General features: G+C 63.9%; 91 protein-coding genes and 2 pseudogenes (2 of these 93 cut by a window edge). 49 read left to right on the forward strand and 44 right to left on the reverse strand.

Going from position 1 to position 115,343, the window contains the following annotated elements; genetic code table 11:
• Together CRO39_RS21155 and CRO39_RS20830 are read right to left on the reverse strand one after the other, a co-directional pair.
• Nucleotides 1-105 (reverse strand): annotated as a pseudogene (locus CRO39_RS21155) (Atu4866 domain-containing protein) (its annotated part extends 153 nt beyond the left edge of the window); the annotation flags it as partial.
• 72 nt (nucleotides 106-177) lie between these two features.
• Nucleotides 178-723: pseudogene (locus CRO39_RS20830) on the reverse strand (nuclear transport factor 2 family protein); the annotation flags it as partial.
• 260 nt (nucleotides 724-983) lie between these two features.
• On the opposite strand from CRO39_RS20830, the gene CRO39_RS03675 reads away from it, so the two are divergent.
• Nucleotides 984-1,883 (forward strand): AraC family transcriptional regulator, encoded by a 900-nt coding sequence (locus CRO39_RS03675; RefSeq protein WP_097120483.1) that lies wholly within the window; start codon nucleotides 984-986, stop codon nucleotides 1,881-1,883.
• 65 nt (nucleotides 1,884-1,948) lie between these two features.
• Here CRO39_RS03675 and CRO39_RS03680 read toward each other — a convergent pair whose 3' ends face one another.
• Both CRO39_RS03680 and CRO39_RS03685 read right to left on the reverse strand, forming a co-directional pair.
• Complete coding sequence (locus CRO39_RS03680; protein WP_097120484.1) at nucleotides 1,949-2,449, reverse strand: lipocalin-like domain-containing protein; 501 nt, start codon at nucleotides 2,447-2,449, stop codon at nucleotides 1,949-1,951.
• A complete protein-coding gene (locus CRO39_RS03685; RefSeq protein WP_097120485.1) occupies nucleotides 2,446-3,270 on the reverse strand; it encodes an SDR family oxidoreductase in 825 nt (274 codons plus the stop codon). Before CRO39_RS03685 ends, CRO39_RS03680 begins: the two co-directional genes overlap by 4 nt.
• A 96-nt stretch (nucleotides 3,271-3,366) precedes the next feature.
• Here CRO39_RS03685 and CRO39_RS03690 point away from each other — a divergent pair, with 96 nt between their 5' ends.
• A complete protein-coding gene (locus CRO39_RS03690) occupies nucleotides 3,367-4,275 on the forward strand; it encodes a LysR family transcriptional regulator (protein WP_097120486.1) in 909 nt (302 codons plus the stop codon).
• Here CRO39_RS03690 and CRO39_RS03695 read toward each other — a convergent pair.
• Nucleotides 4,266-4,595: a helix-turn-helix domain-containing protein gene (locus tag CRO39_RS03695; protein ID WP_342351730.1), complete on the reverse strand. Its 330-nt coding sequence runs from the start codon at nucleotides 4,593-4,595 to the stop codon at nucleotides 4,266-4,268. The two genes, CRO39_RS03690 and CRO39_RS03695, sit on opposite strands and share 10 nt — an antisense overlap.
• Nucleotides 4,596-5,165: 570 nt before the next feature.
• Here CRO39_RS03695 and CRO39_RS20405 point away from each other — a divergent pair.
• The 18 genes from CRO39_RS20405 to CRO39_RS20420 all read left to right on the forward strand — a co-directional run bounded on the left by CRO39_RS20405 (nucleotide 5,166) and on the right by CRO39_RS20420 (nucleotide 36,763).
• A complete protein-coding gene (locus tag CRO39_RS20405) occupies nucleotides 5,166-5,987 on the forward strand; it encodes a rhodanese-like domain-containing protein (protein ID WP_141400702.1) in 822 nt (273 codons plus the stop codon).
• 169 nt (nucleotides 5,988-6,156) lie between these two features.
• Nucleotides 6,157-11,082: a beta strand repeat-containing protein gene (locus tag CRO39_RS03700; RefSeq protein ID WP_097120487.1), complete on the forward strand. Its 4,926-nt coding sequence runs from the start codon at nucleotides 6,157-6,159 to the stop codon at nucleotides 11,080-11,082.
• A 118-nt stretch (nucleotides 11,083-11,200) separates the two neighbouring features.
• Nucleotides 11,201-17,563: an Ig-like domain-containing protein gene (locus CRO39_RS21270; RefSeq protein WP_141400704.1), complete on the forward strand. Its 6,363-nt coding sequence runs from the start codon at nucleotides 11,201-11,203 to the stop codon at nucleotides 17,561-17,563.
• Nucleotides 17,560-22,395, forward strand: a complete 4,836-nt coding sequence (locus CRO39_RS03710; protein ID WP_141400705.1) for an RHS repeat-associated core domain-containing protein — start codon at nucleotides 17,560-17,562, stop codon at nucleotides 22,393-22,395. Before CRO39_RS21270 ends, CRO39_RS03710 begins: the two co-directional genes overlap by 4 nt.
• Nucleotides 22,396-22,409: 14 nt before the next feature.
• Nucleotides 22,410-22,874 carry a hypothetical protein gene (locus CRO39_RS20410; RefSeq protein WP_141400706.1) on the forward strand — a complete coding sequence of 155 codons (465 nt, stop codon included), beginning with the start codon at nucleotides 22,410-22,412 and terminating at the stop codon, nucleotides 22,872-22,874.
• Between the two features lie 253 nt (nucleotides 22,875-23,127).
• Nucleotides 23,128-23,574, forward strand: a complete 447-nt coding sequence (locus CRO39_RS20415; protein ID WP_141400707.1) for a glutaredoxin — start codon at nucleotides 23,128-23,130, stop codon at nucleotides 23,572-23,574.
• A 119-nt stretch (nucleotides 23,575-23,693) separates the two neighbouring features.
• Entirely contained in the window at nucleotides 23,694-27,548 is a 3,855-nt protein-coding gene (locus tag CRO39_RS03715) for a fibronectin type III domain-containing protein (protein ID WP_141400708.1), read from the forward strand.
• A gap of 14 nt (nucleotides 27,549-27,562) precedes the next feature.
• On the forward strand, nucleotides 27,563-27,973 hold the full coding sequence (gspG, locus tag CRO39_RS03720; RefSeq protein ID WP_176520149.1) for a type II secretion system major pseudopilin GspG: 411 nt from the start codon (nucleotides 27,563-27,565) through the stop codon (nucleotides 27,971-27,973).
• 26 nt (nucleotides 27,974-27,999) lie between these two features.
• Nucleotides 28,000-29,154, forward strand: coding sequence for a type II secretion system F family protein (locus CRO39_RS03725; RefSeq protein WP_162125682.1), 1,155 nt, complete (start codon nucleotides 28,000-28,002; stop codon nucleotides 29,152-29,154).
• Nucleotides 29,154-30,839, forward strand: a complete 1,686-nt coding sequence (locus CRO39_RS03730) for a GspE/PulE family protein (RefSeq protein ID WP_097120493.1) — start codon at nucleotides 29,154-29,156, stop codon at nucleotides 30,837-30,839. The genes CRO39_RS03725 and CRO39_RS03730 overlap by 1 nt, the downstream gene beginning before the upstream one ends.
• A 4-nt stretch (nucleotides 30,840-30,843) precedes the next feature.
• Nucleotides 30,844-31,587 carry a hypothetical protein gene (locus tag CRO39_RS03735; RefSeq protein WP_097120494.1) on the forward strand — a complete coding sequence of 248 codons (744 nt, stop codon included), beginning with the start codon at nucleotides 30,844-30,846 and terminating at the stop codon, nucleotides 31,585-31,587.
• 236 nt (nucleotides 31,588-31,823) lie between these two features.
• Nucleotides 31,824-32,096 carry a hypothetical protein gene (locus CRO39_RS03740; RefSeq protein WP_097120495.1) on the forward strand — a complete coding sequence of 91 codons (273 nt, stop codon included), beginning with the start codon at nucleotides 31,824-31,826 and terminating at the stop codon, nucleotides 32,094-32,096.
• Nucleotides 32,097-32,119: 23 nt separating this feature from the next.
• Nucleotides 32,120-32,623, forward strand: a complete 504-nt coding sequence (locus CRO39_RS03745) for a hypothetical protein (protein ID WP_141400709.1) — start codon at nucleotides 32,120-32,122, stop codon at nucleotides 32,621-32,623.
• The gene (locus CRO39_RS03750) at nucleotides 32,620-33,099 is read left to right on the forward strand and encodes a hypothetical protein (protein ID WP_097120497.1); all 480 of its coding nucleotides are present in this window, start codon (nucleotides 32,620-32,622) and stop codon (nucleotides 33,097-33,099) included. Before CRO39_RS03745 ends, CRO39_RS03750 begins: the two co-directional genes overlap by 4 nt.
• A gap of 12 nt (nucleotides 33,100-33,111) precedes the next feature.
• Nucleotides 33,112-35,427, forward strand: coding sequence for a cohesin domain-containing protein (locus CRO39_RS03755; RefSeq protein WP_097120498.1), 2,316 nt, complete (start codon nucleotides 33,112-33,114; stop codon nucleotides 35,425-35,427).
• Entirely contained in the window at nucleotides 35,424-35,903 is a 480-nt protein-coding gene (locus tag CRO39_RS03760; protein ID WP_097120499.1) for a type II secretion system protein, read from the forward strand. The genes CRO39_RS03755 and CRO39_RS03760 overlap by 4 nt, the downstream gene beginning before the upstream one ends.
• 6 nt (nucleotides 35,904-35,909) lie before the next feature.
• Nucleotides 35,910-36,296: a type II secretion system protein gene (locus CRO39_RS03765; RefSeq protein ID WP_238394530.1), complete on the forward strand. Its 387-nt coding sequence runs from the start codon at nucleotides 35,910-35,912 to the stop codon at nucleotides 36,294-36,296.
• Entirely contained in the window at nucleotides 36,293-36,763 is a 471-nt protein-coding gene (locus tag CRO39_RS20420) for a type II secretion system protein (RefSeq protein WP_141400710.1), read from the forward strand. Before CRO39_RS03765 ends, CRO39_RS20420 begins: the two co-directional genes overlap by 4 nt.
• Here CRO39_RS20420 and CRO39_RS03775 read toward each other — a convergent pair.
• Nucleotides 36,760-37,365, reverse strand: a complete 606-nt coding sequence (locus tag CRO39_RS03775) for a rhodanese-like domain-containing protein (protein WP_176520151.1) — start codon at nucleotides 37,363-37,365, stop codon at nucleotides 36,760-36,762. The two genes, CRO39_RS20420 and CRO39_RS03775, sit on opposite strands and share 4 nt — an antisense overlap.
• Before the next feature lie 403 nt (nucleotides 37,366-37,768).
• Between CRO39_RS03775 and CRO39_RS20835 the strand changes: the two genes are divergently transcribed.
• From CRO39_RS20835 to CRO39_RS20840, 3 genes are all read left to right on the forward strand, one after another.
• Nucleotides 37,769-38,458 (forward strand): hypothetical protein, encoded by a 690-nt coding sequence (locus tag CRO39_RS20835; RefSeq protein WP_176520152.1) that lies wholly within the window; start codon nucleotides 37,769-37,771, stop codon nucleotides 38,456-38,458.
• A 295-nt stretch (nucleotides 38,459-38,753) separates the two neighbouring features.
• Nucleotides 38,754-39,692, forward strand: coding sequence for an alpha/beta hydrolase (locus CRO39_RS03785; RefSeq protein WP_097120503.1), 939 nt, complete (start codon nucleotides 38,754-38,756; stop codon nucleotides 39,690-39,692).
• 293 nt (nucleotides 39,693-39,985) lie between these two features.
• Nucleotides 39,986-40,723 (forward strand): XAC0095 family protein, encoded by a 738-nt coding sequence (locus CRO39_RS20840; protein WP_176520153.1) that lies wholly within the window; start codon nucleotides 39,986-39,988, stop codon nucleotides 40,721-40,723.
• Between the two features lie 191 nt (nucleotides 40,724-40,914).
• Here the strand turns inward: CRO39_RS20840 and CRO39_RS03800 are convergent, their stop codons facing one another.
• On the reverse strand, nucleotides 40,915-42,846 hold the full coding sequence (locus CRO39_RS03800) for a M61 family metallopeptidase (protein WP_097120504.1): 1,932 nt from the start codon (nucleotides 42,844-42,846) through the stop codon (nucleotides 40,915-40,917).
• 147 nt (nucleotides 42,847-42,993) lie between these two features.
• Here CRO39_RS03800 and CRO39_RS03805 point away from each other — a divergent pair, with 147 nt between their 5' ends.
• Entirely contained in the window at nucleotides 42,994-43,641 is a 648-nt protein-coding gene (locus CRO39_RS03805; protein ID WP_097120505.1) for a helix-turn-helix transcriptional regulator, read from the forward strand.
• A gap of 342 nt (nucleotides 43,642-43,983) precedes the next feature.
• Entirely contained in the window at nucleotides 43,984-44,412 is a 429-nt protein-coding gene (locus tag CRO39_RS20425; RefSeq protein WP_141400711.1) for a hypothetical protein, read from the forward strand.
• A gap of 129 nt (nucleotides 44,413-44,541) precedes the next feature.
• Here CRO39_RS20425 and CRO39_RS03810 read toward each other — a convergent pair whose 3' ends face one another.
• The 6 genes from CRO39_RS03810 to CRO39_RS03830 form a co-directional block, all read right to left on the reverse strand.
• Nucleotides 44,542-49,152 carry an AAA family ATPase gene (locus CRO39_RS03810; protein ID WP_097120506.1) on the reverse strand — a complete coding sequence of 1,537 codons (4,611 nt, stop codon included), beginning with the start codon at nucleotides 49,150-49,152 and terminating at the stop codon, nucleotides 44,542-44,544.
• A gap of 42 nt (nucleotides 49,153-49,194) precedes the next feature.
• Nucleotides 49,195-50,907 (reverse strand): UvrD-helicase domain-containing protein, encoded by a 1,713-nt coding sequence (locus CRO39_RS03815; protein ID WP_097120507.1) that lies wholly within the window; start codon nucleotides 50,905-50,907, stop codon nucleotides 49,195-49,197.
• 17 nt (nucleotides 50,908-50,924) lie between these two features.
• Nucleotides 50,925-52,730 carry an ATP-dependent nuclease gene (locus tag CRO39_RS03820; RefSeq protein WP_097120508.1) on the reverse strand — a complete coding sequence of 602 codons (1,806 nt, stop codon included), beginning with the start codon at nucleotides 52,728-52,730 and terminating at the stop codon, nucleotides 50,925-50,927.
• A 140-nt stretch (nucleotides 52,731-52,870) separates the two neighbouring features.
• Nucleotides 52,871-53,956, reverse strand: coding sequence for a site-specific integrase (locus CRO39_RS03825; RefSeq protein WP_097120509.1), 1,086 nt, complete (start codon nucleotides 53,954-53,956; stop codon nucleotides 52,871-52,873).
• Between the two features lie 108 nt (nucleotides 53,957-54,064).
• On the reverse strand, nucleotides 54,065-54,475 hold the full coding sequence (locus CRO39_RS20430; RefSeq protein ID WP_141400712.1) for a hypothetical protein: 411 nt from the start codon (nucleotides 54,473-54,475) through the stop codon (nucleotides 54,065-54,067).
• 357 nt (nucleotides 54,476-54,832) lie between these two features.
• The gene (locus tag CRO39_RS03830) at nucleotides 54,833-55,801 is read right to left on the reverse strand and encodes a helix-turn-helix domain-containing protein (RefSeq protein WP_097120510.1); all 969 of its coding nucleotides are present in this window, start codon (nucleotides 55,799-55,801) and stop codon (nucleotides 54,833-54,835) included.
• Between the two features lie 144 nt (nucleotides 55,802-55,945).
• On the opposite strand from CRO39_RS03830, the gene CRO39_RS03835 reads away from it, so the two are divergent.
• Together CRO39_RS03835 and CRO39_RS03840 are read left to right on the forward strand one after the other, a co-directional pair.
• Complete coding sequence (locus tag CRO39_RS03835) at nucleotides 55,946-56,275, forward strand: nuclear transport factor 2 family protein (RefSeq protein WP_097120511.1); 330 nt, start codon at nucleotides 55,946-55,948, stop codon at nucleotides 56,273-56,275.
• A gap of 37 nt (nucleotides 56,276-56,312) precedes the next feature.
• Entirely contained in the window at nucleotides 56,313-57,086 is a 774-nt protein-coding gene (locus tag CRO39_RS03840; RefSeq protein ID WP_097120512.1) for an SDR family oxidoreductase, read from the forward strand.
• Nucleotides 57,087-57,183: 97 nt separating this feature from the next.
• Here the strand turns inward: CRO39_RS03840 and CRO39_RS03845 are convergent, their stop codons facing one another.
• Both CRO39_RS03845 and CRO39_RS03850 read right to left on the reverse strand, forming a co-directional pair.
• Entirely contained in the window at nucleotides 57,184-57,576 is a 393-nt protein-coding gene (locus tag CRO39_RS03845; RefSeq protein ID WP_202926259.1) for a type II toxin-antitoxin system VapC family toxin, read from the reverse strand.
• A gap of 11 nt (nucleotides 57,577-57,587) precedes the next feature.
• Nucleotides 57,588-57,878 carry an antitoxin gene (locus tag CRO39_RS03850; protein WP_097120514.1) on the reverse strand — a complete coding sequence of 97 codons (291 nt, stop codon included), beginning with the start codon at nucleotides 57,876-57,878 and terminating at the stop codon, nucleotides 57,588-57,590.
• A 248-nt stretch (nucleotides 57,879-58,126) separates the two neighbouring features.
• Between CRO39_RS03850 and CRO39_RS03855 the strand changes: the two genes are divergently transcribed.
• Nucleotides 58,127-58,381 (forward strand): antitoxin, encoded by a 255-nt coding sequence (locus tag CRO39_RS03855; protein WP_097120515.1) that lies wholly within the window; start codon nucleotides 58,127-58,129, stop codon nucleotides 58,379-58,381.
• Between the two features lie 129 nt (nucleotides 58,382-58,510).
• On the opposite strand, the gene CRO39_RS03860 is transcribed toward CRO39_RS03855, so the two are convergent.
• A complete protein-coding gene (locus CRO39_RS03860) occupies nucleotides 58,511-59,851 on the reverse strand; it encodes a GTP-binding protein (protein WP_097120516.1) in 1,341 nt (446 codons plus the stop codon).
• Between the two features lie 198 nt (nucleotides 59,852-60,049).
• Between CRO39_RS03860 and CRO39_RS03865 the strand changes: the two genes are divergently transcribed.
• The 6 genes from CRO39_RS03865 (at nucleotide 60,050) to CRO39_RS21275 (ending at nucleotide 67,185) form a co-directional block, all read left to right on the forward strand.
• Nucleotides 60,050-60,817 (forward strand): ABC transporter ATP-binding protein, encoded by a 768-nt coding sequence (locus tag CRO39_RS03865; RefSeq protein WP_238394531.1) that lies wholly within the window; start codon nucleotides 60,050-60,052, stop codon nucleotides 60,815-60,817.
• Nucleotides 60,814-62,241 (forward strand): ABC transporter permease, encoded by a 1,428-nt coding sequence (locus tag CRO39_RS03870; protein WP_097120517.1) that lies wholly within the window; start codon nucleotides 60,814-60,816, stop codon nucleotides 62,239-62,241. The genes CRO39_RS03865 and CRO39_RS03870 overlap by 4 nt, the downstream gene beginning before the upstream one ends.
• A complete protein-coding gene (locus CRO39_RS03875) occupies nucleotides 62,238-63,605 on the forward strand; it encodes a DUF3526 domain-containing protein (RefSeq protein ID WP_097120518.1) in 1,368 nt (455 codons plus the stop codon). Before CRO39_RS03870 ends, CRO39_RS03875 begins: the two co-directional genes overlap by 4 nt.
• 160 nt (nucleotides 63,606-63,765) lie before the next feature.
• Entirely contained in the window at nucleotides 63,766-65,916 is a 2,151-nt protein-coding gene (locus CRO39_RS03880) for a TonB-dependent siderophore receptor (RefSeq protein WP_097120519.1), read from the forward strand.
• Between the two features lie 10 nt (nucleotides 65,917-65,926).
• Nucleotides 65,927-67,066 carry a PepSY-associated TM helix domain-containing protein gene (locus CRO39_RS03885; RefSeq protein WP_097120520.1) on the forward strand — a complete coding sequence of 380 codons (1,140 nt, stop codon included), beginning with the start codon at nucleotides 65,927-65,929 and terminating at the stop codon, nucleotides 67,064-67,066.
• Nucleotides 67,063-67,185: a hypothetical protein gene (locus tag CRO39_RS21275; protein WP_274382252.1), complete on the forward strand. Its 123-nt coding sequence runs from the start codon at nucleotides 67,063-67,065 to the stop codon at nucleotides 67,183-67,185. Before CRO39_RS03885 ends, CRO39_RS21275 begins: the two co-directional genes overlap by 4 nt.
• A gap of 43 nt (nucleotides 67,186-67,228) precedes the next feature.
• Here the strand turns inward: CRO39_RS21275 and cobA are convergent, their stop codons facing one another.
• From cobA to CRO39_RS03935, 10 genes are all read right to left on the reverse strand, one after another.
• Complete coding sequence (cobA, locus tag CRO39_RS03890) at nucleotides 67,229-68,020, reverse strand: uroporphyrinogen-III C-methyltransferase (RefSeq protein ID WP_097120521.1); 792 nt, start codon at nucleotides 68,018-68,020, stop codon at nucleotides 67,229-67,231.
• Between the two features lie 155 nt (nucleotides 68,021-68,175).
• Nucleotides 68,176-70,944, reverse strand: coding sequence for a nitrate reductase (locus CRO39_RS03895; protein ID WP_097120522.1), 2,769 nt, complete (start codon nucleotides 70,942-70,944; stop codon nucleotides 68,176-68,178).
• On the reverse strand, nucleotides 70,944-71,327 hold the full coding sequence (gene nirD / locus CRO39_RS03900) for a nitrite reductase small subunit NirD (protein ID WP_097120523.1): 384 nt from the start codon (nucleotides 71,325-71,327) through the stop codon (nucleotides 70,944-70,946). The genes CRO39_RS03895 and nirD overlap by 1 nt, the downstream gene beginning before the upstream one ends.
• 1 nt (nucleotide 71,328) lies before the next feature.
• Complete coding sequence (gene nirB, locus CRO39_RS03905) at nucleotides 71,329-73,794, reverse strand: nitrite reductase large subunit NirB (protein ID WP_097120524.1); 2,466 nt, start codon at nucleotides 73,792-73,794, stop codon at nucleotides 71,329-71,331.
• A gap of 61 nt (nucleotides 73,795-73,855) precedes the next feature.
• Entirely contained in the window at nucleotides 73,856-75,061 is a 1,206-nt protein-coding gene (locus tag CRO39_RS03910; protein WP_097120525.1) for an alginate export family protein, read from the reverse strand.
• Between the two features lie 52 nt (nucleotides 75,062-75,113).
• A complete protein-coding gene (locus CRO39_RS03915) occupies nucleotides 75,114-76,811 on the reverse strand; it encodes an ABC transporter ATP-binding protein (RefSeq protein ID WP_097120526.1) in 1,698 nt (565 codons plus the stop codon).
• A 4-nt stretch (nucleotides 76,812-76,815) separates the two neighbouring features.
• Complete coding sequence (locus tag CRO39_RS03920) at nucleotides 76,816-77,718, reverse strand: ABC transporter permease (protein ID WP_202926260.1); 903 nt, start codon at nucleotides 77,716-77,718, stop codon at nucleotides 76,816-76,818.
• A 140-nt stretch (nucleotides 77,719-77,858) separates the two neighbouring features.
• Nucleotides 77,859-79,232, reverse strand: a complete 1,374-nt coding sequence (locus CRO39_RS03925) for a CmpA/NrtA family ABC transporter substrate-binding protein (protein ID WP_217991832.1) — start codon at nucleotides 79,230-79,232, stop codon at nucleotides 77,859-77,861.
• A gap of 644 nt (nucleotides 79,233-79,876) precedes the next feature.
• Nucleotides 79,877-80,953 carry a CmpA/NrtA family ABC transporter substrate-binding protein gene (locus CRO39_RS03930; RefSeq protein ID WP_097120529.1) on the reverse strand — a complete coding sequence of 359 codons (1,077 nt, stop codon included), beginning with the start codon at nucleotides 80,951-80,953 and terminating at the stop codon, nucleotides 79,877-79,879.
• A 7-nt stretch (nucleotides 80,954-80,960) separates the two neighbouring features.
• On the reverse strand, nucleotides 80,961-81,533 hold the full coding sequence (locus CRO39_RS03935; protein ID WP_097120783.1) for an ANTAR domain-containing response regulator: 573 nt from the start codon (nucleotides 81,531-81,533) through the stop codon (nucleotides 80,961-80,963).
• An 88-nt stretch (nucleotides 81,534-81,621) separates the two neighbouring features.
• Between CRO39_RS03935 and CRO39_RS03940 the strand changes: the two genes are divergently transcribed.
• The 11 genes from CRO39_RS03940 to CRO39_RS03990 all read left to right on the forward strand — a co-directional run bounded on the left by CRO39_RS03940 (nucleotide 81,622) and on the right by CRO39_RS03990 (nucleotide 94,668).
• The gene (locus CRO39_RS03940; RefSeq protein WP_097120530.1) at nucleotides 81,622-82,608 is read left to right on the forward strand and encodes an NAD(P)-dependent oxidoreductase; all 987 of its coding nucleotides are present in this window, start codon (nucleotides 81,622-81,624) and stop codon (nucleotides 82,606-82,608) included.
• 142 nt (nucleotides 82,609-82,750) lie between these two features.
• A complete protein-coding gene (gene hemN / locus CRO39_RS03945) occupies nucleotides 82,751-84,151 on the forward strand; it encodes an oxygen-independent coproporphyrinogen III oxidase (RefSeq protein WP_097120784.1) in 1,401 nt (466 codons plus the stop codon).
• A 19-nt stretch (nucleotides 84,152-84,170) separates the two neighbouring features.
• Nucleotides 84,171-84,926: a helix-turn-helix domain-containing protein gene (locus CRO39_RS03950; protein ID WP_097120531.1), complete on the forward strand. Its 756-nt coding sequence runs from the start codon at nucleotides 84,171-84,173 to the stop codon at nucleotides 84,924-84,926.
• A 175-nt stretch (nucleotides 84,927-85,101) separates the two neighbouring features.
• Complete coding sequence (locus CRO39_RS03955; RefSeq protein WP_097120785.1) at nucleotides 85,102-87,375, forward strand: nitric-oxide reductase large subunit; 2,274 nt, start codon at nucleotides 85,102-85,104, stop codon at nucleotides 87,373-87,375.
• Nucleotides 87,376-87,764: 389 nt separating this feature from the next.
• A complete protein-coding gene (locus CRO39_RS03960) occupies nucleotides 87,765-88,997 on the forward strand; it encodes an NnrS family protein (protein ID WP_097120532.1) in 1,233 nt (410 codons plus the stop codon).
• A gap of 4 nt (nucleotides 88,998-89,001) precedes the next feature.
• Nucleotides 89,002-89,400, forward strand: coding sequence for a SirB2 family protein (locus tag CRO39_RS03965; RefSeq protein ID WP_097120533.1), 399 nt, complete (start codon nucleotides 89,002-89,004; stop codon nucleotides 89,398-89,400).
• A 128-nt stretch (nucleotides 89,401-89,528) separates the two neighbouring features.
• Entirely contained in the window at nucleotides 89,529-89,843 is a 315-nt protein-coding gene (locus tag CRO39_RS03970; protein ID WP_097120534.1) for a DUF2249 domain-containing protein, read from the forward strand.
• A complete protein-coding gene (locus tag CRO39_RS03975; protein ID WP_097120535.1) occupies nucleotides 89,840-91,099 on the forward strand; it encodes a hypothetical protein in 1,260 nt (419 codons plus the stop codon). The genes CRO39_RS03970 and CRO39_RS03975 overlap by 4 nt, the downstream gene beginning before the upstream one ends.
• A 195-nt stretch (nucleotides 91,100-91,294) precedes the next feature.
• Nucleotides 91,295-92,140: a ubiquinone anaerobic biosynthesis accessory factor UbiT gene (ubiT, locus tag CRO39_RS03980; protein ID WP_097120536.1), complete on the forward strand. Its 846-nt coding sequence runs from the start codon at nucleotides 91,295-91,297 to the stop codon at nucleotides 92,138-92,140.
• A 12-nt stretch (nucleotides 92,141-92,152) separates the two neighbouring features.
• Entirely contained in the window at nucleotides 92,153-93,181 is a 1,029-nt protein-coding gene (gene nadA, locus CRO39_RS03985) for a quinolinate synthase NadA (protein ID WP_097120537.1), read from the forward strand.
• Complete coding sequence (locus tag CRO39_RS03990) at nucleotides 93,178-94,668, forward strand: L-aspartate oxidase (protein ID WP_097120538.1); 1,491 nt, start codon at nucleotides 93,178-93,180, stop codon at nucleotides 94,666-94,668. Before nadA ends, CRO39_RS03990 begins: the two co-directional genes overlap by 4 nt.
• Nucleotides 94,669-95,011: 343 nt before the next feature.
• On the opposite strand, the gene CRO39_RS03995 is transcribed toward CRO39_RS03990, so the two are convergent.
• The 16 genes from CRO39_RS03995 to CRO39_RS04070 all read right to left on the reverse strand — a co-directional run bounded on the left by CRO39_RS03995 (nucleotide 95,012) and on the right by CRO39_RS04070 (nucleotide 110,185).
• A complete protein-coding gene (locus CRO39_RS03995) occupies nucleotides 95,012-95,896 on the reverse strand; it encodes a U32 family peptidase (RefSeq protein ID WP_097120539.1) in 885 nt (294 codons plus the stop codon).
• Between the two features lie 4 nt (nucleotides 95,897-95,900).
• On the reverse strand, nucleotides 95,901-96,899 hold the full coding sequence (gene ubiU / locus CRO39_RS04000; protein ID WP_097120540.1) for a ubiquinone anaerobic biosynthesis protein UbiU: 999 nt from the start codon (nucleotides 96,897-96,899) through the stop codon (nucleotides 95,901-95,903).
• Nucleotides 96,900-96,954: 55 nt separating this feature from the next.
• Nucleotides 96,955-98,436 (reverse strand): UbiD family decarboxylase, encoded by a 1,482-nt coding sequence (locus tag CRO39_RS04005; RefSeq protein ID WP_097120541.1) that lies wholly within the window; start codon nucleotides 98,434-98,436, stop codon nucleotides 96,955-96,957.
• 24 nt (nucleotides 98,437-98,460) lie between these two features.
• Nucleotides 98,461-98,700, reverse strand: a complete 240-nt coding sequence (locus CRO39_RS04010) for a hypothetical protein (RefSeq protein WP_097120542.1) — start codon at nucleotides 98,698-98,700, stop codon at nucleotides 98,461-98,463.
• Nucleotides 98,701-99,159: 459 nt separating this feature from the next.
• A complete protein-coding gene (fabB, locus tag CRO39_RS04015; RefSeq protein ID WP_097120543.1) occupies nucleotides 99,160-100,371 on the reverse strand; it encodes a beta-ketoacyl-ACP synthase I in 1,212 nt (403 codons plus the stop codon).
• Between the two features lies 1 nt (nucleotide 100,372).
• Nucleotides 100,373-100,888, reverse strand: a complete 516-nt coding sequence (fabA, locus tag CRO39_RS04020) for a 3-hydroxyacyl-[acyl-carrier-protein] dehydratase FabA (RefSeq protein ID WP_097120544.1) — start codon at nucleotides 100,886-100,888, stop codon at nucleotides 100,373-100,375.
• Nucleotides 100,889-101,093: 205 nt separating this feature from the next.
• The gene (locus tag CRO39_RS04025; protein WP_097120545.1) at nucleotides 101,094-101,693 is read right to left on the reverse strand and encodes a NapC/NirT family cytochrome c; all 600 of its coding nucleotides are present in this window, start codon (nucleotides 101,691-101,693) and stop codon (nucleotides 101,094-101,096) included.
• A 3-nt stretch (nucleotides 101,694-101,696) separates the two neighbouring features.
• Complete coding sequence (locus CRO39_RS04030) at nucleotides 101,697-102,260, reverse strand: nitrate reductase cytochrome c-type subunit (RefSeq protein ID WP_097120546.1); 564 nt, start codon at nucleotides 102,258-102,260, stop codon at nucleotides 101,697-101,699.
• 13 nt (nucleotides 102,261-102,273) lie between these two features.
• The gene (gene napA, locus CRO39_RS04035) at nucleotides 102,274-104,766 is read right to left on the reverse strand and encodes a periplasmic nitrate reductase subunit alpha (RefSeq protein ID WP_238394533.1); all 2,493 of its coding nucleotides are present in this window, start codon (nucleotides 104,764-104,766) and stop codon (nucleotides 102,274-102,276) included.
• Nucleotides 104,766-105,068 (reverse strand): chaperone NapD, encoded by a 303-nt coding sequence (locus CRO39_RS04040; protein WP_097120547.1) that lies wholly within the window; start codon nucleotides 105,066-105,068, stop codon nucleotides 104,766-104,768. The genes napA and CRO39_RS04040 overlap by 1 nt, the downstream gene beginning before the upstream one ends.
• Nucleotides 105,065-105,562 carry a ferredoxin-type protein NapF gene (gene napF / locus CRO39_RS04045; protein WP_097120548.1) on the reverse strand — a complete coding sequence of 166 codons (498 nt, stop codon included), beginning with the start codon at nucleotides 105,560-105,562 and terminating at the stop codon, nucleotides 105,065-105,067. The genes CRO39_RS04040 and napF overlap by 4 nt, the downstream gene beginning before the upstream one ends.
• 3 nt (nucleotides 105,563-105,565) lie before the next feature.
• Nucleotides 105,566-105,730 (reverse strand): periplasmic nitrate reductase, NapE protein, encoded by a 165-nt coding sequence (locus tag CRO39_RS04050; protein WP_097120549.1) that lies wholly within the window; start codon nucleotides 105,728-105,730, stop codon nucleotides 105,566-105,568.
• A gap of 86 nt (nucleotides 105,731-105,816) precedes the next feature.
• Nucleotides 105,817-106,191: a hypothetical protein gene (locus CRO39_RS04055; protein WP_097120550.1), complete on the reverse strand. Its 375-nt coding sequence runs from the start codon at nucleotides 106,189-106,191 to the stop codon at nucleotides 105,817-105,819.
• Nucleotides 106,188-106,757: a molybdenum cofactor guanylyltransferase gene (gene mobA, locus CRO39_RS04060; protein WP_097120551.1), complete on the reverse strand. Its 570-nt coding sequence runs from the start codon at nucleotides 106,755-106,757 to the stop codon at nucleotides 106,188-106,190. Before mobA ends, CRO39_RS04055 begins: the two co-directional genes overlap by 4 nt.
• Nucleotides 106,747-108,033, reverse strand: coding sequence for a molybdopterin molybdotransferase MoeA (locus CRO39_RS04065; RefSeq protein ID WP_097120787.1), 1,287 nt, complete (start codon nucleotides 108,031-108,033; stop codon nucleotides 106,747-106,749). The genes mobA and CRO39_RS04065 overlap by 11 nt, the downstream gene beginning before the upstream one ends.
• A 109-nt stretch (nucleotides 108,034-108,142) precedes the next feature.
• On the reverse strand, nucleotides 108,143-110,185 hold the full coding sequence (locus tag CRO39_RS04070) for a TonB-dependent copper receptor (RefSeq protein ID WP_238394534.1): 2,043 nt from the start codon (nucleotides 110,183-110,185) through the stop codon (nucleotides 108,143-108,145).
• A 186-nt stretch (nucleotides 110,186-110,371) separates the two neighbouring features.
• Here CRO39_RS04070 and nirK point away from each other — a divergent pair, with 186 nt between their 5' ends.
• Genes nirK through azu form a run of 4 tightly spaced genes read left to right on the forward strand, consistent with a single transcriptional unit; the run spans nucleotide 110,372 to nucleotide 113,286 of the window.
• Nucleotides 110,372-111,448 (forward strand): copper-containing nitrite reductase, encoded by a 1,077-nt coding sequence (gene nirK, locus CRO39_RS04075; RefSeq protein WP_097120552.1) that lies wholly within the window; start codon nucleotides 110,372-110,374, stop codon nucleotides 111,446-111,448.
• 9 nt (nucleotides 111,449-111,457) lie between these two features.
• On the forward strand, nucleotides 111,458-112,213 hold the full coding sequence (locus tag CRO39_RS04080; RefSeq protein ID WP_097120553.1) for a formylglycine-generating enzyme family protein: 756 nt from the start codon (nucleotides 111,458-111,460) through the stop codon (nucleotides 112,211-112,213).
• Entirely contained in the window at nucleotides 112,210-112,806 is a 597-nt protein-coding gene (locus CRO39_RS04085) for an SCO family protein (protein WP_097120554.1), read from the forward strand. The genes CRO39_RS04080 and CRO39_RS04085 overlap by 4 nt, the downstream gene beginning before the upstream one ends.
• Before the next feature lie 21 nt (nucleotides 112,807-112,827).
• On the forward strand, nucleotides 112,828-113,286 hold the full coding sequence (gene azu / locus CRO39_RS04090) for an azurin (protein ID WP_097120555.1): 459 nt from the start codon (nucleotides 112,828-112,830) through the stop codon (nucleotides 113,284-113,286).
• A 189-nt stretch (nucleotides 113,287-113,475) separates the two neighbouring features.
• Here azu and CRO39_RS04095 read toward each other — a convergent pair whose 3' ends face one another.
• Together CRO39_RS04095 and CRO39_RS04100 are read right to left on the reverse strand one after the other, a co-directional pair.
• The gene (locus CRO39_RS04095; RefSeq protein WP_162125685.1) at nucleotides 113,476-115,284 is read right to left on the reverse strand and encodes a 2Fe-2S iron-sulfur cluster binding domain-containing protein; all 1,809 of its coding nucleotides are present in this window, start codon (nucleotides 115,282-115,284) and stop codon (nucleotides 113,476-113,478) included.
• Nucleotides 115,285-115,301: 17 nt separating this feature from the next.
• Nucleotides 115,302-115,343: the 3' end of a PepSY domain-containing protein gene (locus CRO39_RS04100; RefSeq protein WP_097120557.1), read on the reverse strand. Its footprint extends 651 nt past the window's final position; the window shows 42 of its 693 coding nt (coding positions 652-693); the start codon falls outside the window, past its right edge; the stop codon is at nucleotides 115,302-115,304.

The following is a 115,343-nucleotide window of genomic DNA, read 5'->3' on the forward strand; positions in this document are numbered from 1 at the left end:
CTCGTCATAGCGGCCGTTGAGAAGAAGCTCATGACGGATGCGCCCGTCATCGGTCACCCACATCCCGACGTAGGGGTGCTGGTTCATTTGAGTATCTCCTTGCTGGTCGATCGGAATCCGCCTGATGACATCGTCGTAGGGCACCAGGTCGAGAAAGGCGGTGACTTCGGTTGCGCGAAGATTCGCCATTCGGAAGATCCACACGTAGCTGTTGCTGTAGGGCGCTCCGTCGGCGGCGGTTGCGGCACCGTCCCAGTGCACGATGACGTCGTTGCCGTCGGCCCAGATGTCCTTCACCGTCGGCCGGACGGGTGAGGAAAGGCGTGCCGCGAATGGCGCTACTGCCTGCTCCATGAACGCATCGCGACCCCTGTAGCTCCCGGCCGCCGGGCTCGTTCCTTTGATGGTCCAGACAACGTCCGGCGCCAGCACGTCCTGGAAGAATGTCCCGCTGCCAGCAGCCCACTTCTCGAAGGCTTGTGCAATGAACTGGCGATTGCGTTCGATGGTCGAATCGCGATTCTGCGCAAGCGCCAGTCCGCTGATCAGCGTAGCGAACGCCAGCGTCACCACCACGGTGAAGCGTCTTGGCATCGTCATATCGTTTGCTCCCAAGATGTATCCAAAAGGTCGGAAAACATGGCTCGGCGTACGCGATGGAGCCCAGTCGTGGCCGTCACGCACGCCGGTGACGGGCGCAACGACGGCGCGCCTCCGCGTCATCCGCGCCCCAGCCCCGGTCGGAGCCGAAGGTCATGGTGGCGAGGCGCGCATGCCTGATCGTCCGGGCAGGCGGTGTTGTTCGGGCACAACGGGGTGGGGCATCATGAACTCCAGCCAGAGCAGATACGTGAATCTGTAAGGCAGAAGTTTGCCGCCGCAGCGCAGGACGGGCATAGCAGGATCGTCCGGAATTCTTGTGCGATCATCCGAACGGACGGCTTTCCAGTCGCCTGCACACCGACCTGTTCATAGAGTGACGCATGGGTTCTCTGACAAGGCTCGTCGATATCGTGGGTCGTCACGTCCGGGACGACGGCATACACGGCACACCGATTCCAGGCGTCAGCCTGATCCGCTCGGGCACACCCACTATGCCGATGCCGGTGGTGTACGAGCCGACGCTGTGTCTTGTCGCGCAGGGCCGCAAGCGGGTGATGCTGGGAACGACCGCCTATGTGTACGACCCGGCCAGGTACCTGATCGCATCGGTCGATCTGCCGGTCACGGGATCGGTCATCGAGGCCAGTGCGTCGGCTCCCTATTTGTGCCTGATGCTCGATCTGGACATGACCGAACTGAGTGAGCTTGCCCTGCGTCATCCCGCTCCGAGCGAGAATGACGGTGCACCATCCGCCGGCCTTGCCCTCAACGCCACGACGCCCGAACTGCTGGACGCGGCGGTACGGCTTGCGGCACTGCTCGACAGGCCGCGTGACATCGAAGCGCTGGCCCCGCTGGTAGTTCGGGAGATTCTGTACCGTCTTCTGACCGGCCCCGGCAACGGCATCGTCCGGCAAATGGCGACAGCGGACAGCCGCCTGAACCAAATCGCCAGGGCCATCGCCTGGCTAAGGGAGCACTACAGCGAAACATGCCGGATCGATGAAATCGCCGATATCGCCGGCATGAGCCGTTCCACGTTCCATGCGCATTTCAAGGCGGTCACGTCGATGAGCCCGCTGGAATTCCGCAGCCAGTTGCGGCTGCAGGAAGCGCGCAGGCTCATGGTTGCCGAGGCCATGGATGCAGCAGGCGCTGGATATCGCGTCGGCTACGAAAGCCCCTCGCAATTCAGCCGCGACTATGCCCGCATGTTTGGCATGCCTCCAGCCAAGGATGCCTGGAGATTGCGTACGACCGCCGGAGCGCCGACAGGGTAACCGGATGGTCGGTCGTCCCGTCGGGGAACGCCTTTCCGTAGATCCTCCCCGGCGCCCATTGCGCACTAACGGACCCGCACGAACTCCGCGCTCACCCGTCCTCCGTCCGGGCGGGTGAACGTTTCGTACATCCGATCACCCTCGACCGTCAGCTGCAGTTCCCGCCTAGTCCGAACGGCGCCCACCCAGTTGGGAAACGTGGCGCCCTCGACGCGGTTGCCGGCGAAGCGACCGTGCTCGTCCACCGTGTACGTACCGAAGAACCCGATGCTGGACGCCATGGCACGCTTGTTCTCATCGTCGGTGCCACCGCCCCGCGCGTCCGACCCGAAGCGTGGGGTGTCGCCATCGGTCAGTACCTCGACGAAGTGCATGTCGGTAGTGAAGACCAGCATGCCCTGGGGATTCTCGCCATAAGGTCGCTGGGTCTCGCCATCGGTCTCCAATGTGGCAGCAACCATGCGCCACGTGCCGGCAACCTGGTTGGGTGCGGCAGGGGAGGGCACAGGCTCGCTGGCCCGGACGACGATGGAAGCCGCAAGCAGAAGCGCGAGCGACCACTTCATACCCTGTCCGCCGTCAGCGTCAGCGACTTCTGCGCCACCAGATCGTCCAGACGGGCGGTCAATGCGCGATGGATGTTCTCGAACGCCGTGCTGCCCAGCGCGATCCGGCGCCGCGGCTGCGCTGAATCCGCCACCTGGATCATCGCATCGACTGTGCGGTCGGCGTCGCCCTTGATCTCGAACGCGCCGCTGGATACGGCGCGGCGCACATCGCCGGCCGGCGTCGCGTCGTAGACCTCCATCGGGGCCGCGTGATCCAGACCACGGGCGAACCCGGTCGCGGTCGCCCCCGGCTCGGCGATTACGATGTCGATGCCGAATAGCGCCACCTCCTGGGCGACCGCATCTAAAAAGCCCTCGATGCCCCACTTGGTCGCATGGTAGAGACTGAAATTGGGATAGGCCATCTGTCCGCCTTCGGACGAGACCTGCACGATCCGGCCGCCACCCTGCGCGCGCAGATGGGGCAGCACGGCGCGCACCAGTTGGATCGATGCGGTCAGATTGGTGGCGATCTGACGCTCAATCTGCGCATCGGCGACCTCCTCTGCGGCGCCAAACAGTCCGTAACCGGCGTTGCTGACCACCGTATCGATCCGGCCGAAGGCAGCGAAGGCGGCATCCACTTCCTGCCGCAGTGCGGCCGTATCGGTGAGGTCGAAGCGCGCCACGCGCAGCCTGTTGCCCACCGTTTGCTGGAGCGCCTCGAACGGCGTCGCACGCCGCCCGCATGCGACCACCCGGTCGCCCCGCGCCAGCAGCTTCGTGGTCATGACCAGCCCAAGGCCGGACGACGCGCCTGTGATCAACCATGTCTTCATCGGGTGCCTCCTGTGGGGTATGCATACAAGGTAGGGGCCCGGGCGGCGTATGATAAGTCGCACCAATACGAACAAGCTGGTGAAAGGCATTCACCAATGACGGACGTCAGCCTCTCCGATCTGAAAGCATTCGCCCACGTGGCGCGACACCGCGGCTTCCAGAAGGCCGCCGACGCGCTTGGCGTATCGCGGTCGTCCCTCAGCCATGCCTTGAAGGGGCTCGAGCGCCAACTCGGCGTCCGCCTTCTGCATCGGACCACCCGCAGCGTTGCGGTGACGGAGGACGGCGAGCAACTGCTGCAGCGTCTGGTCCCCTTGCTGCGGGAACTGGACGACCTACTGGATGCGGTCAGCCATGGCCAGGACGAACTGGTCGGCACACTGCGCATCAACGCCAACAGGGGCGGCGCGCGCTGGTTGCTCAGGCACGTCGTGCCGATATTCCAGCAGCGTCATCCGCGCGTGGTGCTGGACCTGGTCGCCGAAGGGCAACTGGTGGACATCGTGGGCGAAGGCTTCGATGCCGGCGTGCGCCTGGCCGAGTCGGTACCGAAGGACATGGTGTCCGTGCCCTTCGGCGGCGACATCCGTTTCGTTGCGGTGGCTGCGCCGGACTACGTCGAGGCGTTCGGAGCGCCCGCGACGCCGGCCGACCTGATGTCCCATCGCTGCATTCGCCAACGGCTCCCCAGCGGCAAGCGCTATCGATGGGAGTTCGAGAAGGGCACACAGCAACTCGCACTGGATGTCCCCGGCATGCTGAGCCTGGACGACAACGACCTGATGGTCGAGGCGGCTACCGATGGTTTGGGCGTCGCCTTCGTCCCGGAATCCTTCGCTCGGCCAGCCCTGGATAGCGGCGCGCTGGTCCTGCTGCTGGAAGACTGGACCCCGGCGTCACCGGGTCTGTGCCTCTACTACGCCAGCTATCGCCACGTGCCTGCGCCGTTGAAGGCATTCATTGCGGTCATTCGTGAAGCGACGCAGGGCCGAGACTATCCCTGACCAGCGAAAGCATCCGGCTGAGCTTGGCTGGATCCATTGAGACTGGCAGCCCGGCCATCCGGAGCGGGTGTCGGACGCCGGGCATACTGCCGCGGTGAAGTACCCATGACCCGCTTGAACGCCGTGCTGAACGCGCTTTCGGACTCGTAGCCGAGCGACAGGGAGATGGCGGAAACGGAATCGCTGGTGTTCTCCAGCCTGTCTCCCGCCAGCAGCATGCGCCAGCGCGTCACGTACTCCATCGGCGAGGTGCCTATCGTCGAATCCCGAGCGCGACATGTAGGCGTTGGCGTCCCCCCGGTTTTGAGTAGCGCGTCGATTAGGGGCCGTTATCGTGGGTAGGGAGGGCTGCTTCGGTCTTGAGTGTGAGCGCTCTGGCCTGCGACGCCACTCGTTGGAGGCGCTCGTCGCGTCAACCCGCTTTGTGGGAGAGCGACTCAACACTTGGACGGTGCTAGTGCACGTTGCGTTGCAATCGGCGTCCGCGCGCCTCCGGAGGGTTGGAAGGCATGAGGCGGAAGTTGATACGCTGGAGCAGGTGCTGCGCATTCGACGGCGAGCCGAGGACGAGGACCTGTTCCATCACAGCGGTCCTGCAGTAGGAGTCGATGCGCTACATGGCCTTACCGAAACCAGATGGTGTTCGGGAACTTGAGGCAGGTCAGCATCAACAGGCTGCTTCTCCGTGCTCGTCGCAAGTTGACGAAATCTTCTCCGTGCCATGACGGAGAGAACCTGTAGGGATTTCCCCTACGTCGACACCCATTGCCAGGAAGGAGAACGCTTTCCGCTGCATTGTCGAATCCATCTGCACAAGTAAATACGTTTACTTGCCATTTGCTCTTGAAATGCAATCAGGTTGATGTTTAATCTTGTCCGGTGCAGGAGCGATGGGGATCATCGGTGCTCCTGCCATCGTCGATAAACGGATTTACAGGGGTTCGACTGTGGGAATTCATGAAGCCGGCGCAAGAGGCGCCGGGCTAAGCGTTGCCTTGCTCTTTGGCTGGGCTACTTCTTTGATGCTGTATCCGTGGGCTGCCGCTGCCCAGGAGCCTGGAAGTACGGGCGATCCGAGCGATAGGTCGGCATTGCCTTTGGACATCACTCCAGAAGGGGTTGCTGAGCTGCTGAGAAGCGGCGCGCCATTCCAGTTGGTCGACGTTGATCGCCAGCGAGAGCCTGTGGCATTACCCGCGGAAGCTCGCATCATCTATTACTCATCCACTCCTGCCTCAGGCCATGCGCGCGCCGCTGCGCTGCGCAACCGCAGTGAGCGAGCTTCGCAGTCCAGCCAGCGTCTGATGGGCACTCCGGTTGAATGGAACCGTTTGAAGTTGCCGCTAGCTGAGCCATTCGATCTAAACGAGCCTATCGCGCTATCTCCTCAGATCTTGGCGCAAGCCCTGCGTGATGGAACCGATCTGCTGATTGTGGATGTGCGAGGGAATGCGAAGGGGCCTGATGCTGTTCAGCCCTTCGCGGACGCACTTGCGCTGCTGCCTAATCAGGTGGCAACTCATAGCGCGACATTCCCAAAGCACGCGTGGGTAGTGGTCGTGGACGACGGTGGAATTATCGCTCCCCAGATCGCCAGATCATTGAACGGCGACGGATTGAGTTTGGTCGCTTACCTGCAAGGTGGTTACGTGGCCTGGCAGACTTCGGCTGATCGCGATATTCCACCTGGACCGCATCGGCCACAGCCGTGAACTAGGTAAGTTTTCTGCGCTGCCTTTGGCGGTGCCCTGGCGGGAACAAGCCCGCCTGTAGCGAAGCATGTCCTTTACGATGGATATCTCTATGAGACAGGAAGTTGCAGTCACTCCAGAACGTTCGCGTAGCGCATCGAGGACTATCGATCGCTTGCGGTGGCTCTGGATGCTGGCCTTCTGCCTCTTTTTCAGTGCTCAAGCGTTCGCGCAGACGATAGTGCAAGGCGCCATTGCGGTGGACACGCAGTGGCAAGCGGCTTCTGGTCCTTACGTGCTGCGGGGCGATGTCGTCGTGCAAGGCGGGGCCACTCTGCACATTGCCGCCGGCACGCAGATCTTCATGGAAGCCAATGCGGGCCTGCGAGTGCAGGCAGGCCGTGTGCAGGCTATAGGCACCGCGGCTGAGCCGATTCATGTGCAATCGGACCGTGTTCGTATCGGCTCGTCTCCGCAGCCCGGAGATTGGGGGCAGTGGGTCTTTACGGCAGGTACTGCCGACACGCTGCTTGAGCATGTCGTGTTCTCGCATGGGCGTGGCGTAGCGGTGCATGGCTCAGCCCCTGTTTTCAATCACGTAAGTATCGAGAATCAGTTGGGTGCCGCGGTCAGCGTGGATCTGGCTGCGTCACCGAGTGGCGTGGGCAACGCCGCGACGGGCAACACCTTGAACGGTATCGCCGTTCCCGAAGGCGACATCACCAGCTCCGTCCGCTGGGGACTACGCGGAATTCCCTATGTCGTGCAGAACGGCACCGTATCGGTCGGTGCATCACCGACCATCAACTCGATTTCCCCCGCGCAGATCCAGCAGGGCGAAACCGCTACCTACACGTTCCAGGGCACACGGCTGACAGGGCTGAACACCTTGAGTTTTGAAAACCCCGGCATTGCCGCGGTTGCGGTTCCCGGTGGCAGCGCGGTCGAAGCGCAGTTCGATATTACGGCCAGCGCTGACGCGCCGCTGGGTGCAGCCGCATTCCAGGCTCTGACCGATGCCGGGCCGGCCAAGGCTTCGGCCACGTTGACCGTGGCGCAAGCACAGCCCACGTTGACGACGCTGACTCCCGCAAAGCTGTTCACGGGGCAAGGCGACGTCGAGGTGACCGTGTCGGGCCGTGGATTCCTGCCTACCTCTCAGGCACGCGTCAATGGCAGCGGGGTGACCACCCGCTTCGTCTCCGCTACCGAAGTCGTGGCGACGATCGCCGCACCTGCTTCCGCTTCAGTATTGTCGGTGTCGTTGCAGACACCAGATCCTGCAGCGCCGGGTGAATTCCTGGTTTCCAATGCGGTGGACCTCCCGGTCGAGGCCGCAAGGATCGTCCTGAGTCCGTCCAGCGCGACGGTGGCCCGTGGCTTTAGCCGTTCGTTCACGGTAAGGCTTCCCTATATTGCGCCCTCTGACGGCGTAACGGTTGCGCTGGTATCGAGCGTGCCGTCCGTGGCGACCGTAGCTGCGAATGTCCTCGTGCCGGCAGGACAAATGGAAGCGGAGGTGCCTGTCAGCGCCGTCGGGCTGGGTGTCACTACGCTGACCGCCAGTAAGGTCGGCTTCATCAGTGGGCAATCGTCGATCACCGTGGTGCAGCCGCCGACGCTGACACTCACTCCGTCCGTGCTGTCGATTGGCCAAGGTCGCAACACTGCGCTTGCTCTGCAGTCCAGCGTGGCAGCGGGCGAGGGCGGTCTGGTCGTGGCGGTATCCAGCACCGATTCAGCGGTGGTATCCGTACCAGCTGAGGTAACCATTCCTGCCGGTAGCCGCAATGCGACGGTAGCGATCAGCACGGGTACGTTGGGCGAGGCCACGGTCAGCGCGAATGCAACCGAGTATATCGGTGGCATTTCGACCATCTCCGTGCGCCCAGCGTCGGTGCTGTTGCCAGAAGGCCTGCTAGTGGCGCCTGGTCTGACGCGCTCGTTGCCGCTGACGTTGTCCGACCCTGCGCCAGCGGGCGGCCTGTTGGTCTCTCTGCAAAGCAGCCATCCCGCAATAGCGGGTGTGCCGGCCAGCGTGACCGTGCCGGAAGGCGAAACCGTGGTCAACTTCCAACTGTCCGGCATCGCAGCGGGGAACGCGACAATCACCGCCACGGCAAATGGCTATCAAACGGGATCGGCCCCTGTGGTGGTCGAAACGATCAACATCGGCATTGGAAGCCCCGCCTTGGCGTCGGTTTCGGTGCCGGCAGAGTTGACCCATTCCTACACCCTGACGCTGTCGCGCCCCGCGCCCAAGGGCGGTGTGACGGTCGCTTTGAGCACCGCCGATCCGTCAATCGCTACGGTATCTCCATCCAGTATCGTCATCGCCGAGGGTGAAATCACCGGCAATGCCATCAAGGTGAGCGTCACCGGCCTGGTCAAGGGCAGCACCTCGCTGGTGGCTGACGCTCCGGGTCTGGCTACGGCCAATGTACCCGTCACGGTCACGGGCAAGTTAGTGCTACGTGTGTTGAATGCCAACAACCAGACTACGACTGCGGCTGGTAAGGGCATGCGCTCGTATCAGAACGAAGCCTATGTCGATCTCAAGACTGATGGCGTGAATTACCTGGCTGTTCAACAGAATGGACTGGCTATCAATCTAACCAGCAGCGATACCAGCAAGCTGCTCGTTCCAACTGAAGTCATCGTTCCGGCTAACAGTTACTATGGGTACTTCGCTATCACGGGTGTCGATCTCACGAGTGGATCCCCAGTGACGGTCGATGCGTCGGCAGAGGGAGTTTCCTCGCCGACAACGAAGCTGTCGGTCAATGTCGTAGCGCCGACGGTGGCGTTCGAATCGCTGGACGGCAATCGTGCGCCGGGCAGTGCGCGGGACAACTTCCGCCTCTACGTCCGTGTGCCCGGCGCGGCTTACTCCGGCAACGAAACAGTGGCTTCGGAGATGCCGTTCCAGTTGTCGCTGGTCGAAGCGGCTCCGGCCAATGTCGTCGACGGCTTCTATGCGGCACTGACCGGTGGTAACACCATCAGTCAGGTCGTTGTTCCTGCCGGGAACAACCGAAGCAGCTACGTGCATGTGGGTAGCCCGACGACAGCGGGCTCCTATAAGGTCCGGGCCAGCGCCGCAGGCATCACCGAGGCCACATCGGCGGTGCAGACGGTGAGCGCCCCAGAACTGCGCATCCGCAATGCCAATAACCAGTTCACGGCGGTGGTGGGCAAGGGTATGCGTTCGTACCTTTACGAAGTGCACGTGCAGCGCATTGCCAATGGCCAGGCATTCAATGGCGCCGAGCCTCTGGTAGTGAACTTGACCTCTAGTGACTCCGGCAAGGTCAGCGTACCGGCAAACGTGACCATTCCGGCGAATTCGGACTCTGTCAATTTCTACGTCACAGGCGTGGGCCTTACCGATGGCACTCCGGTTACGATCGATGCGTCGGCAGAGGGAGTTTCCTCACCGACAACGAAGCTGTCGGTCAATGTCGTAGCGCCGACGGTGGCGTTCGAATCGCTGGACGGCAATCGTGCGCCGGGCAGTGCGCGGGACAACTTCCGCCTCTACGTCCGTGTGCCCGGCGCGGCTTACTCCGGCAACGAAACAGTGGCTTCGGAGATGCCGTTCCAGTTGTCGCTGGTCGAAGCGGCTCCGGCCAATGTCGTCGACGGCTTCTATGCGGCACTGACCGGTGGTAACACCATCAGTCAGGTCGTTGTTCCTGCCGGGAACAACCGAAGCAGCTACGTGCATGTGGGTAGCCCGACGACAGCGGGCTCCTATAAGGTCCGGGCCAGCGCCGCAGGCATCACCGAGGCCACATCGGCGGTGCAGACGGTGAGCGCCCCAGAACTGCGCATCCGCAATGCCAATAACCAATCGACTGTGGTCGTGGGTATGGGTATGCGGTCGTACCTATATGAAGTCTATGTGCAACGGACTGCTAATGGCCAGGCGTTCAACGGTGCCGATCCGCTAGTGGTGACTTTGACAAGCAGCGATCCGAGCAAAGTCAGTGTGCCGGCCACCGTCACCATTCCGGCGAATGCCGATCTGGAGCGCTTTTACGTCACCGGCGTGGACTTGACTGATGGAGCACCGGTAACGATCGATGCTTCGGCAGAGGGAGTGATCTCGCCAGCGACCAAGTTGGCGGCTACGGTAGTGGCGCCGACGGTGACGTTTGAATCATTGGATGGGAATCGCGCGCCAGGCAGTGCGCGGGACAATTTCCGCCTCTATGTCCGCGTACCGGGTGCGTATTACAGCGGAAACGAGACGGCTGTGTCGGACATGCCGTTCCAGTTGTCGTTGACAGAACCAACCCCGGCGAATGTCGTCGATGGCTTTTATGCGGCGTTGACCGGTGGTAGCACCATCAGCCAGGTCGTTATTCCTGCAGGGGACAGGCGAAGCAGCTACGTCCATGTGGGTAGCCCAGCGACAGCGGGTACCTATAAGGTCCGCGCCAGCGCGGCAGGCATCGCCGAGGTCACATCGGCGGTGCAAACGGTGAGCGCCCCGGAACTGCGCATCCGCAATGCCAATAATCAAGCGAGCGTCACCTTGGGCGCAGGCATGTATTCCTACAGTTATGAGGTTTATGTCGAACGCATCGCCAATGGCCAAGCGTTCAATGGTGCCGAGGCGTTGGTCGTTTCGCTGGCCTGCAGCTCGGAGGCGGTCTGCATCGCGCCGACTACCGTCACCATTCCGGCGAACGCCAGTTCCGTGAACTTCCGTGTGGCGGGCGTTAATCCTGGAACCGCGGTCATCAATGCCACAGCGACAGGCTACCTGCCCTCGGCTGACGTACCGGTTACGACGGTGATCGCCGACCTTGTTTTCAGCGGGTTGTCAACCAGCGGCAGAGTTGGCCAGAGCAATAACTTCACCGTGTATCCACGCGTTCCGGGGGCTGTGTACGCGGGCAACGAAACCGTCGTCTCCAACTTGGTGATCAACCTGACCAGCAGCGCGCCAGGAGTGGCTACCGTCTCGACAAGCACCACCATCGCTGCGGGTAGCCGCCATTCGGCCACAGCCAGTTTGACGGGCGTTGCGCCAGGCACGACCACGGTGACCGCCAGCAGTACGCAGACGCGAAGCGTCACCAGCCCCACGATCACCATTGCGCCTTGAGGAAGTGACGACCATGCATGGAGCTAAGAAGTCCCTTTCTGTCAGGCCGATGAAGGTGAACGCCAGGACCATGGCGGTCGTAAGCTCGCTTGCGTTGCTGCTTTCGATGACGGCCGCAATGCCAGGCTCTGGACGGGCCGCCGAGCTGACCCTCCAGGACGGCGTCGTAGTGAAGTTCGGCGAAGACGCCGGTTTGGTGGTGCGCGACAAACTGGTGAACGGAAAAGGTGTGGTGCTGACCAGCAGCAAAGACGACAGCGTCGGCGGCCAGACACAGGCTGTACCGCAGCAGGCCAGCGTTGGCGACTGGCGGGGCGTCCGCGTCGAGAAGTCCACCTCTGGTTTCGGTGCCCAGCCATTGACTGACCTTCTGATCCGCTACGGCGGGGGTGGGGAAGCAGGCGCCGCACTGACGATCCGTGGCGTCAATCCGAACATCCAGTATCTACAAATTAGCGACAGTGCCACCGGACTGCGCCTGGTCGATGGAGCATCGCCCGCCATCAATGGCGCCAGCTTCCTGCGTAACGAAACAGGCCTGGAAGCCAGCGGGCAGAGCCAACCCGTCATCGGCAGCACGCAGTTCTCCGGGAATAGTGGGTGGGGCGTCCGCAATCTCTCCCCGGACACCACAATCAACGCGGCAGGAAACTGGTGGGGACATGCCAGCGGACCGAAGGACGACGCGGCAAATCCCGAAGGGCAGGGTGATCGTGTCTCCGCCGGTGTTGCCTACGGCGGGTTCCTGACCGCCACACCGCTGCTGAATCCAACAGTGCGAGCGGTAGCACCGGCAGCCTTCTACGAACAACCGCTGATTGCGCTGGAGGTGTCCTGCGTCAATGCAACCGAATATCGCGTGGCGGAAGATGGCGCCTTCGCAGGTGTGCCGTTCATACCACTCACCAACGGCCGTGCCCAATTCGACTTCGCCCTGTCGGCCGGCGATGGTCGGAAGAATCTCGTTGCGCAGTTCCGCGATACCAGTGGCTCCCTGGTCACCGCTACCCTGGCAGGAGGCGCACTGCTGGATTCCCAGCCGCCTGCTATTGCGCTGAATACACCGGCCGCGGGAAGCGTGCTGGTGGATCCGATTACGTTGGAAGCCAATGCCAGCGATGCCTCTGGCATCCAGCAGGTGCAGTTCTATCTGGACACGCAATCGCTGGGTACTCGCAGCGCCGCGCCTTACCATCTCTCTTGGAACCCCGGCAGCGTGGCCGAGGGTGACTATGTGATCCGCGCCGTCGCCACCGACCTGGCGGGTAGGTCCAGCGAAGCCAGCGCCAACGTCACCGTCTCGCGCGGCGCCCCGATAGTGGACACCGAGGGCCCCGTGCTGTCCGCGGTATCGGCAAATGGTACGCCGCTTCAGCAGGGCAGCACCTTCACCGGTAGCGCCACCCTGAGCTTCACCGCGTCGGACCGCAGTGCGATCTCCCGCATCGAACTGCTGCTGGATGGCGCGGTGGTCGCCACCGCAACCGGTAACGGCAGCTATACCGTGCCTCTTTCGCTGAATGGCGTTGCCAATGGCCCGCATGTGCTGGCGCTACGCGCATTCGACTCGCTGGGTAATACCACGACACAGCAATACGACATCGTCGTTGCCCATGCGCCTCCCGCAGCGCCGGTGATCACGCAACCGACCACAGGCAGCAGCACCCGCACTGCCGCGATGACCGTCACCGGTACCGCAGCGGCGGCCAGCGCGGTACAGGTCAGCCTGAATGGCGAGCCCGCGGGGGAGGCGACCGCAGACAGTTCCGGCCGCTTCTCGGTCGCGATAACGCTTGTCGCGGGAAGCAATCGGATTCAAGCCACCGCCACCAACCAGTACGGCACCAGCGGGCCGTCCGCGGAAGTCGTCGTCACCCTGGATGTGACCGTCCCGTCGGCACCCTCGGCGCTCTCGGCAACTCCGGTCGCGGGCAAGATCCGGCTGGCCTGGGCCGGCTCCAGCGATCCCAACGCGGTGGCGCATGAGGTCTATCGCGCGCCGACGGACTTCCAGACGGTCGGCGAAGCGCAGCGGGTTGTCCGGTTGGCAAAGACCGCCACGCAATACGAGGATGTGCCGGAGAACGACGGCACCTACTTCTACCGAGTGATTGCCGTCAATGCGGCTGGTACGCCGAGTGCGCCCACCAATTCCGCCAGCGCCGCCATCGACCGCACCGCACCCTTCGCGGTCAAGATCGAATACGTGGCTCAGGGCGGCGCCTACGACCCCGCCAGTCAGACCTACGGGCAGGGCGCGGTGCAGGTGTCGGTAGAGGTCAACGAACCACTGCAAGGCACGCCTTACCTGAGCCTTGTACCCGAGGGCGGCCTACCCATCCCGGTGGACCTGGTCAAACAGGACGATACGCACTACACCGGCGTGCTGACGCTGCGTCCGGGTGCGGGCACAGGTATCGCCAACGTGCTGTTCTCCGCACGCGATACGTCGGGCAACCGCGGCGACCAGGTCAGGCAAGGGGCCACGCTGCGAATCGATACCATCGGCCCGGTATTGACCGTTATCGACCTGAGTCCGGCCGCGCCCATCGATGCCGAAGCCTCGCAGGATGTCTCCGCAACCTTTACGTTCAGCGAAGCCATCCCCAGCGGTACGCCGCCGGCCGTGCAGTACCGGTTGTCCGGCGCCGCGCGCATGCCGGTGGTGCTGAACGGGCTGCAGCGATTGGCAGCCGATCGCTGGCGTGCCGATTTCCAACTGCCGCAGGATGCGGGCGCAGCAGCGACGGAATTGTTGAGCTTCGAATTCGCTGCAGCCGACGCACTGGGCAACAGCAGTTCCCAAGTGGATGCGGTCAATCGTTTCCAGGTCTACCAGGGCGAACTGCCGGCGCTGGATGTGCCGCTGGGTCTGGCCGCAAGCGCGTTGCCGGCAGGCCAGGTCAAGCTGGAGTGGCAGCCGGTCGACGGCGCCACCGCCTACCAGTTGTACCGGCAGGCCCCGGGCGAAGCGCAGCGTAGCGAACTGACGCGCAGCGCCGTCGCAGAATATGTCGATGCCACGCCGCAGGACGGTCTGTACCGGTACACCGTGGCGTCGGTGCGCAGCAGCAACGGCACCGAAGCGCTCAGCGCCGAATCGCCGGTGGCACAGGTCAACAGCAGCCGCACGGCGCCAGGGGCGCCGCAGAACCTGCAACTCAGCCTGACCAGCCAGGGTGTGCTGGCGTCGTGGCAGCCGCCTGTCGGCACTGCACCGGCCAGCTATCGCCTGTACCGTTCGGCCACTTCGCCGATTACATCAGTGGCGGGCCTGACGCCCATCAAGCAGGGCATCAAGCTGACCCAGGTGGTCGATGCGGCGCCGTCGCAGTCGGAACACGCGTACGTGGTCACGGCCGTGGACAGCGCCGGCAACGAGTCGGCCATCTCCAACTCGGCGTATTTGAACTTCAGCCTGTTGCCTGTGCGCCGGCTGGAGGTCGAACAGGTCGGCACCGCGCTGCCGCGATTGAGCTGGACACCCAATGGGTCTGGTGCGGTGGGCTTTGACGTCTACGTGGGCGAGGGCGACGGGCGCGTCAAGCTGACCAGTACGCCAATCACGGCTAACGAGCTGACCGACACCGGCTTCACCAGCGGCGAACGCCGCTACACGGTCGAAGCGGTGGACGAGCATGGCGAACGTCAAGGACGCAGCCTGGTGCTGCCCAACCTGGGCACCCAGATCGTCACCGGCCTGCCGTTGAAGCGCAACGTGATGAACCGCCTCGGCGTGCAGGTTTCCAATCTGTCCGCCGGCAACCTTGCCGCCGCCCGCGTGGTGGTAACGCTGGGTTCGCGCCGCTTCCAGTCCGAAGAGTTCACGCTGGCGGGCAACGCCAGCAAGATGGTGCCGGTGATTGTCGGCGGTTACCCCGACATCACCAACCCTGCAGCATTGGTGGTTGCGGTGGAGAACGTACCCAACGAAGGCGAACACGTCCGCTTGGGCACCGAGCGCGAGGCGACGGTGGTCGATAGCGCGCTGGTCGTCGGACTGGAAACCGAAAGCTTCGTGCGCGGAGCATCCGGCCAGGTGCGGCTGACGGTGGAAAACACGTCCGAGGTGGAAGTGGAACTGCTGACGGCCCGCAACAATGGGCGTGATGCCTCCAATGAGCTGCGCCTCAAACTGCTGGATGCCGACGGCAACCTGCTCAGCGCCACACCGTACAAGCAGGTCACCGGAGCGGGCGTGATCACGTTGGCCAACGGCCAGACCGTGGCGCGCATCGCGCCTGGGCAGCGCTATGTTTCCGACACCTTCCTGATGCCGGTGCCCAGCAACAGCCCGGACCAGGTCAGGTTGCGCCTGGAAGTGGATGCGCTGCGCTACAGCACCGGTGAGCCTGAGCAGGTGGCCATTCCGGGCATGGGCAGCGAGCGCTCCCTGACGTTGGCCAATACGCCGTACTTCGGCGAGGTCGCCAGCGTCAGCCCGGTGATGTCGTTCGGTACCCAGGACATCACCGTGCAGGGCAGGGCCATCGACCGCCAAAGCGGCGATCCGGTGCCGAATGCGCCATTGCGGATTGCCATCAACCAGGAAGGTTTCGAGCGCCTGGCCGATGTCACCAGCGACGAGACCGGCGCCTTCCGTTACGTGTTCAAGCCCACCACGACCGATTCCGGCCTTTACCATGTGGGTGCGATCCATCCGGACATGACCGACCGGCCGAAACAGGGCCAGTTCACCATCAATCGGGTGGCAGTGACCCCTGGCACCTTCAAGTTGAATGTGCCGCGCAATTACGCCTACCGCGTCGACTTCCGCGCCAGCACCGGCGTAGGCGCGCAGGCCAGCAACCTGCGGGTGGTGTACGCACCGGAATACCAGCAGAGCGGCGCCTTGATTCCAGGCATCAAGGTGGAACCGGGCGCACCGCTGAATATCGGACCAAAGCAGAACCTGGCGATGCCGGTTTCCGTGTCCGGCGACAACACCGCGCCGCCCAGCGGTCGGCTGTTCCTGGCCGTGATGGCCGACGGCGCCGACCAGCCGCTGTCGCTGCTGGCGGTCGACTACACCCTGACCGAAGCGGTACCGGCGTTGTTCGCCACACCCAACTACGTGGAAGCCGGCCTTTCGCAGGGGCAAAGCGTCATCGAGACCGTCGTCATCGAGAACAAGGGTTTCGTGGCGATGAGCGACGTCACCGTCGCCCTGGTGGACCAGACCGGTAGTCCGGCGCCGTCCTGGGTTGCGCTGGCCTCCACGCCCAACCTGGGTTCCATCGCCATCGGCGAAAAACGCAGTCTGGACATCAATGTGGCGCCAACCGCCCAGGTGGCCGAAGGCATCCACGAGTTCAAGCTGCGCGTTGCCGGTAGCAACCTGGCGCCGGAGGACATCAATGTCTTCGTGTCGGTTACCCAGTCCGGGCAGGGCAGCGTGCTGTTCAAGGCATCGGACATCTACACGGCCACCCGCGACCAGAACGGCAATCTGATTCCCGGCCTGGCCGGTGCGCGCCTGGTGCTGCAGAACGAAGCGGTGATCAGCCAGAGTTACGAACTGACCACCGACGCCTTCGGCGAAGCGTTCTTCCAGAACCTGCCGGCCGGCAGCTACAAGTTCAAGGCCAGCGCCAGCAACCATCAGGAAGCTTCCGGGCGTTTCGTCATCAAGCCGGGTCTGACCATCAACCAATCCGTATTCCTGGAATACACGCTGATCTCGGTGGAGTGGTCGGTACGGGAAATAACCATTGAGGACCGCTACGAAATCACCCTCAACGCCACCTTCGAAACCGATGTCCCCGCACCGGTGGTGGTGATCCAGCCGACCAGCATCAACTTGCCGAAGATGAAACCTGGCGAAGTGCTGCAGGGCGAACTGGTGATGACAAACTACGGATTGATCCGCGCCGACAACGTTCAGGCCCGCATCCCGGCCAGCGATGAGTACTTCAAGTTCGAGTTCCTCGCCCAGCCGCCCACCACGCTGGAAGCCAAGCAGCGCGTTCGGTTGCCTTACCGTGTCATTGCATTGCGCAGCTATGGCAGCGACGCAACCGGCGGGCCTTCATCCGGTGGTGGAAGCGGAGGTGGCGACGGTGGAAGTGGCGGTGGCGACGGAGGGACTGGTGACGGTGGTGGTATCGACGCCGGCCAAGGCGGGGGTTCGGGCGGCGGTACGGGAAATAGTTCGCCGACCGAGCCGACCAACGTTTCCGGTACCCCGGGTTGCTACACCTATACCGCCCGCTATCGCACCACCTGCAGTTTCATCTGTGCCAATGGCACAGAAAGTGAATCGTGTGGCTCATCCGCCAACTGGTTCTACGTCGAGAAGAGCAACTGTCCGGTGGGTGGCTCTCCGGTGGGTTCCGGTGGTGCGGGTGGGGGCGGTTGGGGCGGTTCCGGCGGACCGGGCTACTCCGGCATGCCCGGGTTGCCGCTATGCGCCAAGGGCAGTGGCGACTGCTATGACGCACAGAACAAGCAGTCCGCGCCAGGCAAGGAAGGTGGGCAGTGATCGTATTCAATAGGGAGAACCGAGTGACCGCTAGAACAGGTACAACGCCAGATCGGCTGAAGCTCGCATTCGCGGTACTGCTGGGCCTCGTACTTGCGGTAGCAGCGTGCTGGCCGCAGACGGCGACGGCTCAGGCAGTGCATCCGCTGGGTGCGCGCGGAAGCATGGGACTGGGTACGCCGAACGGAGACTTCACCGTAGCCCAGGACGATCTGGAGGTTAAGGTCCCCGGCGGGTATGTGCGGATCAATCGCGACTTCGACGGCGGCGAATGGGCCTTCAACCGGCAATGGTCGGGGCTGACGACGCGGAACTTCAGTCAGGGCCTCTACTTCTCGGCGACCAATAGCAACTGCACCACTATCGATGGCATCACCACTTGCGACTCCACCGCTCAGTCAGGTGCTATCAGTAGGGCGCGGGAACTGGGAACCATCAAAACCCGCGTCGTCAATGACCCTACCTTCGGCCGCGACGCAGAAGGGAACCCGTTGCCAGCCGGTTTTCGTCATGAAGCCCTTGCGCGCAAGGGCGTGGTATTCAGCCCGAACTCGGACGGCAGCGTATACGTCAGCAGCAAGCACCCCCGTTATCTGGTGCGGCCGGCGCCGGTACCCACGCTGAGCGCCAGCAGCAGCCCCGACAACCACCCTGTAGCAGGAAAGCCAGGGCAGGGAGGAGCTGCGACCAGCAATGTCAGCGGCTACCGATGGGTGGATCGCAGTGGTCAATGGATCGAATACGACAACCTGGGGCGCATCAGTAGCTATGGCGATCGTAACAATGTACGCGTCTGGTTCCAGTATGGCGGGCATGGCGAGCTTGAGCGCGTTCTTGACGACAACGGCAGGACGGTCTTCACCCTGCTGTACGCGGATAACGGCGGGCGCATCACCGAGGTCCGCGACCACACCGCGCCCAGCGTACGCCGTGTTCGCTACGAGTACGACAGCAACGATCGTCTGGCCCGCGTAATCGATGCGCGGGGCAATACAACGAGGTTCCACTACGGCAGTAATCCGCTCAACGGTACCGACAATCGCAACAAGATCATCAAGGTAGCCGATGCCGAAGGGCGAGAACTACGGATCGACTACGGACCGACTGGGAGAATAGAGAAGCTGACCGCTGCCGATGGTGGTGAAACCACCATCGACTATGGCTACGACAAGCTAAAGAAGGAATTCAGCGTCACCCTGAAGCTGCCGCAGACCGACAGCGGAAGCACCATCGACAGCCAGCGGTTCGATATCGAAGGCCGGTTGATCTATCGTGAGGTCAACGGCAAGGTAGTGTTGACCGGTCAAGGCGGCAGTCGCTCGATGATCTATATCGACGAGCGCAACGGCAGCACCGAGATCCAGCGCGATAATTTCGGAGAGGTGACCAAGATCACCTATCCCGATGGCTCATCGATGAGCTACTCGTATGAGTCAGGGTCAACCGATCTGCGCGAAATGACTGATGCCGCAGGGGTTATCTATCGCTATGCCTACGACAACCGCGGCAATTTGATCAAGAGCACTGTCGCCGCCGGCCGGCCAGAACAACAGGTTCGCGACTACGTATACAACGCACGCGGAGAAGTCGAAACGGCAACCATCAAGGGCGGCGCCAATCCCGACGGTTCTTCCGACAGCGACGTGCAAATCCGCCTTGCCTACGATGACCAAGGCAATGTGGACGAGTTTACCGACGGCGAGAACAAGGTCTGGCGGTACGACCATGATCACCAGGGCAATCGCACCAGCGTTGTCGATCCCTTGGGCCACGAGTGGACAACGCAGTTCGATGCCCATGGCAATCTTGTCCGTGAAACCGACCCGACCCAAATAAGCTGGCAATACGGGTACGACGCGACCGACAAGTCCACCAGCGTTACCGACGGCCGGGGCAAAGTCAGCCGCCAAGGCTACGATTCCGTAGGTCGCGCCAACACGCTCACCGATCCTTACGGCGCCACCTTCACCGACAGCTACGATCTGGCGGGCCGATTGCGGCACCGCGCCGATGCTTCGGGACAGGCGTCGTCGCTCTCCTATGATGCTGCTGGCCGCATCGTGAAGGTCGTAGACGGCGGCGGGCTGGATACACTCCTCAGCTATACCGAAGTCAACGGACAGGACCAGGGCGCACGGCAACCGTCCAGCATTCGTTACCCCACGTTCGAGCGGAAGTTCCGTTTCGATTCTCGCAAGCGGCCCGTGCAGCAAACCGAGCTGCTACCGGATGATGCACGTGTCAATGGCATCGCCTACGACGTGATGGGGCGCATCAAGACCCTCACCGATCCCAATGGCCATGCGCGTAACTACGAATATGATGCATTGGGCCGCCTGACCGCGGTAATCGACCAGTTGGGCAACACGGTCTCCCTGGCTTATGACCATCGCAACAACGTCATTGCGGTCACCGATCAGAACGACAAGACCACCCGTTTCGCGTACGACGGCCGGGGATTGCTGGTGCGGGAAACGAACCCGCTGGGTCAAGTCTTTCGCTACGTCTACGATGATGCTGGCAATCCCATCGAATCCATCCGTCCGGATGGTGCGCGCGAGACCAACGGCTATGACGCCGCCGGCCGCCTGCTGTCGCGCAAGACCTATCGTGCTGACGGCGGCCTTGAGCTGGAGGATAGTTTCAGCTGGGATGCCGCCGACAACCTCAAGACCTGGTCCACCAGCGGCGCGCAGGGGGTGCTGGAGTACGACGACGCCGACAGGCTGTTGAGTGAAGCCGTCACGTTGGGGACGGTCACCTTGACCCGTTCCTACACCTATTACCCCAATGGCGACGTCAAGACCTACACCGGGCCAGACGGCATCACACTGAGCTATACCTACGACGGCTACGGCGGTCTGGCGCGGTTGGACATCCCCAATGAGGGTTCCATCAGCATCACCGAACGGCATTGGACCGCGCCAAAGAAAGTAATCCTGCCTGGCGGCTCGGTACAGGAGATCGAACGCGACGGTCTGCTCAATATCACCCGCCTGAAGGTCCGCAACCCCAACCAGGCCACCGTGTTCGAACTTGTCAATCGCTATGGCAAGCTGAGCGAATTGACTTCACGCGAGGCCGACGGCAAAGAGACCGGATTCGAATACGACGACGCCTTGCGCCTGGTGAAAGCCGACCCAAGCTTTATCGCCGGCACCAGCGAAACCTTTGTGCTGGACAAAGCGGGCAACCGCACCCAATACAGCGCGGTCAGTGGCGCCTGGGTGTACGACGACGCCAACCGTCTGCAGAGCCGTGGTAGTTTCAGCTACAGCTACGACGCAGCCGGCAACCTGACGCGCCGTGTCGACACCAGCAAGTCCGAGCCTCAGCGCACCACCCATTTCGTCTATGACGCCCTCAATCGCCTCGTCCAGATCCGCAACGGCAACGACCAACTGGTTGCCCGCTACAGCTACGACCCGTTCGATAATCGCCTGAGCAAGGAACTGGCAGATGGCCAGAAGACCTTCTTTCTACACGGTGAAGAAGGGCTGCTGGCCGAGGCGGATGCTTCGGGCACGGTGGTCCGTAGCTATGGCTGGAATCCGGACGGGCTGTACTCGACCGACCCGATGTTCCAGCACACCGGCGGTCAGTACTACTACTATCACAACGACCACATGGGAACACCGTGGCGCGTCACCAATCGCGCTGGCGCGGTAGTGTGGTCAGCGACCGACTACACCGCCTATGGCACTGCAAAGCTGGCCAGTGGCGCACAAATCGAACAGCCGTGGCGATTCCCAGGTCAGTACCTCGATACGGAAAGCGGCCTGCACTACAACCTGCGACGCTACTACGACGCCGACACTGGTCGCTATGTCAGCGAGGACCCGCTGCGATTTGACTCTGCGATCAACTTCTATCCTTACGCAAAAAACTCGCCTAGCAATCTGATCGACCCGACGGGTGAGGTCGCGTTCCTTATTCCCTTGGTCGGAAACTATTTGCGCTGCGTTCTTGGGTGTATGGCATGGAGTGCGTTGGGTGATTTGGTGCAAGGTGAGTGCATCAGTCTGGATGCGCTCCCCGACTGCGCCAAGGACTGCATCCTCGGGATGCTGCCTATTCCGAAGCCATGTAAGTTCCGCGGCATGTTGAATGGCGTGTTAGCCGGTGGTTCGGCGCTAAGTGGTACCGGGCTGGTCGATGGGGCGGGCAGTGGTCTAGCTGACATGACCAACAGCTTTCCCGGAAGCACTCTGGTGATGACACCAGATGGGCACAAGCGTATCGATGAAGTCCGTCCCGGCGATGAGGTAGTGGCATACGCGGAGTGGCTGGATGTGTCTCGTCCGGAAAAGGTGACGGACGTGATTGTTTCGCACCGACAACAAACACTCGTCACAGTGACGCTACAGAACGGGAATAGTGTCGTAGTAACGGGCGGACACCCGATGCATACCCCTGAGGGTTGGCGTGCAGCACAACTATTGCTGGCCGGCGGGCGATTGAATATCAGAGGTAATGACGGGGATCTAGCAGCAGTAGTCATCGCCAAAGTGGAGAGTAGAACGGATGTGATTCCGGCCTATAATCTGGAGGTGGCGAACTCGCACACATTCTTCGTGGGCGAGGATGGAATCCTTACACATAATTGCCCCAAGAGAAAATACACGCCCAAACAGCACAGATCGGCATGGGAGAAGAAGAACGGCAAACCGTGGCCAAAAACAGAAGATGGAAAAAACTATCATGGCCATCACGAGCCACCACTCGCCGAAGGCGGGCAAGATATCTTAGGAGAAGTCAATCCGATGCACCCCAATGATCATAAGGCATTACATCAGCAAAGAGGTGATTTTAAGAAGTGGGGCGCCAGATGAGCTCAGAGAATCACATGAATGGCCTTGCTGATAAATATGGCGTTAAGAACATTAGCTTTCTCGACAGTATTCCAGATGATGAGGAGCGGGCACTTCTGTATAAGATGCTTGATGAGGCGCGCGAGTACCTGTCAGGGTTCGACTGGTGTTCTTACATAAAATCAGTTTATTTTGGCTGTGGAATTGGCGGAATATTTTCTGTTTTTATGTTTGATATCGCCAATAAAGCGAGTAATTCAGATAACTTGCTCTGGGTTGTTGTTGGCGATATCCCCCCAGCATACTTGGTGGTCGCCGATGGCCCGTCATGTGCAGACGAGGCTCTGAAAGCCTATGTAGATATAATGCAGGAATGGGTTAACTCGGTGAACATGAATCTATCAGTAGACGATAAATTTCCAGTCGATGCCCCTGCGACTGTTGAATATGCGGGAATGCTAGGTAGCCGACTTGACTACATTAGAGAAAACTTCATATAGGTTTATATCTCCGCCGCCTAAATTTTCCCCGTTTATTGGAGTGAAGAAGTAGTCGTTTCTTACTTTGCTTTGGTTGCGAGATCCTCGGCCTTTAAACGAACTGGGAAACTCGATTCGAAGCTATTATTGATTATGTCGGTATGCGATCGATGCGATATGAGCTGAGCGAAAGGTTGAGTTCGGGGCATGCTTATCAGTTATGACTGGCTTGCGGCCACGCCTCTTTGCTCATGAGTTTCTCCCGAGGAGATGTATGAATGTACTTAAGGTTTGTGCGGCGTTGGGCGTTGTCGTTGCGGCAACCGCTCTTTGGAAGTCCTATGTTTCGACTGGCGAACTCAACGAGATGGGAAGCCGACTGATCGAGAAGGTTAAAGGTAGCGACTCCACTGGATTTGCGTCCATCCCGACGCCGGATGGTGTTTCATCTCGCGGCATCGTCATCTTCGCTCCACGGAACTGCCCTTCGGATGCTGCTCGGCGCACCGAGGTGTTGGTCCAGCACTTGTCGTCAAAGGGGATTCGTTATTCCCGGACCGATTCTGCCAACTACGACAACCTGGCGTCGGCAGAAGAGGCCTCTCGTGTTATGTCGGTGATGAATGGCCCCATCCCAGTGGTCTACGTCAACGGGAAAGCCAAGGCGAATCCTACGCCGGAAGAAGTTGAGGCCGAGCATTCGCGTTCAAGCAAGGGTTGAGTCGGGGTAGGGCGGTAAGGGGTAGTGAAGCGCTGGTGGTGGAATGCCCGGCTGCGGATGGGCACGGGGTATCGGGGAATTCAGAAGGCGTCCTGGGAAGGGCGTACAGGGGTGATGGAATGGTTCGGGGCATAGGGAAGTACATCAAATCGGGCTTGGCCACGTTGGCGCTGCTTGGGATCTTTGTTGGGCCGTTGGCTGCGCAGGAGTCGGTTTGCGCGCGCGTCAAGATCGAGATCAAGCAGGAACTGACGCTGGAGCGCCAGGCGTTCGACGCCGAGATGCGCATCACCAATTCGCTGCCCGCCATACCGTTGACCCATGTCAGCGTGGACGTGAAGGTCACCGACGAGAACGGAGTGCCGGTCACCATTACGACCGACCCGAACGATCTGACCGCCAAGTTCTTTATCCGCCAGACCAAGGACGACACCAGCGGCAGCGGCCAGGTGCCTGCGTCATCGACGGCAGTGCTGAACTGGATGCTGATTCCCGCACCTGGTTCCGCCGGCGAGACGCCATTCGGCAAGCGCTATCTGGTGGGCGCCACGTTGCGCTACCAGTTCGGCACCGAAACCCACACGATGGAGTTGAACCCCGACAGCATCCTGGTCAAGCCGATGCCCTCGTTGACGCTGGACTACTTCCTGACCCGCGACATCATTGCCGACGATCCCTTTACTACCGAAATCGAGGCACCGGAACCCTATACGCTAGGTGTGCGCGTCAAGAACAGCGGCCTGGCCGCGGCCAACAAGCTGAAGATCGATTCGGCGCAGCCGCGCATCGTCGAGAACCTGCAGGGATTGCCGATCAACTTTGTGATCCTGGGCAGTTATGTGCAGGACATGCCGGCGACCAACTCGCTGCTGATCGACTTCGGCAATATCGCCCCCAACAGCAGCAAGATGGGCCGCTGGCAGATGGAGAGCAACCTCGCCGGCACCTTCGTCGATTTCAGCGCCACGTTCACCCATTCGGACGAACTGGGCGGGTCGCTGACTTCGCTGTTGCAGGGTACCAACGCGCATCTGCTGGTCCGTGATGTGCGCGTAGACTTGCCCGGCCGCGATATCGTACGCGACTTCCTGGCGGTGGATGGCGGGCTTTACAAGGTCTACGAATCCGACGGCGTCGACAGCGCGGTCACCGACCGCTCGGCTGAGGCGCAACTGGCGGTGGCCGGTAGTGCCTACCAATTGGTCATGCCGGCAACCCAAGGCTTCTTCTACGTCCGCAAGGCCGACCCGCACCGGGGCCAGATGGCCCTGTCCACCGTGGTGCGTGCCGACGCCAAGCAGATGGCGCCGGAGAATGTGTGGCTGTCCAAGACCAAGAACCGCGACACCCAGCAGTGGGACTACTGGTTCAACGTGTTCGACGTCAATTCGCCCGGTGGTTACCAGGTAGCGTTCAAGCCGCTGGATCAGGACCCCAGGCCACCGGTGCTGCAGTTCATTCCCGACCGCGTGGTCAAGGAAAATGAGCAGGTGTCGTTCCTGGTGGAAGCGTCCAGTCCCATGGGCAAGAGCGTCACGCTCTCGGCCAGCCCACTGCCTGCCGGCGCGACTTTCCAGGACCAGCGCGATGGCACCGCGGTGTTCGACTGGACGCCTGAGGAAGGGCAGGCGGGCAGCTATGTGATCAATTACGTAGCCAGCGACGGTAGCCTGAGCGGCACCCGATCGGCCAAGATCCGGGTGGAATCGATTGCGCCGCCGGCCGGTCCGGCCATCCCGCAGGTTGTCGCCCCGCTTTCGGGCGCACAGGTCGCCAGCCAGAAGCCGGCGCTGCAGGTGTTGACGGGCGAGGCCAGCAACGATCCTACCCAGTCGGTGCACTTCCAGATCTACGGCGACGTGGGCATGTCGGAACTGGTTGGCGAAGCGACCGTGCCCAAGAACCCGACCGCCGGACAGCCGACGCAGTGGCAGCCGGAGTCCGATCTTGACGACAACCGCCGCTACCACTGGCGCGCTCGTGCCATCGGTGCCGGTGGCGTCAACAGCGAATGGGTAAGCAGTACCTTCTTCGTCAACCTGTTCAACGACCCGCCGGGCAGCTTCAACTTGACATCGCCGCAAGCCGGGGCGGACGTGGCGACACTAACCCCGCAACTGTCGGCGACCAATGCCGTGGACCCGGATGGAGACGAAGTCACCTACGGCTTCGAGGTCTATACCGACACCGCGCTGACGCAGTTGCACGACAGCGTCAGCGGGCTGACCGGCGGCGAGAGCGGTTCCACGCAGTGGACGGTTGCTATCCCGCTTAGCAACCACGCCACCTACTATTGGCGCGCTATCGCCACAGATACGCATGGGGCCAGGACGCTGACGCCGGCGCGCAGCTTCCGCGTGTTCACCGGCAACCAGGCCCCGACTGCCCCGACCATTGCCAGCCCATTGCCAGGTTCGCGGGTGACCACTGAAGGCACGGCGACCTTGCAAGTCAACAACGCTGTTGACGCGGACGGCGACGCGGTGACCTACGACTTCGAAATCGATGTGGTCAATACCTTCGACTCATCTGCGCGTCAGGCATCGCCTTCGTTGCCTGAGGGGGCCGGTGGCGTCACCAGTTGGCAGGCGGTGGGGCTGGTAGAGAATCAGCACTACTACTGGCGGGTGAAAGCCAGCGATGGACACAGCCAGAGCGAGTGGGTGCAGGGTGACTTCATCCTGGATGCCCAAAACGAAGCGCCATCGGTGCCAACCCTGGCCAACCCCGGCGACCGTGCCTGGGTCAACACATTGCATCCCACCTTTACGGTCCATCCGTCCCAGGATCCGGAGGAGGACGCGCTGCTGTACGCGTTCGAGGTGTATACCGATGCGGGTATGTCCTCGCGTGTGGCCACCGGCACCAGCAGCACGCCGTCCTGGCAGTCCACCACCGCGCTGACCGACAAGACCACGCACTACTGGCGCGCCCGTGCCCGGGACGTACGCGGTGCAGCCAGCGAATGGACGCCGCTGTCCACGCTGTTCATCAGCACCGACAGCTACGTGCCACCGACCATCGCCGTCACCAGTCCGGCGACGCTGACTGATGCCAGTTCGCGCATGGCGACGATTGCCTGGAACGGCACCGATCCCAACATCGAACCGAAGATCGCCCTTTACTACGATCAGACCGGCAGCGGCTTCGCCGGTATCCGTATCGTCGACGGTCTGACTCAGGACGCCGGTACCCACAGCGGCAGCTACACCTGGAACATGTCGGGGCTGTCGTCTGGCGTGTATTACGTCTACGGCGTCATCTACGACGACAAGGGACTGTCACGCGCGTATGCGCCCGGTTCGCTGGTGATTCCGGCCAGTCCGCAGCTGGGAGGCATCCGGGTCACGGCACCGAGCGACATCCGTATCAACGAAACGCTGGGACTGGCGATGTTCACCGTCACGCTGACCCGTGCCCCAACGCATGAGGTCAAGGTGCCATTGAGTTCGAGCGACACCTCGGAAGCTACCGTGCAGCCGCAGCAGCTGACCTTCACACCGCAGAATTGGTGGTTGCCGCAGATCGCGCAAATCTCTGCGGTGAAAGACAACGTGCGCGATGGCGACCAGCCGTTCGAGATCACCGTGGGCCGCGCCAGCAGTCAAGACCCGCAGTACATGGGCGCCCTGGGCCAGAGCGTCCGCGGTACCACGGTGGATAACGGCGTCCATACCTCGACCGACAACCTCAGTGTTTCCGGATATCAGCGAGTATCGAAGACCTATATCCCTCTGCTGGGCCGCTGGACCTATCGCTATCGGATATCCATCAGCAACGACGGGCCCAAGGTGAACACCGTGACGGCCACGGTTTCGGCGGCACCGGGATTCAACGTGGTCAGCGGCACGTTGCTATTCGGCGCCATCGGCCAGAACGAATCGGCCAATAGTTTGAACGAAATCATCCTGACCTCCACCACTGATATTGGCGAGCAGGATCCTGATTTGACCTGGTCGCTGAAGGCACTGTGATGAGCACGTTAGGCATGAACAGACAACGCGGCTTTACCTTGATGGAGTTGCTGGTGGTGGTGGTCATCATCGGCCTGCTAGTGGCATTGGTGGCGCCCCGGTACTTCCAGCAGATTGGCAAGTCCGAGCGCACCGCCGCCGCCAATCAGATCGACGCCTTGCGCAAGGCCATCGACACCTACCGGATGGATGTGGGTCATTTCCCGCGTCCCGAGATTGGACTCAGCGCGCTGGTCACCAAGCCCGATGCCGAACCCCGTTGGAACGGGCCGTACCTGCAGAAAGCCGTACCGGCCGATCCGTGGGGAAATGCCTATATCTACCGTATCCCCGGGAACACGGCGGACTACGATGTCATCTCCTACGGCAAGGATGGCCGGCCGGGCGGGGATGGCGAGGATGCCGACATCGGAGTGGATGGGTAGCGATGAAGCACCGGATATTGGTGTCCGTGGGAACGGGCACCGCATGGCTGGAGATCGACGCCGATACGGCTGAGGCGGCGGAACTGCAAGCCGCCCGCCGCGGCGCGCGGGTACTGCGGGTGGAATCTGGCCACGATGTCGCGTTGAAGTCGCCGGTCCGTTATTCGCAGACGGTCTTTCTGCAGGAAGCGTTGACGCTGCTTCGCGCCGGCCTCAACGTGGTGGAGGTGCTGGAAACCCTTCATCGCAAGGAAAGCAATCCCGGCTTCCGCGATGTGCTGGCTCGCATGCTGGCGCGGCTGCGCGAGGGCGCCAGCTTTTCGGCGGCGATGGCCGATGAAGCCGAGCTATTCCCCCCGGTGCTGGTTGCCGGCGTGGCCGCCAGTGAAACGGCCGGCGGACTGGCCGCCACGCTGGAGCGCTATCTTGAGTACGACGCCCGCATCGGCCAGATCAAGCGCAAGGTGACAGCCAGTGCGATCTACCCGTTGCTGCTGCTAATCGTGGGGGGCGGCGTCATTCTGTTTCTGGTGGCGTACGTGGTGCCGAAGTTCTCCGCGATTCTGGATGGGTCCGGTCGGCAGGTGGGAGTGGGCACGCGGGTGTTGCTGCGGTGCGGCCAGTTCATCAATGAATACCCGTGGGCGCTGGTGCTGGCATTGGCCGCGATGGTCGCTGGCGGGGCTTGGCTGATTCTGCATTCCCAGGGGCGCGCCGTCTTGTTGCGGGCGGCCGCGCGGGTGCCGGTGCTCTCGGACATCCTGTGCGCCTTGGGGTTATCGCGGTTCTACCGGACGTTGTCGCTGTTGCTCGATAGCGGCATTCCGTTGCTGCCAGCGCTGGACATGGTGCGTGGAGTGTTGAATCCGTTGCAGGCCGCCGAAGTTTCGGCAGCGATGCTGCGCCTGCGCTCCGGGCAGATGCTCAGCGAATCGCTGGCCGGCACCAGCATGGTGCCGCCCATCGCCGAAAGCCTGTTGCGCGTGGGCGAACGCAGCGGTGCATTGGCAGCGATGAGCGACAAGCTGGCCGACTTCCTGGACGCCGACCTGGACCGCAAGGTGGAGACGTTCTCACGCTTGTTCGAGCCGTTGTTGATGACGCTTATCGGCGTGGTCATCGGCGCCATCGTCGTGCTGATGTACGCGCCCATCTTCGATCTGGTGGGCAACGTCGGCTGATGGATACGCTAGAGCAGACCTTGGAACTGACTGCGCAGCAGGTACGTGAGGCGCGCTTGCGCTCGGTGGCGGGCGACACCAGCTGGATGGCGCTGGTGCAGCAGGAACAGGCGCTGGCGGCGAAGGACTTCGTGGCCGCGTTGTCGCGCTTGTCCGGTATTCCGGCCATCGGTTCTGAGGCCTTGTTTGCCGCAACTCCGGACTTCGACCTGCTGAGCTATGTGGAATGCGCGCGCCGTGGCTGCATTGCGCTGCGCGAAGCCGACGACCGCCTGCTGCTGGTGCTGGCCGACCCGTACTCACGCGACACCGTCGATTTGGCGCGCTCTGCCATCCGCCGGCCCTACCAGGCCAAGCTGGCCCATCTGGACGACATCCAGTTGCTGCTGGCCAGCGCCGAGCAGGCGGTGAGGGCGACCGAACAGCAACTCGGCGACAACGCAACCGACGTCGACGGCACGGATGGCGAAGTCATCTCGCTGGAGACGATCGAATCGGACTCCAACCCGGTCATCCGGGCCGTCAGCGCCATCCTGTACGATGCATTGAAGCAGCGCGCCTCGGATATTCACCTGAAATCCACGCCGTCGGGGATGAGCGTGAAGTTCCGCCTGGACGGCGTGCTGGTCGCCATTTCCGAGATCTCGGGCGTCGATATGGCGCAGCGTTTGATCTCCCGCATCAAAGTGATTTCGATGCTGGACATTGCCGAGCGGCGCGTCCCGCAGGACGGCCGCTTCCGGGTGCGCACGGCCAAGGGGCAAGTCGACTTCCGCGTGTCCATCATGCCCAGCATCCACGGCGAGGATGCGGTACTGCGACTGCTGGACCGCAGTTCCCTGACCGGCAGCCGCGAGAACCTGCTCCAGTTGGCGGACCTCTCGCTGGACGATGGCGCCGTCACCACCTTGCGCCGGTTGGTGGCCCAACCCTACGGCATGATCCTGGTGACCGGTCCCACCGGCTCCGGCAAGACCACGACGCTCTACGCGGCGATCCAGGAAATCAACCACGGCCATGAGAACATCATCACCATCGAAGACCCGGTCGAGTACCAGCTCCCCGGCGTCTTGCAGATTCCGGTCAACGAGAAGAAAGGGCTGACGTTCGCTCGCGGATTGCGCTCCATCTTGCGCCACGATCCCGACAAGATCATGGTCGGCGAGGTGCGCGACGAAGAGACCGCGCAGATCTCGGTGCAGGCCGCGCTCACCGGCCATCTGGTGCTGACCACGGTACATGCCAACAATGTCTTCGATGTCGTCGGGCGCCTGCTGCACATGGGAGTGGACTCCTACAGCCTGGCGTCGGCGCTGGTTGGCGTATGGGCGCAACGGCTGCTGCGCCTGAACTGTCCGGAGTGCGCCCGCCCGTACCGGCCCGACGACGAACTACTGGCCCTCTCGGGCCTGACCGCCGAAGACATCGCAGGGCGGGACCTGCGCGCCGGCGTCGGCTGTTCCCACTGCCGTGGCACCGGCTACAAGGGGCGGCGGGCGGTGGCGGAGTACCTGACCATGAACGACAGGCTTCGAGAACTGGTGACCACCAAGGCGCCGGTCAGCAGTCTGCGTGCGGAGGCGGCCCGCCAGGGTGGACCCAGCCTGAGGTCGGCCGCCCTGGCGTTGTTTTTCAGCGGCCAGACCACGCTGGCCGAGATCAACCGCGTCACCTTTGCCGACTAGCGAAATGAAGTCCTGCCTGCTCTATCTCACCTCTCAGTCCTGGTTTGCGTTGGCGCGTGGCAGCCAGGACGCCCATGCGTCCGGCGCGCTCATTCCGGAAAGCGCTCAAACCCTGGCGCCCGTGGCGCAGTGGCTGCAATCGCAGGCAGCCGGAAAGACTCGCGTGGACGTTCTGATATCGGCAGCGACCGCGGGTTTCCTGACGTTGCCCTGGCTGTCCACCGCCAACACCGGTGCCGCCATCAGGAAACGGGTGCTGCACGCCTGGGAGAAGAACGGGCTGGACGGCACTGCCCACGACATCCGGATCCAATGGCCTCGTTATGGCGAGCCAATCGTCGCGGTCGCCTACCCATCGGCGTGGCTGCGGTCGGTCGAAGATCTGCTGGCAACGGCAGGCGCAACGATTGGCACGGTCACCTGCAGCGCGGTGGCCATTGCCGAACGCTACGCAGCGCGGATGCCGCGCGGGACATCGCTGTTGGTCATCGAGGAAGAGGACGCGGTGGTGGGCCTGCACCTGCAGGACGGCACGCTCACCGACGTCGAGGTGCTGTCGCCGCAAGGCGAGGGCCTGGACGAGGTGCCTGTTTGGTTGCACCGCAAACAGATGGACTTTCCTGATGCCGGGCAGGTGCGTTGGTTCCTGCCCAGCCAGTTCCATCGATCCGAGCACGCGACGGCGCTGCTGGCGCTTCCCGATTCCCCTCACCCCTACGGCGTGGCCCTGCTGGGAGCCGTGGCATGAGCTGGGCAGGGGGCAGCGGTCTGCACTTCCGGCCACCCAAGCGGGGGAAACGGCTGGTATGGGCCGCCGCCGCACTGGCCGTGTCGGCGGCCCTGGTATGGGGACAGCGTTCGGTCGATAACAGCATCCAACGACAACAGGCCGCTGCGCGACCTTCGCCTGTTCCTGCGGCCGCTCCCGGGCCTGCTCGAAAGTCCCCGCGCGAACCGAGTCTCAATGAGGCCGGACTCGCGCAGATGATCCAGCAACTGGCGTTGATCAATCGGGATTGGAACGGCCTGCTGGCAAGCCTGGTGCCGGCCGATGCCGATATCCGCTTGCTGACGCTGGACGTCGACCCTGTCACCGGCAGTGTGCGGGTATCCGCCAGTGCCGCGACCGCTGCGCAGGCCAACGACTACACCGCACTGTTGCAGCAGCGCGGACAGTTGCGGCAGGTCAAGCTGATGGCGCTCGATGGCCAACCGCAACAGACGATCTTCGAGGTGAGTGCACAGTGGGCGCCATAGACTTCCGCCGCCTGACATGGGCCGTGAATCGCTGGTTCCTGATGCGAGGGAAGCTGGCCTGGCTGATCAGCGCCGTGTGGCTGGTATTGACGACCCAGGTGCTGCTGTTGGCGATGTCGTTGTTGCGGCTTGCGTCGATTGACCAGGAACAAGGGGTCGCGGCCATCGTTGCTGCCGTTGACGTCGCGCCGCCAACCGACGAGCCATTTCCCGCGTTCTCGGAGCGATTTGCGCTGACCGCACAAGCGTTGTCAAAGCTGAAAGCCGGAGAGATCGCCCCGGGCAAGATCAAGTTTGCGTATGACCCGATTCAGGACAGCCGTGTGATTCGCCAGACGGCCACTGTTGCAATGAACGCCAACTGGCAGGAGCTTGGGCCGATGCTGGATAGCGCGCAGGCCATCGGCCGCACCGCCTATCTGTCCCGGCTGCGCTTGGCGCGCGAGGATGCAGGCCAATCCGAGCTGAAAGCCGAAATCCAGGTCACTATCGCCTATCGCGACGTTGAAGAGGCGGGGGCGCAATGAAGGGAGCCACGCGCGCCAAGCTCTATGCGCTGGCGGTGATCTCGCTGGTCACCGCGCTATGGCTGCGGCCGGCTCCCTCCGAACCGAATGCGGAGACTGTGTCGGTGGTGGCTGCGGTTAATCGTCCCCAGCCGGTGGCGCCAGTGTTGCCGTCATTGGTCGAACGCGGCGGACAAGCCATGCCGCGCGACCTGTTTACCGCGCCCGCACCGCCACCCCCGCCTGCTGTTGTGGAGGCGCCGTCCGCGCCGCCGCCACCGCCGGCGGAAGTCCTCATCCTGGGCTGGATGCTCACCGATGCGGTGCCCTATGTCTTCGTCGAATGGGAGAAGGAGAGCTACACCTTGCAACCGAACGAGGTGGTGGCCGATCTCTACCGCTTCGAAGGAATCTCTGAAGGATTCGCCCAGTTCACCTTCCTGCTGGATGGCACCACCCGCCAGTACCCGGTGAGCAGCGTCACGATGTCTGAATAGGAATGATGTTCGATGTACAGCAAGGTTAGCCCCGGAACACTGACGCGCCGCATTGCGCTATTCGCACTGCTGACCATTCTGGCCGCCTGTGCCTCGCAGGGCCATTACCGGGCGGCCGACAAGCTGTTCGAAGCCGGCGACTACGTCAATGCCGTCCAACGATACCAAGCGGCATCGGAAGGTTCGCCGGACAACATCCGATACCGGCAGCACTACTTGCGCAAGCGCGGCGAAGCCTTGTCTGCACTAGCAACGCAAGCAGAGCAGCACTTGGCCGCTGGCGACCTGGCCAAGGCCGAAGGGGCCTACCAGGCCGCACAGCAGATCGATCCCGGCAATCCCTTGATCCAGGACCGGAAGACCGCATTGAACATGCGGCGTCGCCATGATGAGCAGGCGACGAAGATCGACGAGATGATCGGCGCGGGCAACTTCGCCGAAGCGCAGCGAATGGCTTCGCTGGTGTTGACAGAGGACCCGCGCCACCCGCGGGCGCTCAATTCGATGGAGCGCATTCGCGCCGCGACCTTCCAGCGCAAACTCGACGAAGGACTGGATGATCGCTTCCGCAAGCCGGTGACCTTGGAGTTCAAGGACGTGCCGGCCAAAGTGGTGTTCGAGGTGCTGTCCAAGGCATCCGGCATCAACTTTGTCTACGACCAGGAGATCCGGCCTGACCTGAAGGTCTCGGTGTTCCTGCGCGAGACGCCGCTGGACGAAGCCATACGGATGATCGGGCTTTCCACGCAGTTGGAAACCCGGATACTGAATGCCAACTCGATGCTGGTGTACCCCAGCACGCCGCAGAAGATCAGCGACTACCGCCAGCTCAGCGTGCGCAGCTTCTTTCTTTCCAACGGCGATGCCAAAGCCGTGGCCGAGAGCCTGAAGTCCATCCTGAAGACCGAAAGCATCGTAGTGGACGAGAAGTTGAACATGATCGTCATGCGCGACAGCCCCGAGGCGATCGGGCTTGCCGAAAAGCTGGTAGCGCTGCATGACATCGGCGACCCGGAAGTCATGCTGGACGTGGAGATTCTTGAGGTGAAGCGGACCGCGCTGCTGGACGCGGGCTTGAACCTTCCCAAGGAGATTGGCCTGTCCATCAAAGGTGCCGACCAGTCTGGCGATTGGCTCAACGTCGATCAGCTCAGGGCGCTCAACTCCAGCAGCGTGCTGGCCAACATTCCCAATGCCAGCATCCGCCTGACCGATGACCGCTCCGATGCAAAGATCCTCGCCAATCCCAAGATCCGGGTTCAAAGCCGGCAGAAGGCCAAGATCCTGATTGGCGACAAGGTCCCGGTGATTACCTCCACCTCGACCTCGACGGGGTTTGTGTCGGAAACGGTCAACTATGTCGACGTCGGCCTGAAGCTGGAAGTCGAACCCAATGTATTCGCTTCGGACGAAGTGTCCATCAAAATCAACCTTGAGGTCAGCAGCCTGGTACGGGAAATCACCACCCAGTCCGGAACGCTGTCCTATCAGATTGGCACGCGCAATGCCGAAACCACGCTCAGGCTTCGCGACGGCGAGACGCAGGTGCTGGCCGGCCTGATCAACAAGGAGGATCGCAAGACGGCAAGCGGGTTGCCCTGGATATCCCGCTTTCCGGTACTGAGCCGCATCTTTGGTACGCGCAAGTCCGATCAGCAGGATACCGAGATCGTGCTGTCGATCACGCCACGCCTGGTCCGTGGCATCGCACGCCCAGGGCTGGGCGAGCTGCAGTTTGAGAGCGGCACCGCCACTCGCTTGGGCGGCGTATCGGATATGCGGCCGGCCGAGCTGCCGCAAGCCTCCGAGAGCGCGGCGCCTGCCTCTGGCGTGGCTGCAGACGTGGCCGCCGATGTGCCGGTAGTCAGTCCGGTCATCACGCCCATCGCCGAGCCGAACGTCAGCCAGACGCCCTTGCCTGCATCGTCGCAGGTGGTTCTGGGCTGGCAGCTTCCTGCCGAAGTCAAAGCGGGAGAACAGTTCACCGCGCTACTCAATATCAGCTCGACGCAGCCGATCGACCAGGTGCCGGTAATGCTCGGTTTCGATCCGCAGATACTGCAGGTGGTCAGCGTGGAGGAGGGGCAGTACATGAACCAGGGCGGGGGGCAGAGCAGTCTGACCAAGCAGGTCAACCTGAGCGATGGCAAGATCGTCGCGGCCGTCGTCCGGCAGGGCAGTGCGGTGTCTGGGCAAGGTACTTTGTTGCAGGTGACGTTCAAAGCGCTGGCAGCTTCGTCCAAGACCGACTTGGAGATCCTCTCGGCGCAAACCAACCCAGCCACCGGACAGGTACGCACGTCGACTGGCAGCCTGAGTATCCGATGAGAGCCAACGCGTCCCGTGGCTTCAGCTTCATTGAACTGTTGGCCAGCCTGGCCATCATCGCCACGTTGCTGGCCATTGCCGTTCCGGTGGCCCAAAGCGTCGTCAAGCGTAAGCAGGAGGCTGAACTACGATTGGCCTTGGGCCAGATCCGTGGCGCTATCGATCAGTACAAGCGTGCCGTCGATGCCGGCCGGATCGCCACCAAGAGCGGGGCGACGGGGTATCCCCCCGATCTTGCCGTACTGGCGTCCGGTGTGGACGATGTCAGCAGTCCGTCTGGGGCAAAAATCTATTTCCTGCGCAGGGTGCCGGCCGATCCTTTTTCCGAAAGCAAAACCTCCGCCCCGGAGGAGACCTGGGGATTGAGGAGCTACGCCAGTCCACCTGACGATCCGCAGGCAGGGGAGGACGTCTTCGACGTCTACAGCACCTCAACCGAAAATGGACTGAACGATGTGCCCTACCGTGAATGGTGAGTCGACGTGAGCCGCCGGATGTCTCGGGGCTTCAGCCTCATCGAGCTGATCGTGGTCGTTGCGATCATCGCGCTGCTGCTGGTGGTGGCCCTGCCGCGCTACCAATCGTCGCTTGACCGGGCCGAGTTCGTTGCGTTGTCGTCCAGCTTACGGACCATGCGCGAGAGCATTGACCGATTTCATGAGGACAAGGGGCGCTACCCACAGAACCTCGAAGAGCTGGTGGAGGAAAAGTACCTTCGCGAGATCCCGCTGGATCCGATTACCGACAGCAAGACGACCTGGCTGCCAATGGAAGACACAAGCGAGGGTAGGGGAGGGATGAGCGACGTGCGCAGTGGCGCCAAAGGCGTCGCCCTGAATGGCGTGTCATACACCAACTTGGCGCCATGAACCGTCAGCAAGGCTATGCTTATCTCTACGTACTGTTTTTGATTGCCCTGCTTTCAATCAGCGTGACGGCGGTGGCTACGGTGCAGTTCTATGAGACGCGACGACAGGAGGAGCAGGAGCTTTTACGGATCGGCCGAGAGGTCCGAGCGGCACTTCTCAGCTATCGCATGGCGGGCCCGGAGCGTGCGTTTCCGCGTTCCATGCAGGATCTTCTGTTGGACCAACGGGGGCCTGTCATCAGACGCCATCTGCGCCGCAACTATGTCGATCCGATCACGCGCCAGCAGGAATGGGGACTCGTTACCCAGGGCGACCAGATCGTCGGCGTGTACTCGCTATCGCTGAAAGAACCGCTGAAGCAGGCCGGGTTCGACCCGGAAGAAGCGGAGTTCGAAAGCGCCAGCCACTATTCGGACTGGAAGTTCCTGGCGGTGACGGTCGATCAACCTTCCGTGCAGGGCCGTTAAAGGGAGCTGCAGGTGTTGCTGTGGCCGGGGCCTTCCAGCCGCTTCTGATCCTGGGCGATGTGCGTACTGATTAGGCTCTGCAATCGACCGGCGTCACCAATCCAGTACAAGGCGGTTCGGCCGCCCGGCTTCCGCGAGAGCTGTTTCTGAATCTGCGGCAGCAGAGCGGGAGAGCTCGCCAACACAATCAGCCGCTTGCCCGGTTTACGGGCTTGGGATTGGATGGACTTCAACACCGGGTTGAACTCCGCTGACAGCGCCAGTACCTGACCTTCATTGGCCAACAGCGCCGAGGATACATCTGCATCGCTCAGCCGACTGACTTCTGCCGCCCGGGCGGGCGCATGCAACTGGGACCACGACGCCAGACCGCCATCTATCACTTGGAACTGCGTGAGCCCGTAGCGCGCCAGGCGCTCGCAAAGCAGTTGCGCGTCCTGCGGCAGTTTGCCGCCATCGTAAACGACGGCCTTCTTGGAACCCTGGTTCATCAGCGCCGTCATCGGTTGGTTGTCGGCCCCAGGAATATGGAAGGCGGCGTACTGATCCCGCGGGCGAAGATCGATTACCCGGGCATCCTTGCTGGCAGTTGCTGCGTCCACCAGACAGGTTCTGGCAACGGCCGAATCCGACGTCAACACGGGCTTCGCCAGGGGAACTGGCGCCGCCGCCCCCAGCATGCAAACCGGAAGCGCTGTACCCGCACGAGCAGTCGTGGAATCGGATTGGGCCGAAGCATGGCCAGTTGCCATGATCGCAAGCCCCAACAACCATCGAATGTTTGAAGCCATCCCTGTTGCCCCTAATCCCCCGTCGCTATCTCCTATGTTAAACCGATTCTTGAGAAAATGGGTTTGATGCCAGGGCTGCCGGAGCGGGCAGAACGCCCTTATCTAAAGAGACCTGGCGCGGTCCAGGCTGCGCTGGTTATCTATAGCTGACCCTCCCTAATACCCGGCGCTATCATCCACACAAAGGACGCCCAAGGGGAATGATTTGGATGAAATGAGAACAGATGCTTCCGTGACGTCGGCGGCGCGGCCTGATTCACTCACGTTCGCATGGCTGTATCAGCGCGTGCAGAGTTACGTAGTCGAAAGCCATCAGCCGAATGCATCCAAGCTGGAGAAGTGGTCCTTCTGGTTCGGCCTAGGAATGGCGGGTATCGGCCTCGGCGCCGATGCGCTCACTCGCTGGGTTCCGCCCACGGTGGTGACTCCGGTGGCGGTGGTTTGCCTCATCGCGGAGTTGGTTGGCCTCACAGTATCTGTAGGGTTGATGATCAGACGAGAACTACCGCAGTTCGTGCGACCACGAGAATCCCATGCAGTCGCGCTGGATGTGGATTTCGCCAAGTGGTGGGATGTGGTTGCCGACCTGCGCCGTTTCCCACGTCGGGAGCGGGAAGCGCGGCTACGTTTCGTCACCACCCTGCGGTATAGCATGAGCGAGCGGATGGGTCTGCTGCTGGGAGGCATCCAGCGTTTGGGGATACTCCCGCTTCTGGTCGCGCTTTACCTGCAGTTCCGCAACTGGGAGTGGGGCGATTGGACCAGCGCGTTCGACGTCAATCTAGTGGCGGGACTTCTCATCTGGACAATGCTACTTCTATACGCTGGCGGTTGGTTCCTGGTCGGCTTACGTTTTCAGCTCGATGCTTATGTGAGTTTGCTGGAGAGTTCCCTAGAGGACTAACCCCTGAGTGGACGAAGCCGGGATTCCATCGGCGTCGCCAATCGTCCGAGGAGTACTTCGAAACGAACGTGAGCTCAGGCGCGCTTCCAGGAAGCGTCCGACAAGACTAGAGACCGCCGGTAGTTGGGGTCGACATCGCGGCGGAGGATTAGGGAAGGTTATCGGGGGTAGGACAGGCCGTGGCCGACCTGATGCGGACATTCGATCTTGCGGTTGGTTGCCTACCGACCAGGGGCAGCCTAAGCTGCTGGGCAATCCTCGAAGCCACGGCCCGGCGCGGCACAGGAAGAAGCAAATGCACACCGTCCGTCTTCTCGCCTTGACGGTCACTTGTCTACTGGCCCTTTCCTGTGCGGGGGCTTCGATTGCGGCGGACTACCCACAAGAAGTGCCGTTATGGCCTGAGGACTCGCAAGTCCTGCAGGACGGAATCAGAGAGCTCGCCAACGAAAAATGGGCTCTCACCCGTCCGACATTCCTGCTCTATTCCCCGCAGGTCCGTTCGACGCGGTCCGCTGTCCTCGTTTTCCCTGGAGGCGGCTACAAGGCACTGGCGATCGGCCCGAACAGCACGATCGGACCCAATGGGTCCGATGTCTGCCGGTGGCTGACAGACTCCGGGATCACTTGTATCCTGGTGAAGTACCGCGTTCCCAATACCGGCTGCAACTGGAACAAGGAAGCCAGGAGGCACGACACGCCTGAAGTGCCGATGGCATTGCAGGATGCGCAAAGGGCTATCTCTCTGGTCCGGTTCAAAGCGGCCGAATACAGCATCGATCCAGACAGGATCGGCGTCATGGGGTTTTCTGCCGGAGGCAATCTTGCGGTCCTATCCAGCACGGCATTCCACTCGCGTTCCTATGAGCCGGTTGACGAAGTTGACCAGGTCAGCAGTCGTCCCGATTTCGCAATCCCGGTTTATCCGGGGCACATGACGATGGAACACAAGAACAAAACGCCCAGAGCCATCGCAGCCCAGGAACTCAACACCGACATCGTCATTTCAAAGGATGTGCCTCCGACGCTGCTGATACACGCCAAGGACGACCCCGTCGATCCGGTTCACTATTCTGTGGTGTATGAGCGAGAGCTGAGGAAGGCAGGCGTCGACGTGGAGCTCATCGTCTATGAAACCGGCGGGCATGCCTTCGGGGTCCGGAAGCAGGGCAAGGATGCCGACCGATGGACGGAAGACGCTCTCCGGTGGCTACGGGAGGGCAGGATTCCCTGACTCTCTGGTGCAGTGTCCCGCAAATTCCTTGATGGTTGACAACCGCGATTCTTCAGGTGCAAGCTTCGGAACAAGGAGCGTCGAAACTCCTCACAGAGCGGTACCCACCTCCGTCAAACCGGTGGGTTTTTTGTGCCTGTTTTCCACAGGCGCAACCGACGCGATGCCTGCGTCGGGAGGGCGGCTAATACAACACCCGCAAGGGGAATATGCCCGCCGGCTCTGTGCGGTTTCGAACCTCCCGACTTCCCGTCCGCCGTGGGCGGGTCACTTAATGGAATAAGGAGGCAACGATGTCGAAGCATGAATCAAACGATTTGAGCACGCCCGGCTATTTCCTGCCGGAAGACAGCCAGTTCCGGCTGAAGAAGCTACGCGATTACACGGAGTTCCTGTCCCGGCTGGCGCAGCCGCGCACGTCGGACGAGACCAACGAAAGCACGCCCGACGTGCGGGTAGGAGAGATTGCGATCTGCCTGGAGTTGCTGTCAGAGCAGGTTGACCTGGTGTTGGAAGAGCTGTCGAGGCCCGCGGAGCGGAAGGCGAGGGCGGTTAAGGCGGATGCGGATGCGGGTACGGATGCCGATGCCGATGCGGAGGAAGAGGAAGAGGAAGAGGAAGAGGACGAAGAGGACGAAGACGAGGACGAGGACGATGCGCCCGAGAAGATGCAGGAAATTTCCGTCGCGGTCGCCGAACGCTATTCCTTTGGCGTCACCCTGGCTCAGATTGATTCACTGGACCTTCTGACTCAGACCATCTCCGCGCACGGCGACGTGGTGGCCGGCAGCCACGAAGCCGAGTTCGCCGACCACACGCTGCCGCGGATAGGGCAGGCCATCTATGACGGCGTGGAAGCCGTACGCGCCATCCTGGACCAGGTGGAAGACCAACCGCTTGGGCCGTCGCGGCGTCCGCTAAACCGCGTGGGCGAAACGCGGGCTGTGTACGACACAGGGTTTGCGGGTGCGACCGCAAGGCCGGGGGCGCAGCTCGGCTTTGGTGATGATCTGAACAGGACGCTGCAGTAGGGAGCTTGTTGTGTTCCGCCGTCGGCCCGGCTTGCCCGGGCCGACGCTTCGGTTGAAACACCAATACGAGATCAAACGTAAGCCGAATGTCCGCTTCTGGCCGGACGCAAGCCCGGAAGCTCTAGTTACGCTTGCTCGTTGGCCGACATAGGTGCTCCCACAATAGCGTCATTTGAATGAAAGCTCGGCATCTAGGGTGATCGTGACTTCAAGAGTTGCGTCAGTCGGTCAGGGCGGCCGCCAATCCTGCGCAAATGCGGATAGCGCGGGCCTCCGTCATAGTCGATCTCCAGGTCGGATCGATAAGCGTCAATGCTCATCCGAAAAAAGATGGGGTTATCGGCGCTTTTCTCGATCGCGCTCAGCAGCGCTTCGCCAGAGAACGCTTCGCCATTGATCGCCTCCAGCACCGCCCCCGGGCCGATGCCCGCACGGTAAGCCGGGCCGTCCCACATGACCGACTGCACCCGTCCCCGCGTGTCGACCACCATGCCAAGGGAGTGACGCACGTCGTAGCCCCCCATTTCTGCTTCGTATTGCAGGAAGGTGGATGTGGGCTTGTCATCATAGACAAGCTCCCAGCCCGCACGATCCAGACCGCCCAGTACCAGCGGCAAGTGCGTATCGAGTCGCTCGTTGAGATGCTTCGACCAGTCAATGGGCAGAAGCCTGTGCAAGGCGGCACAGAGATCACCGAACGTATAGGTATGCGGACCTGGCCCGATGTCGGCGGAGTAGAACGCGGCAGCCAGGTCGTCCAGACCATACTGGTCGTCGGAACCCTCGCGAAGCATCATATCGAGCTCCAGCCAGAGCAGGACTCCCTCTGTGTAGTAGTCCTTACGACGCTGCCATTCCGGCCATACGGCAGCGCGGCTCGACAAGTAGACGGGGTCGTTCGTAGTGTCTCGCAGCGTCTTCCACGCTCGGCCATTCATCGCTTGGACGTTGGCCGCGTCCAATGCAAGCTTGTCCAGCGTCTCCTGGTGGCTGCGAAGGCCGCTTCTGGCCGCCAGTACTCGCCCCCAGAACTCGGTCTGACCTTCGTAGCTCCACAGCATTCCGTTGCGTATCGGTGTGTTCGGTGTGGGCGTCCATTGTCCGGTCGGCACACGGAAGCGCCCATTCCATGCATGCACATGCTCGTGGACGATCAGATCGAGGTTGTTGAGCTGGCTGGAGCGATCACGGAAGTAATCCGCAGGGAGATAGATCTCCGCAGAGTCAGCGTGCTCGACGCCTCCAGGAGGAAATGCATCGCTCAGGATCACCATGGCCTGGAACCTTCTATAGGGCGCCCGACCAAACACAGCATGGGTTTCTCGCATCATGCGCCGCATGTCGGTCACGTCTCGATTCTGGAGATCGGGTGCTTCTTCGCTGTCCGACAAGAGACTCAGCCGGAAGGCGGGCTGTCCGGGCAGGCCCAAGTCGTGAGAGTGGATGTATCTCGCGGCTATCACCGGGGCGTCCAACAACGCGTCCAGCGTCGTGGCAGCGAACCGCACTGATTCATCTGAGGTCTCTTCGGCATGCAATGAAGAAACAGTGTGCAGGCCGCTCGGGAGACGGACACCTGCCTGGATGGGGATGTTTCTCGCGTACCAGCCAGCGGGGTAGAGCAGTAGCCTTTGCCATTGCACCGCAACCAGGTCCGGACGCAGGAACGCTTCGCCTGCCCGTACTACGTACTGGAACTCGACCGTGATGTCATCAACGCCTTCAGGTACATCGACATGAAAGGCGTGCATCTCAAGCTCATCTCTCTGCCACTCCAAGCGCTGCGAGCCGGCGAACGCCACCAGTCCGGTCAAACTTGCCGCAGATATGGTGGGCGCGTGGCTGGATGCTTCCCACTCTGGATACAACAAGGTCGTTTTACCCGGCACCTGCACGGGGATGGTTTCCCGGACATAGAAAACCCTGCGCACGACATCGCGAGCGTCAACCTCGAGTCGTATCGTGCCGTCGAACCTCCGGTCTTGCGGTGCTGCAATGTCCGGCTGCTGCAGGTCCTGCCGCGAATGACAGCTGGCCGAGGTCGGCACGCCCAACGCGGCCACTGCGCCAAGGATCAGAGCCAGCCAACTCGAGATAACGCCAAGACCTTTTTTGCTCGCCACACAATGCCTTCTGTTGCCGCGCCGAACGTCCGGTCGCAGCTAGGCTAGATCCGGTCTAGACATTTTGTCAACTATAGATAATTTGAACAAGCCTACTTGATCAAGCTACGCTGCAAGCTTCCAACACGGCTGCCGCCACGTCCCGACATGCCCAATCGTCCCAGCCCTGCCGCCTCTCTTGCGCCGCATTTCCCCGTTGCCGACGCGATAGCGGCGCTGTTTCGGCCTCACGTTGAAGTGGTCGTCCATGACCTTCTAACGATGAAGATCGCCCATATCGCCAATCCAATCTCCAAGCGCAAAGTGGGCGATAGTTCCAGCGGTGATCGCTTTCCGGATGAGGCACTGGTGCAGCATGTGATCGGTCCCTATCGCAAGACCAACACCGATGGCCGCAACATGCGGTGCATCACGGCGGTGCTGCGCGATGAGAAAGGTAATCCACATGGCATGCTTTGTGTCAACTTCGATGTGACCATGCTGGAGCGCGTCCGGGACAGTCTCGAGACGCTGGCGTTTCTTCCCCCGTCACCCGAGCCAGAACGCTTCTTTCATGACAACTGGCGGCAAGTCCTGGAACAGATCGTCAGCAATCACGAAACAGGTTTGGGGATGTCCGCCCGAGCACTGGACGCCACTGGACGTCGTGAACTGATTGCCCGGCTGCATGAGGCCAGAATCTTGGACATCCGCAATGCTGCACCCGCAGTGGCCAGCAGGATGGGCATCTCCCGCGCCTTGCTTTACAAGTATCTAAAAGAGGTTCGAAAACTGGATTCGGCTTCGGACAACTAACCCACCTTCGGTGAGGCCAGAAACGGCTGTTGGCGCTTGACTTCGGCAATGTGCTCTTGGGATCCAAGGGGCCGCTCCTGGTCCAAGCTCAACGAGCGTCGCGCGGGAATTACTGAAGGCATATTCGCTAAGGGACTTGGTATAGATCACCCTCAATGGTTTTGGACTCGGAAGGGCGGATTTGACATGAAGGCTATCGACGAGCAAGCAGATGCCTCTGTCGAAAGCATGTGCCGGGAATCAGCACGGACGGGCGTTACCTGCGGTCCATGATCTCAGCATCCACCAACACGCATCCTGCTTCAGTCGACCTTAGTATGTAGCGCCTAAAGAGGAAGTTAGATGAAGATCTATTTGCTGACTTGTTTTGCGCTTATGGTAGCGTGTTCACAACCGCCACCGACCTCTTCGTCAAGCACTTCGATAGTTCCAAGCCCGCAATGCTCGGTTTTCGGAGACGTCGAACTGACAGAGGTGTCGGCCCCTGACCGTGCGATTTTCAACGCAGCATCCGCCGACTACTGCGCCGTCCTGGCTGGCCAGCATCCGGTACACGCCAAGCTCGATACTTCTTTCAGAAGATCCCATAACGGGTCCACGGCACGCTACATCGGTGAGGGTTATAGCTTGCTGGAAGTACGTGATGTACGGTTCATTGGCGGCGTTCCGGTAGGTGTTTTTGGCCCTGTGCTTAAGTTTGATGACCAGATATCGGAAGATGGCCTGGAAATATCACAGCTACGACTAGTTAGCACGCCGGTCCAGCACTGATTGTAGTAGCTGCTCGTGTCCATAGGGTGACCTCGAGGGCTTCGTGGTGCTTGTCATAAGTTCCTGATGGCGGCAACAGCGCGGAGGATTAGGAAGATTTATCGAGGGTAGGGGAGGTCTGTAGGCTCATCATCCACTCGATGAGCGATGCCGTCGCGTCTTGGGGCGAAAATAGCTTGAGGCATTGACGGTTCTTTTATCGAGATCCAGTGTGATACTTCTAGCTTCGGAAGTGTTTAACTCAAGCATGCGCTCGAAGATGTAAGCGCCAAGCTCTTGGTGCGGCGCCGCCATCTCCTGCAGTCGAAGGGAAACGGTGAGCAGGTGCTCTGTGAGGAAATAGCGCGATGAGTTGTTGTCGAGGAAATCGTCGTCGACTGCATCCAACAGGGATCGCACGACGTTGGCAACGATCAGGGGTGCGGCTTCCAGCATCGAGACCAGACAGTCCCCCAAATTGTTGTCAGCAACCTGCTTGAGCAGGTTGGGGCGAGCCGCTAAGTGTTCGAGCAACTCGCGGCTGGCGGCGTCCGACTTCAGAAGTCGCCGGGCGAACACCCAAGCCGCTGCTGCCACTACCTTGTCGTCGCCCGAGTCCAGCAGACGCAGCAAGTAGGGCTGGAGCCGAGCGCGGAAGTCCGCCTCCTGCCACAGCTCGGCGGTGGCATAGGCGATGCCGGTGCGGCGTTGGACCAGGAAGGGCTCATCATCCGGGTCCTTCAAGTGTTGCCCCAGCAGTTCCTGCACATCTGGTTCGTCCTCGCCCTTCAGGGCGAACCGAAGCATGAGGATCTCACCCGCGGCCTGGGCAGCAAAAGCTGTCTGCGTTGCGTACAGCGCATCCAGTAATGTGTGGGCAGTTGCCGCCGAAATCCAATGCTGGCTGTTTGCGAGGAGCACTGCGCCGGCCTTGAAGTTGCAGAGCCCGGGATAGGATTGAAACAGTTCCAGAAGGAAGCGCTGTGCGCGGTCATGATCGGCGCATACCAGCCATCTCAGGTCGTGGGCCAGGGTTCCCCAGACCTTTAGCTGTTCTTCGCGGCCGAGATGTGTCTCGAGCAGGGACAACCACGCATCCGTAAGCGGGGGTTCCTGTGAAAGGCAGGCGTGGGTCAACGCCGAGAGAATGGGATAGTTGCCGCTAGGCATGATGACGAAGCCGCCGTGGCTCCACAGGATGCTGCCCGATGGATCCTTGTCTTCGGCATCGTCTTCGGTCTGGGTGCCGTCGTCGGGATCGTCCTGCAGCCATGAGGTCAACAGATCGAACAGATCCTGTGGCAGTGGCGTATCGGCACTCACGACCGCGCCGGCGGCATACGCCGCATCCCTGCGGAACTCCACACCGTCAAAGCCCTTGTGGTTCAACTCTAATATGAGCGAATGTAGCGCGGTAGCGTCGTGCTTGCTCTCTCCGAGCGCTCGCAGCACGGCGCCGACCGCGATTTCGTTGTTGTCCGGATGCATCTGGCGGATGAGGCGGATGGCCTTGTCCGGTACGACCTTGGCGAGCTCAGCCAGTTCACGGCTAGCCTGTATTACGCCGCCACGCATGTGATGTCTTGGATGGTCCCACTGCGTCTGATCGGTGAGTTCGGCAAACAGGCTGAGAATGTCTTCCTCCGACGCCCGTTGCATGCGCGTGGCGTCCATGGGGCTGTCGATCCTGCTGAATCCGGAAATGCGGACATCAGCGTCGTCCAGGCCCGGGAATGCCCGCTCCTCCTCGGCGACATGGCGGCGGCAGGCCGCGCTCATGCGTTCCGGCGGGATGGCCCGCAGCAGGCGCAAACGATGCTGGCGCGTCCATTGCAGGCGGTGAAGACGCGTCTTTGCATCGTCATCGGGAAGGTAGATGTATCGGTTCCAGCCACGGATGGCCCGTTCCAGTTGCTGGATCTGCTCTTCGTCGAGGTGCGGCGAGACCGCACGGATGAGGCGTTTCGTGTCGCCATGTGCATCGCGATAGCTGCCAATCACCAGACGCCTGGGATTCTCGAGCAGGAACTCGAGCGCTTCAGCAGGGTACCGCGGGGCCACCCGCTGCAGGCCCAGCGCAAGCAGCCGCTGGACGGGCATCAGGTCGGACTGTCGATTGGACTGCAGGAGATCAAGGAAGTCTTCGGGATGACGTTCTGCCAGCAGTTTGATTCCGGCGATCACCGCCGAGATGAAAGGCTTCTCGCGACGCAGCTCTTCATCGTCGAGATCGGGAAATCTCATGTCGACGCTTCTGTACCCGACGACGAAATCATGAGCATCCTGCGAAAGGAGCCGGATCGACTTCAGCACCCAAGGCCAGACCGTCGCCATGAACTCTCGCGGTGCGGCTTCAGCGACTGCCCGCAGGTCGTGCAGTTCCTGCCCGTTCAATATCTCCGCGAGACGCACCGCCTCTTCAGCGGGCTGCCGCACGTCGGCGGTCTTCTGCCGCAGCCAGGCATCGAGTAACAGCGGCGCCTGACTCGGATCCGCGCCGCTGACGACGCTGAGCATGTGGTTGGCCTGCCAGCCCGAGATCTCCGTCCTGGCAAGAATCTGCCGGCATAGGGCGATGCAGTCCGCGTCCCAGGCCGGCAGTTGCTCCAGCACGAACCAGGTCAGCGGATCCTTCTCCGCACTGGCTTGCCAATGGTCCCGGATCAAGTCCAGTACACGGGATTGCCGGGAAGGCAACGCCCGCCACAGCACCGGCAGCGCGACGCGGGCATCCTCGACCGGCAGTCGCAGGATCTCCACCAGGTGGTCGTTAGCCAGCCAGTCAAACCAGCCCGGGCTTCCGGGAACCGTGGCGAGGATGCGGCGCCGGTACCAGCCGTCGTACCACTTCTCCGCGACCAGGGCCGCCTCGTTGGAGTCGGGGTCCTGCAGTTGGCCGAGGAACTCGATCAGCAGCATTTTCAGGTGGGGGCGAAGATTGGCGTGCCAGAGCCGTTCGATCTCCCGAGAATAGGTGGGGCGGTCGACTGCACGCATGTAGGCGACCGAGTGCCACAGCAGCGGTCTGATCCGCAGGCTGTGCTGGCGCGCCAGCACGGTATCGGTGAGCTGCCCGGGCGCGTCGACGAAGCTCCGTGCGCGGATGTACTCGTAGAGCGTTTGATGCCGGAAGCCGACGCGGCCACCCTCGCAGAGCAGGATGCCGGACCTCGAGAGTCGTTGTAGTTCGGGGTGGAAGGCATCGAACAGCGCCTCCGGCAACCAGAGGACTTCCCGCTCTGCCATGCGCGCAGTGATCTCGTACAGCGCCGTGCGCGAGCGCCGGCTCACGTCGGACAGGACCTCCTGTTTCCACAGCTCCCCGAGCATGTGCTGGTACCCGAGCAGCAGCTCTTCCTCGTCGGTGGTGTTGATCAGCTGCAGGAACAGGTTCAGGGTCTGGGGCGATCGCAGGTCCTCGCGGATCGAGGCATTCCATCCTTTGGCGTGAATGCCATATTTCCCGAGTGTCGCCTCGACGTTGTCCCACGTGGGCAGATCGAGCGTCATCGTCTCTGCGTCGAGATTCCGCAACCGTGTGTCGTGCCGATGCTCGAATACCCGGCAGGAGGCCACGATGTGAACGTTCTGCACGCCCGAAAGCCCGCGAATCAGGTCCATGGGCGCACGCAGGCGCGTGGAGTGCTGGACGACCAGATCCGCAAGCGCATCCAACTGGTCGATAAGGACGAGCACTTTCGTGGACTTGGCCAGCGCGACCACGCAATCGATCGGATCGGCGGGCAGGTTCAGATGATCGCCCAGCGAAGGCGTGTCGACGACGTCCTCGGACAGGTAATCCGCCTTGATCGCGAGGACAGGGATGCCGAGCGCGGCCTGCTCCCGCGCCAGCCTGGCGAGCAGCGCCGATTTGCCGCAGCCAGGCTCGCCGAGTAGGAGCGTTAACGAGGCCGGCTCTTCGGCGATTCGTTCGCAAAGCGCGTCTAGCTCGGGCCGCTCCAGCCAGTCGTCGTTGGGCAGCGTCGTCTTCCAGTCGGCCAGGTCGGCCGACGCTGCGGCAAAGCGGTTGGACACTTGGGCCGGATCCAGCGAAATGGCGTTGCGAATGAAGCCGACACCACGCTCATCCAGCGCCTGCACGATCTGGTCGCGGTCCAGCGGTCCGGGTGGAGCCCGCAGCCCGCTCTGGTTGCCACGCGCCATTGCGGTGAGCACGTCGGCTGCGGTTTCGGGGTCATCGACCTGAAACTGTAGCGCTGAGAGGTTGACGGCTTCCCAGCCTTCGAAGTTGTGCGCGCTGCCGATTTGGGTGTGTCTGACCAGATCGAAGGCGCTATCAACGGGACAGTCCAAGACACCTTGGAGCTTGGCAAGAGCTACTTTGAGTCGGGAGCTGGCTTGCGCTTCGAATACCTCGTGGCTTGCGTAATCTCGGGTACTCTCGACCAGAGCTGCCAAGTCGCCGAACGGCGTTTGCGAGCAGAACTCGATAATTACATCCGGCGTCTTCTGCAGCTGTCGGCGCGCCTTGACCAATTCTTCCTTCAGATCCGAATCCGATATCTGCCAGTTACGGTGGTTCGGGTGATTCTTCTTTGCCTGTATGTGTCGGGTCGTGCCGCTGCTATAGGTAACGACGATGTCGTCCACATCGACGGTCTCGGCCCCCCCCGGAAGAGCCACGGCGTCCACTTGTACGGAGGCGATGCTCGGGTCGGACAGCAGCCTGATTAGCCAGTGCACGGCGACAGCCAGCTGGTACTCGTCTCCACGGTGGGATCTTCTGGCGGCGATGCTCATGCGTTAGACCGATAGGTAAGGCAAGGACTGTGTTCTCAACTGTCAGCCAGGTGGGAGTAGATGACAAGGATCTATTGAAGGAGTCATCACGGTTAAATTGGATCGCGCGCGTGTAGAGGCGACATGTAAGTTGAATCGCGTGGATCGCTCCGAGTCGGGTCCTCGTTGAACGAAGTAGCGTTGGAATGGTCCCTCAAACACGATGACCTCGTCGAACTCTTTTCCTTTGGCCTTGTGTATTGTCATCACGGATACGCCTTGGTGGGCGCGTCCTGTGGCCGAAAACTGATCCTCTACGACGGCTGCTCGCAGGAGCGACCTCGCGTCGACATAGGCACCGCGTGCCCGCCAGGCGTCGGCGAGGACTGCCTCAATCTGGGCGCCTCGGCGCAGCAATCGCATGTGCCGCGCTTCTTTCGCTACGGATTGAAGTTCGGTTCTGTGGCTCGCTGCGATAGCAGCTCGCACCGCGCGCCAATCTGAGACTGGGTCGCCAGTAAGTTGGAGTTGTGCCACGTCCACTAATAGCTGGCGGACTCCTGGTCCAACGCCTGCTGCTCCGTAGCCCCTGTCGCCTAGTGTCCTGACTGCGGTCGCTAGGGTGCGCATCCGCCGGGACCTGGTGATCGCAGTAGTCGAAGCATTCTCACTGCGCCCGACCTCAAATGCCGCAAGTGCTTCCAGAACAGCGGCACCAAGTTCGATGTCGGAGGTTCTGGGTTCAAGTAGCAGCGCAATCAGCATACCGGCCAGCATCGGGCCCTCGGCCGAGACAACAATGTCGACGGGATACCTCGGAAGCCCGTGCTCTGCACCGTGCATGTAATCAAACACGGCTGCGGCTAGGGGATTCGACGGCACCAGAACAGCCAACGACCAGGTTTCCCTTCGCCTTAGTCGGTTTGCAGTTTCAAGCACCTTCTGCTTCAAAGGTCTGAGGCTGCGACCTGCGTAGCGAACCACAGAGACACCTGTGTAGGGCTGTTGGCGGAATGCCCCTTCGAGAATCGCATCCGCGAATGCAGTGATGTCCGTGCCAGCACTGCGATTGTTCTCGCTGAGGAAGTCGAACTCGGTCGGGGCGAATGCTTCAATGAAATCATTGAAGCGCCGAGGGCTCGCACCCTTGAAGTCGTAGATGCGCTGCTTTGGATCGCCCAGTGCAATAAGACGGCTGTGCTGGCCCAAGCGGGAGATCATTGCCCACTCTTGATCATTCGTGTCTTGGAATTCATCCACGATGATCGTCGGATAGGCATTGCCGAAGGCCTGAGCCAAAACGAGCGATTGTTCCAGCAACTCTGCTAGCAGGATGGGGAAAAGATCGAATGCAACCAATCCTTCCTCATCAAATAGCTGCCTCTGGCGCGCGGTGCGTGCATCGCCGGCGAGTCCCACAAGGCGTTCTCGTGCCTGGGCGGGAAGTAAAAGGGAAACTCCGGGTCTTGTGCCGAGCAGATACGCATGACTCTTCAGGACCGACCACGCGAAGCCATGGTAGGTGTTGATTTCGATGCGGCGCAGCTGATCTTTGGGAAGCGTCGCCGTAGCCTGCTCCGTGACGCGGGCAATCGTGGCACGAGCGAAGCTCAGGAATAGCGCCTTCCCCGAATTTCCTATGCGTCCGGTCGCGAGGTCTTCGCAGGCTTTGGCAAGTGCGATTGTTGTCTTGCCTGACCCAGCGCCGCCTCGAACTACGATGTGGCCATCCGTTCTAAGTAGGCGTTGTCGTTGTTCGCAGAGCACCAAAGGCATGGCGCTATGTCCCCTGCTTAGATGATTGGAATAGGAAGAGGAGGCAATTGGGGCGGCGGGGGAGGAGCAGGGGGTGCCGGAGGCGGTTCAACCATCAGTCTTAGTTCGCCGAGAATTCTCATGATGGTTGCGGGAAGATGCCCAATCTCACATTGATCGAAGAAAAGAGTGAGGTAGTCATTGCCCTTCTTGTGTCGAAGAACCTCAAAGAAGGGGGCGGCATAGGCATCATCTGCTGAATTTGGCGAGGGCAGCACGTTGAGCAGTGCTTGTGGCCACTCGCCCTGTTCTACAAGCCATTGGACGAACTGTCTTTGCCTCGCGATTGGAACTTCTGCCCAGAGAAGATGCTCGAATCCTGGGTAAGGCTGTTCAAATGCTCGATCACTTGCGGCCTCGATAGCGGCCTTCGCCACGGGCTCTTGCTGGTCAAAGATCGTTGCCACGGTCTTGCCCAGACCACGGAAGAATGTGGCAAACGGGGCAACGGCAGTATCCCCAACCGCGTCGAATGGAACCCAGCCAAGCGAGTCAAGACGCTTGTGCGCAGCGGGCGCGATTTCAGCGGCACGACGTGATACTGCACTGTATGCAACGAACTCAGTCTTTCCTTCGACCACAAGAACTCTTCGTGCGAGAAGCGCTTCACAGAAGCGCGTGCGGAAGCCATCTCGGAAGATTTTGAGTTTGAGATTAGGCGGCAGCAACACGGGCGTGGCGGACATGTGCCCAGCAGCGTCCCTACGCACAACCGTCATCTGTTCGGGCTTGAACTGCTCGATGACATATGGGGAGTGGGACGTGAACAAGGCTTGAGACGCGAGGCCTCGCACTTTGTCGACCACTCGCTGCTGGACGTGCGGTGGAAGCGAAAGCTCAGGCTCTTCCATTGCGAAGATCACGCGACCTGCTCGACGTTGCGCAATCAATCCCAACATGGCCAGCACCAGCGCGTTGATCGTTCCCGAACCTTGGTGCTGAAAGGGTGCCGCGTAGCCGGGCACACCTGTGGCAAGGAAGGATTTCAAGACGCGTCGGAGGTCCTCGCGTGTGAGTTCCGAAACCCGGAGATGCGGAGCATCCGCCCACTCGCCCGGAACGATCTCCCGCATTGCATCCCGAATGGCGGTCAGGATCTGGCCAAACTCCGGGTCCTGTTCCCCAACCACATCAAGCACGCGCAAGCGATCCAGGAGTCCTTCCCACATCCGCGTCCTAACCTCGTAGGTCCGCAGGATTACATCGAGCAAAGAACCCCGTTCCATCGACAGCGCACGGCTTCCAGTGCGAAGCGCGCGAAGATGGAGGAACCCAAACTCCCTCTTGTCCGAGGACCGGCATTCGCTTGTAGGAACATCGTCAACATTTCGAGGAACGGCAAACCATGTCTTGGCGGTGAATTCGTCGGCTTCCTGGTCGTATTCGCCTTCGAACCTGATCCGGACCGCTGGCTCCACCCCGGGCTGTGCTGCCTGAGCTGCACCGCCAGGTCCGATCAGCACGCCATCGCTTTCGCGCCAAAACTCCAGATTGTTCCGGAAACGCTCGCAATGCTGTGCGTCGAGCCCTGCGATGACTACTTCGACAACAATCTTCGGTGCTGGGTGCTCCTCGTCACCCCGGTAGGCACCGCCGAAGAAATCGTGTTCATCGATGACCTGGCTTCTGGCTAGCCTGTCTGCGCCGATGGCGAGCTCAATGGCTTCGAAGACCGTCGACTTTCCGGTGTTGTTGTCGCCAAGCAGGACCGTGGTCCCGGCAAAGCGTAGGTCGGCCAGTCGAATGCCACGGAAGTTTTCAATGTGAACGCGAGCAACGCGCATGGCTTCTCCCAAACCGAGACGTTGAACGAAACTTAGGGCACTTTCCTCGAACAGCGGAGGATAGGGCGTAAGGTCGCATCTTTCGTCTCCACAGCAAAATGGCGGCAAGTAACGCACAGCGCTTTGCGCACTGGCGATTCTTAGTCTTCGAGAAGGCGAGCGGCTGGATTTGCCGTAGCTCCGCCTGTTTGAAAATACCCTACAACACTCGACACTGCCCGATGTTCGGTCAACTGCATGATCGCTGGTAGCGATACGCCCTGACGGCTAGCCTCGGTCACGAACCCCGACCGCAGGCTGTGCCCCCCAAAATCCCCCTCCAGCCCTGCCAGACGCGCGCGCCGTTGCACGATCTCACCCACGGCCGCCGGCGACAGGGCAGGGCCTAGTCGCTGTTTCCACAACCGCCGGAAGATCGCGCCCTCGGTGATCCCGGCCGCGTCCAGCCATTCTTCCAAAGCCAGCGCCGCCCGATCGAGCACCGGCTTGTCCGGCGTGGAGGAGGCGGTGACACCGGCTTGCTGGGTTTTGCTGTGCTCAAGGCGGTAGATGTAACCCTGTGGGCCGATTCGCCGCAGGTCACGCATGTCCGCGGCAGCGACCTCGCTACGCCGCCGCCCCCCGCTGGCGAAAGCAAAGCAGAGTAGGGCACGGTCGCGGAGTCCTTCCATAGTGTCATCGCAGGTGGCCAGCATGGCCTCCAGTTCAATCAAAGTGATCGCTGTTTTTTTACGTGGCCGTTCGCCGCGTTTGACCGCCGCGCGCCCAGCGCGGCTCAAGACGGTCCGAACCGCAGGTTGCTCGCAAGGGTTGGGGAGCTGTTTAAGCCGATGCGCGGTCGATAGCACGGCGACGCGATGCCTCACGGTCGACAACGTCCACGCACCGAGCTTGGCTTTCAGGCCCGCGGCTACCAACGCCTGATCGACCGCCGGCGGCAGCTCCCAGATCAGCTCACCCTCGGCTGAGCGTCGCACGACATGGTCGACCACGAACTGCAACACGGCGGCCTCCGGCACCGGCAGGGTCAGCTCAATTCCATAGCGTGCGGCGTGCCAGCCAGCCCAGTAGCGCAAGGCGCTGGCGTAGCTGCGGGTGGTGTTGGCCGCCGCGGCTTCAGCGAGCAGTTCGCGCACGGCGTCGGCCGCCTGTTGAGCCAGCTGATCGGGCAGCACCAGGCTGGAAGTCGGTTGCGCGAGGGCAGAAATCGGGTGATTATCTTTCATAGTATGTAATGTATGCTACGAATAAAGCAGTATAGCCACGATAATCATCACTTATCGCCAGTACGAAATTGGCATCGACTCCAGTGCTGTTCCCCTGATTTTTTGATTTCAGCAAGGTTCGTTTGGCAGGTGTACCCAACCGTTCTCTACACGTTGAAATCGCCTTTTCTGTACGCAGCGTTGACCGTCCAGCAAAGGGGCAGGGCGTGCGCGTGATGGCGCTGCCGGATAACCTGCTGCCGCTCGTTGAATCGCTTGCTCTGCGGCCGCACCTTCTCGTTGCCACTGAGCGTCCATCTTCTTGATATCGGCGTTTAGCTGCAGGGTCGCTTCCCGAATTTCGTAGCGTCGGTAAGCCCCTACAATCATGCTGTGAGCCATCAGGGCGAGGAATACGCCCAGTGCCACTTGCCACCAGAGCGAGCGAGTTTCTTCCGGTACTGCGTTGATCCGGATAGGCTCCCTGAACTCGATGCTGGAAAGGTCCGGTCTTCCCATTCGTGGTTCTTCGCGTTCCATGGCATTCCCCGGTTAGCCTGGCCGAACCCTATCATCACTGTCGCCCTCGGGGGCGTTACCAGATCACGCGCAGCCGTGTGTCAGCCGGTCCGCAGGCCGTACGGACGTTTTGTTGTCCACGACACTTGTTGTCCACGACACACGCACAGGGCTGCGCCTTGGCTGAGAGGATTGCCGCTGCAAAAGCCGTGTGTGGGGCGGATCTGGGGCCACATCCGCCGCGACGGCATCGTTCCAGCAGCAGTTTCAGCAGGGACCAGTAGTAGCGGCCAGCCATCCTCAATTTCGCATAATGCATATTATGTAAAGATAATCCTGCGACAGGCGGCTCCGCCGGCTGCACATATCACGTAACTGTCAGGCTTCATCGACGCCTTTGGCCTGCCTCCGGAACTGACGAGGCGCAATTCCGAATCGCTGCTTGAAGGCGGAAGTCAGGTGGCTGTGGCTGGAGAACCCCGTCGCCAAGGCGATGCTCGTGATGTCCTGGCGCGTGCTTTCCAGCAAAGTGCATGCGACGTGGAGCCTCTGCGAAATGACGTACTGAAGCGGTGTCATTCCGAAGGTATGACGGAATGCGGCAATCAGATGATGGGACGTCATGCCGACCAGAGTTGCCAACTCATCGAGGGACAAGCGCTGGTCCAGGTGGGAAACGATGTAATCCTCTAGCCGTCGTTTCGTGCCATTGGAGAATGTTGGCTTGGCTCCGTTTGACGCGCTTGGCTGGGCTTGTTCGGCGTACTCGCGCAGCAGGTGAAGCCCAAGCACCTGTGCCATGGATTCGCGGAGCATGCCCGACAAGTCGTCACTCTCGTTGCCGAGCTGGATCAGACGGCCCGTGAGCCCATGCAGCAGCGGATCGCGAAGCTTCATCAGCGGGCGGATTGAGCTCATCTGCGGCCGGTGGCCAGTGAGCGACCTCAGCCAGGCTTGGTTGATGTGGTATTCCGCATAGGCGATGCTGCCGCCCTGAGCACGCCCAACGTAATGCGCGCCTGCCGGGATGAGCCATATCTCACCGATCCTGGCGGGTGCGCGGCACGCCTCCCCTCGCCCGATCCGCGTTTCAAGACGCCGCATCCCGCCTTCCAAGTGAACGATCAGCGTGTGTTGCTCCCGTTCGATCTCCCATTGCGTGGGCTCGGCAATGTCCTCCGAGGCTACCGAAAGCTCTCCCCCCACGAACGGCACCGCCTGGCTCGCGATCATCTTTCGCCATCGATAGCCTGGGGCGGGCCCACCGCGACTGCGCGCCAGCTGTCCCAGCGCCTCCTCTCCGGCGGCACGCGCGGTCGCGGAAAAATTTGAAAGTTCGTCGGACATTCTGAAAGCCAGGCCGCGAGGGACTTCCTATAAAGGGTACCAACGACAGGTGGGCAGCTGGTCCTATCTTGAGGGTACTCCTCCCGCGTGACCAGCGTTCTTCCCGTCGGATCGGGGCGGCTGCCCCATTGGTAAAGGAGACTCATGCCTGTTCCCACGTTGCCGCCTCCGCTCGACGCCTTTGTGGCCGCTGTGAACGGGGGTGATACCGACGCCGCGCTTGCCCTGTTCGCCCCGGAAGGCGAGATCGACGATTGGGGCCGCCGTTTCACCACCCCAAAAGCGATGCGCGCTTGGAGCGATAGGGAATTCATCGGTGCGCAGGGCTATATGACCGTCACCCGGGTCGCGCGGATAGGCAATCAGATCACCGTTGATGCCGCCTGGAAGAGCAACCACTACTCAGGCGCAAGCCGCTTTCTTTTCACGCTCGTCGACGGACGCATCCAGCAAATGCGAATCGTGGGCGAATGACATCCCCCCAACCCACATCCAACGGGAGACAGCACTCATGAGTGACCACAGCATCAAAGGCAAAGTCGTCCTTATCGCCGGCGGCGCGAAGAACCTCGGCGGGCTGCTGGCCCGCGACTTCGCGCAGAATGGTGCCAAGGCCGTGGCCATCCACTACAACAGCGTGGCGGCGGCGAAGGATGCCGAAGAGACCGTGAAGGAGATCCAGGCTGCCGGGGCAAAGGCTGTGGCCTTCCAGGCGGACCTGACCACCGCAGGCGCTGTCGAAAAGCTGTTCGCCGATACCGTGGCAGCGGTCGGCAAGCCGGACATCGCCATCAATACCGTCGGCAAGGTACTGAAGAAGCCGATGGCGGACATCAGCGAAGCCGAGTACGACGAGATGTCCGCGGTGAACTCCAAGTCCGCGTTCTTCTTCCTCAAGGAGGCTGGCAAGAATCTCAACGACAACGGCAAGATCTGCACCGTGGTCACTTCGCTGCTGGGCGCGTTCACGCCCTTCTACTCCTCGTACGCAGGCACGAAGGCACCGGTGGAACACTTCACCCGCGCGGCCTCCAAGGAATTCGGCGACCGCGGCATCTCCGTCACCGCCATCGGTCCCGGGCCAATGGACACGCCATTCTTCTATCCCGCTGAAGGCGCCGACGCGGTGGCCTATCACAAGACGGCCGCCGCACTCTCGAACTTCTCGAAAACCGGGCTTACCGATATTGAGGACATCGTGCCCTTCATCCGCTTCCTGGTATCCGATGGTTGGTGGATGACCGGGCAGACCATCCTGGTCAATGGCGGCTACACGACCAAATAGCCACAGCCCCCGCCAGGTGGCAGCGGTGCTGCTGGTCGCCGTTGGTGAGCAAATTCGGTGATCGCGCTCATGCATCAGTTCCTTGTGGTACTGCGTGCTATGCCCAGTTTTCCAGAATGAGCGGTGCTTCGATTCGCTCGTAGTGGCGGCTGTTGTTGGTGACCAGCACCGCACCCGCCGACAGCGCGTGTGCGGCGATCATCATGTCCATCTCGCCGATCGGCTGGCCGGTGCTGACCAGTTGGTGGCGAATCTCGGCGTACCAGTCCGCCGCATCGGTGTCCCAGGGCAGGATACGGACAATCTTGAGGAACTGGCGCACCGCCAGGTGCAGTCGATGGTCGGCGGGCAAGCGCTTCAGGCCGTACTGCAATTCCGCTCGGGTCATCACCGAAACGCAGACCGCCGAGGGCGCGAGCGCGGCCAGCTTGGCTTCGATCGCCAAAGACTTGCCCTTGATCAGGTAGCTGGCCGTGTCGGTATCCAGCATGTGCAACATCGTCAGCGCCCTGCCGGCGATTGCGGGGTCTCATCATCGAACAGGCCGCGCTCAGGCGGCACCACGTTCAACGGGCGCTCGGCCATGAAATCGTCGGGCACGTCCACGGCGCGTAGCAACTCGAAGAACTCGCCCCAGGCCTTGGCGCCGGGCCGGGTCGAGAGGACGACATCGCCGGTCGCCTCGTCGCGGGTGATGAACACCTCCTCCCCCTCGAAGCGGAACTCCATCGGCAGGCGGACCGCCTGGCTGGCGCCGTTCTTGAACAACTTGGCAGTACGGGTCTCGATCATGTCGTGTCTCCCAGCGGGGCCGGAAAAGTATATGCATGAATATATACCTCAGGCGCAGGGCTGTCCAGCTCCCCGGTTTTGGGGCGCATAGAACGGGAGTGCGGTTTAGCGGCAGTCACTTACCTTTGTCTGATAAATCAATCAGTTACCTGAAATAAGGCATCCAGTCAGTGAAGTTCCCCGGCTCCCAGTCTGGCCTCCACATAGGCGCCAATGTGGGTTTGTGGGAACCTGCTGGAATCGCGTCCATGAGCCGACTGACCATCGATATCACCGACCAGCAGCACCAAAGCCTCAAGGCGCTGGCCGCCATGCAGGGCAAGACGATCAAGCAATACGCACTCGAACGGCTATTCCCCGGCGACGCGAATGCCGATCAGGCATGGCACGAGCTGAAGACCCTGTTGGGTGAACGCATCAACGAAGGGCTGGCGGGAAAGGTGTCAGCCAAGAGTATTGGCGAAATTCTTGATGAGGAGCTGGCCGAAGGCCGCCGCGCTTGATCGCCATCTTCCATGAGCGCATGGACTTGATGATGCGACTGGCCACCAGGCTCGATACGTAGGGGCGCATGAGGTGGGTGCGCTGTCTTTGTCTTCCAAGCGCCTGAGCGGCAGGCAGGCACTGTTCTCCTATCTGCGCCACACCGGAAACGGATCCGGAAACTCCGTCCATGCATGCGGCCCAAGCGCCATCTCATCGTCCTGCAACAGGCATCCATCGAGCGCCTGCGTGGCTGCGTCCGCATCCAGGTCCACGCCGATGATGGCCAGCTCCTGCCTGCGGTCGCCCCACAGCGGGTGCCAGAGACGCTTCATGGCCTCGTATTCGCGCTCATCGGCGACTTCCTGTTTGCGTGGCAGCGGGGCCGTCCAGCGGGACAGCAGCCGGCGCTGCCAGCCCAGGTCGGTATACGGCAGCGGCGCCGTTGGTCCCGGATCAGGGAGCGTGCCTACCTGTTGCGCATCCACGCGCTCGCGCGCGGCGAACCAGAATCCTGCCGCCTGCGAATGGGTAGAACCGCCTACCGTGGACAGTTCCCCCACCCAATCCATGCGGCTGGCCAGCCAGAAGAATCCCTTGCTGCGGATGACGCCGTCCATGCCGTCCGCCAGCAAACGCGCGAAACGCAGCGGGTGAAATGGGCGGCGTGCGCGATAGACGAAGCTGGAGATGCCGTATTCCTCGGTCTCGGGCGTGTGTTCGCCCCGCAGTTCCTTCATCCAGCCCGGCGCCAGTTGCGCTTTGACGTAATCGAAACGTCCGGTATCCAGTAGCTGTTCCAGCGGCACGTCGCCGTTGCCCGACTCGATGATGAGCGCATCGCGGTTCATTGCGCGCAGCACGCTGCGGGTGCGGTCTATCGACGCCGGCTCGATTACATCGCACTTGCTGATCACAATGACATCGGCGAACTCGATCTGTTCTCCCAGCAGGTTGACGATTCCGCGGTCGTCTTCCGGCCCGGCCTGCATGCCGCGATCGGACAGGCGCTGCGGCGAGCAGAAGTCGCTGAGGAAGTTCGCGCCGTCGACCACCGTCACCATGGTGTCCAGCTTGGCCACATCCGACAGGCTGAAGCCCTGCTCGTCGCGCACTGCGAAGGTTGCCGCCACCGGCATCGGCTCGCCGATGCCGGTCGATTCGATCAGCAGGTAGTCGTAGCGCCCCTCCGCGGCCAAGCGTCTGACCTCCTGCAGCAGGTCCTCGCGCAGCGTGCAGCAGATGCAGCCATTGCTGAATTCGACCAGGGCCTCCTGGGTACGGCTGAGACCCGCCCCACCCTCGCGGATCAGTTGCGCGTCGATATTGATTTCGCTCATGTCGTTGACGATCACCGCGACCCGGCGACCGTCGCGATTGCGCAATACCTGGTTCATCAGCGTTGTCTTGCCGGCACCCAGGAAGCCGGAAAGGACGGTAACGGGCAATGGGCGGGAGGCGGAGCGGGAAGCGGGATCGGTGGCAGGCATTGGCATTGGGGCGCCTTGCGGGATGGGGGTGAAGCCGGACCGGAGCGGTCAGGAACCGCTGGTCTTGCACTTGAATTGTGATGATATAACATCCCTCTTCCGTCGAATGGCGTCAACCCGCTACCGCTGCCCGCCAAGCTGCTGACCCTCGCTGATGGCCGGCGCGCCAACCCGGTTTGAAAATTCCCAGGATTGAACATGACCATGGAAACACCGATGCACACATCCAGCGCCGACGCATCGCCGCCGGCACTGCAGGCCGAAGCGCTGGAATACCGTTATGGCGACAACGCCGTGCTGCGCGGACTCGATCTGCAAGTCAGGCGGGGCGAAATCTACGCGCTGCTGGGCGGCAATGGCGCGGGCAAATCGACCACGTTGAACCTGTTCCTGGGGTTCATCGCCGCCTCGGCCGGCAAGGCGAACGTCTGCGGCCATAACGCCTACACCGAGGCTTCGCAGGCCCGCCGGCTGCTGGCCTATGTGCCCGAAAGCGTCGCGCTTTACGATCACCTGTCGGCGCGCGAGAACATCGGCTACTTCCTTTCGCTGGCCCGGGTGCCGCGCGACCAGGCGAGCGTCGTCGAACCCGCGCTGCGCAAGGTGGCGTTGCCGCAGGAGGCCTGGGACCGCCGCGTTGCCGGTTTTTCGAAGGGAATGCGGCAGAAGGTCGCCATTGCCCTGGCCCTGGCCCGCCGGGCGCCGGTCCTGTTGCTGGACGAGCCCACCTCAGGGCTGGACCCGGGCGCCACCACCGAGTTCAACCGCTTGCTGGAAACGCTGAAGTCCCAGGGCGTTGCGATTCTGATGGTCACCCACGACCTGCTGGGTGCGGCGGACGTGGCCGATCGCATCGGCTTTCTGGACCGGGGCCGGCTGGACGCGGAGCTGGAAGCCGATGGGCCGGAGCGCTTCGACGTGCAGTCGTTGCACCGGCGCTATGCGCTGGGAGCGATGCCGGCATGAGCAGCCTTGCCATCGTGTTGCGGGTGGCGTGCGAAGAATGGCGACTGCTGCTGCGCAATCGTACGGCGCTGGGCGCCAGCGTGCTGGCGACGGCGCTGGTGCTGACCGCCGCCCTGGTCAGCCACGAACAGCGGCGCTCGCTTGCGCAGAGCCGCGCGCATTACCAGGCGATGGTCGACGAGCAATTCGGCGCGCAGCCGGACCGCCATCCGCACCGCATGGTGCATTACGGCCAGTTCGTCTTCCGGCCGCTGACTCCGCTGGCCTTCTTCGATTTCGGCGTGGACGCCTTCACCGGCAATACGCTGTTCCTGGAAGGCCACCGGCAGAACAGCGCCAACTTTGCCGATGTCCGCCAGTCCTCGCTGCTGCTGCGGTTCGGGCAGCTGTCGCCGGCGTTCGTGCTGCAGACGCTGGTGCCGTTGCTGATCATCTTCCTGGCGTTCGCTTCGGTGTCGCGCGAACGCGAAAGCGGCAACCTGCGCCTGCTGCTGTCGCAAGGCATCAGCGGTTTCCAGTTGCTGCTCGGCAAGGGCATCGGACATGCCGGCATCGCATTGGCGGTGATGTCGCCGGCGGCGCTGGCACTTGTGGCCAGCGCCGCGACGGGAGCCGCGCGCCCCGCTGCGGTCGCCGCCATCATCTTCGCCTATGCCTGCTATCTGATTGGCTGGGTGGCCCTCGGCATTCTGGTATCGGCCTGGGCCCGGCGCGGCCGCGACGCCCTGCTGTTGCTGGTGGGGATATGGATTGCCGGGGTGATGCTGGTTCCGCGCACGGTGCCCGGGCTGGCGCAGCAGCTGCATCCCTTGCCCACCCGGCTGGAAACCGATATCGCCATCCATCACGACATGGCCGCCATCGGCGACAGCCACAATCCCGACGACCCCTACTTCAGCAGCTTCCGGCAGCAGGTGCTGCAACGCTACAACGTGACCCGTATCGAAGACCTGCCGGTCAACTATTCCGGGCTGGTCTCGATGGAAGGCGAGCGGCTGACCAGCGAACTGTTCGATCGCTACGCCGGACAGGCCTTTGCAGTGGAAGCCGCGCAGAACCGTTGGGTAGGCCGGGCGGCATGGCTGAGCCCTGTGATTGCGCTGCGCCAATTGTCGATGCGCCTGGCCGGCACCGATGGGCGCAGCCACCAGGATTTCCTGGAACAGGCCGAGCGCTACCGTTACCGGCTGATCCTGGACCTCAACCGCATGCACGCCGAACAGGTGCAGTACGAAGGCGACAAGGACCACCGTCTTTCGCACCAGAACTGGACCGGACTGCCACGTTTCGATTACCGGCCCATCGATCCGTTCCGCGAACCGGCGCACCTGCTCCATCCGCTTGCGGTGTTTGCGGGGTGGTTGCTGCTGATATCCGGCTTGCTGATCCGGCGCGGCCGCCAACTGGGAAGGAGCGTGCGATGAATCTCTGGCGCACCGAACTGGCCCTGATCCTGCGCTCGCGCATGGCGGTGGCTGCCCTGTCGTTGCTGTTGGCCGTCAGCGCGGCCGCCATCGTTGCCGGCCTGCACGCGGTATCGCTGCAACAGAGCACCATCGCGCGGGCGCTGCAGGCGCAGGCCGGAGAAATGGCCACGCAGGCCGCACGGCATTCCTACGCCGGCAACGACGCTGGCGATACCGGCTACTACACCTTCCACGCCACCTGGGATCCCCCTTCCCCGCTGGCGTTCGCGGCGCTGGGCCAACGCGACGTCCATCCCTACCTGCTGCGGATCCGGTTGCTGGGCCTGCAGGCGCAGTTGTACGAGTCGGAAAACTTCAATCCGGAACTGGCGCTGCCCGGCGGGTTCGACTTCGCCTTTGTGCTGATTTATCTGATGCCGCTGGTGGCGATAGCGCTGATGCACGATCTGATCGCCGGCGAGCGCGAAAGCGGCCGCTTGCGGTTGCTGGCGGCCACCGTTCCGGGCGATGCGCGCGGTCTCTGGTGCCGGCGCATCCTGTTGCGCATCGGACTGGTGCTGGCCGCGCTGCTGCTGCCTCTGCTGGCCGGGTTGGCCTATGCGGGAGCCCTGGGCTGGCAGGCGCTGGCGGTGACCATCGTCAGCGTGCTCTATACGACGCTGTGGTTTGCGGTATCGGCCTGGGCGGCGGCGCGCCAGCGCAGTTCGGCGACCAGCGCGATGCTGATGATCGGCATCTGGCTGACCGTCACCCTGCTGCTGCCTACCCTGGCCAACGCGCTGATCCAGCGTGCGGTGCCCGCCGGCCGCGGCGTCGATCTGATGCTGGAGCAGCGGCAACAGGTGCACGCAGGCTGGGACCAGCCCAAGGAAGAAACCTTCGAACGGTTTTTCCGAAGCCATCCGGAATGGCGCGGCACGCCGCCGGTGACCGGGCGCTTCCATTGGAAATGGTATTTCGCCATGCACCAGGCCGGCGACGACAGCGTTGCCGGGCAGGCGGCGGACTACCGCAACAGCCTGTTGACGCGGCAGCGATGGACCGATCGGGTCGGCTGGGTGCTGCCCGGTGTTGCGACCCAGGGGCTGCTGCACCGGCTGGCCGATACCGATCTGCACGCGCAACTGGCCTATCAGGACAGGATTGCATCGTTCCATGAATCGCTGAGGCTCTACTTCTATCCTTACCTGTTCCAGGAACGTCCCTTCCGGCGCTCCGACTTCGACGCCATGCCAAGCTACGCGGTGCGTCCTTCGGCAGGCTCGCTGCCGTGGCTGTCGCTGTTTGCATTGTCGATGTTGACGATTCTGATGGGCGTGTTGGCCGCACACGGTTTGCTCCGGGCAACAGCGCTCCGGTAACGCCGGCCGCCGAACATCCGATACCTTGCGGCGGCTCTCCGGCCGCCGCGCTTGCGTGGAAGCAGCTGGCCGGCCGCTCCCACAAGCTGAGGCGTATCCAATCGCCGGGAGCCAATGCTAGACTGATGCGCTTGATAATCATTCGCATTTCGGAATCCGCATGGCTCCCTCCCCCGTCGTATGTTCCCTGCTGGCAACCGCGCTGTTGCTGGCCCTGGCCGATGCGCGCGCCCAAACCGCGCCCGATAGCGGGACGGTGGCCGATGCCGGCGTCACCGAACTGGATTCGGTCCAGGTGGTCGGCCGCGCGCAGACGCTGTACAAGGCCGAAGACGCGGCGGTCGGCACCCGCACCGATACGCCGCTGGCGCTGGTGCCGCAGTCGGTGCAGGTGTTGCCGCGCGAACTGATCGACGATCAGGCCGCGCGCCAGGTCACCGACCTGTACCGCAGCATCAGCGGCATCAGCCATTTCAGCTATGCCGGCGTCACCCTGCGCGGGTTCCGCCAGGAAAACGTGTTGTATGACGGCCTGCGCGGCGACCCCTACGCCGGTTTCTCGGTGCCGCAGCTGTTCAACATCGAACGGGTCGAAGTGCTGAAGGGCCCGGCCGGCGCGCTGTACGGCGGCGGCGATGCCGGCGGCGTGATCAACTATGTCACCCGCAAGCCGCAGTCCAGGGCGCAGCGGCGGATCGAGATCCAGGTCGGCAACGAGGATTTCGTCGCCGGGTCGTTCGAAGCCACCGGTCCGGTCAACGACGCCGGCAGCGTGCGCTACCGCGCGGGCGCCTACGCCGATGGCGAGGAAGGCGTGCGCTGGAATGCCGACAGCCAGAGCCTGATCGGCGATGCGTCCATTGCCGTGGACGTGGGCCAGACCGGCGAACTGATCCTGCAGTACACCGACATCACCCAGAACCTGGGCGGCAACCGCCTGCGCGGCGTACCGGTGAACGACAACGGCTACTTCCTGACCGACCGCCGCTGGAACCACAACGAGTCCACCGACTTCCTGGACATGAAGGCCAAGGTGGCGCTGGCGCAGTACCGCTTCTCGCCATCGCAGGCCTGGGACGTGGACTTCGCGGCGCGCTGGTTCGAGAACAGCGAACACCAGATCTATCACGAGCCGATGGGCCTGATCGATCGCGATGGCGACGGTACCGCCGAATGGATGACGCGGCAGCTGCGCAACCAGTACCGCGACAACGATGCGTTCACGGTCAACGGCAATGCGGTCTGGCGCTTGGCCACCGGCGCGCTGGAACACAAGCTGCTGTTCGGCGCCGACTACTACCGCATCGACGCCGATTTCAGCGCGCAGACCGTCAACCCGGTAGAAGCTGGGGGCGCCGTGCCCGGCATCGATCTGTTCGACCCGATCTATGGCGTGACCTCCTACCACGACTACGGCCTGGCCGCCCTGCCCTGGCGCCATACCAGCACCCGCGGCATCCGCTACGGCGGCTACGTGCAGGACGAAATGACCCTGACCCCGCGCTGGCATGTGCTGGCCGGGCTGCGCTGGGACGGATTCGAGGACGAGGACCTGATTGGCGGCAGCCGCGTCGATGGCCACGATGTGAGCTGGCGCCTGGGCAGCACGTTCGTGTTGCGCGAAGGCCTGAACGCCTACGCCAATATCGCCAGCGGCTTCGTGCCGCAATCGACGGGCAACCAGAATGCCGCCGCTGGCGGCCCGTTCGACCCGGAACAGAGCAAGCAGTGGGAAATCGGCCTGAAGAGCCTGCTGGCCGATGGCCGGCTCACGCTCAATACCGCGCTGTACCGGATCGAGCGCAGCAACATCGTGCAGGCGACCGGCGAAGTCGTCGATGGCGTCAATCAGTTGGCCGCCCTGGGCCTGGTGCGCAGTGAAGGCCTGGAAATCGATCTGCTGGCCGATGTCACCGACCGCTGGGTGGTCAACCTGGCGTACGCCTACAACGACGCGCGGGTAATCGATGCCGGCAGCAACGGCATCACCAATTCCTCTGGCGACCGCTTCGCCAACGCGCCGCAAAACAAGCTGGGCATCTGGACGCGCTACGATCTGCCGGCCATCGCCTCGGCGATTGGCTTCGGCGCCGATTACACCGACGAGCGCATCAGTCTGGACGGGCAGCGGGTCAAGCCCTACACCATCTTCGACTTGAGCTGGCAGACGCAGTGGAAGGACTGGAAGTTCCAGGCCAACATCAAGAACCTGTTCGACAAGGTCTATGCGGCCAGCGGTTTCATCGAACGCAACGGCCACTTCCCCGGCGAACCGCGGCGCTTCTACCTGCAGGCCGCCTACGCGTTCTGAGCTGGATTGCATGCGCCAGCTCTCGCCAGCGGATAGATATTCCCCTGCCCTGCCCTCGTCCAAAGGCGGCGGCAGGCGGCGCTGGTTCGATCTGCATAGCTGGGTCGGGCTGAAGCTGTGTCTGTTGATGGGCTTCATCTGCCTGACCGGCACGCTGGCCGTGTTCGCCGCGGAGATCGACTGGCTGCTGCATGCGGAAATGCGGGTGACGCCGCGCGAAACCCGCGCCACATGGGGGCAGATGGTCGGCGCGGTGCAGCGGACCTATCCGCGCTGGACATTGGAAGGACTGGCCGCGCCGCATGCCTCGCGCTTTGCCGCCGTGGCGCAGATGCGCACAGTCGAAGGGCCACGGCGCTTTGTCTGGGTCGATCCCTACACCGGGCAGGTCACCGGCGACACCCATTGGTTCAACGCCCACCGCCTGCTGCGCAATACCCACCGGCACTTGATGCTGCCGGTGAAGTACGGCGTGCCGCTGGTGGCGGCGTTGTCGATTCCACTGCTGCTTTCTTTCCTGAGCAGTTTCTTCATCTACAAACGCTGGTGGCGCGGATTCTTCAGCTGGCCCCGCGGCGACCGCCCGCGCCGGCTGTGGGGCGATATCCATCGCCTGTTCGGCGTCTGGAGCCTGTGGTTTGTCGCGTTGATCGGGCTGACCGGCGGCTGGTACCTGGTCGAATCGCTCGGTGGCAAGGCCACGCCTCCGGCCAAGATCGCCGTGCCTGGCGATGGCAAGACGGCAGCGCCCGCCGACCCGGCCGCCATAGACCGCGCGGTGTCCGAACTGCGGCAGCGCTGGCCGGAGCTGGACGTCGGAGGCATGCGGCCCAGCGTCGATGGGCAGGGACTGCTGATCGATGGCCAGGCCCAGGCCTGGCTGGTGCGCGACCGCGCCAATGTCGCCGGCTTCGATCTGCGCGATGGCCGCCTGTTGGAGCGGCAGGATGGCCGCGACATGGGCCTGCACCAGCGCATCGCCGAGATGGCCGACCCGCTGCATTTCGGCAGCTTCGGCGGCTGGCCGGTACGGCTGTTGTGGTTCCTGTTCGGCGCCGCGCTGACCGCGCTCAGCTTTACCGGCGTCTATCTGTACGGGCTGCGCGTGGCCGACGCGCTGCGCTCGGCGCGCAGGCGGAACAGGTCATGAAACATCCCGATCCCGGCCCCTGGAAACTGGCTTGGCGCGGCATGGGCCGTTGGCGCTGGCTATGGCTGTTACTTCTGTTGCTGTGGCTGGCGCTGATTCCGCTGGAAGTCATGAAATAGACCGCTAGCACGGCGACAACGGGCGCGAACGCGCTTCAGCGGCTCAACCCTGCGCCAATAGCTGCGCGGGCGGTGCCGTAAACGCGTCCTGCAGCGCGGCTTCGGCCAACGCCTTTCCCACCAGGATCACGCCTGGCATTCCCGGTTGCAGATGGTGGCGGTCGCCGACCAGCCGCTCCAGCGTGGTAAGCAACCGGCATTCCTCCGAATGGCTGGCGGCCTGCACGACAGCGACCGGAGTATCGGGCGGCAGGTGCCCCAGCAGTCCGGCAGCGATCGAGTCCATCCGGCTCATGCCCATGTAGATCGCCAGCGTGGTGCCTGTGGCGGCCAGCGCGGCCCAGTCGGGCTCGCCGTGATCATGCGTATGCGCGGTGACGAAGGTGATGCCGTGGCAGTGATCGCGATGGGTCAGCGAAACCCCCAGGCTGGCGGCGGCGGCGAAGCCGGCGCTGATGCCGTTGATGATGCGCACGCCGATGCCGGCCTGGCGCAGGAATTCGATCTCTTCGCCGGCGCGACCGAACAGCAGCGCATCGCCGCCCTTCACCCGCACCACGCGCAGACCCTGCGCGGCATAGCGTCGCATCAGCCGGCAGATGAACGCCTGCGGCGTGGAGCGGCAGCCGCCGCGCTTGCCGACCCGGATCACCCGCGCCAGCGGCGCCAGTTCGACGATTTGCGGATTGACCAGCTCATCCAGCAGCAGCACCTCGGCGGAGGCCAGTGTCTTGGCTGCCTTGATGGTCAGCAGGTCGAGATCGCCGGGGCCGGCCGACAGCAGCACGACTTCGCCGGGAACGCGGCGCGGTGTCTGGGTTGATTCGCTGTACATGGATGCTCCTTTCGTGGTGCTTTTTTGTAGTGCCGACATGGCATCCTGTGGGAGCGATGTAAGTCGCGACCGGAAACATCAAGCTCGCGACTTACGTCGCTCCCACAGGCCGAGTTTGCCCGGCTCTACGGGTGAAGCCAGCTGCGGATTGTTGGTCATGCCCGCTGCGGTTGCCGGCACAGCTGCGCCAGTTGCGGCAGGCACGAGCCGCAAACCGTGCCGCAGCCCAGGCGTTGTTTGAGTTCGACCACGCCGGCGCCTTGCGCCACCTGCGTACGGATCTGCGATTCGCGCACCTGCATGCAGTTGCAGACCACCGGATCGCGCGCGCCACCGCCGGATTGCGCGAACACCGCCAGTCGCGAACCGCTCCATGCGCGGCCGGACAAGGCGGTATCCAGCAGCGACTCGCTGGCGGGATTGCGCTGCGCGTCGGTCAGCAGCAGGCCGTCGATATGGCTGCCGTCCGCTTCCGTGCGCCAGCCCACGCGCTTGAGCAGGCCGCGGCGCGCGTCGCGGTACTCCAGCGTGTCGGGGCCGGACGCCAGATCCAGCGCTTGGATCAGGGTCTCCAGCCAGTCTTCCGCTGGCGCGGACTCGGCGGCGGCGCGCAGCGCCAGCCAGGCCTTTTCTTCCGAAGCGCCGGTTTCGGCATACAGCCCGATCGCGGCGAATCCGCAATCCTTCAATAGCGGCTGCACCGCCGCCTGCATGGCCAGCACGTCGCCGCGCCGGGCCGCCAGCAGATGCCAGCCGAACTCGGCCTTCTCCACCCGCACCGCCGCATGCTTGAGTTCCGGCTGCAGCGAGCGCGCATCCACCGCCGGCTGGCTGACTTCGTTGATGCCGCCGCTGGAAAGGAACTGCCCGCTCCAGTGCATCGCCGCGAACACGGTGCCGGAATTCACCTCGTCCGACAGTTCCAGCGGCAACACCAGTTCGCCGCGTTTGCTGATCACCCGCACCAGTTCGCCCGCCGCCAGGCCGCGGCGTGCGGCGTCCTCCGGCTGCATGCGCAGGCCCGGCTCGGGGCTGTGCGCAAACAAACCGGGCACGCGGCCGGTGCGCGACATGCCGTGCCACTGGTCGCGCAGGCGGCCGGTAAGCAAACGCAACGGGAAACGCGCGGACGTCGGCTCGGCCACCGGCCGGTACGGCGTGACGTGGAAACGCGCCTTGCCGCTGGCGGTAGCGAACACACCATCGCCGTAGCGGCGCGCCTGGCCCGCGGCGGCACCTGCGGCGAACGGCCATTGCTGCGGTCCTTCCGCTTCCAGCCGCGCGTAATCGATGCCACCGATATCCAGATCGCGGCCAACGGTCAGGCTGCGATGCTCGTCGAAGATGGCCGAGGGTTCCTTGAACTCGAACATCGGCGCCACGCCCGGCGGCGCCAGCCGCGCTTCGATGCGGCGTGCGACTTCATTGGCGATCCACCAGTCGGGCTGCGCCTGGCCCGGCGGCGCCACGGCCTGCCGCACGCGCGAGATACGCCGTTCGGAATTGGTTACCGTGCCCTCCTTCTCGCCCCATGTGGCTGCCGGCAGCAGCACATCGGCATAGGGCACGGTGTCGGTGTTGCGGAAGGCTTCCTGCACGATCACGTACTCGGCATGCTGCAAGGCCTCGCGCACGCGGCCGATGTCGGGCATCGAGTGCACGGGATTGGTGCAGGCAATCCACACCGCCTTGACCTGGCCGCTGCGCAGCGCCTCGAACAGCGGCACCGCCGACAGGCCCGGCTTGGCCGACAAGGTATGCGCCGGCAGACCCCACAGTTGTTCCACTTCGGCGCGGTGCTGCTCGTTGCCAATCTCGCGGTGCGCGGCCAGCATCGTGGCCATGCCGCCGACTTCGCGCCCGCCCATCGCGTTGGGCTGACCGGTCAGCGAGAACGGCCCCGCGCCCGGCCTGCCGATCTGGCCGGTGGCCAGATGCAGATGGATCAGCGCAAGATTCTTGTCGGTACCGTGCGCCGACTGGTTCAGGCCCATGCAGTACAGCGACAGCGCCGCCGGACTGCGGCCGAACCATTCGGCAGCCTGGATCAGATCGGCCAGCGCAACGCCGCACAGGTCGGCGGCCATGCGCGGGGTGTAGTCGCGCACCAGTTGCTTGAGTTCGGCGAAACCTTCGGTGTGGTTGGCGATGAACGCCGAATCGATCAGGCCTTCCCAGATCAGGTGATGCAGCATGCCGTTGAACAGCGCCACATCGGTACCGGGCTGGATGGCCAGGTGCAGGTCGGCCATTGCCGCGGTATCGGTACGGCGCGGATCGATCACGATCCAGCGCACCTCCGGGTCGCGCTCGCGCGCGTCTTCCAGGCGACGGAACAGCACCGGATGCGCGTAGGCCATGTTGCTGCCGGCGAAGAGCACCGTCCTGGCCAGCTCCAGGTCTTCATAGCAGGTGGGCGGACCATCGGCGCCCAACGCCAGCTTGTAGCCGGCTACCGCGCTGGACATGCACAGGCGCGAATTGGTGTCGATATTGTTGGTGCCTAGCAACCCCTTCGCCAACTTGTTGAAGACGTAGTAGTCCTCGGTCAGCAATTGCCCGGACACGTAGAACGCCACCGCATCGGGCCCATGTTGCTGGACGATGCCGGCCAACCGGTCGGCCACGGTATCCAGCGCCACCGCCCAGTCCACCGGATGCCGCGGCTCATTGCGCAGGCGCCGCAGTTCCGGATGGGTCAGGCGGCCGGCCGGGTCGGCACTGGTCTGCGGCAGATTGCGGCCCTTGGTGCACAGGCGTCCGAAGTTGGCCGGATGTTCCGGATCGCCTTCGATGCCGACGATGCGGCTGGGCCCGCCGTCGACGTGTTCGGCGTCGATCAGCACGCCACAGCCCACGCCGCAGTAGCAGCACGTCGAGCTTGTGCGGGTGCGTCGTACGACCGGGGCGCCGGTGCCGTCCATCACCCCGTGCTCCCTGCACTACCCGGCAAGTCATCCAGCGACAACCAGACTTCGCCGGCCTCCACGCGCGCCGGGAATTTGCGCACGCAGCCCACATCGGGCGCGCAGGCTTCGCCGCTGGCCAGCGCGATGTTCCAGCTGTGCAGCGGACAGGTGACGGTTTCGCCAGCCACGATGCCCTGCGACAGCGGCCCGCCCTTGTGCGGGCAGCGATCCAGCACCGCATAGACCTTATCGGTGGCGGTGCGGAACAAGGCGATGTCGTCTTCGCCCTCCCGTTCCAGCACGCGCGCTCCCAACGCCGGAATGTCCTCCAGCCGGCAGATGCGTACCCACGCTGCCGGTTGCAGCGCCGGTCCAAGTTCCAGTTCGACTGCGCTCATCTCAGCCCTCCACTTCGGCGGGAATGCGCTTGGCCAGGCGCAGCGGCTGGTACTCGCGCGGCTTGTCGCCGGCGATGCGCGCCGCCCACGGATCCGGCAGGCCTTCCAGCGCGTACAGCAGGCGCTCGTACAGGGCCTGGCGGTTTTCCGCATCGTCGACCACGCGTTTGCGGATGTAGTCCATGCCGACCCGATCGATGTAATGCACGGTGCGGTCCAGGTAGTACGCTTCTTCGCGGTACAACTGCAGGAAGGCGCCGGTGTACTGCTTGACCTCGTCGCTGGTTTTCACTTTTACCAGGAACTGCGCGACTTCGGTCTTGATGCCGCCGTTGCCGCCGATGTGGATTTCCCAACCCGAATCCACCGCAATGATGCCCACGTCCTTGATGCCGGACTCGGCGCAGTTGCGCGGGCAGCCGGACACCGCCAGCTTGACCTTGTGCGGGCTCCACATGTTGGCCAGCATGGTTTCCAGATCGATACCCATCTGCGTGCTGTTCTGCGTGCCGAAGCGGCAGAACTCGCTGCCTACGCAGGTCTTCACCGTACGGATGGATTTTCCGTAGGCGTGCCCGGACTTCATGCCCAGATCCTTCCAGACATCGACCAGGTCCTCCTTCTTCACCCCCAGCAGATCGATGCGCTGCCCGCCGGTCACCTTGACCATCGGCACGGCGTACTTGTCGGCGACATCGGCGATGCGGCGCAGTTCTGAAGCATTGGTCACGCCGCCCTTCATCTGCGGAATCACCGAGAAGGTGCCGTCCTTCTGGATGTTGGCGTGCGCGCGTTCGTTGATGAAGCGCGACTGCGGGTCGTCCACCGCCTCGCGCGGCCAGGTGGAGATCAGGTAGTAGTTGATCGCCGGCCGGCAGGTCGCGCAGCCATTGGGACTGCGCCATTCCAGGAACGCGTACACCGCCTGATGGGTCAGCAGCTTGTGCTCGCGGATCGCCTGCCGCACCTCGCCGTGGGTGCGGTCGGTGCAGGCGCAGACCGCCTTGGTCTTCGGTGTTTCCTGGAAGTTGGAACCCAGGCTGTTCATCAGGATCTGTTCGACCAGGCCGGTACAGGAACCGCAGGAGCTGGCCGCCTTGGTGTGCTTCTTGACATCGTCGACCGTGAACAGGCCCTGCTCGTTGATGGCCCTGACAATCGTGCCCTTGCACACGCCGTTGCAACCGCAGACCTCGTCGCTGTCGCTCATCGCGCTGGCGCGGTCCTGCCCGGCGGTGCCGGCATCGCCCAGCGCCTTTTCGCCGAACATCAACTGATCGCGGCGCTCATCGACGCGGGCGCCGTCCTTGAGCAGCTTGAAGTACCAGCCGCCGTCGCCGGTATCGCCGTACAGGCAGGCGCCGATCAGCTTGTCGTCCTTGATGACCAGCTTCTTGTAGACGCCACCGGCCGGATCCGACAGCACGATTTCCTCGCTGCCGTCGCCGCCCATGAAGTTGCCGGCCGAGAACAGATCGATGCCGGTGACCTTGAGCTTGGTCGACGATACCGAACCGCTGTACATGCCGATGCCGTAGCTGGCCAGATGGTTGGCGCAGATCCTGGCCTGCTCGAACAGCGGCGCCACCAGGCCGTAGGCGATGCCGCGGTGGCTGGCGCATTCGCCCACGGCGTACACGCGCGGGTCGTAGGTCTGCAGTGTGTCGCTGACCACGATGCCGCGCGTGCAATGGATGCCGGCCGCCTGCGCCAACTGCGTATTGGGGCGGATGCCGGCCGCCATCACCACCAGGTCGGCCAGCTCCTCGCTGCCGTCGGAAAACTTCACCGCCCGCACTTCGCCGTTTTCGTTGCCCAGCAATTCGGTGGTGGAGGTGTTGAGGCGGAATTTCAGGCCGCGGTCGCTGAGCGACTTCTCCAGCAACTGCCCGGCCACCGGATCCAGCTGGCGTTCCAGCAGCCAGCCGGCCAGGTGCACCACCGTCACCTCCATGCCGCGCAGCTTCAGGCCGTTGGCCGCTTCCAGGCCCAGCAGGCCGCCGCCGATCACCACCGCGTGCTGCTTCACTTTGGCGGTGTCTATCATGGTCTGGGTGTCGAAGATGTCGCGGTAGCTGATGACGCCTTTCAGGTCCTTGCCCGGCACCGGCAGGATGATCGGCAGCGAGCCGGTGGCCAGCAGCAGACGGTCGTATTCGGCCTCGGTGCCGTCGACCGCAATCACGCGCCGCTGCACGCGGTCGATCTTGGTCACTTCCTTGCCCAGGTGCAGGCGGATGCCGTTTTCGGCATACCAGTCCAGCGGGTTCAGCACGATGTCGTCGAAGGTCTGCTCGCCCGCCAGCACCGGAGACAGCAGGATGCGGTTGTAGTTGGGATGCGGTTCGGCGCCGAACACGGTGATGTCGTACATGTCCGGCGCCAGCTTCAGCAGCTCTTCCAGCGTGCGGATGCCCGCCATGCCGTTGCCGATCAGCACCAATCTCGGTTTTTTCTGGGGATTCATACGCTATGCCCTGTTTGCCGAAACCCGCCCCGTGACCTGAAGGGCGGGCCCGATGATGGCTTCAGTAAGACCACTCGACCTGCAACCACGTCTTGCGCGTGTCGGTGGAGAATCGGTCGGCGCGGTAATCGGCGTACTTGGCCAGCAGGTTGAACTTGCCGACCTTGGCGGTTGCGATCAAATCCAGTTCATCGCCGTAATCCTGCGACAGGCGATCGCTGTCGAACCGGTGCCAGACGGCGTTCACGCCGACGTTGCTGAGCTTTCCGAGCTGCTTGCGATTCCAGCCGAGCGAAAAATACGCGTCGCGCAAGCCATTGGGAGGCGTGGTCAGGAACTGGTCGGCCCAGCCGTGGAATTTGTGCCCGGTGGCCAGCGGCGTCTGGAAGCTGGTCAGCGCCAGCCCGGTGTCCGCTCCCAGCACCTCGTAGCCGGCACCCAGCCGGACCGCGCCGATATCCACGCCGCCATCGGCCAGCCAATACTCGGCCGAATAATGGTTCGGGTTGTTCTGATAGTCGCTTTGCCCGGCGTAACTGAGCGCGTAGTTCAGTTTGACGGCGGCGAACGGACGTACGCCCGCAAAGCGCACGCCATAGGTCTGGCTGGACAATCGCCGCCCGAACACCGCGGCTTCGTCCTGATCGATCAGATAGGTGAACGCGCTCAGCGTCCCCCATGGGGTCGGGTAGGAAAGATTGCCCAGAAAATTGTCGCCGTCGATCGCCTGCTGGCGCGCTCCGGTGCCATCTTTCCCCCAGATCGTGCGCACGCTCCAGACATAGCTGGCATCCAGCTTCAACTTGCCCGGGCCGTTCCATTCCACCCGCGCCGCGTCGAACGTCTGCTCGTTGTCGCGCCAGCCGACCGCGCCGACAAAACGCTGGTCGTCCAGATTGATGCGCTGACGGCCTGCGGTCAGCACGGTGTTGCTGAAACCCTTGTACTGGACTTGCACCCGGTTCAATTCAAGATTCTCGGGGTCGGCCACCAGCGGATAGGCCGTTTTACCGTTGAGTCCACTGTTGTAGTGCTCGTCGATTGCTGCTGTCCCTTCCGCTTCGGCCAGGAAGGCGAATGCTCCGTTGCTGATCTCCGCGCCGACGCGTGCACGCAAGGTGATTGCCTCTGCATCGCGGGCAAGACCCGCCTGATCCACGAGTTCCTGGCGCAGACGCAGATCGACGATGGGCTTGACCGCGGTTTCGGCCGCGAACGCGGGGGCGGATAGCAGCAGACCACTGATTATCGAAAACGCTGTTTTCATTCCGGTCTCTTGATGGTGGCCATGGGTGGGATGGACGATTTGCCGGGCGGGCTCAGGCGGCATCGAGATGGGCGCCATGCTCGTAATCGGCGAGAAACTGCAGGACTTCTTCGCGGTAGGCGTAGAACCTGGGATGTTCCAGCAACGCCTTGCGATCGCGCGGCCGCGGCAGATCGATCTTGAGGATCTTGCCGATGGTGGCATTGGGGCCATTGCTCATCATCACTACGCGGTCCGCCAGCAGGATGGCTTCATCGACGTCGTGGGTGACGCAGATGGCGGTGACCTGGGTGCGTTGCCATACCTCCATCAGTACGTTCTGCAAGTCCCAGCGGGTGAGGCTGTCGAGCATTCCGAACGGCTCGTCCAGCAGCATCAGCTTCGGCGACAGGGCGAAGGCGCGGGCAATGCCCACGCGCTGGCGCATGCCGCTGGACATCTCCGACGTCAGCTTGTTCAGGCTGTCGCCCAAGCCGACGCGTTGCAGGTAGTACTCGACAATGTCGCTGCGTTCGGCGGCGCTGGCATGCGGGTAGACCCGTTCCACGCCGATGCTCACGTTCTGGCGTGCGCTCAGCCAAGGCATCAGACTGGGGGCCTGGAACACCACGCCCTTGTCCGGCCCGGCGCTGTCGATTTCATGCCCGTCCAGCGCGATGCCGCCGCCGGAAACGGAACTCAATCCCGCGGCCATGTTCAGCACCGTCGATTTACCGCAGCCGGAATGACCGATCAGCGAAACGAATTCGCCGCGGTCCATCATCAGGTTGAAATCCTGTACGACGGTCAGCGGTCCGTTGCGGGTGGGATAGGTCTTGCTGACATTGAACAGTTCCAGATACCGACGCTGCACCGCCGAACGGCTCGCCTCCGTGTAGGCCTTGGGCAGACGCGCGATCTGGATGGGCTTCACCTTGGGCAAGGCCGTTCTTGACGGGACTGCCTCGCCGATCGTTACCCCACGGGTACGGTTCAGACTGTCCAGACAGGCGACGATCCGGTTGCGCAGCGCGGTATAGGCCGGATCGTGGTTGAGCGCGGCACGTACGCGCGGCCGTTGCAGCGGCACATCGAACAGGTGCCCGATGCGGCTGCCGGCAGGATCGGGCTGCAGCACCGCGATGCGGTCGGCCAGCAACAGGGCTTCGTCCACATCGTTGGTGACCAGGACGATGGTGCGTTTTTCCTGGCCGCGGATGCGTTCGATTTCGTCTTGCAGGCGCGCCCGGGTCAGGGCGTCCAGCGCCGAAAGCGGCTCATCCAGCAACAGGATTTCCGGGCGCATGGCCAGGGCGCGGGCGACGGCGACGCGCTGGCGCATGCCGCCGGACAATTGTGCGGGCTTGCGCTCGCGTGCGTGGGCAAGGCCCACCAGGTCGATGGTGGCGTGGGTCAGTGCGCGCCGTTCTTTCCGATCCAGGCTTTTATGCACCGCATCTACCGCCAGCCGGACATTGCCTTCCACGCTCAGCCACGGCATCAGCGAGTAGGACTGGAACACCAGGCCGCGCTCGGCGCTGGGTCCATTCGATACCTCGCCCTTGACCAGGATTTGGCCGCTGTCGGGTTGAATCAAGCCGGCCAGCAATGAAATCAGGGTGGTCTTGCCGGTGCCGGAGAACCCCAGGATGGCGATGAATTCGCCTTCGTTGACCGACAGGTTCACTCCACCCAGCACGGCCTGCTGCTTGCCTTGGCCGGTGTAGGCCTTGCTGACGTCACGCAGTTGCAGGATCGGCGCAGGATTCATGTCATCAACTCCGCGCATCGCGGCCGGCCAGCTTCTGCAGCACCAGCATGACGCGGTCCAGGCCGAACCCGATCAGGCCGATCACGATGACCGCCACCATGATCCGCGACAGCGATTTTTCGCTGCCGTTCTGGAACTCGTCCCAGACGAATTTTCCCAGTCCGGGGTTCTGCGCCAGCATCTCCGCCGCGATCAGCACCATCCAGCCCACGCCCAGCGACAGGCGCATGCCGGTAAAGATGTACGGCAACGCCGATGGCAACACCAGCTTGGTCAGCTTGGCGCGCCAGGTCAGCCGCAGGACGCGGCCTACGTTGAGCAGGTCCTTGTCGATGGAGGCCGTGCCGATGGCCGTATTGATCAGGGTCGGCCAGAGCGAGCACATCATCACCACGATTGCGGAGATGACGAAGCTCTTGGGCAAGGCCGGATCGTCGCCGCTGATCGAAGCCGAGACCACCATCGTCACGATAGGCAGCCAGGCGAGCGGGCTGATCGGACGCATTACCTGCACCAGCGGATTGATCGCGGCGTTGAACCGCTTCGACATGCCGGCGACCAGGCCCAACGGGATGGCGACCAGCGAGGCCAAGGTGACGCCCATCGCCACCGTCTTGAGCGAGGTGAAGATTTGATCGACGAAGGTCGGCGGACCGGAATAACGCTGGCCGTCGGCCACCGCTGCCGCGGCATCGGCGCGCGCGGCGGAGTATTCGACCAGCAGACCCTTGAACGCGTCCCAGACATCGCCGGGACCCGGCAGCGCGCCCAGCGAGGTCTGCACCATCGGCGCCAGTGCTGTCCACAGGCCCAGGAATGCGAGCACCCCCACCACCGGAGGCCAGGCGGCGTCGAACCACTCCCTGCCCGGCGGCAGTTTCACCCTCAGCTTCGGGCGCTTGCGCATGGCTGCCTCCCCGGCGGGCACCGCAGCCGCGCCTGCGACGGCTGCACCAACGGCAACCGTCCCCACCGGCGGCTCGACTTCCGCGCTCTTCGCCGCCAACTCGTCTTTTGCCAATGTCGCAGCTGTCATGGCGCCGGCCCTCACTTGACACCCGCAGGTGTGACGGTCTGGCCCTGCTTCAGGCCGATGGCAAAGCCCCCGGCATAGGCAGCCGGCTGCTTGGCATCGAAGACCACGCCGTCGATCGCCGGTTGGGTATAGACCCGGAAGCCATCGGTCTGGGGAAAGTCGGCCGGCTCAGCCTTGCCGTCGGCGATCAGCGATTCGGCGGCCAGCAGGTACAGATCGGGGCGGTAAGCCGCTTTGGCGGTGTCGAAATACCACTGATCGGGCTTGGCTTCGGCGATCTGCCCCCAGCGGCGCATCTGGGTCAGGTACCAGATCGCGTCCGAGTAGTAGGGATAGCTGGCATATTGGCTGAAGAACAGATTGAAAACCGGCGTGTCGCGGGTATCGCCTTGGCCAAAGGTGAACTTGCCGGTCATCGACGCCATCAGCACCTTTTCGTCGGCGCCGACATATTTCGACTGGGCCAGGATCTTGACCGCTTCGGCCCGGTTCTTGCCGTCGTCGGCATCGAGCCACTTGGCAGCGCGGATCAGCGCGCGCAGCAAGGCCTGGGTGGTCTTGGGGTTCTTGCTGGCAAAATCCTCGGTCAGACCGAAGACCTTCTCGCCGGTCAGTCCGGCGATATCCGGATCGACGATGATCGGCACGCCGATCTTCTTCGCCACCGCGGCCTGGTTCCAGGGTTCACCCACCGAATAGCCGTCGATGGTGCCGGCCTCCAGCGTGGTCGGCATCTGCGGCGGCGGCGTGACCGAGAGCTGGACTTCCGCGCCGGTAGTGCCGGCGGTATCGCCGGGCAGGTAATAGCCGGGGTTCAAGCCACCGGCTGCCAACCAGTAGCGCAGCGCGTAGTTGTGGGTCGAAACCGGGAAGACCATGCCCATCTTGAAGGGCTTGCCCTGCGACTTCATCCTGGCGACCACCGGCTTGAGCGCGGCGGCGGAAACCGGGTGGACGATCTTGCCGTCCGCGTCCTTCGGCAGATCCGCTGCGATCTGGTCGTAGACGCGGTTCGAAATCGTCACGCCCTTGCCGTTTATGTCGAGCGACAGCGGCGCGATGATCTTCACCTTCGAGCCTATCCCCGCCGCCGAGGCGATAGGCTGGCCCGCCAGCATATGCGCACCGTCGAGCTGGCCGTCGGCCACGCCGTCCAGCAGTACCTTCCAGTTGGCCTGCGGCTCCAGCGCCACGCTCAGGCCTTCTTCAGCAAAAAAACCTTTTTCCTTGGCGATCGCCAACGGCGCCATGTCGGTGAGCTTGATGAAGCCCAGCTTGAGATTGGGTTTTTCGACCCCCGTGGTGCTGGCGGCAGGCTTGGCGACCGGAGCCGAAGCCGTGTCCGAGCCGCAGGATGTGATCAGCGACGCTGCGGCCAGGCTCATAGCAAGACTGGCGATGAGTACGAATTTGCTGTGCATGAAAAGCCTCGCATCGTGAAGAAGGTCTGCTGGAACTGAAAACAAAAACGGCGTGCTTCCAGCTTTCGCTGGGAGACGCCGTTGTCTTGGTAAGCAGGACCGCCATTGGCCCATCTACCGGATCGGGATTGTGGTGGGCCCGCCGTTGCGCCCACGGTGACTACATAGCAATCAGCGTGCCAACTTGTTTCCGCATTTTTCAGCCAGGCGTATCTCCATTAAATTCAATTGGTTGAGTAAACTATCTCGAATGGACATCGGATTGCGGGGAGGCCGGTCCCTCGCCGGCTTGCACTAATGCCGTGCGCGGACGCACTTGATTTGTGCGTTGCATCAATGGGATGAGCATCGAGGCGTACCGCTTCACGCAGGGCGGCCTTCGGCCGCTCATGCCGGCTGGTCAGTCGCGATGTGGGTGTTCGAGTCGCGACTCACCCGTGCCGGCATGCCGGCACGACTCCCACAAGGAAGATTGCTCCCACACGGAAACACTGCTCCGATAAGGCGGCATCGACCCGGCAAGGCCCTGGTGGCGCCTCAGTGCGCGGTGCGTTCGTCCAGGCCTCACCGCTGCCGCTACGCGGCCGGCATACCCGCGAGGCCCGGTTCTACCGGAGCCGACTGTCGAATAGCAGGTTCTGGCGCGTGTCGGCGGCAGGAAGCGCGACGCCCAACTGCGCCGCGGCCTGGCGGTAGGTCTGCAAGCGGTGCACGTTGCCCAGCAAGGCATCGTCGGCGGCGGCCGCACCATCCGGCAGCAGGCCCCAACGGCGGAACTGCTGCAGGAACCAGCGGCCATCGGACTGCCAGGGAAAGTTGACCTGGCCATCGGCGTGGAAGCGCAGCCCCTGCCCGGGCGGGTCGCTGTCCACAGGCAGCAGGCAGGCGGCAATGCGTTCGGCCGGCAGATCGATCACGTCCGGATCGGCCAGCCAGTCCACCGCCTGCCGCCGGTTTCCCGGTTCATCCAGCCAGCGGCAGGCTTCCAGCAACGCCGCGGTCAGCGCGACCGCCGTTTCCGGATGCAGCGCGGCAAACTCGCGGCGACAGGCCAGCACCTTCTCCGGATGCCCCGGCCAGATCTGCCCGCTGCGGATCACCCGCTTACCGGCGCCGAGCGCTTCGGCCTGGGCCGCCCACGGTTCGCCGGCGCAGTAGCCGTCCAGTTCGCCACGCGCCAATGCCGCCGGCATCTGCGGCGGCGGCAACGTCACCCCGCGGATGTCGGCCATCGGGTCGACGCCTTGCGCGGCCAGCCAGTAGTACAGCCACATCGCATGGGTGCCGGTGGGAAAGGTCTGCGCGAATACCGGCCGCCGCGGCAGCGCCGCCAGCGCCTCGCGCAGCGGTACGCCTTGTTCCAGCTGCTGCGCCAGCGCTGGCGACAGCGTGATCGCCTGGCCGTTCTGGTTCAGCGTCAACAGGATGGCCAGTTCCGCCTGCGGACCGCCGATACCGGTTTCGACCCCGTAGACCAGTCCGGCCAGCGCGTGCACCGCGTCCAGTTCTCCCGACAGCAGCTTGTCGCGAATCGCTGCCCACGAGGCCTGCCGCTGCAGTTGCAGCTGCAGGCCGTGCTTGCTGTCCAGTCCCAGCCGCACCGCCGCCACCAGTGGCGCGCAGTCGATCAGCGGCATATAGCCCAGTCGCAGCGTTCGGATGTCGCGGTTGTCGTGTCCTGTCATGCGTACCTCATCCCAGCAGTTCGGCCATGGCGATGATTTGGCGCGCCACGTCCGCCAGCTTCAGTCCCTGTTTCATCGCCTGCTGGCGCAGGGCGGCATAGGCTTCGCTTTCGCTCATGCCGCGCTTTTCCATCAGCAGCCCCTTGGCCCGGTCGATCTGTTTGCGGTCCAGCAACTGCTGCTGCACTTCGTCGAGCTTGCGGCGGACATGCGACTGCTGCTCGAAGCGCGCCAGCGCCACCTGGATGATCGGCGCCAGCCGGGCGGGCGCCAGCCCGTCCACGACATAGGCGGTGACCCCTGCCCCGACCACCGCCCGGATCAACTGGTCGTCGCTGTCGCCGGAAAACATCACCACCGGCCGCGGCGCGTGACGGTGCATCACCGCCAGTTGTTCCAGGGTGTCGCGCGACGGCGATTCGACGTCGACGATGACCACGTCCGGTTGCAGCGATTCCACCGCCTTGAGCAGGCTGCTGGCCGATGCCACTTCCTGCAACACCTCATAGCCGGCCGCCAGCAGCGCTGCGCGCAGCTCGCCGATCGGCTTTTCGGTATCGTTGACCAGCAGAACGCGCAGCATTGCGGGCGGGAACCTCACGGGAACTGCCCTCATGTTGCCATGCAGCATCGCCGGTTGGCGAGCCATCCCCCGTCCAGGAGCGTCCATGCCGCTGTTTCCGTTGTTTGCCGATCTGTCGGGCCGCGAAGTGCTGGTGGTGGGCGGCGGCGAAGTCGCCCAGCGCAAGATAGAGGCGCTGTTGCAGGCCGGCGCGCAGGTCCAGGTCTACGCCGACGCGCTCAACCAGACGGTGGCGCAATGGTGGGCGCAGGGGCGGCTGCAACGCCGCGAAGGCGGTTTCGACCCGGCCTGGCTGGACCAGGTCTGGCTGCTGGTGGCGGCCACCGACGACCGCCCCTTCAACGCCGGGCTGGCGGCCGAAGCCGGCCGCCGCCGCCGGCTGGTCAATGTGGTCGACGACGCCGAGCTGTCCACCTTCCAGATTCCCGCGATTGTCGACCGCGACCCGCTGCTGGTGGCCATCTCCTCCGGCGGCGCGGCGCCGATGCTGGCGCGGCGGCTGCGCGAACAACTGGAAACGCTGCTGGATCATTCGCTGGGCGATTTGGCCGCACTGTTCGCGCGCCACCGTGCCGCCATCCGCGCGCGGCTGCCGCAACTGGCGCAGCGACGGCGCTGGTTCGACCAGGTGATCGACGGCCCGGTGCCGGTGCTGCTGCGGGCCGGACAGCGCGAAGCGGCCGAGGCAGCCTTCCAGACCGCCTTGCAGGCCAGCGCCGACACGACCAGCGCCGGCAGCGTAACGCTGGTCGGTGCCGGCAATGGCGACCCCGGCCTGCTGACGCTGAATGCGCTGCGTGCGCTGAACCAGGCCGACCTGCTTGTGGTGGACGACGCCGTGGCGCCGGCCGTGCTGGCGCTGGCGCGCCGCGACGCCTCCCGCCTGCGGATGCCTGAGGATGACGATGCGCGGCTGGCGCTGCTGGTCCAGCACGCCACGGCCGGCCAGCGCGTGGTCTGCCTGAAACCGGGCAACGCCTTCCAGCTTCCGCCCGACATGCAACTGGCGGACGAACTGGAGCGACGGCGGATCGCCTGCGAAGTGATTGCCGGGATCGACGCGGCAGCGTAGCGGCAGGCCGGCGCGCCGCTGATGCGTCAGGATCCGGCTGATGCTTCCCACCAGCAGGCCGCTTGCCGCCGTTGGCGCAGCAAAGCGTTCCCGGTTGATGCAGATCAAGGACAGCCGCAACGGCAATGCCTACCTTGGCGCCATGAGTTCGCTCGCCTCCCTGTTCGACCCCGATCTGCTGCGCCGTTACGACCGGCCCGGACCGCGCTACACCTCCTACCCCACTGCGCCGCAGTTCTCGGCGCAGTTCCAGGAGAACGAGCTGCGCGAAGTGGCGGCGGTCACCAATGGCGATCCGATTCCGCGCCCGCTTTCCCTGTATGTCCACATTCCGTTCTGCACCAGTCCGTGCTTCTACTGCGGCTGCAACCGCATCATCACCCGCGACCGCTCGCGCGGCGACAGCTACCTGACCCGGCTGTACCGGGAAGTCTGCATGATGTCGACGCTGTTCGACCGCGACCGGCAGGTCTCCCAGCTGCATTTCGGCGGCGGCACGCCCAACTTCCTGGCCGCCGACCAGATTGCCGAAGTGGTGGATGTGCTGCGCCGCCACTTTTCCTTCGCCGCACCGAGGGAACTGGATTGTTCCATCGAACTGGACCCGCGCTTCATCTCCCCTGCCGAGATCGGCGTGCTGGCCGACGCCGGCTTCAACCGCGCCAGCCTGGGCGTGCAGGATTTCGACCCGGTCGTGCAACAGGCGGTCAACCGCATCCAGAGCGTGGAGGAAACGCTGGCCATCATCGAGGCCTGCCGCCTGCACCGGTTCCGCTCGGTCAACGTGGATCTGATTTACGGATTGCCGTTGCAGACCCGCGAAGGCTTCGACCGCACGCTGGATATCACCCTGGCCGCGCGGCCGGACCGGCTGGCCATCTACAGCTACGCCCATCTGCCGGCGATGTTCCGGCCGCAGCAGCGCATCCGCGCCGAGGATCTGCCCTCGCCGGAGCTCAAGCTGGACCTGCTGCGCTGCGCCATCGAGCGACTGGGCGAAGCCGGCTACGTCTATATCGGCATGGATCATTTCGCACTGCCGGAGGACGATCTGGCGCAAGCGCAGAGCCGCGGCGATCTGCATCGCAACTTCATGGGGTATTCGACCCACGCCGAAAGCGACCTGGTCGGGCTGGGGGTCAGCGCCATCAGCCATATCGGCGCCAGCTTCAGCCAGAATCCGCGCGATATCGGCAGTTGGGAGCAGGCCATCGACCAGGGCCGGCTGCCGGTCTGGCGCGGCATGCGCCTGGACCAGGACGATCTGCTGCGCGCGGACGTCATCCAGCAGCTGATGTGCCATGGCAGCATCGATTTCCGCGAAATCGAGCGCCGCCACGTCATCGATTTCGGCGACTACTTCGGCGATGCGCTGCAGCAGCTGCTGCCGCTGCAGGCCGACGGGCTGGTCGAACTGAGCCCGGACGGCCTGCGCAGCACCTCGCGCGGCAGGTTGTTGTTGCGTATCATCGCCATGTGCTTCGACCGTTATCTCCCCGCTCATACAGAGGCCGCCGCACCGCGTTTTTCGCGGACCGTCTGAGCGCCGCCGGAACCCCCGCATGAGTTCACGGGTCATTTTTCCGCGGACCGACGCCAGCGTGCTGGCCGACGACGGCGATACCCTGAGCTTCTGCTCCACCTGCGCGTTCTCCCAGGCCTGCCTGTCCGAAGGAATGGACAAGGCCGCGCTGATGGATCTGCACGTCCTGGTCGAGCATGTCGGGCCGTTGCAGGCCGGCGAGCATGTGTTCCGCGAAGGCGATGCGTTCGGCGCCATCGCCGCGGTACGCGCCGGCACCGTCAAGACCTACCAGATCGACCGCGACGGCCACGAACAGGTGCTGGGCTTCCACCTGCCCGGCGAAGTGATCGGGCTCAACGCCATCCATGACGAGCGTTACCCGTGCAATGCGGTGGCGCTGGACACGGTCATGCTGTGCCGGTTCTCGTTTCCGCGGATCGCACTGCTGGCCAGCCGCCTGCCCAACCTGCAGCAGCACCTGTTCCGGTTGATGAGCCGGGACATCGGCGTGGCCTCGCTGTTCGCCCGCGACAACACCGCCGACGAGCGCATGGCCGCTTTCCTGATTGGGCTGTCGCGACGGCTGGCCGCACGCGGATTCTCGCCGCGCCGGTTCCAGCTGACCATGTCGCGCACCGACATCGCCAATTACCTGCGGCAGGCCCCGGAAACGGTCAGCCGCGTGCTGCGCCGCTTCGAGAGCGACGGCCTGGTGCATATCAAACAGCGCGACGTGGAAATCATCGATCTCCCGCGCCTGGAAGCGCTGGCACTGGCCGTGTTGCGCGACTGAGCCGGAGGCGGGGCGGAGCTCGCCCCGCCCTGCCCGCTGACGCTGGTTCCTGCAGGTGCGGTCGCGACTCACGTCGCTCCTACAAGATTGGGAAATCGCCGCCAACTTGACGTATGTCATGGTGGCAGGCGCGGCGCCGATTGAAGATGCGGCCAGTTCTCTGGAGAGCCGCATCATGAATTCAACACAGAAGCTTTGGGTCGGGCTGGCAGCCCTGCTCATCGCCTCGTTCGCTGTCCTGCTATGGGTCGGCAGCGAGGTCCACCGCCAAGCGCCCCCGATGCCCGAGCAGGTCGTCAGCGAGGACGGCACGGTCATCTATACCCGCCAGGACATCGAAACCGGCCGCCAGGTCTGGCAGTCGATAGGCGGACAGCAGTTGGGCTCGATCTGGGGCCACGGCGGCTATGTGGCGCCGGACTGGGGCGCCGACTGGCTGCATCGCGAAGCCGAGGCCATCCTGGACCTGTGGGCGCAGCGCGAAGCCGGCGTTGCCAGCTACAAGGATCTGGACGCGCCCACCCAGGCTGCCTACGCGCAACGCGTGCAGATGCTGATGCGGCCCAACGGCTACGACGCCGAAACCGGCACCATCCGCATCGACAACGACCGCGCCACCGCCATGCGGATGGTCGCAGAGCATTACCAGAGCCTGTTCAGCCGCGACCCGGCCACCGCCGAACTGCGCGAAGCCTATGCGATGCGCAACGACACGGTGCCGGACGCCGAGCACCGGCGCATGCTGACCGGGTTCTACTGGTGGGCGGCGTGGTCGTCGGTGACCGAACGCCCCGGCTCGGACATCAGCTACACCGCCAACTGGCCGGCCGACAAGCTGGTCGGCAACACGCCGCCGCCCAGCGCCTTCCTATGGACGGTGTTCAGCGTGCTGTTCCTGATCGCCGGTATCGCCCTGCTCGGCTGGCACTACGCGGTCAATCACGGCGACGAGATGGCGCCGGTGCTGCCCAAGAGCGATCCGCTGGCGTCGATCAAGGTGACGCCGTCGATGCGCGCCACCGCCAAATATTTCTGGGTGGTGATTGCGCTGTTCCTGGTGCAGATCCTGCTGGGCGCCATCACCGCGCACTACCAGGTCGAAGGCCAGGAAGCCTACGGCTTCGCGCTGGCCGATGTGCTGCCCTACTCGCTGACGCGCACCTGGCACACGCAGCTGGCGGTGCTGTGGATCGCCACCGCCTGGTTGGGCATGGGCCTGTACATCGGCCCGGCGATTTCCGGGCACGAACCGAAGTTCCAGCGCCTGGGCGTGAACGTGTTGTGGGCGTGCCTGCTGATCATCGTGGTCGGCTCGTTCACCGGGCAGTGGTTCGCGGTGATGCAGAAGCTGGGCCTGCAGCACAACTTCTGGTTCGGCCACCAGGGCTGGGAATACGTGGACCTGGGCCGCTTCTGGCAGTGGTTCCTGTTCATCGGCCTGGGCCTGTGGCTGCTGCTGGTCGGCCGCGCCCTGTGGCCGGCAATCCGCCACGGCGGCGAATCGCGTTCGATCGTCTCGCTGCTGTTCCTGTCCACCGTCGCCATCGGCGTGTTCTACGCCGCCGGCCTGATGTGGGGCGAGCACACGCACCTGTCGATGGTCGAATACTGGCGCTGGTGGGTGGTGCATCTGTGGGTTGAAGGCTTCTTCGAGGTGTTCGCGGTGGCGGTGATCGCCTTCCTGTTCACCCGCCTGGGACTGCTGCAGGTCAGGACCGCGACGGTGGCGGTGCTGTTTGCCACCGTCATCTTCATGGCCGGCGGCGTACTGGGCACCCTGCACCACCTGTACTTCACCGGCACGCCGACCGCGGTGATCGCCATCGGCGCCAGCTTCTCGGCGCTGGAAGTGGTGCCGCTGGCCTACGTCGGTTTCGAGGCCTACCAGAGCTACAAGCTGGGCAAGGCCACGCCATGGATGCAGCGCTACCGCTGGCCGATCATGTTCTTCATTGCGGTGGCGTTCTGGAACATCGTCGGCGCCGGTCTGTTCGGCTTCCTGATCAACCCGCCGCTGGCGCTGTACTACATGCAGGGCCTGAACCTGACCCCGACCCATGGCCACACCGCGCTGTTCGGCGTGTACGGCATGCTCGGCATCGGCCTGATGCTGTTCTGCCTGCGCGGCATGAAGCCGCAGGTGCAGTGGAACGAGAAGCTGCTGAAGTTCAGCTTCTGGTCGCTGAATATCGGCCTGGCCGGGATGGCGCTGTTCACCCTGCTGCCGCTGGGTATCCTGCAGCTTACCGCCGCGCTCAAGCATGGTTACTGGTATGCGCGCTCGGCCGAGTTCATGCAGCAGCCCATCGTGGATCTGCTGGTGTGGATGCGGGTGCCGTCCGATACGCTGTTCAGCGTAGGCGCGGTGGCCCTGGCCTGGTTCGTGTTCCGGCTGTGGGTGGCACCGCGCAAGGAACCGGCGATAGACGCCGTCCCCGTGCGCAGCTAACTGTTGGAGTTTCCTGCAACAGGAGAAGAGCCGCACTTGCGGCTCTTCTTCTTTTCTTTTTTCCGGGCGCCATTGACTTATCCAGAAGCCGATGGCCCAGACGTTGTGGGACCGTACGCGGCACGGATGCCGCGTAAGAGCTTACATGGGCGAGGCAAGCGTTTGCGAAGCATTGCTTCGCGCGCAGCCGAACGCCCGCCATCTGCGATGGCGGGCCGGACCCGCGTAGCGGGTATTTACGGCGTGTCCCGCACCGCCATGGCCACCGGCTTCCAGGTAGACGTTCCCCAGGCTTGTGAGAAGATTTTTTTGCCTGGCAGAACCATGCCAATGCCAAGCGGCTGACCTAGATCAAGGCGTCCGTTTTCCACCGCCGCCAGACTGACGGCATGGACATGATCTTCAAACCAGCCAGGCAAAGCATGTCGGCGACCCGCCTGGTCCAGGCCCCGCACCGGCTGATGTTCTTCATCGGCGCCAGCAATCTGCTGCTGGCGATGCTGTGGTGGACGCTGTGGCTGGCTTCCAGCCGCGGCTCGATTCCGGCAATACCGGCCACACCGATCTACGCAGGCTGGCTGCACGCCTTCGTCATGCAGTACCTGGTGTTTCCCAGTTTCATCTTCGGCTTTCTGCTGACCGTATTCCCGCGCTGGATGGGGTTGCCGGAACTCAAGCGCTGGCACTACGCGCCGGTGGGCGCCGGCCTGATGGGAGGCCAGCTGGCGATCCTGCTGAGCACCGCCGGCTGGGAAGCAGGCTTCATGGTGGGCCTGTGGATGGCACTGGCCGGCTGGAGCGCCGGCCTGGTGTTGCTGGGCCGGCAAGTGCTGGCCGAAACCGGCCGCACCTGGCACGCCCGCTCCTGCTTCGCCGCGCTGGCGCTGGGCTATCTTGGCCTGCTTGCCTTCATCGGCTTCGTGCTTGGCGGCTCCGCGTTCTGGGTGTTCGCCAGCATCAAGCTGGGCAGCATCGGTCTGTTGCTTCCGATCTACCTGACGGTGGCGCACCGCATGTTTCCGTTCTTCGCCGCCAACGTCGTGCCGGGCTACCGGCCATGGCGCCCGATGGGCTGGCTGGCGGCGGTCTGGGCGCTGCTGCTGGCGCACCTTGGCCTGGAACTGTCGCATGCCTACGCCTGGCTGTGGCTGGCCGACGCGCCGTTGCTGCTGCTGAGCGGCTGGTCGCTGTGGCGCTGGTGGCCGCGTGCGCGCATGCCCGGCCTGCTGGCGGTGCTGTTCATTGGCTTGGCGTGGATGCCGGCGACCTTTCTTCTGTACGTGGTGCAGAGCGTCGGCTATCTGCTCACCGGCGAATTCATGCTGGGCCGCGCGCCGATGCACGCCTTGTTCATCGGCTTCTTCGGCAGCCTGCTGGTGGCGATGGTGACGCGGGTGACCCAGGGCCACTCCGGACGGCCGCTGAAGATGCCGGCGGTGGCCTGGTTCGCCTTCGTCGCCATCCAGATCGTCGCGGTCATGCGCGTCGCTGCCGAGCTCATGCCCGATGCGCTGTTCTGGCAGGCCGCGTCCGCGGCCGGCTGGCTGCTGGCATTCCTGCCGTGGGTCAGCCGCATCGGCCGCATCTACCTGAGCCCGCGCGCCGACGGCAAACCGGGATGAGCCGATGATCGAGTTCTATCCGATGATCAAACTGGTCCATATCGGCAGCGCGCTGACCAGCGGCGGTTTGTTCGCGCTGCGCGGCGCGGCCAGCCTGGCCGGAATGCGCTGGCCGATGTTCGCCGCGGTGCGCTACCTGAACTATTCCATCGATACCGTGCTGCTGACCGCGGCGATGATGCTGCTGACCATCCTGCCTGGCGGGCTGTTCGCCAATGGCTGGCTGGCCGTCAAGATCGGTTTCCTGCTGGGCTACATCACCCTGGGCATCCTGGCGCTCAGACGCAACCGCAGCCGTCTGGCGCGCATGTTGCTATTCGTTTCGGCCCTGCTGGCGTACGGGCAGATCTACGCCATCGCGCGCGCCCACCATCCGCTGGGCGTGCTGTACCTGCTCGGTTGAACCAGGAGAATCGCAATGATCGATGATTTCAGCCTTCCCGAGCCCGGCTCTCCGTTCGGTTGCTGGATGCAGGAATCGCTGGATGCGGCCGGTGTTGCCACCGACCTTGCCGAAACAGAGACGTCGCAATGAACGCAGGCGACGGCACGGCGCCGGTAGCGGACATCCCGTCTGGCGGAGGCAACCCGACACCGCTGCTCTGGCTTGACCTTCGCCACCTGCCGCCTCCGGAACCGATGCAACGCATCCTCGATGCATTGCCCGACCTGCAATCGGGCCAGTGGCTGGTGGCGATGACGCCGCAGCGGCCGGGGCCGCTGCTGGAAATCCTTGACGCTTGGGGCTATGCCTATCGTGTGCAGGAGCTGAGCTCCGGCCATGCCTGCGTATCGGTGGGCATGCACCAGGATGCCGGCGCCGGTGCATCTGCCGAAGAGGCATGAGCGGACTGACGATTGCTGCCGCACCGCCGCTGCGGCGGCCGCTACGTTTCCTGCTGACGGCGCCGTTGTGGGGAATGACCGCCGGCGGCTGGCTGATGGCGCATGGCGAAACAGCGATGACCTCGCGTTGGGCCATACCGACCGTGGTGCTGGTGCACCTGTTCACCCTGGGCGTGCTGGCCAATGCCATGCTAGGTAGCCTGCTGCAGTTCCTGCCGGTCGCCGCCGGCAGCCGCATCTGCCTGCACAGGTCAGCGGCCTGGCTGCATGCGTTGCTCAATATCGGATTGCTGCTGTTCGTGCCGGCGATGATGCTGGCGCATCCATTGGCGCTTACGATGGCCTCGCTGCTGCTGGCCGGTGCGTTGCTTGGCTTCGCGGTTGCTGCCCTGAACGGACTGATCCGGGGCAGCGGTTCACGCGTGCTGCGCGCCGGCATCGCGATGGCGGTGTCGGCGCTGGCGCCGACCGCACTGCTGGGCGTGGCCCTGGTCGCCATCGTGCTGGGCCGGCTGGCGTGGCCTATCGATCGCGTTGCCGATCTGCATGCGGCGTCGGGGCTGCTGGGCTGGGTGCTGATGCTGATGATGGCGGTGGGCGCGGTCACGCTGCCGATGTTCCAAGGCACCCGCCGTATTCCGGATGCCGCGCAGTGGAGCTGGCAGGCGATCGCGCTGGCGGGTTTGATCGTCGGTGGCAGCGCCCGCTGGAACGGAATGCCTATGCTCGCGGCGGTCGGCATCGCCGTGCCGGTGCTGCTGTTCGCAGGGACCTCGCTACTGCTCCAGCTCGGTGCGCCCCGTCGCCGCAACCCGGTGCTGACACTGTTCTGGATGCTGGGTACCGTGGCGATCGCGGCGGCGGGCCTGCTGCTGCTTGCGGAAAGCGCCCATGCGCACCAGGACCGCGCCGTGCTGATCGGTGCGCTGTTCATCGGCATAGGCCTGCCATCGATGCTGACCGGCATGATGCTGGAGATCGTCGGGTTCCTGAGCTGGATCGATCTGCGCCGCCGCTGCGCGCGCGGCATCCGGATTCCCGGTGTGGATACGCTACTGCCGGAAACGGACAAGCGCTGGGCGCTGGCCGCGCATGGCGTGTCTGCGCTGGCGCTGCTGGCTGCGGCGTTGCGGCCGGCGCTGGCCGGCACTGCCGGTGCGCTGCTGCTGGCCGCTTATGCGGTCGCGTTGTGGTGCCTGCTGCGCTGCCTGCGCCGCAGCGCAGTATTTGCCCGCGAAAACCGCCAGCAACGATAAGACGCTCAGCGCGGGCGCCCGGCTTGCTTGCACAAACGCCGGGGAGCGGCGTTGTGCGGATTCAGAGCTTCATGACCCGCCTTGATTTGAATCAATTGGCCTCACCGGATGGCGCGCTAGCATCCATCCCGCACCCGGCCCTGAGGCCACGGGAGATCCTGCTTTGACGAAAACAGCCCATCGGGATTCGCTGCCATGGGACCGTTGACGTTGCTGGCAATAGCCGGCGCACGCAACGCCATCGACCGGGTCGACGACGCAATGATCGCGTTGCTGGCCGGACGGCGCGCCGTGGTCGGCACACTGGCCCGGATCAAGCGCGGCGCCAGCCTGCCGGTGCGGGATGTACGGCGGGAGCAGCGCGTATACCAGCGCTCGCAGCGGCTGGCCGGCCGCCTGGGCGTGCCTCCCGATGCCGCCGTCAGGCTGATGGCGCTGCTGATTGCCGAAGCATGCCGGCAACAGTCGTCTCCCAACGCGGCGCCACCGCCGTCTCCGCCCCTGCTCTCCGGCAATGGAATCCACATGTCGTCCACGACCACCAACGGCGCTTACCCGCGCCTGCTGCGGCTGCTCCCGCCACCCCGGTTCTGGAGGCGGCTGCTGCCGCTGATTCCGCCGCCAGCGCAGGCAACCATGCTGGAAGCGGTGCTGGAACATTCGCTGTCGGCGCCGCTGGAAAGCGGCCTGCTGGATCCGATCCGGCACCGCCGGCTGGGCATCGAGGTCAGCGACCTGGGACTGTACTGGGTGCTGGAACTGCGGCAAGGGCGGCTGCAGGTCAGCCGCGAGCCGGCCGAAGCCAACATCTGCGGAAGCGCCACCGATCTGCTGTTGCTGGCAAGCCGGCTGGAAGATGCCGACACACTGTTTTTCCAGCGCAAGCTGACGATCACCGGCGACACCGAGCTGGGCCTGACGGTGCGCAACCTGCTTGACCGGCTGCCCTGGGAGGAGGTTCCGCTGGGGCTGCGCATCGCCCTGCAGCGCGGCAGCCGCCTGACCCGCGCGGCCCGTTCTTCGTTTCACCGCGACCATTGACGGTATCCCGACATGAGCAATCGCCCATCCGCCCTGCCCCGCCCGCAATGGCGCCCGGAACTGGAACACCGGTACGCCGAACTGGGCGACCGCCTGCAGCGCCTGCTGCCGTGCCTGGAATGGCCGCTGCATCTGCCCTGGATCGATGCGATCAACACGCTCAAACGGCAGCGTGGCGCGGTCATCATGGCGCACAGCTACCAGTCGCCGGAAATATTCCACGGCGTGGCCGACATCACCGGCGATTCGTTGGCGTTGGCGCAGGCCGCCGCCGATTGCGACGCCGACCTGATCGTACTGTGCGGCGTGCATTTCATGGCCGAAACCGCGAAGATCCTGGCGCCGCACCGCACCGTGCTGATTCCCGATCCCGGTGCCGGCTGTTCGCTGGCCTCCTCGATTGAAGCTGCCGACGTCCGTGCGCTGCGCGCGCGCTACCCGGACGCGCCGGTGGTCAGCTACGTCAATACCTCGGCGGCGGTGAAGGCCGAATCCGATGCCTGCTGCACCTCGGCCAATGCGGTGCAGGTGGTGGAGGCGATGGGCGCCGAGCGGGTCATTTTTCTGCCGGATCGTTTCCTGGGCAGCTACGTCGCCTCGCAGACCGATGTCGAACTGGTGCTGTGGGACGGCCGCTGCGAAGTGCACGAGCAATTCACCGCGCAGCAGGCCCGGCACGCGCGCGAGCGCTTCGAGGCAAGGCTGGTCGCGCATCCGGAATGTCCGCCCGAAGTCCTGGCCGAAGCGGACTTCGTCGGCTCCACCACCGCGATGGCGGCTTGGCTGCAGAAGGAGCGGCCGGAGCGGGTGGCGCTGATCACCGAATGCTCGATGGCCGACAACCTGCGCGCGCAGTTTCCGGCCATCGAATTCATCAAGCCGTGCAACCTGTGCCCGCACATGAAAAAGATCACCCTGCCCAACATCCATGCCTGCCTGGCGGATCTGCAGTACCCGGTGGAAGTGCCGGCGGATGTCGCCGCGCGGGCGCGCAGCGCGTTGCAGCGGATGCTGGCGGTCGGCCGACGCGACCGGGTATGACCGGAGCGCAACTGCCGGTCATCGTGGTCGGCTGCGGAGTGGCCGGGCTGGCGACGGCGTTGGCCGCCGCGCCGCGGCCGGTCCTGCTGATAGGCCGCCAAACGGTCGGTCAGGACTGCGCCAGCGCGCTTGCGCAGGGCGGCATTGCCGCGGCGATGGGCCATGGCGACTCGCCTGCCGAACACGCCCGCGACACGCTGGCGGCCGGCGCGGGACACAACCGTCCCGACGCGGTCCGCTATCTGGTCGATCACGCGGTGGTTGCGGTGCGCTGGCTGCAGACGCTGGGAGTGGAATTCGACCGCGACGGCGACAAGCTGGCGCTGGGCCGCGAAGGCGGTCACCACCTGCACCGGATACTGCATGCCGGCGGCGACGCCAGCGGCGCGGCGCTGCTGGCCGCGCTGCACCGCGCGGCGCTGCGGGCAGCGCACATCCAGTGGCAGCCGCCATGCGATGTCGATGCGCTGCTGCTGCGCGACCAGTGCGTTGCCGGTGTCCGCGTCCGCGACCGGGACGGCCGGGAGAACGCGCTGGAGTGCAGCGAAGCGGTGCTGGCCACCGGCGGTATCGGTGCGTTGTTTGCCGCCACGACCAATCCCGCTGGCGCCGATGGCAGCGGCCTGGCATTGGCGATGGCCGCCGGCGCACCGGCGCTGGACCTGGAATTCATGCAGTTCCATCCGACCGCGCTGGCGGTCGCCGGCAACGGCGCGCTGCCGCTGATCACCGAGGCCTTGCGCGGTGCCGGTGCGGTGCTCTGCGACGACGATGGCGCGCGCATCATGGCCGGACGCCATCCGCTGGCCGATCTGGCGCCGCGCGACCTGGTCGCCCGCCAGGTCTGGCAGGTGTTGCAGGCCGGCGGCCGCGCCTGGCTGGACGCCACCGCGGTAACCGGCGACTGGCAGCGCCGCTTTCCGACCGTCGATGCCATCTGCCGGCGGCACGGCATCGACCCGCGCACGCAGCGCATCCCGGTAACCCCGGCCGCGCATTTCCACATGGGCGGCATCGCGGTCGATTTCGACGGCCGCACCGCGATCCGCGGTCTGCATGCGGTCGGCGAAACGGCCTGCAACGGCGTCCATGGCGCCAACCGGCTGGCCAGCAATTCGCTGCTGGAAGGCATCGTGTACGGCCGGCGATTGGGCAGGCTGTTGGCCGATGTGCGGCTGAGCGCCTGCCGCAGCGGCAGCCATCGGCTGGTCGAACGCGGCCAGTCGGCAACCGACTCTGCGCTGGCGGAGCTGCGTGCGCTGTCATGGCGGGCATTGGGCCCGGTGCGCGACGGCGCCACCATGCGGCAGGCGCTGGCGCATATCCATCATGACGCGGCGCTGCATTCCAGTTGGCAGGGCAAGCTGGTGACACGCATGCTGGAAGCGGCGCTGCTGCGGCGGCGCAGTCTGGGCGCGCATTACCGTCAGGATGCGGAAAAGCGGCAGTCGGTGCAGTCCGTGCCGTTGCGTTCGTTGCAGGGTTGAGACCGGCGTGCTTGTGCTGGCAGCGGTCGGCCGGACATCGCCACGACAGATTCACTCTCCTTGTCGCGACTGACGTCGCTCACGCAGTAAGGGCCTTCTGCTTGTAGGAGCGACGTCAGTCGCGACAGCTCCAGCAGCCACCTCGCACCGACAGCACAGGGCGGGCCTTCGGCAGCCTTGTCGCAGAACGGTGCAATCCCTGCCTTCAGCAGGCTTCGGGCACGGCGGCGTCCGATGGCTGCCCGGTCGGCACGATGGGAAAGCACCGCAATGTCCCAATGGCAGATCACATGGCATCGGCCGCCATGCTCGATTCATTGTGCGGTCGCGATCCGCATCGCTCCTACAGGGTGGGAGCGGCCAGCGACGCCTTTCCGGGCTTTCCATCCCAATAACCGTTGCGCGCGCCAAGCCGCGGCGGCGGCACCGGCGAGCGCAGCATGCGGTGGAAGTGATCGACCACGTCGGCGGTCTCGTCGGCTTGCGGATAGATGCGCAGGATGTCGACGCCGCAGGCGGCCATTTCGTCGCGTTCCGGCGCCATGTCGACGGTCTCCATGCCCTGGACCTGGATGCCGTTGACGGTCAGGAACGGTTGGCCGTCACGGGTCGACAGCGGCAATCCGTCGGGGTACTCGATGCAGCGGAATCCGCACTGATCCTTCGGTATGTCCAACGCCCGCGCGGTGAAGCAACGCGCCGAAAACGCCAGCGGCAGCCGCCCCCAGGCCAGCAGTTCCAGTTCCGGCATCGGCCGCTCCTCGGCCGCCATCGCTGCGCGCATTTCCTGCAGCAAGACCCTGCCCTGCTCCACTCCCGGCACCCATCGGCGCAGGCCATCCTCCATCAGCAGGGTCAGCGTGCGGTGGTTGTAGACGTTCAAGGTCGGTCCGGCGACGAATGCCAGGCCGCGCTCGCGGCAGGTCTGCACCGCCGACAGGTCGTTGGCTTCCAGCAGAAAGCGGCCGTTCTCGGCCAGCCGCCGTACCACGCCCAGCTCCGACTCGGCTTCGATCAATGCCAGCGACGACAGCACGACTTCCTTGCCGGCGCCGGCCAGTTCTTCCGCCAGCGCAAGCCAGTCGCCGGTACGCAGCTCGCGCCGCTTGCTGCAGACGGTTTCGCCCAGGTAGACGATGTCCACCGCCCAGCCGGTGCAGGCGCGATAGAACGCCAGTGTCCGTTCGCGCGGCCAGAAGTACTGCAGGGGTCCAAGACTGAGTTTCATCGGTTCAATGCCAGGCACGGTGATAGGGTCCCAGGGTGGTCTGTTGGCCTTCGGCATGCGCCGACAGCGCCTGCTGCCAGGCGGCGGCGGGCGTCCAGCCTTCGGCGGAAACGGCAAACCGGTCCAACGCCTGGCGCCATGCGTGGGTAACCGCACTGACATAGGCCACGCCGCGCTGCCTGCCCTCGATTTTCAGCGCCGCCACGCCGGCCTGCGCCAGCCGCGGCAACAGCTCCATCGTGTTCAGGCTGGTCGGTTCCTCCAGCGCGTGGAAGATCTCGCCGCCGACCTGGTAACGTCCCTTGCAGACGGTCGGATAGCCGGCCGGTTCGTCCTTGCCGAAGCGATCGATCAGTATGCCGTTCAGACGCACCGTCCTGCCGTGCTCGGCATGTTCTTCCCAGCGCACGAAGCTGGCCGGCGAACAGACGCCGTGCCGGTTCGGCGATGCGCCTGTCACGTAGCTGGACAACTGGCAGCGGCCTTCGACCATGATGCACAGGCTGCCGAAACCGAACACCTCCAGCGGCACCGGCGCGGTTTCGCACAGGCGCTCGACCTGCTGGATCGACAGCACCCGCGGCAGCACCGCGCGGGCGATGCCGAAGCGTTCGAAGGCATAACGCAGCGCCGGCGCGGTAGTGGCCGACCCCTGCACGGAAAGATGCCGCGCCATCGCCGGGTGCGTCCGGCAGGCGTAGTCCAGCACCGCCATGTCTGCGGCGATGATGGCGTCGGCCCGCAGCGCGGCGGCATGGTCCACCGCGGCCTGCCAGTGGGTCAGCCTGGCGCTGTCGGGATAGGTGTTGAGCGCCAGATATACCTGGCGTCCGCGTGCGTGGGCGTAGGCGACCCCGCTGCGGATTTCCTCATTGTCGAAATTCAGGCCCGGGAATGCGCGCGCATTGGTCTGATCGCGAAATCCGATATAGACCGCGTCGGCGCCGGCATCGACAGCCGCGCGCAGCGCGGGCAGGTTGCCGGCAGGACAGACTAGCTGCATGGTTCACCTCATCTTCTGGAACGGATAGTGATCGCTGGAGAATCGCGTGCGTGGTTTACGCAGACGGCGGCGGTTTGCACAAGCGCTCCCATAGCGCCGCCATGCGCGCTTCCACCTGCGGATCCAGAACGATGGGGCGCCCCCATCGGCGGTGGCTCTCGCCCGGCCACTTGTGGGTGGCGTCCAGGCCAAGCTTGGAACCCAGTCCGGCCACCGGCGAGGAAAAATCCAGGTAGTCGATGGGAGTGTTCTCGACCAGCATGCTGTCGCGGGCCGGATCCACCCGCGTCGACACCGCCCAGATGACCTGGCCCCAATCGCGCACGTCGATGTCCTCGTCGGTGACGATGACGAACTTGGTATAGGTGAACTGGCGCAGATACGACCAGATGCCCATCATCACCCGGCGCGCATGGCCGGCATACTGCTTGCGGATGCTGACCACCGCGATCCGGTACGAACACGCCTCCGGCGGCAGATGGAAGTCGACGACTTCCGGAAAGACCTTGCGCAGAATCGGCACGAAGACATCGTTCAGCGCCATCGACAGCACCGAAGGTTCGTCGAACGGCGCACGCCCCATATAGCTGCCGTGATAGATGGCGTCGCGGCGCAGGCGCATGCGTTCGATGGTGAACACCGGGAACCTGTCCTGCGCGTTGTAGTAGCCGGTGTGATCGCCGAAGGGCCCCTCCATCGCGGTATCTCCCGGATGGATGAACCCTTCCAGCAGGATTTCCGCGCCAGCCGGCGCATCCAGTCCGGTCAGCTCGCTGCGCCACACCCGCGTACGCGCACCGCGCAGCAGCCCGGCGAATTCGTATTCGGACAGCGTATCGGGGACCGGCGCCACCGCGGCCAACATCGTGGCCGGATCGGCACCGATGGCCACCAGCAGCGGAAAGGGCTTGTCAGGATGGGCCTTCACCCAACTGGCGTAGTCCTGCGCTCCGCCCCGGTGGGCCAGCCAGCGCATGATCAGCCGGTTCGGCGCGATCGGCTGCTGGCGGTAGATCGCCACGTTCTGGCGCGTTTGCCGGGTGCCGCGGGTGATCACCATGCCGAAGGTCAGCAGGCGGTCGACGTCTTCGGGCCAGCAGCGTTGCAACGGCAGCTTGCGGATGTCGATCTCGTCCTGCTCCAGCAACTGTTCGCAGAACGCCGCTTGCTCCACCCGCTTGGGCGCGACGTTGGCCAGCTGCGCCAGTTCCGGCCAACTGCTCAGCGCGCCGCGCAAGCCGGACGGCCAGCGCGGTTCCTTCACCGCCGCTAGCAGTTCGCCGAGTTCGCGCAGCGACGCCAGCGGCCGGTCCCCCAGCGCCAGCTCGATGCGGCGGCGGTGTCCGAACAGGTTGCCCAGCAATGGGTGTGGCGAACCTGCCGGATGGCGCATCAGCAGCGCCGGGCCTTCGCTGCGCAATGCGCGCAGGCATAGCGCGGTGCTTTCCAGTTCGGGATCGACCACGGCATCGACGTCAAGCAACTGCCCCTGGCCGGAAAGGCGGTCCAGGAACTGCCTGAGATCGTGAAAGCTCATGCGGGCGCTACCGGGCGCGCCCGCCTATCCGCCACAGCCGCCGCAGCACTCCGACGGTACCCGCTCCAGGTGGTCGAGCGACATCCGGTATCCGGCCTGATTGATCAGGGAAACCAGCTCCGTATCGCCAATCATGGTGGAAATCCGCAGCACTTCGCCGCCAGCGTCGATATCGATGACCGCAGACGGATCCACCTCACCGACGGTGCGCTCTATCGCACCCAGATCCGGTGCATTTCCGAATGTCTTTATCTTGAACTGCATATGCGTTTCCTTGGTCCAGATGACAGATCCGGATGATCCATTTCCCGTATGGCCAGGGCATTGACCTTCGTCAAGCGAGCTGCGATCTGCCGCTTATGACGGGAGGGAAAGAACCAATGTCCGAGTGACTTGTTCCTTTGCCATCTGCGGCAGCAGCGGTCAGGCCTTCCTTTTGTCGTTTCCCGTTTCCGGGGATGTCGGCTTCGGCGGGCTCGGTCGGGACCGTACGCGGCATGGATGCCGCGGAAGATCCCACAAAGGTGAGGCAAGCGTTTGCGCAGCACCGCTTCGCGCGTAGCCGAACGCCCGCCATCTGCGATGGCGGGCCGGACCCGCGCAGCGGGTGTTTACGGCGTGCCCGCACCGTCATGGCGCCCGGCTTCCGCGCAGGCGTTTCCTCGCGCCCCACTCAGACGCGAAGCTCATCGACAGTTGAAGGGCTGGTCATCCAGCGAATCGTCAGCGCACGCGCGCGAACACCAGCGATGCGTTGTTGCCGCCGAAACCGAAGCTGTTCGACATCACCGTATCGATCGCCGCATCGCGGCTTTCGCGCAGTATCGGATAGCCCTCCGCCTTCTCGTCCAACCGGTCGATATGGGCCGAGCCGGCCAGGAAACCATCGCGCATCATCAGCAGGCTGTAGATGGCTTCATGCACGCCGGCCGCGCCCAGCGAATGCCCGGACAACGCCTTGGTCGAGGAAATCGGCGGAATGTCGTTTCCGAAGACGGTCCGGATCGCCTGCAGTTCGGTCACATCGCCCAGCGGCGTTGCGGTGGCGTGGGTATTCAGATAGTCCACCGGTGCCGATAGATCGGCCATTGCCATGCGCATGCAGCGCACTGCGCCCTCGCCGGAAGGCGCGACCATTTCGGCGCCGTCGGAGGTGGCGCCGTAGCCGACCAGCTCGGCATATATCTTCGCCCCGCGCGCACGCGCATGCTCCAGTTCCTCCAGCACCAGCATGCCGCCGCCACCGGCGATCACGAAGCCATCGCGTCCGGCGTCGTACGGCCGCGATGCCGATTCCGGCGTCTCGTTGCAGCTGGTGGATAAAGCGCCCATCGCATCGAACTGGCAGCTCATGCCCCAGTGCTCCTCCTCGCCGCCGCCAGCCAGCACGATGTCCTGCCTGCCGGCGCGGATCAGATCGGCGCCGGCGCCGATGCAATGCGACGAGGTTGCGCACGCGGCGGACAGCGAATAGCTCACGCCCGTGATCGAATAGGCCGTGGCCAGCGATGCCGACACCGTCGAGCACATCGTCCTGGGCACCATGTACGGGCCAATCTTGCGCACGCCGCGGGCGCGCAGAAGATCCGCCGCTTCGATCTGCCATGCCGGCGACCCGCCTCCGGAACCGGCGACGACGCCGGTGCGGAGGTCGCTGACCTGCGCTTGCGTCAATCCCGCGTCGGCAATCGCGCTGCGTGTAGCGACATAGGAATAGGCCGCGGCATCGCCCATGAAGCGCCTGTGCTTGCGGTCCACTTCCGCATCCAGATCGATCTGCGGAACCCCGGCCACCTGGCTGCGCAGGCCCAACTCGGCGTACCGGGGTTGGTAGCCGATGCCGGAACGCAACTCGCGCAGCGACGCCGACACGCTGTCCAGATCGTTGCCCAGGCACGAAACGATGCCCATCCCGGTGATGACGATACGGCGCATCTCAGAAGCCCTCGGTCGAAGCGAACAGGCCCACCCGCAGATCCCTGGCGGTATAGATCTCGCGGCCATCGACCAGGGTGCGGCCATCGGCCAGCACCATCTCAAGCCTCCCACGCACGACGCGGCGGATGTCGATCTCGTAGCGGACAAGACGGGCGGTGGGAAGCACCTGGCCGACGAACTTGACCTCGCTCACGCCCAGCGCCCGTCCCCGCCCTTTGCCGCCCAGCCACGGCAGGAAGAATCCGGCCAGCTGCCACATCGCATCCAGGCCCAGGCAGCCCGGCATGACCGGATCGCCGATGAAATGGCAGCCGAAGAACCAGCTTTCCGGCGTGATGTCCAGTTCGGCATGGATCTCGCCCTTGCCGTATTTGCCGCCGGTTTCGGCGATATGGCTGATCCGGTCGAACATCAACATCGGCGGCGCAGGCAGGCGGGCGTTGCCGGGGCCGAACAGTTCGCCGCGTGCGCATTGCAGCAGCTGCTCGCGGTCGAACGACGAAGGCAGATTCATGGGCGGGTCTCGGACGGAAAGCGCGAGTCTGGAGACTCGGTTTCGGTTGCGCCTTGATTTGAGTCAAGGGCCCTCCCCGTACGCATGCGTAGGTACGCAAGCGCCTGCCGCGCTCTTCAACCGCGGCCAGAAGCTGGTGGGCGTATGCGCGCTTGCGTCCTCTCAATGGGCGTATGCGCGCTTGCGTCCTCTCAACCCGCAGCGGTCACCCCTGCGGTATGCCTTTCATGTCCGGCAGCCGGTGGGCCACGCCCTTGTGGCAGTCGATGCAGGTCTTTTCCCCGGTTCCCAGCCACAGCTGATGGGTTTGCGAGGCGCGCGAACCTTGCCGGGTCAGGTCCATCGAGTTGTAGTCGTGGCAGTTGCGACACTCCAGGGAGTCGTTGGCCTTCAGGCGATCCCATTCGTGCATCGCCAGTTCCAGGCGGTGGTCGAGGAATTTCTCGCGGGTGTCGATGGTGCCGAACACCTTGCCCCACACTTCCTTGGACGCCTGCATCTTGCGGGCGATCTTGTCGGTCCAGTTGTGCGGCACATGGCAGTCCGGACAGGTGGCGCGCACGCCGGAGCGGTTGCTGTAATGGATGGTCGGTTTCAGTTCCTCGAAGACGTTCTCGCGCATCTCGTGGCAACTGGTGCAGAAGGCTTCGGTGTTGGTGGCCTCCAACGCGGTGTTGAAGCCGCCCCAGAACAGGATCCCGGCGACGAACCCGGCCACGGTCAGAAAGCCCAGGCTGTAGTGCACGCTGGGCGAGCGCAGCGTTCGCCAGATCCCTTTCGACCGCGTCGATATGCGTTTCCACATGGCCTATTCGCTCCCCGGCTGGGCGGATATCAGACTGTCGATGTCCTGGAAACCGCTGGCCACCAGCGGCTGCGCGTCGGTCTGCACGACGTGGCACTGGCTGCAGAAATAGCGCCGCGGCGAAATTGTGGCCAGGAACTGGTCGTCGCGATCCATGTAGTGGGTCACGCTGACCGGCGGCGCCTGGAACGTCGCCGCGTTCGCGCGCGCGTGGCACAGCATGCAGCGGTTGCTGTTCTTGTCGACCTGGTAACCGTCTATCGTGTGCGGAATGGTCGGCGGCTGCATCGGATACGCCCGTACGCGCTTGAGGTCGGCATTCTCCACCCGCGCCAGCGGCGGCGGGCTGCCTTCCTGGTCCACCGGCACGCCGCGGCGTATCGCGTCGATCTGCGGTTCCAGCAGCGAATCCGGATGCCACTGCGCGCCGGCGCTTGCGCGGGGCGGAGCCGGAACCGCCGCCGCATCCTCCCCGCTGCGCGAACCGAACAGCCAGCCGGCGAAGAACACCAGTCCCATCAGCACCGCGGTCAATCCAACTGCGACAAGCAATGGCTTGCTACGCATGACAACAACCCTCCTATGCGGCCACGACCTTCACGGCGCACTTCTTGTAATCGGTCTGCTTGGAGATGGGATCGGTGGCATCCAGCGTCACCTTGTTGATCAACTGGCCGGCGTCGAACCACGGCACGAACACCATGCCCGGCGGCATCCGGTTGCGGCCGCGCGTTTCCACCCGCGACAGCATTTCTCCGCGTCGCGATATCACCCTGATCTCGTCGCCGCGCTTGAGTCCCCGCGCCCTGGCATCGTCCGGATTCATGAACACCACGGCCGCCGGGAAACTGCGGTACAGCTCCGGCACCCGCATCGTCATCGATCCGGAGTGCCAGTGCTCCAGCACGCGCCCGGTGGTCAGCCACAGATCGTATTCGGTATCCGGCGACTCGGCCGGCGGTTCGTACGGCAGCGCCCAGATCACCGCGCGGTTGTCGGGATTGCCGTAGAACTGGAAGCCGCTGCCGGCCTTCACATAGGGATCGGCGCCTTCGCGGTAGCGCCAGCGCGTTTCCTTGCCGTCCACTACCGGCCAGCGCAGTCCGCGCTCCTTGTGATAGGTGTCGAACGGGGCCAGATCATGCGCGTGGCCGCGGCCGAAAGCGGCATACTCCTCAAACAGTCCCTTCTGCACATAGAAGCCGAAGGCCGCCGATTCGTCGTTGGCGTAACCTGCCTCGATGTCCGACACCGGAAACCTGTCGACATTGCCGTTGGCGAACAGCACGTCGAACAGCGTCTTGCCCTTGAACTGCGGATTGTCCGCCAGCAACTGCGCCGGCCAGCACTCATCGGTGGTGAAGCGCCTGGAAAATTCCATCAGTTGCCACAGATCCGAACGCGCCTGCCCGGGCGCCTTCACCAGCTGGTGCCAGAACTGGGTGCGGCGCTCGGCATTGCCGTAGGCGCCCTCCTTCTCCACCCACATCGCCGCCGGCAGGATCAGGTCCGCGGCCTGGGCGGTGACGGTGGGATAGGCGTCGGACACGACGATGAAATTGTCCGGGTTGCGGTAGCCCGGCCAGGTTTCCTCGCGCAGGTTGGCCGCGGCCTGCATGTTGTTGTTGACCATCACCCAGTAGGCATTGAGCCGGCCGTCGCGCAGCGCACGGTTCTGTTCGACGGCGTGATAACCGGGCTTGTCGTGGATGGTGCCGTGCGGCAGCTTCCAGATTTCCTCGGCGTGCTTGCGGTGTTCGGGATTGGCCACCAGCATGTCGGCCGGCAACCGATGGCTGAAGGTGCCGACCTCGCGCGCGGTGCCGCAGGCCGACGGCTGCCCGGTCAGCGAGAACGGGCTGTTGCCGGGCGTGGAAATCTTTCCGGTCAGCAGGTGCAGGTTGTAGACCATGTTGTTGGCCCACACGCCGCGGGTGTGCTGGTTGAAGCCCATGGTCCAGAACGAGGTCACCTTGACCTTGGGGTCGGCATACAGCTCAGCCAGCTTTTCCAGCCAGCCGCGCTCCACGCCGGTCATCTGCACCGCTTTTTCCAGCGTATACGGCGCCACGAACGCGGCGAACGCATCGAAGTCGATGACCTGCCCGCCGTTGGCGTCGCCTGCGTTCTTGGCCTTGCGCTCGAGCGGGTGCTCGGCGCGCAGGCCATAGCCGATGTCGTCGTTGCCGCGCTTGAAGCTGGTGTGCTTGCCGACGAAATCCTTGTTGACCTTGCCGGTCCTGATGATGTGGTTGGCGATGTAGTTGAGGATGACCAGATCGGTCTGCGGCTTGAAGACGATGGGGATGTCGGCCAACTCGAAACTGCGGTGCTCGAAGGTGGACAGTACCGCCACCTTCACATGCGGCTGCGACAGCCGGCGGTCGGTGACCCGGGTCCACAGGATCGGATGCATCTCGGCCATGTTGGAGCCCCACAGCACGAATGCGTCCGCGGCCTCGATGTCGTCGTAGCAGCCCATCGGCTCGTCGGCGCCGAAGGTGCGCATGAAGCCGGCCACCGCCGAAGCCATGCAATGGCGCGCATTGGGATCGATATGATTGCTGCGGAAGCCGCCCTTCCACAGCTTGTTGGCGGCGTAGCCTTCGAAGATGGTCCACTGCCCCGAGCCGAACATGCCGACCGCGCCAGGTCCCTTTTCCTTCAGCACCTTCTTGAACTGCGCGGCCATCACATCGAAGGCTTCGTCCCAGCCGACCTCCTGGAAACTGCCGTCCTTGGCATAGGCGCCGTTCTTCTTGCGCAGCAGCGGCATGGTCAGCCGATCCTGGCCGTACAGGATCTTGGACAGGAAGTAGCCCTTGACGCAGTTGAGACCGCGGTTGACTTCGGCATGGACATCGCCGTGGGTGGCGACCACCCTGCCGCTCTTGACCGCCACGTTGACGCCGCAGCCGGTGCCGCAGTAGCGGCACGGCGCCTTGTCCCATTTCAGCGACGCCAGATCGCCCTCGGTAACCAGATTGCTGCCTTCGCCCTGCAGCGGAACGCCGGCGGCGGCCGCCGCGGCGGCAACCGCGCTGTTGCGGATGAACTCCCTGCGTGTGGTCATCAGTCTGCTCCGGTCGGTACGATTTGCGGCATCGGCGCTTCCAGCGCGGCGCGCGGTTCTGCGTGGTGGTAGACCAGCGAGACGTTGAGCACGCCGGTCACTGCCCGCAATGTCTCGATGTGATCGATCAGCGCGTACTGATCCTCCGATTCGCACAGCACGATGCTGCGGAACTCGCCGGCCACGGCAAGATCCAGGGCCTGGCAAGCGGCGACTGCCGCAGCCAGCGCGGCCGCCGCTTCCCGGCGGTGCTGCACCACGAAACTGGCGATATGCACCTCTGTTTCCGCCGGGGCGGTCATGTCGCCTCCGCCTGCGCCTGCTCGGCGCGCAAGGCGATCGCTCCGGCCGGGCACACGCCCACGCAGGCGCCGCAACCGCTGCAGCGGTCGCTGTCCACCGCTGGTTTCGACAAGGTGCCGGGCAAAAAGCGAATCGCCGACTCAGGGCAGATCTCGCGGCAACTGCCGCAGACCACGCCATGGGCGGCCAGGCAGGCGTCATCGACAATGGCCAGCTGATTCCACGGCCGCGCAGCGTTTTCTCTGGTCAACGCCCGCGGCGCGCAGGCCTCAGCGCAATCGCCGCAGAACGTGCATTCGCCAAGTTGCGGGTCGAACAGCGGAAACCCGCCGCTGCCAATGCGCAGAACATGCTCAGGACAACGTTCGACGCAGGCGCGGCAGCCAGTGCAGGCTTCGATGAACTCCGCTTCCGGCAAGGCCCACGGCGGCCGCAGGCCTGCAGGCGCGGAGCCGAACAGCAACGATCTGCGGGAAAGGCGCGCGGCGGACATGGCTCAGGGACCTGTCGGCGGGCCTGCGAACATCTGGTATATCCAGACCAGGAATCCGTAACCGGCGACGATAAGCACTGCCAGCAGCGGGAATACCACCCCCACCAGCAGCAGGAACGCCAAGCGCTCCTGTCCCTTTGTCGAAACGACGTGCTGTGGCTTATCCATGACGCGCCCCTGGCTCAATCACGGCTTGGCTGATGCCGCTGGAGCCTACCACACCTTCTGTGGAGAACGTAAAGACGGGAATGCCTTCAGCGATGCTGCGATTGCCGCGGCTTGCGCGTGGACCCTATGCGCTGCCTGACACTGTCGCGCACGTCCACTTCAAAGGTTATCTGCAGCGGCGTGTCTGCGCTTTCGTCCGCCCATGTAAAGACAAGCCCCTCCCGGCACGGCAGCCGCTGGCTGTAGGCAGCGACTGCGGCTTGCGGAAGCACGAGTTTCCACAGGCCGGTTTCGAACGAAAGCCGCACATCGGAAACATCGGCCAGCGTCACCGACTGTGCGAACACGACGCCGCCTGCAAGCGATGTGCTGGCGCTTACGCCGTCGCCGGCCAGCAATCCGGCAAGTTCCGCTTCGTCGATGCGGAACCGCAATGCCTGGCCTTCTATCTGCAGTTTCATCGGGAGATCTCCTGCCACTGTTCCGGCGTGTTGCAGTTTTCCAGTTCGCCTGCCGCATGCCCGGTCAGCGCCATCTCCGTTCCCCCCAGCGCCGCGTGCAACGCGCGCAGCGAGCGGCCGCTACGGGCAGCGCTGCGAAGACCATCCAGTACGTCGCGACTACGCCGTTCCAGGCGCAACCGCAGCGGCAGGACGTGGCCGGCATAGCATGTGCACGCCGCATCCGGCGCGGCGGCCAGGTTCCGCAGCAGCGCCGGAGTAAGCCGCGGCATATCCACCGGCACGATCACCAGCAGGCCGTCCGGCGCGGCGGCGGCAATGCTGATCAGCCCGCCCACCGGCCCCAGTCCGGCCGCGACATCCGCCACCGCGCCGTACTGCGGATAGGGCCCGCTCACCAGCACCTGGCTGGCGCCTGCCGCCGTCAGCAGCGCCTGCATATGTTCTATCAGCGGTTGTCCCCGCCAGTGCAGATACGCTTTGTCGCGGCCCATGCGCGAAGAATGTCCGCCGGCAAGCACGACGCCGGTCCAGGCGGAAGCGGTAACGCCGGACTCACCGGCCATTGCCGGATCTCCCTCCGGTGTCCTGCAGGCAGGCGCCCATCTGCAACGGCAATAGATGGCCCAGGCCGTAGACATCGACCATCTCGCCAGCGTCGGCGCCGGCGGCCGACGCCGGCAGCACCGCCCAGGCATTGGCATCCAGCATCGGCATCAAGCGGAACGATTGCTGCTGTTGCAGCACACCGACGCGCAGCTGGCCGCCGGCATCGCAAAGCACCTGCGCATGCAGGTGCGTACGCAGCCCGGACCGCTTCCTCGTTGCCGCCGCCAGCGGCAGCCTCAGCGGACGTTCCGGCGCCATGCCCAGCATCGCCCGCAACGCCGGCTCGACGAAGAAACGCAAACCGACCGCACTGGACACCGGATTGCCGGGCAGCCCGAAGCAGAGCTGTCCGCCAGGCAGGGTGGCGAACAGCAACGGTTTTCCCGGCCGCATCGCGACCTTGTGGAAGCCGATCTCCGCGCCGCGCCGGCGCAGGGCATCGGGAATGAAGTCGTGGCGCCCGCGCGACACCGCGCCGGTGCTCACCACCACATCCGCCGCGTTCGCCAGCGCCCGGTCCAGCGCCGACAGGAACTCGGCCGGATCGTCGCCGACGCGGGTCCGGTACACCACGTCGGCGCCGGCGGCGACAAGCCGGGCATGCAGGAACGGCCCGTTGCTGTCGCGGATCTGGCCCGGCGCAAGCGTCTGCATCGGATCGGCGACCAGTTCGCGGCCGCTGACGACGACCGCCACCCGCGGCTGCCGCACCGCTTGCACCTGCGAGATTCCCTGCGCGGCCAGCAGCATCAGCTGCGGCGCCTGCAGGATCTGACCGGCGCGCATGATCCGCACGCCCTCGGCGATGTCTTCGCCGCGCCGTCTGATATTGCTGCCCGCCGCCACATCGGCCAACAGCCGGAAGCGCAGCGCATGGCCATCGTCCGCAGCCGCGGCGATCTGCACCTGCTCGACCGGCACGACCGCATCCAGTCCCTGCGGAATCCATGCGCCGGTGGTGATTTCCCAGGCGCCCGTGGTGGCGGGCACTCCGGCATCGCCCGCCACCTGCACGCCCGTCACCGCGAACTCGCTGCCGCTGCGCGCCAGCCCGCCCTGCGTATCCAAAGCGAATCCATCCATTGCCGAACTGTCGAAAGGCGGCAGGCAGATCTGGCTGCGCACATCCTCGGCCAGCACCGCGGACAACGCCTGCGCGGCGGGTACGCTTTCGGCCGGCAGCGGCCGGCACCGCTGCAGGATGGCCGCCAGCGCCGCGTCATAGTCGATCATCATCGCGCCTCATGGGGGTTCGTGCTCCGGACGCGCAGGCATCCGGACCGCTCGCATCAGCTGCACTATAACCGCCCATCCGGCGCAGGATGCCCCTGCGCAGCACCGCTCAGTACTTCCAGTTGAGCTTGACCCATGCGGTGCGGCCGGGCTCGCCAATGCGCACCGGTTCGGCGGGATAGCCGAAGGCGCTGTTGCCGCCAAGATTGAGGTGCTCGCTGTAGCTGCGGTCGAACAGATTGTCGATCCCGGCGGCCAGCTGCAACGAATCGCTCAGCCGATAGCCGCCATTGAGCGAGAACACCGCAAAGCCCGGGCTCGGCCCCAGATCGCGGCCCACCACATTGCCCAGGCCGGGGCTGACCCGGTGCTGCGCGGCCACCCCGCGCAGCAGCGCCCCCAGCGACCAGCGCCGATGCTCGTAGCCGGCCGACAGGCGCGCCTCCAGCGGCGGCATCTGCGGCAGTGCGGCGCCGCTGCCGGCCACTTCACCCCAGGCATAGGCCAGCGTGGCGCCGAGCTTCCATTCCGCGGCCGGACGCCATTCGATGCCGGCTTCGCCGCCGCCGATGTTCGCGTCGACATTGCTGGCGCGGGTCGTACCGCCCGGCAGGTACTCGAACAGGATGTAGTCGTGCATGCGTCCGGCGTAGACCGACACCCATGCCTCCACGCGCTGGCTCCGGTACTGCAGTCCGGCGTCGAGTTGCGTCGTTCTTTCCGGCTGCACGCCGGCAAACGCATTGACGCTGCCAACCGGGCCTCTTCCGGCCGAGAACAGCTCCCAGTAGTCGGGCATGCGATGGGTCTGGCCGATGCCGGCGAACCAGTGCAGCGGCCTGTCCCTCGCCTGCCGTTCGTAGCGCAGAAATCCGCCCGGCAAGGTCTCGTGCCGGACTGCGCCGGCGGTGGGATTGGGCATCGGCATCATGCTGCCCACCGTCGCGCGCAGATCCTGCGCTTGCGAGCGATCCAGGCGCAGCCCGCTGGCCAGCTTGTCGTGCTTGCCGAGCTGCCAGGCCGCTTCTGCGAACGCGCCGGTATTGCGCAGCCGCGCATCGATCTTCCACGGCTGATTGCGATAAGCGCCGCGTCCGGACGCTCTGCGCTGGGAATGACGGCTGTCGCGATGGTCCAGTCCGGCGGTCAGTTCCAGCCGCTCGGTCCGCCAGGCGATTGCGGCGCGTCCGCCGGTGGTGCGATGGGCCACGTTGCTGGCCATCGGCATCGGCATCGATCCGGTCGGGTCCGGATCCCGCAGCGTGTAGTTGTCCATGACGTGATCGACATCGTTGTAGTAGAGGTTGGCGGTCAACGCATCCAGCGCACCGGGCAATTCGCGCTTTTCGTAACGCAGGCCGTAGCTGCTGCGCTTGAACTGCGAGCCATCCATGCCGCGGCCCGCATAGCGGGCCTGCGCGTCGCCAGTGCCGACACTGGCTTCAAGCACCGAATCGGCATCGGGCGTCCAGCCAAGCGCGGCATCGGCGTTCCATTTTTTCCAGGCCGACGGCACTACCGCGCCGCTACCGTCGCGGTAGTCGTCGGCTTCGGAACGGTTGCCGGTCACGCGCGCGTAACCGGTCGGATTGCCTGCCGCCATGTCCAGCACCTGATCGTTGCGTCCGGCGCTTCCGGCCAGCGCGCTGGCGGCCACGCGCATGCCGGGGCGGTCGAAATACGGAATCTCGCGCTCGAAGCGCACCGTGCCGGCCGAAGCGCCGCCGCCCCACAGCACGGTTTGCGGCCCCTTGATCACGGTCAGGCGGTCGTAGGTTTCAGGCGCGACGTAGGACAGGGCATTGTCCATCCGCGAAGGACAGGCGCCGCTCATCGCGCCATCGTTGGTCAGCAGATGGATGCGCGAACCGAACATGCCGCGCAGCACCGGATCGCCATTGGTGCCGCCGCTGCGCAACGCGGAAAACCCGGGCACGGTCTTCAGGTAGTCGGCGCCGTCGCTGGCCGGCACAGGCTGCCGCGGCAGGCGCGGATCGGTGACGAAGGTGGTGGCCATGCTCGGCGCAACGCCGGTCACGACCACGCCGTCCAGCGTGGTTACCCGCATGTTGCCGGCGGCGTGTTCGCCGGCCTGCGCTGCGGCTGAAAACAGCGCGGCCGCCACCAGGACGGCCAATCGATTTCTTGCCAAGTCTGCATCTCCTCCAGGGTTTGCCGCATTGTTCGGCAACCAGCCCGCAGCGCGGGTGCGACAGGTTGTCGCAGGCGCAGGCGCGGCGGCGCGAATCTCGATTGCACTTGACGAAAATCAAGATGGCCTCTTCGCCCGGCGCCTAGATTTGCACCATCGGCCACCGGCCACTACAGGAAAGCAGCAATGAAGCGGCTCACCCACAATCTGATGTTCTGTGCACTCGCAATCGGTCTTGGCATGTCTGCCGGGCAGGCGCTCGCCGGCCAGCAGCGTTCTGCCGCGCCTCCCGCCGGCGCCGCCCAGATGGAAACCATCCACGCGGTCCTGACCGCACCGCCCATGGTGCCGCCGCCGACCAACCGCAACGTCGCGGCCAAGGTCATCGTCGAACTGGAAGTCATCGAGCAGGACATGCCGATATCCGACGGCGTCAGCTACAACTTCTGGACCTTCGGCGGCACCGTGCCCGGCAGCTTCATCCGCGTCCGCCAGGGCGACACCGTCGAATTCCGGTTGAAGAACGCCCACGATTCGCATATGCCGCACAACATCGATCTGCACGCGGTGACCGGCACCGGCGGCGGCGCCGAGGCCACCTTCACCCTGCCCGGCCACGAAACCCAGTTCACATTCAAGGCGCTGAATCCGGGCCTGTACGTCTATCACTGCGCGATGCCGCCGGTCGGCATGCACATCGCCAACGGCATGTACGGACTGATCCTGGTCGAACCGCCGGAAGGCCTGCCGAAGGTCGACAAGGAGTACTACGTCATGCAGGGCGACTTCTATACCGAAGGCAAGTACGGCGAGCCCGGCCTGCAGCCCTTCAGCCTGGAAAAAGCCATCGACGAGCACCCGACCTATGTGCTGTTCAACGGCGCCGAGGGCTCGCTTACCGGCGACAACGCGCTGAAGGCCAGCGCGGGCGAGAAGATCCGCTTCTTCGTCGGCAACGGCGGTCCCAACCTGATCTCCAGCTTCCACGTCATCGGCGAGATCTTCGACAGGGTCTACATCGAAGGCGGCAGCAAGTACCAGGAGAACGTGCAGACCACGCTGATCCCGGCCGGCGGCTCGGCCATCGTCGACTTCACCGCCGATGTTCCCGGCAACTACGTGCTGGTCGATCACAGCATCTTCCGCACCTTCCACAAAGGCACGCTGGGCATCCTGAGCGTGGACGGCGAGGAAAACCACGACATCTACACCGGCCAGCAGTCCAGCAAGGAATACCAGCCGACCGCCCCGGAGCAACGCTGAGGCGCCGCCATGGGAAAGCTGCCGCTACTGCTGCTATCGATGCTGTCGGCATCCGGCATAGCGCCGGGCGCCGATTATGCCGAGCTTCCCGGCGGCGCTTTCCGCTCGGCGATCCGCTATGAGGAAAACGCCGGCAACCTGACCGTCGCGCCGTTCCTGATGATGAAGGCGCCGGTCAGCAACCGGCAGTTCCTGTCCTTTGTGGAGCGCAATCCGCAGTGGCGCCGAGACCAGGCGCCGGCGCTGCTGGCCGGCGGCGGCTATCTGTCGCATTGGCACGCCGGCGACGACCCTGGTGCCGCTGCCGATGAGGCGGTCGTGCAGGTCAGCTGGTACGCCGCGGCCGCGTACTGCAAGGAACAGGGGGCGCGCCTGCCAACCTGGACCGAATGGGAATACGCCGCGGCGGCCGACGGTAGCCGTCTGGACGCCCGCCATGACGCGGCGTGGCGGGCGCGCTGGCTGCATGACGGGACCGCCAATGCGATGGATGCCGGCGCCCAGCCGGGCGCCAACGCCCATGGCGTATCCGGATTGCACGGCCGCAACTGGGAATGGACCGACGACTACGCTTCGCTGCTGGGCGCGCCCGACAGGCGCTCCGGTGACGATGGCGACCGGCTCAAGTTCTGCGGCGCAACCGCGCTGTCGTTCAACGACCGGGAAAACTACGCGGTGCTGAAGCGCATCGCCCTGCTGTCGGCGCTGCAACCGGCAAACACGCTGGGAAATCTAGGCTTCCGCTGCGCAAGGAGTTCACAATGAAACTGCTGCTGTTGCTGCTCGCGATCTGCCTGCCCTTGCCGGCTGCGTCCGCGGCGGCCGCTGATCTGCCCGGCGATTCGGTCTACCAGTTGGATGCGCAGCTGACCGATCAGGATGGCCGCCCGCTGGCATGGCGGGATCTGCGCGGCCGCCCCCGGGTGGTATCGATGTTCTACAGCCACTGCCACCTGATGTGCCCGCTCATCATCGAAAGCGGCAAGGGCCTGCAGAAGTCGTTGTCGGCGGACGAGTACCGCAAGCTTGGCGTGGCGATGATCAGCCTGGACCCGCTGCGCGACGACCCCGCGGCGCTGACGGCGGTGGCGCAGAACCACCGCGTGAAGATGGAACACTGGTTGTTCCTGGCGCCAGCGCAGGCCGATGTCCGCGCCATCGCCGGCATACTGGATATCCGCTACCGTCCGCTGGAGGACGGCAGCATCAACCACACCAGCGCCTGGCTGCTGCTGGATGCGGACGGCCGCATCATCGCCCGTTCGGAGGTGACCGGCGTGCAACCGGATCCGCGCTTCCTGAGCCAGGTCAAAACGCTGTTGGCGGCGCATCCGCCAACGCCTGTCCAACACCCCTAATCAACACCACGGAGTCATCCCATGAAACTGCTCACCACCTCGCTGCTCTGCCTTGGCCTGTTCGCCGCTGCCGGCGTTGCCCAGGCCGCCGACAACTGCACCATCGCGCTGAAAGGCGACGATGCAATGAAATTCGATCTCAAGGAGGCAACGGTATCGGCCTCCTGCGCCACCATCGCCATCGAGCTGACCCATACCGGCAAGCTGCCGGCGACGGTGATGGGACACAACGTGTTGATCACCTCCACCGCCGATCTGGCCGGCGTGGCCCGCGACAGCATCAAGGCCGGCGTGGCCGGCCACTACGTGCCCAAGGGCGATGCCCGGGTTATCGCCGCCACCGACCTGATCGGCGGCGGCCAGAAGACCCGGATGACGTTCCCCGGCAAGAAGCTCAGCGTGGGCGGCGACTATGCGTTCTTCTGCAGCTTTCCTGGCCACTCGACGCTGATGAAGGGCAAGCTGACGGTTGTGAAGTAACCCTCGCTTGCGGAGACGGATCCTTGCGGGAGCGACATGAGTCGCGACGTTGATGCTTCCGTCGCGACTCGCTCCTGCAGGCATTCCGCGCCGGCGCCCACTCTGGGCATCGGCGCTGGCGCAGGCACATGAGCGACCGTCGCTGCACGCGCGCCAGATGGCAAGCGCAACAAGACTTTGGACAGGTCCTCAGATCTTGAAGTCATCGAACGCAATCCGTTCTTCCGCCACTCCCAGCCGTTTCAGCAACTGGCGGGTCGCCGACAGCATCGCCGGCGGGCCGCACAGGTAGAAGTCGCAGGCATGCAGGTCGGGGTGATCGCGCAGCAGCGACTCGTGCGCGGCCTCGTGCACCAGTCCCTTCAGCAGACCCGCACCGCACTCGGCGTCCTCCGACAGCACCAGGTGCCAGCTGAAGTTGGGATGCGCATCGGCCAGCGCGGCCATTTCTTCCACATAGGGCGCTTCGCGCAGGTTGCGTGCGCCGTACCAGAAATGGATGCGTTCGCTGGCGCCGCCATCCAGGCAGGCATGCACCATCGCCCGCAACGGCGCCATGCCGGCACCGCCGCCGATGAACACCTTCTCGCGCCCGCCCGGTTGCAGCGCGAAGTCGCCGAACGGGCCGCTGAAGCGCACGCTGTCGCCCGCTTTCAACGAGTACAGATAGGTCGAACCCTTGCCGGCCGGCTGGCGTTTGCGTTCCTGGCGTCCGGGGCTGAAGCGCGCCAGCAGGGTCAGATGGCCGCCGGCCTTCTCCACCGGCAACGACAGCGAGTAGGAACGGCGTACCGGTTCCTTGTTGGTCAGCGTCGGCGGCAGGTCCAGCGCGGCCCAGTCGTCGCGGTGATGATCCGGATGGGCGATATCGCATTTGTGCAGCGAGTAGTCCGGTACGTGAATCTGCAGGTAGGCGCCGGGCCGGAACGAGGAAGCGGAGGCCGCCGACGTCCTCAGCACGATTTCGCGCAGGAACGGCGTCACCGCGCGCGTGCTTTCCACCGTGGCGGCATGTTCGGTCCACAGGCCGGCGCCGCCGGCCACTTCCACCTGGGTGTCGGCGTCGACGCGCAGATTGCAGGCCAGGCGGTAACCCAGCTTCAGTTTGCTCTCCGACAGATGCGCGCGATCGGCGCTGGTCGGGGCCGGTGCGGCGCCGCGGAAGCGCACTTCGCACAGCCCGCAGCTCTGCCCTCCCCCGCAATTGGACGGCAGTTGCAAGCCATGCCGGGCCAGCGCCTGATAGACGCTGTCGCCGGCCGGCGCTTGCACGGTGCGCAAGCGGGTGCCATCGGGATCGAACACCGCCAGCTCGCGGCTGCGCCGCCAGCGCTGCGGCACGAATTCGCTGACGCGGAAACTGGCGACCAGCAGCCAGATGCCGCACACCGCCAGCCACAAGCCGCCGATGGCCATGGTCACCACCAGCGGATTGTTGAAATCCTGCCGGCCGCCGTAGTCCATGATGTGCAGCATCCAGAACACATCGAACAACCGCCAGGTGCGGTTGCGGTGCTCCAGCACATCGCCGGTCTGCGCGGACAGATAGACCGTGGTGGCTTCAGCATCGCTGAAATCCACCCGCCACAGCGGCCCCTCGTGGCCCCGCGCCTCCAGGGTTCCGTTCAACAGCCGCGGCGCCGTCGGCTGCCCTTCGCCGCGGTAGGAGGCCGCCGCCAGCGCGGTCGCCATTCCGGCGTCGATGGCGATCGCGTCGCCGCTGGCGGCATCGATCAGGCGCATGCCTTGTTCGTCTGCGAGCTGGTAGACCGGTCGTCCCATCAGCCAGCGCGCCGCCACCGTCTGGATCGGCGTTGGCGAAGCCGCGATGATCTGGCCGGGCGACAGCAGGCCCTGCGGCCAGGCGGCATCGGGCGCCGGATGCGCGCGGCGCGCGTGTCCCTGCACTTCGTCGTGATCCAGCAGGCTCATCATCAGTCCGCTGGCCATCCACAGCACCAGTTGCAGGCCGATCAGCAGGCCCAGCCATTTGTGCATCCTCCGCATCCAGGGCGTCATGCCGAAGCCCTCCGGCGGAAGCTGTAGAACAGCAGCCA

The sequence above is a fragment of the Pseudoxanthomonas wuyuanensis genome (genome assembly GCF_900215535.1).
Lineage (GTDB): Bacteria > Pseudomonadota > Gammaproteobacteria > Xanthomonadales > Xanthomonadaceae > Pseudoxanthomonas_A > Pseudoxanthomonas_A wuyuanensis.

Excerpts from the sequence above, each read along its gene's own strand:
- CRO39_RS03880 (WP_097120519.1), top strand. The coding sequence starts at position 63,766 with ATGGCTCCCTCCCCCGTCGTATGTTCCCTGCTGGCAACCGCGCTGTTG.
- CRO39_RS04085 (WP_097120554.1), top strand. The coding sequence starts at position 112,210 with ATGAAACTGCTGCTGTTGCTGCTCGCGATCTGCCTGCCCTTGCCGGCT.
- CRO39_RS03950 (WP_097120531.1), top strand. The coding sequence starts at position 84,171 with ATGAGTTCACGGGTCATTTTTCCGCGGACCGACGCCAGCGTGCTGGCC.
- CRO39_RS03805 (WP_097120505.1), top strand. The coding sequence starts at position 42,994 with ATGCCCAATCGTCCCAGCCCTGCCGCCTCTCTTGCGCCGCATTTCCCC.
- CRO39_RS04050 (WP_097120549.1), bottom strand. The coding sequence starts at position 105,730 with ATGGATAAGCCACAGCACGTCGTTTCGACAAAGGGACAGGAGCGCTTG.
- CRO39_RS03975 (WP_097120535.1), top strand. The coding sequence starts at position 89,840 with ATGAGCGGACTGACGATTGCTGCCGCACCGCCGCTGCGGCGGCCGCTA.
- gspG (WP_176520149.1), top strand. The coding sequence starts at position 27,563 with ATGAACAGACAACGCGGCTTTACCTTGATGGAGTTGCTGGTGGTGGTG.
- CRO39_RS03990 (WP_097120538.1), top strand. The coding sequence starts at position 93,178 with ATGACCGGAGCGCAACTGCCGGTCATCGTGGTCGGCTGCGGAGTGGCC.
- CRO39_RS04010 (WP_097120542.1), bottom strand. The coding sequence starts at position 98,700 with ATGCAGTTCAAGATAAAGACATTCGGAAATGCACCGGATCTGGGTGCG.
- nirB (WP_097120524.1), bottom strand. The coding sequence starts at position 73,794 with ATGAATCCCCAGAAAAAACCGAGATTGGTGCTGATCGGCAACGGCATG.
- CRO39_RS03885 (WP_097120520.1), top strand. The coding sequence starts at position 65,927 with ATGCGCCAGCTCTCGCCAGCGGATAGATATTCCCCTGCCCTGCCCTCG.
- napF (WP_097120548.1), bottom strand. The coding sequence starts at position 105,562 with ATGTCCGCCGCGCGCCTTTCCCGCAGATCGTTGCTGTTCGGCTCCGCG.
- CRO39_RS03750 (WP_097120497.1), top strand. The coding sequence starts at position 32,620 with ATGAAGGGAGCCACGCGCGCCAAGCTCTATGCGCTGGCGGTGATCTCG.
- CRO39_RS03740 (WP_097120495.1), top strand. The coding sequence starts at position 31,824 with ATGATCCAGCAACTGGCGTTGATCAATCGGGATTGGAACGGCCTGCTG.
- ubiT (WP_097120536.1), top strand. The coding sequence starts at position 91,295 with ATGGGACCGTTGACGTTGCTGGCAATAGCCGGCGCACGCAACGCCATC.
- CRO39_RS20840 (WP_176520153.1), top strand. The coding sequence starts at position 39,986 with ATGTCGAAGCATGAATCAAACGATTTGAGCACGCCCGGCTATTTCCTG.
- CRO39_RS03970 (WP_097120534.1), top strand. The coding sequence starts at position 89,529 with ATGAACGCAGGCGACGGCACGGCGCCGGTAGCGGACATCCCGTCTGGC.
- CRO39_RS20425 (WP_141400711.1), top strand. The coding sequence starts at position 43,984 with ATGAAGATCTATTTGCTGACTTGTTTTGCGCTTATGGTAGCGTGTTCA.
- CRO39_RS03835 (WP_097120511.1), top strand. The coding sequence starts at position 55,946 with ATGCCTGTTCCCACGTTGCCGCCTCCGCTCGACGCCTTTGTGGCCGCT.
- CRO39_RS21275 (WP_274382252.1), top strand. The coding sequence starts at position 67,063 with ATGAAACATCCCGATCCCGGCCCCTGGAAACTGGCTTGGCGCGGCATG.
- CRO39_RS03875 (WP_097120518.1), top strand. The coding sequence starts at position 62,238 with ATGAATCTCTGGCGCACCGAACTGGCCCTGATCCTGCGCTCGCGCATG.
- CRO39_RS04065 (WP_097120787.1), bottom strand. The coding sequence starts at position 108,033 with ATGATCGACTATGACGCGGCGCTGGCGGCCATCCTGCAGCGGTGCCGG.
- CRO39_RS03930 (WP_097120529.1), bottom strand. The coding sequence starts at position 80,953 with ATGACAGGACACGACAACCGCGACATCCGAACGCTGCGACTGGGCTAT.
- CRO39_RS04030 (WP_097120546.1), bottom strand. The coding sequence starts at position 102,260 with ATGCGTAGCAAGCCATTGCTTGTCGCAGTTGGATTGACCGCGGTGCTG.
- CRO39_RS03685 (WP_097120485.1), bottom strand. The coding sequence starts at position 3,270 with ATGAAGACATGGTTGATCACAGGCGCGTCGTCCGGCCTTGGGCTGGTC.
- hemN (WP_097120784.1), top strand. The coding sequence starts at position 82,751 with ATGAGTTCGCTCGCCTCCCTGTTCGACCCCGATCTGCTGCGCCGTTAC.
- CRO39_RS21270 (WP_141400704.1), top strand. The coding sequence starts at position 11,201 with ATGCCAGGCTCTGGACGGGCCGCCGAGCTGACCCTCCAGGACGGCGTC.
- CRO39_RS03910 (WP_097120525.1), bottom strand. The coding sequence starts at position 75,061 with ATGAAAACAGCGTTTTCGATAATCAGTGGTCTGCTGCTATCCGCCCCC.
- CRO39_RS20430 (WP_141400712.1), bottom strand. The coding sequence starts at position 54,475 with ATGGAACGCGAAGAACCACGAATGGGAAGACCGGACCTTTCCAGCATC.
- CRO39_RS03960 (WP_097120532.1), top strand. The coding sequence starts at position 87,765 with ATGGACATGATCTTCAAACCAGCCAGGCAAAGCATGTCGGCGACCCGC.
- CRO39_RS03815 (WP_097120507.1), bottom strand. The coding sequence starts at position 50,907 with ATGCCTTTGGTGCTCTGCGAACAACGACAACGCCTACTTAGAACGGAT.
- napA (WP_238394533.1), bottom strand. The coding sequence starts at position 104,766 with ATGACCACACGCAGGGAGTTCATCCGCAACAGCGCGGTTGCCGCCGCG.
- CRO39_RS03735 (WP_097120494.1), top strand. The coding sequence starts at position 30,844 with ATGAAGTCCTGCCTGCTCTATCTCACCTCTCAGTCCTGGTTTGCGTTG.
- CRO39_RS03730 (WP_097120493.1), top strand. The coding sequence starts at position 29,154 with ATGGATACGCTAGAGCAGACCTTGGAACTGACTGCGCAGCAGGTACGT.
- CRO39_RS03700 (WP_097120487.1), top strand. The coding sequence starts at position 6,157 with ATGCTGGCCTTCTGCCTCTTTTTCAGTGCTCAAGCGTTCGCGCAGACG.
- CRO39_RS20415 (WP_141400707.1), top strand. The coding sequence starts at position 23,128 with ATGAATGTACTTAAGGTTTGTGCGGCGTTGGGCGTTGTCGTTGCGGCA.
- CRO39_RS03785 (WP_097120503.1), top strand. The coding sequence starts at position 38,754 with ATGCACACCGTCCGTCTTCTCGCCTTGACGGTCACTTGTCTACTGGCC.
- nirD (WP_097120523.1), bottom strand. The coding sequence starts at position 71,327 with ATGAGCGCAGTCGAACTGGAACTTGGACCGGCGCTGCAACCGGCAGCG.
- CRO39_RS03840 (WP_097120512.1), top strand. The coding sequence starts at position 56,313 with ATGAGTGACCACAGCATCAAAGGCAAAGTCGTCCTTATCGCCGGCGGC.
- CRO39_RS03915 (WP_097120526.1), bottom strand. The coding sequence starts at position 76,811 with ATGAATCCTGCGCCGATCCTGCAACTGCGTGACGTCAGCAAGGCCTAC.
- CRO39_RS20405 (WP_141400702.1), top strand. The coding sequence starts at position 5,166 with ATGGGGATCATCGGTGCTCCTGCCATCGTCGATAAACGGATTTACAGG.
- fabA (WP_097120544.1), bottom strand. The coding sequence starts at position 100,888 with ATGAATCTGCCTTCGTCGTTCGACCGCGAGCAGCTGCTGCAATGCGCA.
- CRO39_RS03810 (WP_097120506.1), bottom strand. The coding sequence starts at position 49,152 with ATGAGCATCGCCGCCAGAAGATCCCACCGTGGAGACGAGTACCAGCTG.
- cobA (WP_097120521.1), bottom strand. The coding sequence starts at position 68,020 with ATGTACAGCGAATCAACCCAGACACCGCGCCGCGTTCCCGGCGAAGTC.
- CRO39_RS03860 (WP_097120516.1), bottom strand. The coding sequence starts at position 59,851 with ATGCCTGCCACCGATCCCGCTTCCCGCTCCGCCTCCCGCCCATTGCCC.
- CRO39_RS03830 (WP_097120510.1), bottom strand. The coding sequence starts at position 55,801 with ATGTCCGACGAACTTTCAAATTTTTCCGCGACCGCGCGTGCCGCCGGA.
- mobA (WP_097120551.1), bottom strand. The coding sequence starts at position 106,757 with ATGGCCGGTGAGTCCGGCGTTACCGCTTCCGCCTGGACCGGCGTCGTG.
- CRO39_RS03870 (WP_097120517.1), top strand. The coding sequence starts at position 60,814 with ATGAGCAGCCTTGCCATCGTGTTGCGGGTGGCGTGCGAAGAATGGCGA.
- CRO39_RS03690 (WP_097120486.1), top strand. The coding sequence starts at position 3,367 with ATGACGGACGTCAGCCTCTCCGATCTGAAAGCATTCGCCCACGTGGCG.
- ubiU (WP_097120540.1), bottom strand. The coding sequence starts at position 96,899 with ATGCAGCTAGTCTGTCCTGCCGGCAACCTGCCCGCGCTGCGCGCGGCT.
- CRO39_RS04095 (WP_162125685.1), bottom strand. The coding sequence starts at position 115,284 with ATGCACAAATGGCTGGGCCTGCTGATCGGCCTGCAACTGGTGCTGTGG.
- CRO39_RS03895 (WP_097120522.1), bottom strand. The coding sequence starts at position 70,944 with ATGGACGGCACCGGCGCCCCGGTCGTACGACGCACCCGCACAAGCTCG.
- CRO39_RS03760 (WP_097120499.1), top strand. The coding sequence starts at position 35,424 with ATGAGAGCCAACGCGTCCCGTGGCTTCAGCTTCATTGAACTGTTGGCC.
- CRO39_RS03850 (WP_097120514.1), bottom strand. The coding sequence starts at position 57,878 with ATGATCGAGACCCGTACTGCCAAGTTGTTCAAGAACGGCGCCAGCCAG.
- CRO39_RS04055 (WP_097120550.1), bottom strand. The coding sequence starts at position 106,191 with ATGAAACTGCAGATAGAAGGCCAGGCATTGCGGTTCCGCATCGACGAA.
- fabB (WP_097120543.1), bottom strand. The coding sequence starts at position 100,371 with ATGCGCCGTATCGTCATCACCGGGATGGGCATCGTTTCGTGCCTGGGC.
- CRO39_RS03680 (WP_097120484.1), bottom strand. The coding sequence starts at position 2,449 with ATGAAGTGGTCGCTCGCGCTTCTGCTTGCGGCTTCCATCGTCGTCCGG.
- CRO39_RS20410 (WP_141400706.1), top strand. The coding sequence starts at position 22,410 with ATGAATGGCCTTGCTGATAAATATGGCGTTAAGAACATTAGCTTTCTC.
- CRO39_RS03920 (WP_202926260.1), bottom strand. The coding sequence starts at position 77,718 with ATGCGCAAGCGCCCGAAGCTGAGGGTGAAACTGCCGCCGGGCAGGGAG.
- CRO39_RS03755 (WP_097120498.1), top strand. The coding sequence starts at position 33,112 with ATGTACAGCAAGGTTAGCCCCGGAACACTGACGCGCCGCATTGCGCTA.
- CRO39_RS03855 (WP_097120515.1), top strand. The coding sequence starts at position 58,127 with ATGAGCCGACTGACCATCGATATCACCGACCAGCAGCACCAAAGCCTC.
- CRO39_RS04080 (WP_097120553.1), top strand. The coding sequence starts at position 111,458 with ATGGGAAAGCTGCCGCTACTGCTGCTATCGATGCTGTCGGCATCCGGC.
- CRO39_RS20835 (WP_176520152.1), top strand. The coding sequence starts at position 37,769 with ATGAGAACAGATGCTTCCGTGACGTCGGCGGCGCGGCCTGATTCACTC.
- CRO39_RS03995 (WP_097120539.1), bottom strand. The coding sequence starts at position 95,896 with ATGAAACTCAGTCTTGGACCCCTGCAGTACTTCTGGCCGCGCGAACGG.
- azu (WP_097120555.1), top strand. The coding sequence starts at position 112,828 with ATGAAACTGCTCACCACCTCGCTGCTCTGCCTTGGCCTGTTCGCCGCT.
- CRO39_RS03820 (WP_097120508.1), bottom strand. The coding sequence starts at position 52,730 with ATGCGCGTTGCTCGCGTTCACATTGAAAACTTCCGTGGCATTCGACTG.
- CRO39_RS03940 (WP_097120530.1), top strand. The coding sequence starts at position 81,622 with ATGCCGCTGTTTCCGTTGTTTGCCGATCTGTCGGGCCGCGAAGTGCTG.
- CRO39_RS03715 (WP_141400708.1), top strand. The coding sequence starts at position 23,694 with ATGGTTCGGGGCATAGGGAAGTACATCAAATCGGGCTTGGCCACGTTG.
- CRO39_RS03825 (WP_097120509.1), bottom strand. The coding sequence starts at position 53,956 with ATGAAAGATAATCACCCGATTTCTGCCCTCGCGCAACCGACTTCCAGC.
- CRO39_RS03865 (WP_238394531.1), top strand. The coding sequence starts at position 60,050 with ATGACCATGGAAACACCGATGCACACATCCAGCGCCGACGCATCGCCG.
- CRO39_RS03965 (WP_097120533.1), top strand. The coding sequence starts at position 89,002 with ATGATCGAGTTCTATCCGATGATCAAACTGGTCCATATCGGCAGCGCG.
- CRO39_RS03845 (WP_202926259.1), bottom strand. The coding sequence starts at position 57,576 with ATGCTGGATACCGACACGGCCAGCTACCTGATCAAGGGCAAGTCTTTG.
- CRO39_RS03925 (WP_217991832.1), bottom strand. The coding sequence starts at position 79,232 with ATGAGCCTGGCCGCAGCGTCGCTGATCACATCCTGCGGCTCGGACACG.
- CRO39_RS03675 (WP_097120483.1), top strand. The coding sequence starts at position 984 with ATGGGTTCTCTGACAAGGCTCGTCGATATCGTGGGTCGTCACGTCCGG.
- CRO39_RS20420 (WP_141400710.1), top strand. The coding sequence starts at position 36,293 with ATGAACCGTCAGCAAGGCTATGCTTATCTCTACGTACTGTTTTTGATT.
- nadA (WP_097120537.1), top strand. The coding sequence starts at position 92,153 with ATGAGCAATCGCCCATCCGCCCTGCCCCGCCCGCAATGGCGCCCGGAA.
- CRO39_RS04005 (WP_097120541.1), bottom strand. The coding sequence starts at position 98,436 with ATGAGCTTTCACGATCTCAGGCAGTTCCTGGACCGCCTTTCCGGCCAG.
- CRO39_RS04040 (WP_097120547.1), bottom strand. The coding sequence starts at position 105,068 with ATGACCGCCCCGGCGGAAACAGAGGTGCATATCGCCAGTTTCGTGGTG.
- nirK (WP_097120552.1), top strand. The coding sequence starts at position 110,372 with ATGAAGCGGCTCACCCACAATCTGATGTTCTGTGCACTCGCAATCGGT.
- CRO39_RS03955 (WP_097120785.1), top strand. The coding sequence starts at position 85,102 with ATGAATTCAACACAGAAGCTTTGGGTCGGGCTGGCAGCCCTGCTCATC.
- CRO39_RS04025 (WP_097120545.1), bottom strand. The coding sequence starts at position 101,693 with ATGTGGAAACGCATATCGACGCGGTCGAAAGGGATCTGGCGAACGCTG.